Origin of the sequence: Microcystis sp. MC19, assembly GCF_003019735.1 — a bacterium.
GTDB lineage: Bacteria > Cyanobacteriota > Cyanobacteriia > Cyanobacteriales > Microcystaceae > Microcystis.
The window spans coordinates 2,522,607-2,637,949 of sequence record NZ_CP020664.1; the positions used below are offsets into that span (position 1 = coordinate 2,522,607).

General features: G+C 41.8%; 112 protein-coding genes and 9 pseudogenes (2 of these 121 cut by a window edge). 65 read left to right on the top strand and 56 right to left on the bottom strand.

Annotated elements, in window-relative coordinates:
• On the bottom strand, positions 1-33 hold the 5' end (the start) of the coding sequence (locus B5D77_RS12755) for a hypothetical protein (protein WP_008195905.1). The gene continues 309 nt to the left of window position 1, outside the view; the window shows 33 of its 342 coding nt (coding positions 1-33); the start codon lies at positions 31-33; the stop codon falls past the left edge of the window.
• Positions 34-45: 12 nt separating this feature from the next.
• On the opposite strand from B5D77_RS12755, the gene holB reads away from it, so the two are divergent.
• A complete protein-coding gene (holB, locus tag B5D77_RS12760; RefSeq protein WP_106908948.1) occupies positions 46-1,011 on the top strand; it encodes a DNA polymerase III subunit delta' in 966 nt (321 codons plus the stop codon).
• Between the two features lie 37 nt (positions 1,012-1,048).
• Entirely contained in the window at positions 1,049-1,261 is a 213-nt protein-coding gene (locus tag B5D77_RS12765) for a hypothetical protein (protein ID WP_008195901.1), read from the top strand.
• Between the two features lie 431 nt (positions 1,262-1,692).
• Here the strand turns inward: B5D77_RS12765 and ftsH2 are convergent, their stop codons facing one another.
• Positions 1,693-3,579, bottom strand: a complete 1,887-nt coding sequence (gene ftsH2, locus B5D77_RS12770; protein WP_008195899.1) for an ATP-dependent zinc metalloprotease FtsH2 — start codon at positions 3,577-3,579, stop codon at positions 1,693-1,695.
• A 401-nt stretch (positions 3,580-3,980) separates the two neighbouring features.
• Here ftsH2 and B5D77_RS12775 point away from each other — a divergent pair, with 401 nt between their 5' ends.
• Together B5D77_RS12775 and B5D77_RS12780 are read left to right on the top strand one after the other, a co-directional pair.
• Positions 3,981-4,166, top strand: a complete 186-nt coding sequence (locus B5D77_RS12775; protein ID WP_256386935.1) for an EcoRV family type II restriction endonuclease — start codon at positions 3,981-3,983, stop codon at positions 4,164-4,166.
• A gap of 15 nt (positions 4,167-4,181) precedes the next feature.
• Positions 4,182-5,114, top strand: a complete 933-nt coding sequence (locus tag B5D77_RS12780) for a Dam family site-specific DNA-(adenine-N6)-methyltransferase (protein WP_008195898.1) — start codon at positions 4,182-4,184, stop codon at positions 5,112-5,114.
• 35 nt (positions 5,115-5,149) lie between these two features.
• Here the strand turns inward: B5D77_RS12780 and B5D77_RS12785 are convergent, their stop codons facing one another.
• A complete protein-coding gene (locus B5D77_RS12785) occupies positions 5,150-5,449 on the bottom strand; it encodes a hypothetical protein (protein ID WP_106908949.1) in 300 nt (99 codons plus the stop codon).
• Between the two features lie 218 nt (positions 5,450-5,667).
• Here B5D77_RS12785 and psbX point away from each other — a divergent pair, with 218 nt between their 5' ends.
• Complete coding sequence (gene psbX / locus B5D77_RS12790; protein WP_002733679.1) at positions 5,668-5,787, top strand: photosystem II reaction center X protein; 120 nt, start codon at positions 5,668-5,670, stop codon at positions 5,785-5,787.
• A gap of 45 nt (positions 5,788-5,832) precedes the next feature.
• Here the strand turns inward: psbX and B5D77_RS12795 are convergent, their stop codons facing one another.
• Entirely contained in the window at positions 5,833-6,480 is a 648-nt protein-coding gene (locus B5D77_RS12795; RefSeq protein WP_008195872.1) for a ComF family protein, read from the bottom strand.
• The gene (locus tag B5D77_RS12800) at positions 6,449-6,748 is read right to left on the bottom strand and encodes a DUF1816 domain-containing protein (RefSeq protein ID WP_008195871.1); all 300 of its coding nucleotides are present in this window, start codon (positions 6,746-6,748) and stop codon (positions 6,449-6,451) included. Before B5D77_RS12800 ends, B5D77_RS12795 begins: the two co-directional genes overlap by 32 nt.
• A gap of 255 nt (positions 6,749-7,003) precedes the next feature.
• Between B5D77_RS12800 and B5D77_RS12810 the strand changes: the two genes are divergently transcribed.
• From B5D77_RS12810 to B5D77_RS12820, 3 genes are read left to right on the top strand one after another with little or no spacing between them, the layout of a single operon-like run.
• Positions 7,004-7,363: a ferredoxin thioredoxin reductase catalytic beta subunit gene (locus tag B5D77_RS12810; RefSeq protein WP_002803092.1), complete on the top strand. Its 360-nt coding sequence runs from the start codon at positions 7,004-7,006 to the stop codon at positions 7,361-7,363.
• Positions 7,364-7,372: 9 nt separating this feature from the next.
• On the top strand, positions 7,373-7,798 hold the full coding sequence (locus B5D77_RS12815; protein WP_008195864.1) for a DUF309 domain-containing protein: 426 nt from the start codon (positions 7,373-7,375) through the stop codon (positions 7,796-7,798).
• A gap of 49 nt (positions 7,799-7,847) precedes the next feature.
• Positions 7,848-8,348 (top strand): LptA/OstA family protein, encoded by a 501-nt coding sequence (locus B5D77_RS12820; RefSeq protein WP_008195862.1) that lies wholly within the window; start codon positions 7,848-7,850, stop codon positions 8,346-8,348.
• 49 nt (positions 8,349-8,397) lie between these two features.
• Here B5D77_RS12820 and B5D77_RS27750 read toward each other — a convergent pair whose 3' ends face one another.
• Entirely contained in the window at positions 8,398-8,532 is a 135-nt protein-coding gene (locus tag B5D77_RS27750; RefSeq protein ID WP_256386875.1) for a hypothetical protein, read from the bottom strand.
• A 35-nt stretch (positions 8,533-8,567) separates the two neighbouring features.
• Here B5D77_RS27750 and lptB point away from each other — a divergent pair, with 35 nt between their 5' ends.
• The gene (gene lptB / locus B5D77_RS12825) at positions 8,568-9,296 is read left to right on the top strand and encodes an LPS export ABC transporter ATP-binding protein (protein WP_008195860.1); all 729 of its coding nucleotides are present in this window, start codon (positions 8,568-8,570) and stop codon (positions 9,294-9,296) included.
• Positions 9,297-9,327: 31 nt separating this feature from the next.
• Complete coding sequence (locus B5D77_RS12830) at positions 9,328-10,497, top strand: LptF/LptG family permease (protein ID WP_106908950.1); 1,170 nt, start codon at positions 9,328-9,330, stop codon at positions 10,495-10,497.
• 36 nt (positions 10,498-10,533) lie between these two features.
• Here the strand turns inward: B5D77_RS12830 and rsmI are convergent, their stop codons facing one another.
• Positions 10,534-11,373, bottom strand: coding sequence for a 16S rRNA (cytidine(1402)-2'-O)-methyltransferase (gene rsmI / locus B5D77_RS12835; RefSeq protein ID WP_106908951.1), 840 nt, complete (start codon positions 11,371-11,373; stop codon positions 10,534-10,536).
• Between the two features lie 396 nt (positions 11,374-11,769).
• On the opposite strand from rsmI, the gene B5D77_RS12840 reads away from it, so the two are divergent.
• Positions 11,770-11,886 (top strand): photosystem II reaction center protein I, encoded by a 117-nt coding sequence (locus B5D77_RS12840; protein WP_002732356.1) that lies wholly within the window; start codon positions 11,770-11,772, stop codon positions 11,884-11,886.
• 140 nt (positions 11,887-12,026) lie between these two features.
• Positions 12,027-14,420, top strand: coding sequence for a DUF3769 domain-containing protein (locus B5D77_RS12845; RefSeq protein WP_106908952.1), 2,394 nt, complete (start codon positions 12,027-12,029; stop codon positions 14,418-14,420).
• Between the two features lie 176 nt (positions 14,421-14,596).
• On the opposite strand, the gene B5D77_RS12850 is transcribed toward B5D77_RS12845, so the two are convergent.
• Positions 14,597-17,065, bottom strand: a complete 2,469-nt coding sequence (locus B5D77_RS12850; protein ID WP_106909998.1) for a WD40 repeat domain-containing protein — start codon at positions 17,063-17,065, stop codon at positions 14,597-14,599.
• A 554-nt stretch (positions 17,066-17,619) separates the two neighbouring features.
• Positions 17,620-18,474 (bottom strand): annotated as a pseudogene (locus tag B5D77_RS12855) (WD40 repeat domain-containing protein); the annotation flags it as partial.
• 148 nt (positions 18,475-18,622) lie between these two features.
• On the opposite strand from B5D77_RS12855, the gene B5D77_RS28105 reads away from it, so the two are divergent.
• On the top strand, positions 18,623-18,688 hold the full coding sequence (locus tag B5D77_RS28105; protein ID WP_223212376.1) for a tetracycline resistance efflux system leader peptide: 66 nt from the start codon (positions 18,623-18,625) through the stop codon (positions 18,686-18,688).
• Positions 18,689-18,740: 52 nt separating this feature from the next.
• Here the strand turns inward: B5D77_RS28105 and B5D77_RS28110 are convergent.
• The 10 genes and pseudogenes from B5D77_RS28110 to B5D77_RS12905 form a co-directional block, all read right to left on the bottom strand.
• Positions 18,741-19,061: pseudogene (locus tag B5D77_RS28110) on the bottom strand (Mov34/MPN/PAD-1 family protein); the annotation flags it as partial.
• A 5-nt stretch (positions 19,062-19,066) separates the two neighbouring features.
• Positions 19,067-20,788 (bottom strand): type IV secretory system conjugative DNA transfer family protein, encoded by a 1,722-nt coding sequence (locus tag B5D77_RS12865; protein ID WP_024970138.1) that lies wholly within the window; start codon positions 20,786-20,788, stop codon positions 19,067-19,069.
• A 35-nt stretch (positions 20,789-20,823) separates the two neighbouring features.
• Entirely contained in the window at positions 20,824-21,282 is a 459-nt protein-coding gene (locus B5D77_RS12870) for a hypothetical protein (RefSeq protein WP_106908954.1), read from the bottom strand.
• Positions 21,283-21,341: 59 nt separating this feature from the next.
• The gene (locus tag B5D77_RS12875; RefSeq protein ID WP_154663904.1) at positions 21,342-21,614 is read right to left on the bottom strand and encodes a hypothetical protein; all 273 of its coding nucleotides are present in this window, start codon (positions 21,612-21,614) and stop codon (positions 21,342-21,344) included.
• 72 nt (positions 21,615-21,686) lie between these two features.
• A complete protein-coding gene (locus B5D77_RS12880) occupies positions 21,687-22,052 on the bottom strand; it encodes a hypothetical protein (protein WP_106908956.1) in 366 nt (121 codons plus the stop codon).
• Between the two features lie 58 nt (positions 22,053-22,110).
• A complete protein-coding gene (locus B5D77_RS12885; RefSeq protein ID WP_106908957.1) occupies positions 22,111-23,337 on the bottom strand; it encodes a DnaJ domain-containing protein in 1,227 nt (408 codons plus the stop codon).
• Positions 23,338-23,526: 189 nt separating this feature from the next.
• Entirely contained in the window at positions 23,527-25,113 is a 1,587-nt protein-coding gene (locus B5D77_RS12890) for an Hsp70 family protein (RefSeq protein ID WP_106908958.1), read from the bottom strand.
• A gap of 40 nt (positions 25,114-25,153) precedes the next feature.
• Entirely contained in the window at positions 25,154-26,731 is a 1,578-nt protein-coding gene (locus B5D77_RS12895) for an Hsp70 family protein (RefSeq protein WP_106908959.1), read from the bottom strand.
• Between the two features lie 69 nt (positions 26,732-26,800).
• Positions 26,801-27,394: a nucleotide exchange factor GrpE gene (locus B5D77_RS12900; protein ID WP_159036964.1), complete on the bottom strand. Its 594-nt coding sequence runs from the start codon at positions 27,392-27,394 to the stop codon at positions 26,801-26,803.
• 219 nt (positions 27,395-27,613) lie between these two features.
• A complete protein-coding gene (locus B5D77_RS12905) occupies positions 27,614-28,699 on the bottom strand; it encodes a hypothetical protein (protein ID WP_106908961.1) in 1,086 nt (361 codons plus the stop codon).
• A gap of 300 nt (positions 28,700-28,999) precedes the next feature.
• Here B5D77_RS12905 and B5D77_RS12910 point away from each other — a divergent pair, with 300 nt between their 5' ends.
• Together B5D77_RS12910 and B5D77_RS12915 are read left to right on the top strand one after the other, a co-directional pair.
• Complete coding sequence (locus B5D77_RS12910) at positions 29,000-30,502, top strand: NACHT domain-containing protein (protein WP_106908962.1); 1,503 nt, start codon at positions 29,000-29,002, stop codon at positions 30,500-30,502.
• A pseudogene (locus B5D77_RS12915) lies at positions 30,495-31,499 on the top strand (tetratricopeptide repeat protein); the annotation flags it as partial. The gene B5D77_RS12910 and the pseudogene B5D77_RS12915, both read left to right, overlap by 8 nt.
• A gap of 28 nt (positions 31,500-31,527) precedes the next feature.
• Here B5D77_RS12915 and B5D77_RS12920 read toward each other — a convergent pair.
• Positions 31,528-32,334, bottom strand: a complete 807-nt coding sequence (locus tag B5D77_RS12920; protein WP_254052957.1) for an IS1 family transposase — start codon at positions 32,332-32,334, stop codon at positions 31,528-31,530.
• A 112-nt stretch (positions 32,335-32,446) separates the two neighbouring features.
• Between B5D77_RS12920 and B5D77_RS12925 the strand changes: the two are divergent.
• Positions 32,447-32,776: pseudogene (locus tag B5D77_RS12925) on the top strand (tetratricopeptide repeat protein); the annotation flags it as partial.
• 55 nt (positions 32,777-32,831) lie between these two features.
• On the opposite strand, the gene B5D77_RS12930 reads toward B5D77_RS12925, so the two are convergent.
• Both B5D77_RS12930 and B5D77_RS25870 read right to left on the bottom strand, forming a co-directional pair.
• Positions 32,832-33,026: a hypothetical protein gene (locus B5D77_RS12930; RefSeq protein ID WP_106908963.1), complete on the bottom strand. Its 195-nt coding sequence runs from the start codon at positions 33,024-33,026 to the stop codon at positions 32,832-32,834.
• 20 nt (positions 33,027-33,046) lie between these two features.
• Positions 33,047-33,199 carry a hypothetical protein gene (locus tag B5D77_RS25870; RefSeq protein WP_159036965.1) on the bottom strand — a complete coding sequence of 51 codons (153 nt, stop codon included), beginning with the start codon at positions 33,197-33,199 and terminating at the stop codon, positions 33,047-33,049.
• Between the two features lie 287 nt (positions 33,200-33,486).
• Between B5D77_RS25870 and B5D77_RS12935 the strand changes: the two genes are divergently transcribed.
• The 5 genes from B5D77_RS12935 to B5D77_RS12950 all read left to right on the top strand — a co-directional run bounded on the left by B5D77_RS12935 (position 33,487) and on the right by B5D77_RS12950 (position 35,033).
• Positions 33,487-33,684: a hypothetical protein gene (locus tag B5D77_RS12935; RefSeq protein ID WP_002760112.1), complete on the top strand. Its 198-nt coding sequence runs from the start codon at positions 33,487-33,489 to the stop codon at positions 33,682-33,684.
• On the top strand, positions 33,681-33,830 hold the full coding sequence (locus B5D77_RS25875; protein ID WP_159036966.1) for a hypothetical protein: 150 nt from the start codon (positions 33,681-33,683) through the stop codon (positions 33,828-33,830). Before B5D77_RS12935 ends, B5D77_RS25875 begins: the two co-directional genes overlap by 4 nt.
• 55 nt (positions 33,831-33,885) lie before the next feature.
• Positions 33,886-34,176 carry a type II toxin-antitoxin system RelE/ParE family toxin gene (locus B5D77_RS12940; protein ID WP_254052960.1) on the top strand — a complete coding sequence of 97 codons (291 nt, stop codon included), beginning with the start codon at positions 33,886-33,888 and terminating at the stop codon, positions 34,174-34,176.
• A 108-nt stretch (positions 34,177-34,284) separates the two neighbouring features.
• Positions 34,285-34,704 carry a XisH family protein gene (locus tag B5D77_RS12945; protein ID WP_061432750.1) on the top strand — a complete coding sequence of 140 codons (420 nt, stop codon included), beginning with the start codon at positions 34,285-34,287 and terminating at the stop codon, positions 34,702-34,704.
• Positions 34,692-35,033, top strand: coding sequence for a XisI protein (locus B5D77_RS12950; protein ID WP_106908964.1), 342 nt, complete (start codon positions 34,692-34,694; stop codon positions 35,031-35,033). Before B5D77_RS12945 ends, B5D77_RS12950 begins: the two co-directional genes overlap by 13 nt.
• Before the next feature lie 358 nt (positions 35,034-35,391).
• Here the strand turns inward: B5D77_RS12950 and B5D77_RS28115 are convergent.
• Positions 35,392-35,580: pseudogene (locus B5D77_RS28115) on the bottom strand (hypothetical protein).
• A gap of 139 nt (positions 35,581-35,719) precedes the next feature.
• Here B5D77_RS28115 and B5D77_RS12955 point away from each other — a divergent pair.
• On the top strand, positions 35,720-38,413 hold the full coding sequence (locus B5D77_RS12955; protein ID WP_106908965.1) for a DNA methyltransferase: 2,694 nt from the start codon (positions 35,720-35,722) through the stop codon (positions 38,411-38,413).
• A gap of 47 nt (positions 38,414-38,460) precedes the next feature.
• Here the strand turns inward: B5D77_RS12955 and B5D77_RS12960 are convergent, their stop codons facing one another.
• From B5D77_RS12960 to B5D77_RS12970, 3 genes are all read right to left on the bottom strand, one after another.
• Positions 38,461-38,880 (bottom strand): PIN domain-containing protein, encoded by a 420-nt coding sequence (locus B5D77_RS12960; protein WP_106908966.1) that lies wholly within the window; start codon positions 38,878-38,880, stop codon positions 38,461-38,463.
• Positions 38,870-39,127, bottom strand: coding sequence for a hypothetical protein (locus B5D77_RS12965; protein ID WP_002739553.1), 258 nt, complete (start codon positions 39,125-39,127; stop codon positions 38,870-38,872). The genes B5D77_RS12960 and B5D77_RS12965 overlap by 11 nt, the downstream gene beginning before the upstream one ends.
• Positions 39,128-39,331: 204 nt before the next feature.
• On the bottom strand, positions 39,332-39,580 hold the full coding sequence (locus B5D77_RS12970) for a Ycf34 family protein (protein WP_002795917.1): 249 nt from the start codon (positions 39,578-39,580) through the stop codon (positions 39,332-39,334).
• 94 nt (positions 39,581-39,674) lie between these two features.
• Here B5D77_RS12970 and B5D77_RS12975 point away from each other — a divergent pair, with 94 nt between their 5' ends.
• A complete protein-coding gene (locus B5D77_RS12975; protein ID WP_106908967.1) occupies positions 39,675-40,919 on the top strand; it encodes a CCA tRNA nucleotidyltransferase in 1,245 nt (414 codons plus the stop codon).
• A gap of 597 nt (positions 40,920-41,516) precedes the next feature.
• Here B5D77_RS12975 and B5D77_RS12980 read toward each other — a convergent pair.
• The 3 genes from B5D77_RS12980 to B5D77_RS12990 all read right to left on the bottom strand — a co-directional run bounded on the left by B5D77_RS12980 (position 41,517) and on the right by B5D77_RS12990 (position 43,165).
• Entirely contained in the window at positions 41,517-41,753 is a 237-nt protein-coding gene (locus B5D77_RS12980; protein WP_371515167.1) for a hypothetical protein, read from the bottom strand.
• 103 nt (positions 41,754-41,856) lie between these two features.
• Entirely contained in the window at positions 41,857-42,069 is a 213-nt protein-coding gene (locus tag B5D77_RS12985; protein ID WP_254052962.1) for a hypothetical protein, read from the bottom strand.
• A 277-nt stretch (positions 42,070-42,346) separates the two neighbouring features.
• Positions 42,347-43,165, bottom strand: coding sequence for a carbon-nitrogen hydrolase family protein (locus B5D77_RS12990; RefSeq protein ID WP_106908968.1), 819 nt, complete (start codon positions 43,163-43,165; stop codon positions 42,347-42,349).
• 86 nt (positions 43,166-43,251) lie between these two features.
• On the opposite strand from B5D77_RS12990, the gene B5D77_RS12995 reads away from it, so the two are divergent.
• The 8 genes from B5D77_RS12995 to B5D77_RS13030 all read left to right on the top strand — a co-directional run bounded on the left by B5D77_RS12995 (position 43,252) and on the right by B5D77_RS13030 (position 47,140).
• The gene (locus B5D77_RS12995; RefSeq protein ID WP_106908969.1) at positions 43,252-43,884 is read left to right on the top strand and encodes an HAD-IB family phosphatase; all 633 of its coding nucleotides are present in this window, start codon (positions 43,252-43,254) and stop codon (positions 43,882-43,884) included.
• A 468-nt stretch (positions 43,885-44,352) separates the two neighbouring features.
• A complete protein-coding gene (locus B5D77_RS13000; RefSeq protein ID WP_106908970.1) occupies positions 44,353-45,024 on the top strand; it encodes a choice-of-anchor R domain-containing protein in 672 nt (223 codons plus the stop codon).
• A 92-nt stretch (positions 45,025-45,116) separates the two neighbouring features.
• On the top strand, positions 45,117-45,566 hold the full coding sequence (locus tag B5D77_RS13005; RefSeq protein WP_106908971.1) for a PIN domain-containing protein: 450 nt from the start codon (positions 45,117-45,119) through the stop codon (positions 45,564-45,566).
• Positions 45,567-45,582: 16 nt separating this feature from the next.
• Complete coding sequence (locus tag B5D77_RS13010; RefSeq protein ID WP_106908972.1) at positions 45,583-45,798, top strand: hypothetical protein; 216 nt, start codon at positions 45,583-45,585, stop codon at positions 45,796-45,798.
• Position 45,799: 1 nt separating this feature from the next.
• The gene (locus tag B5D77_RS13015; protein WP_002779213.1) at positions 45,800-46,117 is read left to right on the top strand and encodes a DUF4258 domain-containing protein; all 318 of its coding nucleotides are present in this window, start codon (positions 45,800-45,802) and stop codon (positions 46,115-46,117) included.
• Positions 46,056-46,334 carry a YgiT-type zinc finger protein gene (locus B5D77_RS13020; RefSeq protein ID WP_002755282.1) on the top strand — a complete coding sequence of 93 codons (279 nt, stop codon included), beginning with the start codon at positions 46,056-46,058 and terminating at the stop codon, positions 46,332-46,334. The genes B5D77_RS13015 and B5D77_RS13020 overlap by 62 nt, the downstream gene beginning before the upstream one ends.
• Before the next feature lie 246 nt (positions 46,335-46,580).
• A complete protein-coding gene (locus tag B5D77_RS13025; RefSeq protein ID WP_106908973.1) occupies positions 46,581-46,865 on the top strand; it encodes a hypothetical protein in 285 nt (94 codons plus the stop codon).
• Positions 46,862-47,140 (top strand): hypothetical protein, encoded by a 279-nt coding sequence (locus B5D77_RS13030; RefSeq protein WP_008195800.1) that lies wholly within the window; start codon positions 46,862-46,864, stop codon positions 47,138-47,140. The genes B5D77_RS13025 and B5D77_RS13030 overlap by 4 nt, the downstream gene beginning before the upstream one ends.
• Positions 47,141-47,391: 251 nt before the next feature.
• On the opposite strand, the gene B5D77_RS13035 is transcribed toward B5D77_RS13030, so the two are convergent.
• The gene (locus tag B5D77_RS13035; RefSeq protein ID WP_106908974.1) at positions 47,392-48,159 is read right to left on the bottom strand and encodes an ABC transporter ATP-binding protein; all 768 of its coding nucleotides are present in this window, start codon (positions 48,157-48,159) and stop codon (positions 47,392-47,394) included.
• A gap of 456 nt (positions 48,160-48,615) precedes the next feature.
• On the opposite strand from B5D77_RS13035, the gene B5D77_RS13045 reads away from it, so the two are divergent.
• The 8 genes and pseudogenes from B5D77_RS13045 (at position 48,616) to B5D77_RS13085 (ending at position 65,603) form a co-directional block, all read left to right on the top strand.
• A complete protein-coding gene (locus B5D77_RS13045; protein WP_106908975.1) occupies positions 48,616-49,692 on the top strand; it encodes an AI-2E family transporter in 1,077 nt (358 codons plus the stop codon).
• A 154-nt stretch (positions 49,693-49,846) separates the two neighbouring features.
• Positions 49,847-49,990: pseudogene (locus tag B5D77_RS13050) on the top strand (transposase); the annotation flags it as partial.
• 176 nt (positions 49,991-50,166) lie between these two features.
• Positions 50,167-56,961 carry a S8 family serine peptidase gene (locus B5D77_RS13055; protein ID WP_106910001.1) on the top strand — a complete coding sequence of 2,265 codons (6,795 nt, stop codon included), beginning with the start codon at positions 50,167-50,169 and terminating at the stop codon, positions 56,959-56,961.
• A gap of 430 nt (positions 56,962-57,391) precedes the next feature.
• Positions 57,392-58,105, top strand: coding sequence for a polysaccharide deacetylase family protein (locus tag B5D77_RS13065; protein WP_008196651.1), 714 nt, complete (start codon positions 57,392-57,394; stop codon positions 58,103-58,105).
• A 518-nt stretch (positions 58,106-58,623) separates the two neighbouring features.
• Positions 58,624-60,159 (top strand): bifunctional phosphoribosylaminoimidazolecarboxamide formyltransferase/IMP cyclohydrolase, encoded by a 1,536-nt coding sequence (purH, locus tag B5D77_RS13070; protein ID WP_106908976.1) that lies wholly within the window; start codon positions 58,624-58,626, stop codon positions 60,157-60,159.
• Positions 60,160-60,518: 359 nt separating this feature from the next.
• Positions 60,519-62,015: pseudogene (locus tag B5D77_RS13075) on the top strand (IS5-like element ISMae6 family transposase).
• A 484-nt stretch (positions 62,016-62,499) separates the two neighbouring features.
• Complete coding sequence (locus B5D77_RS13080; RefSeq protein WP_106908977.1) at positions 62,500-64,392, top strand: BRCT domain-containing protein; 1,893 nt, start codon at positions 62,500-62,502, stop codon at positions 64,390-64,392.
• 332 nt (positions 64,393-64,724) lie between these two features.
• A complete protein-coding gene (locus B5D77_RS13085; protein WP_106908978.1) occupies positions 64,725-65,603 on the top strand; it encodes an NAD(P)-dependent oxidoreductase in 879 nt (292 codons plus the stop codon).
• Here B5D77_RS13085 and B5D77_RS13090 read toward each other — a convergent pair.
• The 4 genes from B5D77_RS13090 to ribD form a co-directional block, all read right to left on the bottom strand.
• Positions 65,600-65,950 carry a 4a-hydroxytetrahydrobiopterin dehydratase gene (locus B5D77_RS13090; protein ID WP_046663238.1) on the bottom strand — a complete coding sequence of 117 codons (351 nt, stop codon included), beginning with the start codon at positions 65,948-65,950 and terminating at the stop codon, positions 65,600-65,602. The two genes, B5D77_RS13085 and B5D77_RS13090, sit on opposite strands and share 4 nt — an antisense overlap.
• A gap of 208 nt (positions 65,951-66,158) precedes the next feature.
• Positions 66,159-67,661, bottom strand: coding sequence for a DEAD/DEAH box helicase (locus B5D77_RS13095; RefSeq protein ID WP_106908979.1), 1,503 nt, complete (start codon positions 67,659-67,661; stop codon positions 66,159-66,161).
• A gap of 379 nt (positions 67,662-68,040) precedes the next feature.
• On the bottom strand, positions 68,041-70,014 hold the full coding sequence (gene htpG / locus B5D77_RS13100; protein WP_106910002.1) for a molecular chaperone HtpG: 1,974 nt from the start codon (positions 70,012-70,014) through the stop codon (positions 68,041-68,043).
• 259 nt (positions 70,015-70,273) lie between these two features.
• The gene (gene ribD, locus B5D77_RS13105; protein ID WP_008197407.1) at positions 70,274-71,371 is read right to left on the bottom strand and encodes a bifunctional diaminohydroxyphosphoribosylaminopyrimidine deaminase/5-amino-6-(5-phosphoribosylamino)uracil reductase RibD; all 1,098 of its coding nucleotides are present in this window, start codon (positions 71,369-71,371) and stop codon (positions 70,274-70,276) included.
• A 515-nt stretch (positions 71,372-71,886) separates the two neighbouring features.
• Here ribD and B5D77_RS13110 point away from each other — a divergent pair.
• Together B5D77_RS13110 and B5D77_RS13115 are read left to right on the top strand one after the other, a co-directional pair.
• Complete coding sequence (locus tag B5D77_RS13110) at positions 71,887-73,323, top strand: ammonium transporter (protein ID WP_008197408.1); 1,437 nt, start codon at positions 71,887-71,889, stop codon at positions 73,321-73,323.
• 175 nt (positions 73,324-73,498) lie between these two features.
• On the top strand, positions 73,499-74,923 hold the full coding sequence (locus B5D77_RS13115) for an ammonium transporter (RefSeq protein WP_106908980.1): 1,425 nt from the start codon (positions 73,499-73,501) through the stop codon (positions 74,921-74,923).
• 291 nt (positions 74,924-75,214) lie between these two features.
• On the opposite strand, the pseudogene B5D77_RS13120 reads toward B5D77_RS13115, so the two are convergent.
• A pseudogene (locus B5D77_RS13120) lies at positions 75,215-76,053 on the bottom strand (alpha/beta fold hydrolase).
• A 436-nt stretch (positions 76,054-76,489) separates the two neighbouring features.
• Between B5D77_RS13120 and B5D77_RS13130 the strand changes: the two are divergent.
• The 5 genes from B5D77_RS13130 (at position 76,490) to B5D77_RS13150 (ending at position 79,610) form a co-directional block, all read left to right on the top strand.
• A complete protein-coding gene (locus B5D77_RS13130) occupies positions 76,490-77,407 on the top strand; it encodes a histone deacetylase (protein WP_008197412.1) in 918 nt (305 codons plus the stop codon).
• A 115-nt stretch (positions 77,408-77,522) separates the two neighbouring features.
• Entirely contained in the window at positions 77,523-78,716 is a 1,194-nt protein-coding gene (locus B5D77_RS13135) for a Coenzyme F420 hydrogenase/dehydrogenase, beta subunit C-terminal domain (protein ID WP_106908981.1), read from the top strand.
• 76 nt (positions 78,717-78,792) lie between these two features.
• A complete protein-coding gene (locus B5D77_RS13140) occupies positions 78,793-78,990 on the top strand; it encodes a hypothetical protein (RefSeq protein ID WP_106908982.1) in 198 nt (65 codons plus the stop codon).
• Positions 78,991-79,173: 183 nt separating this feature from the next.
• Entirely contained in the window at positions 79,174-79,386 is a 213-nt protein-coding gene (locus tag B5D77_RS13145; RefSeq protein ID WP_002738920.1) for a type II toxin-antitoxin system HicB family antitoxin, read from the top strand.
• Positions 79,386-79,610: a type II toxin-antitoxin system HicA family toxin gene (locus B5D77_RS13150; protein WP_002739026.1), complete on the top strand. Its 225-nt coding sequence runs from the start codon at positions 79,386-79,388 to the stop codon at positions 79,608-79,610. The genes B5D77_RS13145 and B5D77_RS13150 overlap by 1 nt, the downstream gene beginning before the upstream one ends.
• A gap of 149 nt (positions 79,611-79,759) precedes the next feature.
• Here B5D77_RS13150 and B5D77_RS13155 read toward each other — a convergent pair whose 3' ends face one another.
• From B5D77_RS13155 to B5D77_RS13205, 10 genes are all read right to left on the bottom strand, one after another.
• A complete protein-coding gene (locus tag B5D77_RS13155; RefSeq protein WP_002780219.1) occupies positions 79,760-80,014 on the bottom strand; it encodes a type II toxin-antitoxin system RelE/ParE family toxin in 255 nt (84 codons plus the stop codon).
• Positions 80,014-80,277, bottom strand: coding sequence for a type II toxin-antitoxin system Phd/YefM family antitoxin (locus B5D77_RS13160; RefSeq protein ID WP_002756068.1), 264 nt, complete (start codon positions 80,275-80,277; stop codon positions 80,014-80,016). The genes B5D77_RS13155 and B5D77_RS13160 overlap by 1 nt, the downstream gene beginning before the upstream one ends.
• 272 nt (positions 80,278-80,549) lie before the next feature.
• On the bottom strand, positions 80,550-80,765 hold the full coding sequence (locus B5D77_RS13170; RefSeq protein WP_106908983.1) for a tetratricopeptide repeat protein: 216 nt from the start codon (positions 80,763-80,765) through the stop codon (positions 80,550-80,552).
• A 2-nt stretch (positions 80,766-80,767) separates the two neighbouring features.
• Positions 80,768-81,193 carry a type II toxin-antitoxin system VapC family toxin gene (locus B5D77_RS13175; protein ID WP_002756072.1) on the bottom strand — a complete coding sequence of 142 codons (426 nt, stop codon included), beginning with the start codon at positions 81,191-81,193 and terminating at the stop codon, positions 80,768-80,770.
• A 35-nt stretch (positions 81,194-81,228) separates the two neighbouring features.
• Entirely contained in the window at positions 81,229-81,468 is a 240-nt protein-coding gene (locus B5D77_RS13180) for a hypothetical protein (RefSeq protein WP_002735146.1), read from the bottom strand.
• A gap of 256 nt (positions 81,469-81,724) precedes the next feature.
• Positions 81,725-81,901 (bottom strand): tetratricopeptide repeat protein, encoded by a 177-nt coding sequence (locus tag B5D77_RS13185; RefSeq protein ID WP_106908984.1) that lies wholly within the window; start codon positions 81,899-81,901, stop codon positions 81,725-81,727.
• Complete coding sequence (locus B5D77_RS13190; RefSeq protein ID WP_106908985.1) at positions 81,880-82,293, bottom strand: type II toxin-antitoxin system VapC family toxin; 414 nt, start codon at positions 82,291-82,293, stop codon at positions 81,880-81,882. The genes B5D77_RS13185 and B5D77_RS13190 overlap by 22 nt, the downstream gene beginning before the upstream one ends.
• Positions 82,290-82,511, bottom strand: a complete 222-nt coding sequence (locus B5D77_RS13195) for a hypothetical protein (protein WP_106908986.1) — start codon at positions 82,509-82,511, stop codon at positions 82,290-82,292. Before B5D77_RS13195 ends, B5D77_RS13190 begins: the two co-directional genes overlap by 4 nt.
• Before the next feature lie 504 nt (positions 82,512-83,015).
• Positions 83,016-85,286, bottom strand: coding sequence for a tetratricopeptide repeat protein (locus B5D77_RS13200; protein WP_254053086.1), 2,271 nt, complete (start codon positions 85,284-85,286; stop codon positions 83,016-83,018).
• Positions 85,287-85,421: 135 nt separating this feature from the next.
• The gene (locus B5D77_RS13205) at positions 85,422-85,838 is read right to left on the bottom strand and encodes a hypothetical protein (RefSeq protein WP_106908988.1); all 417 of its coding nucleotides are present in this window, start codon (positions 85,836-85,838) and stop codon (positions 85,422-85,424) included.
• Between the two features lie 357 nt (positions 85,839-86,195).
• On the opposite strand from B5D77_RS13205, the gene B5D77_RS13210 reads away from it, so the two are divergent.
• Positions 86,196-86,540: a hypothetical protein gene (locus tag B5D77_RS13210; RefSeq protein ID WP_002756080.1), complete on the top strand. Its 345-nt coding sequence runs from the start codon at positions 86,196-86,198 to the stop codon at positions 86,538-86,540.
• Between the two features lie 292 nt (positions 86,541-86,832).
• On the opposite strand, the pseudogene B5D77_RS13215 reads toward B5D77_RS13210, so the two are convergent.
• The 5 genes and pseudogenes from B5D77_RS13215 to B5D77_RS13235 form a co-directional block, all read right to left on the bottom strand.
• Positions 86,833-87,263: pseudogene (locus B5D77_RS13215) on the bottom strand (Uma2 family endonuclease); the annotation flags it as partial.
• Positions 87,264-87,370: 107 nt separating this feature from the next.
• Positions 87,371-89,047 (bottom strand): bifunctional 3,4-dihydroxy-2-butanone-4-phosphate synthase/GTP cyclohydrolase II, encoded by a 1,677-nt coding sequence (gene ribBA, locus B5D77_RS13220; protein WP_008205506.1) that lies wholly within the window; start codon positions 89,045-89,047, stop codon positions 87,371-87,373.
• Between the two features lie 137 nt (positions 89,048-89,184).
• On the bottom strand, positions 89,185-90,063 hold the full coding sequence (locus B5D77_RS13225; protein ID WP_008205507.1) for a phycobilisome linker polypeptide: 879 nt from the start codon (positions 90,061-90,063) through the stop codon (positions 89,185-89,187).
• Between the two features lie 177 nt (positions 90,064-90,240).
• Positions 90,241-90,729 carry a phycocyanin subunit alpha gene (gene cpcA / locus B5D77_RS13230; RefSeq protein WP_008205508.1) on the bottom strand — a complete coding sequence of 163 codons (489 nt, stop codon included), beginning with the start codon at positions 90,727-90,729 and terminating at the stop codon, positions 90,241-90,243.
• A gap of 66 nt (positions 90,730-90,795) precedes the next feature.
• Positions 90,796-91,314, bottom strand: coding sequence for a phycocyanin subunit beta (locus B5D77_RS13235; protein ID WP_008205509.1), 519 nt, complete (start codon positions 91,312-91,314; stop codon positions 90,796-90,798).
• Positions 91,315-92,306: 992 nt separating this feature from the next.
• Here B5D77_RS13235 and B5D77_RS13240 point away from each other — a divergent pair.
• The 12 genes from B5D77_RS13240 to B5D77_RS13295 all read left to right on the top strand — a co-directional run bounded on the left by B5D77_RS13240 (position 92,307) and on the right by B5D77_RS13295 (position 104,503).
• On the top strand, positions 92,307-93,530 hold the full coding sequence (locus B5D77_RS13240) for a M20 family metallopeptidase (RefSeq protein WP_008205510.1): 1,224 nt from the start codon (positions 92,307-92,309) through the stop codon (positions 93,528-93,530).
• Between the two features lie 79 nt (positions 93,531-93,609).
• Positions 93,610-94,497, top strand: coding sequence for an acetylglutamate kinase (gene argB, locus B5D77_RS13245; RefSeq protein ID WP_008205511.1), 888 nt, complete (start codon positions 93,610-93,612; stop codon positions 94,495-94,497).
• A 164-nt stretch (positions 94,498-94,661) separates the two neighbouring features.
• Complete coding sequence (locus tag B5D77_RS13250; protein WP_002759020.1) at positions 94,662-94,883, top strand: DUF4327 family protein; 222 nt, start codon at positions 94,662-94,664, stop codon at positions 94,881-94,883.
• Between the two features lie 43 nt (positions 94,884-94,926).
• On the top strand, positions 94,927-96,147 hold the full coding sequence (locus B5D77_RS13255) for an efflux RND transporter periplasmic adaptor subunit (RefSeq protein ID WP_106908989.1): 1,221 nt from the start codon (positions 94,927-94,929) through the stop codon (positions 96,145-96,147).
• A gap of 52 nt (positions 96,148-96,199) precedes the next feature.
• Positions 96,200-96,388, top strand: coding sequence for a hypothetical protein (locus B5D77_RS27230; protein WP_008205513.1), 189 nt, complete (start codon positions 96,200-96,202; stop codon positions 96,386-96,388).
• A gap of 314 nt (positions 96,389-96,702) precedes the next feature.
• Positions 96,703-97,212: a hypothetical protein gene (locus B5D77_RS13265; protein WP_002796683.1), complete on the top strand. Its 510-nt coding sequence runs from the start codon at positions 96,703-96,705 to the stop codon at positions 97,210-97,212.
• A gap of 71 nt (positions 97,213-97,283) precedes the next feature.
• Complete coding sequence (locus tag B5D77_RS13270) at positions 97,284-98,063, top strand: photosystem II S4 domain protein (RefSeq protein WP_008205514.1); 780 nt, start codon at positions 97,284-97,286, stop codon at positions 98,061-98,063.
• 43 nt (positions 98,064-98,106) lie between these two features.
• Positions 98,107-100,155 (top strand): DNA phosphorothioation-associated putative methyltransferase, encoded by a 2,049-nt coding sequence (locus B5D77_RS13275; RefSeq protein WP_106908990.1) that lies wholly within the window; start codon positions 98,107-98,109, stop codon positions 100,153-100,155.
• A 34-nt stretch (positions 100,156-100,189) separates the two neighbouring features.
• Positions 100,190-100,816, top strand: a complete 627-nt coding sequence (locus tag B5D77_RS13280; protein WP_008205518.1) for a Uma2 family endonuclease — start codon at positions 100,190-100,192, stop codon at positions 100,814-100,816.
• 16 nt (positions 100,817-100,832) lie between these two features.
• Positions 100,833-102,146, top strand: coding sequence for a dolichyl-phosphate-mannose--protein mannosyltransferase (locus tag B5D77_RS13285; RefSeq protein ID WP_106908991.1), 1,314 nt, complete (start codon positions 100,833-100,835; stop codon positions 102,144-102,146).
• A 61-nt stretch (positions 102,147-102,207) separates the two neighbouring features.
• Positions 102,208-103,218, top strand: a complete 1,011-nt coding sequence (gene trpS, locus B5D77_RS13290) for a tryptophan--tRNA ligase (protein ID WP_106908992.1) — start codon at positions 102,208-102,210, stop codon at positions 103,216-103,218.
• Between the two features lie 235 nt (positions 103,219-103,453).
• Positions 103,454-104,503, top strand: coding sequence for a site-specific DNA-methyltransferase (locus tag B5D77_RS13295; protein ID WP_012265570.1), 1,050 nt, complete (start codon positions 103,454-103,456; stop codon positions 104,501-104,503).
• Here B5D77_RS13295 and B5D77_RS13300 read toward each other — a convergent pair.
• Positions 104,500-105,090 carry a ScaI family restriction endonuclease gene (locus tag B5D77_RS13300; protein WP_106908993.1) on the bottom strand — a complete coding sequence of 197 codons (591 nt, stop codon included), beginning with the start codon at positions 105,088-105,090 and terminating at the stop codon, positions 104,500-104,502. The two genes, B5D77_RS13295 and B5D77_RS13300, sit on opposite strands and share 4 nt — an antisense overlap.
• A 396-nt stretch (positions 105,091-105,486) precedes the next feature.
• On the opposite strand from B5D77_RS13300, the gene psb34 reads away from it, so the two are divergent.
• Complete coding sequence (gene psb34 / locus B5D77_RS13305) at positions 105,487-105,666, top strand: photosystem II assembly protein Psb34 (RefSeq protein ID WP_002740432.1); 180 nt, start codon at positions 105,487-105,489, stop codon at positions 105,664-105,666.
• Between the two features lie 74 nt (positions 105,667-105,740).
• On the opposite strand, the gene B5D77_RS13310 is transcribed toward psb34, so the two are convergent.
• Positions 105,741-106,523 carry a tetratricopeptide repeat protein gene (locus B5D77_RS13310; RefSeq protein ID WP_008205523.1) on the bottom strand — a complete coding sequence of 261 codons (783 nt, stop codon included), beginning with the start codon at positions 106,521-106,523 and terminating at the stop codon, positions 105,741-105,743.
• A gap of 62 nt (positions 106,524-106,585) precedes the next feature.
• Between B5D77_RS13310 and psbP the strand changes: the two genes are divergently transcribed.
• From psbP to ureG, 4 genes are all read left to right on the top strand, one after another.
• A complete protein-coding gene (gene psbP, locus B5D77_RS13315; protein WP_008205525.1) occupies positions 106,586-107,134 on the top strand; it encodes a photosystem II reaction center PsbP in 549 nt (182 codons plus the stop codon).
• Between the two features lie 370 nt (positions 107,135-107,504).
• Entirely contained in the window at positions 107,505-107,915 is a 411-nt protein-coding gene (locus B5D77_RS13320; protein WP_008205527.1) for a hypothetical protein, read from the top strand.
• Between the two features lie 147 nt (positions 107,916-108,062).
• The gene (locus B5D77_RS13325) at positions 108,063-108,650 is read left to right on the top strand and encodes a nucleoside triphosphate pyrophosphatase (RefSeq protein WP_106908994.1); all 588 of its coding nucleotides are present in this window, start codon (positions 108,063-108,065) and stop codon (positions 108,648-108,650) included.
• Between the two features lie 175 nt (positions 108,651-108,825).
• Positions 108,826-109,419, top strand: a complete 594-nt coding sequence (gene ureG, locus B5D77_RS13330) for an urease accessory protein UreG (protein WP_106910003.1) — start codon at positions 108,826-108,828, stop codon at positions 109,417-109,419.
• A 9-nt stretch (positions 109,420-109,428) separates the two neighbouring features.
• Here the strand turns inward: ureG and B5D77_RS13335 are convergent, their stop codons facing one another.
• The 4 genes from B5D77_RS13335 to B5D77_RS13350 form a co-directional block, all read right to left on the bottom strand.
• Positions 109,429-110,154: a WecB/TagA/CpsF family glycosyltransferase gene (locus tag B5D77_RS13335; RefSeq protein ID WP_008205533.1), complete on the bottom strand. Its 726-nt coding sequence runs from the start codon at positions 110,152-110,154 to the stop codon at positions 109,429-109,431.
• Positions 110,155-110,320: 166 nt separating this feature from the next.
• The gene (locus tag B5D77_RS13340) at positions 110,321-111,721 is read right to left on the bottom strand and encodes an ABC transporter substrate-binding protein (RefSeq protein ID WP_008205535.1); all 1,401 of its coding nucleotides are present in this window, start codon (positions 111,719-111,721) and stop codon (positions 110,321-110,323) included.
• A gap of 193 nt (positions 111,722-111,914) precedes the next feature.
• Positions 111,915-113,516, bottom strand: coding sequence for a radical SAM protein (locus B5D77_RS13345; protein ID WP_008205537.1), 1,602 nt, complete (start codon positions 113,514-113,516; stop codon positions 111,915-111,917).
• Positions 113,517-114,757: 1,241 nt separating this feature from the next.
• Positions 114,758-114,988, bottom strand: a complete 231-nt coding sequence (locus B5D77_RS13350; RefSeq protein WP_008205545.1) for a type II toxin-antitoxin system CcdA family antitoxin — start codon at positions 114,986-114,988, stop codon at positions 114,758-114,760.
• 333 nt (positions 114,989-115,321) lie between these two features.
• Here B5D77_RS13350 and lepA point away from each other — a divergent pair, with 333 nt between their 5' ends.
• On the top strand, positions 115,322-115,343 hold the start of the coding sequence (lepA, locus tag B5D77_RS13355; RefSeq protein WP_002762209.1) for a translation elongation factor 4. The gene runs 1,790 nt beyond the window's last position; 22 of the gene's 1,812 nt are visible here — the first part of the coding sequence; its start codon is at positions 115,322-115,324; its stop codon lies off the right edge, out of view.

The following is a 115,343-nucleotide window of genomic DNA, read 5'->3' on the forward strand; positions in this document are numbered from 1 at the left end:
TCCGACAAAATAAGAACAGGAATAGCGAGCCATGGCAGGGAAAAGATGATAGATTGGTCACGGTTAATCGGTCAAAATCAGGCCATTGAACTACTACAAAGAGCGCTTGAAATCAATTCGATCGCTCCCGCTTACTTATTCGCCGGCGCTAAGGGGATTGGACGCAATCTGGCCGCCAAATGTTTCTGTCAAGACTTGTTAACTAGAGAGCGATCGCCGGAAACAAGGGAATTAATCCTGAAACGCTTTCTGGGGGGCAATCATCCCGATTTACTCTGGATTGAACCCACTTATCAACACCAAGGCAAACTGCTCACCGCAAAAGAAGCACAGGAAAGCAATCTCAAGCGTAAAGCTCCCCCGCAAATCCGCATCGAACAAATTCGCGAGATTACTAACTTTTTAAGTCGTCCTCCCCTGGAATCGGCCCGCTCTGTGGTGGTGATCGAGGCAGCAGAAACCATGACGGAATCGGCGGCAAATGCCCTCTTAAAAACGCTTGAGGAACCTGGAAAAGCGACTTTAATCCTGATTGCTCCCAGTCCCTCCTCTTTACTACCCACTCTCGTTTCTCGCTGTCAACACATCCCTTTTCAGCGTCTTTCGGAAGAAAATCTCGCTCAAGTCCTCCGCTCTAACGGACACGCTCGCGTTCTCAATTATCCGGCAATTATCGGTTTAGCCCAAGGTAGCCCTGGAGAAGCGATCGCCGCTTTAGAATTTCTCGATAGTCTCCCCCAAGATTTACCGCGATCTTTGAGCAAATTTCCCCTAAAACTCTCCCAAGCACTGGAATTAGCCAAAATTATCGCCCAAACTCTTGACACGGAAACCCAATTATGGTATGTGAGTTATCTTCAGTATGAGGATTGGCAACGACGACGAGAGCGATCGATTTTAGAAATCTTGGAAAAAACCCGCCGGCAGCTGTTAGCCTACGTTCAACCCCGTTTAGTCTGGGAATGCACTTTCTTGGCATTGGCCAAACTATCCACCGCCCAAAAGTCTTAAAATTGTTATATTTATCGATCGAGTGGGGAGAAAGACTATGAAAATCAAATCCTTAGTTTTGCTGATTCTGTTAACCTTGACTACGGTTTTAGGTGCTTGTCAGGGAGGAAAAGAAGCCGAAGAACCGAAAAACGTCCCTACCACGGTAGAATCGCCGCAAAAAGACGAAGATAGTGATAAAGACGGGGAAAAGCAGCAAAAAGACGGTGATAATGACCAGAATAAAGACGATGACGATGATGATGACTAGGGTTTGCGGCAAAAAGTTTTTCGGTGGGGTTAGGAGTCAGTAGCCAGTAGTCGGTCGTCAGGAGAATTAAGAATGAATAATAATCAATTAAATTGTCTATTTACAGATTTTAGTCAATTTAATCCTTATTTTTGCCGCTTTTGAACCCTTAACTAGGGTTTGCGGCAAAAAGTACGGGCGAAGCATTCGGTTAGAAAATCTACGGTTTCACCGATAGGTGATTGTCCGAATGCTTCGCCCCTACAGGATGCGGGCCGATGAAGACGCAAGGTTTTGAACGACGATTCTCTCAAAATCTTGCACCTGTTTCGCGAAAAAAGCCACAAAACTCTTACCTTGCCTACATTTCACATTTATTCAGCAAACCCTAACTAGGATAAAAAAATCGGGTGAGCTTTAACCCACCCGATCGCCTATGGATTGAAATCAACCTATAACTGTGGTACAAACTGTTCTTTTTCGGGAACGTAGGCGTATTCAGCCACAATCTGCCGGAATTCTTCCCCATTGATCGTTTCTTTTTCGATCAGCAGATCCACCACTCGATCGATCACTTCGCGATGATCGCGGACAATTTGTCGAGAAATTTCATGGCAGTGTTCCACGATTGATCGCACCTGATCATCGATGCGAGTAGCGACCTTCTCAGAATACTCGGAACGAGTCATCAAACCGCCACCGAGGAACACCTCACCCCCTTGACTTTCTAGGGACAAAGGACCCAAATCGCTCATCCCGAAACGAGTCACCATCTGGCGGGCCATATCAGAAACTTGCTGTAAATCGCCACCAGCACCGGTAGTCACCTCATCATAGCCGAAGATTTCTTCCTCGGCTGCGCGACCACCTAAAGCACCGGAAATCCGGGCCATTAACTGCGCTTTCGTGGTTAAACCCTGTTCTTCGTTGGGAGTGAACCAAGTTAAACCCTGGGCCTGTCCCCGGGGAATCAGAGTCACTTTCTGGACGGGATCGTGATCTTTTAAGAGCGTACCCACGATCGCATGGCCCACTTCATGGTAAGCGATTAGGCGCTTGCTCTTGCTATCGACTAAAGGAGTGCCTTCCATACCGGCGATAACGCGATCTACCGCGTCATCTATCTCTAGGAGGGTAATGGCATCTTTACGACGACGGGCGGTTAAAATTGCTGCTTCGTTGAGTAAATTGGCTAAATCTGCTCCACTGAACCCCGGAGTGCGACGGGCGATCGCTTCGATAGAAACGTCGTTAGCCAGCTTTTTATTGCGGGCGTGAACGTCTAAAATCTCTAAACGACCTTTAAAATCGGGCGCATCGACGGTTACTTGGCGATCAAAACGGCCCGGACGCATGAGAGCGGAATCGAGAACATCGGGGCGGTTAGTGGCGGCAATGATGATAATTCCCGTATTCCCCTCGAAACCGTCCATTTCTGTCAATAATTGGTTTAGGGTTTGTTCCCGTTCATCGTTACCACCACCGATACCGGCACCCCGTTGACGACCTACTGCGTCAATTTCATCGATAAAGATTAAACAGGGAGCATTTTCCTTGGCTTTTTTGAACAAGTCGCGCACGCGAGAAGCACCGACACCGACAAACATTTCCACAAATTCCGAACCAGAAATGCTGAAGAAAGGTACACCCGCTTCACCGGCGATCGCTTTAGCCAACAGGGTTTTACCCGTACCAGGAGGGCCAACTAACAGGACTCCTTTGGGGATTTTGGCCCCGACGGCGGTAAATTTCTCCGGTTGTTTGAGGAAAGTGACAACTTCCTGTAATTCTTCCTTCGCTTCATCAATTCCTGCCACATCATCAAAGGTGATGCCGGTTTTTGCTTCCATCTGGAAGCGAGCTTTTGATTTACCAAAACTCATCGCTTGACCCGGGCCGCCTGGCATATTATTAGAACGGCGGAACAGGAAAAAGAGAGCGGCAATCAGCAAAAAGGGGAAAACTAGATTACCGAGGAATCCCCACCAAGCGCCGTCATTCCGCATCGGGTGAGCATCGAAACTAATTTTAGAATCGCGTAAACGGGCGATTAAATCGGGGGAATTGGCTGGTAAATCGACCCGCAGGCGTTGTACTCGGTTTTCTAGTTCTGGATCTAGGGCCTGTACGATCGCGGTTCTGCCCCCTTCGTAGAGATCGACGCTAACAACCCTACCACTGTCTAGGTATTCTAGAAAGCGTCCGTAGGTCATGCGGGTACTGGCGGTGTTATTGCCGATATTACTGGTGGCCGTGGCAAAAGTGCCTTGCCAGAGGAAAAAACCGACCACAAGGGCGGGCAATGTCCACAGTAAAATCGTTTTCCAGGATAGTTTCATGTTTGTTTAGTGGTTCTAGGATAAAGATTTTTGCTTAACTCATTTAGCTGTTTTTGTCAAGGATTTTACGTTATTTTTTTGAGATTAATCCCCGCAGCCAATTAAATCTTAACTAAATGTAACGTAATTCTCATAATTCTGACAAGAATGGTGACGAGAGATTTTGGCTCTCTTGGGTTTGGTGGGTAAAATGTATTCTAAGATACATTCTTCCTAGCGGGGGGGTGGAACGAACCACAAAGACACAAAGGACACCAAGATTGATCGATCCTATATATATAAGTTAAACTTATCACACAGAACCGAGAAAAGCCAGATTTTTGAGTTCATTTGTTCTGGCAAGAGTCTCATGGTTTCTGGGATAAGCTGTACTGGATTTAAACTGTCTAGAAGTATATACTATATCTATTGATACGAAAATCATCTCCAAAATCCTAGAATTGCTTCTTTTTCCCATATTTGATAATTTTGCTAGATGTAACCAATTAAAGATAGAGTTAGTATCTCAACAAAATTTTTACCCTAATTTGACCTTTATTCACGAGCCAACAGGAGCTAAGTTTGCTGTGGATAGAGATTACTATTGATGAGGAGAGTGTTTAGTGAAGTTAACGCCACTTGTGCCACCGATTAAGTGTCAAGGAATTAAAACTAAATTGGTGAAAGATATTAAAAATATTGTGTCTGATCTGAGCTTTGGGCGTTGGATAGAACCCTTTTCTGGATCGGGAGTGGTGGCTTTTAATATTAATCCCCAAAAGGCTCTACTTGCGGACACAAATACTCATATTATCCAGTTTTATAATAATCTAAAAAATCAAGTTATTACCAGTAAAACTGTCAAGCTTTTTTTGCAAGAAAATGGTCAATTTCTTAAGGAGCAGGGAGAAAGTTATTATTATCAAGTACGAGAAAGATTTAATCAATCTCCTAATTCTCTAGATTTTTTATTTCTCAATCGCTCCTGTTTTAATGGCGTGATGAGATTCAATCGTAAGGGACAGTTTAACGTACCTTACTGTCATAAATCAGAACGATTTTCTCAAGCATATATTACCAAAATAGTCAATCAAGTTATTGCCCTAGAAAATATTCTTATTAAAACTGATTATAATTTTCAAGTTGCTGACTTTCGAGAGACTTTATCTAATTGGCAAAAAACAGACTTGATCTATCTCGATCCTCCTTATTTAGGGAGACACGTCGATTATTTTAACTCTTGGTCTGAAGAGGATGAAGATTGTTTGGTGACTATTTTAAAGGATATTTCTTGTCGGTTTATTTTGTCCACTTGGCACAGTAATCAGTTTAGGAGCAATCCTTTAATTAAAAAAAATTGGAGTGCTGATAAGTTTTATATCTATACTAAACAGCATTTTTATCATGTGGGTTCCACAGAAAAATTGCGTCATCCGATCACCGAAGCGATCATTACTAACTTTAACATTCCCTTGTTGCCAGAGCGAGGAACTGATTTGCAACAACTGTCATTATTGCCATCGACAGCAGAAAATGAGGGAGTGAGAACAGTCTAGAAGATGCCTAGTTGCTAATTCTCACTCCTTACTATTTATCCTTGGCTTTGGCGCAGATGGTCGTTAATTTGGCGTTTACGCTTTTCTTGGGGGGTAGTGCTAGTAATTTCGCCAAAATCTTCACTACTCATGGAAAGATGGGACATTATCTTTCTTTTGCGCTCTTTAGCAGTTAATTCCGGTGAAGGAGTTACTGAAGGCGGCGCTGCCACGGGTTCCGCTGCCACCGGGGGAGTTTCCACAATTGGCAGCGGTTTTTGGGGAATATAGTCAGCACCAGTGGTACTTCTGGAGAGATGATCGAGAATGCGCCGTTTGCGATCGTCAGTAGCCATAAAAATCTTTGCCAGTCTAGTGTGAACTTTTGTAACTATCACCCATTGTCAAACATCCCTATCTCCTTGAGAAGTCAAGGGAGATTTTATTTTCAGCGATTGAAGACATATAAAACCTGCGATCGCATTTATCTGGTCGTGGAACTGGGGGCCTTCTCGCCCAAGGTGATAAGATAAAAAACTAAGTCTTTGAAAATATGACAAAGGATTTATCTATCATGACACCCTCTTTAGCTAACTTTCTCTGGAGCCTTGTTTTAGGTGCGGTTATCGTCCTGATCCCCGCCACTATCGGTTTGATTTTCATCAGTCAATACGACAAGATCAAACGCACTTAATTTAATTTAACCCTAAAATGCCTAGACCGATTCCGTCTGGGCATTTTAGCTAATTTTGGAACTGGCAAGAGCGATCGCACCGACTACCCGATATCCCTCTGTGCGTAAAACCTGCACAGCCTCCTCGATCGTGGTTCCCGTGGTATAAATATCATCAATTAAGAGAATCGGCACTGATTTCGGTAAATTTTTCCCCAGTTGAAAAGCCGCTTGCATCGTCTTTTTTCTCGCCTCGGCTGCCAGACTAAATAAAGCTGCCGTGTTCTTAATCCGAATTAATCCGCGACTAGCCAGATTATAACCGGTTAAACGACAAAAACCTTCGCCAATGACTTCTGCTTGATTAAAACCCCTTTCCTTTAACCTTTCTGGGTGGAGAGGGATGGGAATCACCGTCAAACGTTTATCGGTGAGGGGAGGACGAAGCAGCCAAGTTTCCCCCATGCAACTGCCTAGCAAAGAGCCGAGAGCGGGATGGCGATCATATTTCATTTTAGCGATCGCCTGTTTTAATTTACCTTCATAGCGTCCCCAGATAAACAGGGGAATAGAACCACGCCAGAGAAAAAGCGGGTTATGATGACGATAGGCCTGTAATTGTCGTTCACAATCACGGCAAAGCTCTCGCTCGCTCTGCCGTTGACAAAGAGGACAGGGAGACTTAAGAAATAAAGCGAGAAAAGGTTCGAGCATGGGAAGCGAAAGTTTTAGCTAGATCCTGGTTTCCATCGTCAAAAACGGTCAAATAATGGGGATTACTCCGCTCGATCGAAAGACTAATCCCTTGTGCGCCTTCGGACTCTAGATCTTGTAGATAACCCCCCTGATGCTGTTGTGCTTCCTCAAAAGAAGCAAAGGGACCAAAATAGTAAATACAGTGGGGGGAAAGGGAGGTAATTTTCAGCCACCAAGGCGTGTTACCGTCAGAAATTTTATTTGTCTCCAAGAAAGATAAAATCATGTTCTGGTAGTGATAGGGGACAGAGATTGCAGGAATCAAGGACAGGTTTTGAGGAACTTTGCCCCCATAATTCCAGTTTGCCGGCCAAAAAATCGAGCTTTTGGCCAAAGAGAGTCTTTTTATCGTATTAGATTAACAAGGGGATCGGTCGCCAAATCAAAAGAGATTCTAAAAATTCCCCTCGGCCAAGGGGAAGCGGATCGAGATAGGATAGTAAAGAGTTTTTTTGTAGAAAGCTAAGGGGATCAGATAACTATGAGCCAGATCACGGACACGGATAAGAGTCTTGAGGCGATGAAGAAGTTTGCCGAACAGTACGCTAAAGGTACAAATACTTATTTCTGTAGCGATCTCTCGGTGACAGCCGTAGTAATTGAGGGATTAGCGCGTCATAAGGACGAATTAGGCGCTCCTTTATGTCCCTGTCGTCACTACGAGGACAAAGAAGCGGAGGTAAAAAATACTTTCTGGAATTGTCCCTGTGTACCGATGCGGGAACGGAAAGAATGTCACTGTATGTTATTTATTACCCCCGATAACGAGTTTGCCGGAGAAGAACAGGTAATTTCCCTCGACTATATCCAAGAAGTCCGCGAATCGATGAAGGGGCATTAGTATAGGGTAATGACAGCCAGCGCTTTTGGCCAAGGAATCGAGGAATTTAATCGCCAGCAATTCTATGCTTGTCATGATACCCTAGAGGCTTTGTGGATGGAGTCCGCAGAGCCTGAAAAAACCTTTTATCAAGGCATTTTGCAGATTGCTGTCGCTTGTTACCATCTAGAAAATAATAACTGGCGCGGGGCGGTAATTCTTTTGGGAGAAGGGGTGAGACGTTTACAACACTATCAACCCGATTACGAGGGGATCAACGTGACGCATTTGGTGGGGGAGAGTTTGGATCTATTAAACTTTTTACAGAATCTCGATCCCCAAGCTTTACCGGCAGTGCTAGAAGCGATGAAAAGCAATCAGGAACATCCTCATCCCCACCTCGATCGATCTATCTGTTCTCTGCCGAAAATCCTCAAAAGTCATCCCGTCCTCTAAACAGCTAGATTAGTTAGTCAATACAATTACGTCTATAGGTGACATTTCTATGAGAGCAAGATCCGCAAAAATCAGAGGATGGCTAGTTACCCTCGTTTCCACTAGCTTAGTCATGGGATTGGGTACTTCTCCCCTAGTCAAGGCACAGCAGAATATTGTACCGGGTAATGCCATGACAGTGCGATCGGATATTCAGGAGGCAAACTCAAAAACGGGGGTAATTACCGCTCGGGGTAACGTACAAGTGTTCTATCCTGCCCGCAAAATGCAGGCCACTTCCGCTCAAGCTCAGTATTTTAGCCGCGAACGTCGTTTGGTGATGACGGGTAATGTTTATGTTTTGCAGGAAGGCAACAGTATCCGCGCTGAAACGATGACTTATCTAGTCGATGAGGGTAGATTTATCGCTACTCCCCAAACCAGTCAGCAGGTGGAGTCAATTTATCTAGTCCAAGATAACGAAACTTCTCCCCAACCGGCTGCTTCCCCTCTACCCGCACCCATACCTTCCCCTTCCCTCCCCGCTGCCCCAATTATTAACCCGCAGTGATAGTCAGGAGTCGGTCGTCAGGAGTCAGGAGTCAGGAGATTATTTTTATTTATTCTTCCCACACCCCACCCCCCCACTTCCCCACTTCCCCACTTCCCCACGTCCCCACTTCCCCACTTCCCCACGTCCCCACTTCCCCATTTCCCCACTTCCCGACGTCCCCACTTCCTAATTCATAATTCATAATTCATAATTCATAATTCCCAACACCGGATAAAGATGACTTTAGTATTAGAAAATATCCATAAATCCTACGGTAAAAGGCTCGTGGTTAACCGGGTGAGTATTACTGTTGCCCCGGGGGAAATTGTCGGGTTATTAGGACCAAATGGTGCGGGGAAAACCACAACTTTTTATATCGCCACGGGATTAATTAAACCGAATCTGGGGCGCGTTTGGCTCGATCAAAAAGAAATTACCAAATTACCCCTTAATCAGAGGGCGCGTCTGGGTATTGGCTATCTGACGCAGCAGGCCAGTATTTTTCGTTATTTAACTGTATCAGAAAATATTCAGTTAGCCCTAGAACAGTCGGGAGTTCCTTTTTCCCAACGGGCAAATCGTCTCTATGATTTACTAAAAGAATTTCGCCTCGATAAGATTGTTCGCACTAAAGGGGCCTACGTTTCTGGAGGAGAAAGAAGGAGGACGGAATTAGCTCGCGCTTTAGCGGTGGGAGTCAACGGACCAAGATTTTTATTATTAGATGAACCTTTCGCCGGGGTGGATCCGATCGCCGTGTCCGAGATTCAAGCGATGATTGCTGGTTTAAGGGATCGTCAGATGGGAATTTTAATTACCGATCACAATGTGCGAGAAACTTTGGCTATCACTAATCGGGCTTATATTATGCGCGAAGGGCAGATTTTAGCGGCGGGAAGTGGCGAAGAACTTTATAATAATCCTCTGGTGCGTCAGTATTATTTGGGTGATAATTTTTTGAGATAATTGTTATTAATAAAAACTGCTGCATTATATCATGAAAGTTGGCAATTGGCAAGGAAATTTAAGTAGAATACCCGGATTTAGTATCTTAGACCGCTATATTTTTGTCGAGTTATTATTACCCTTTCTATTTGGTATGGGTTTATTCACTTCCTTGGGAGTGGCGATCGGCACTTTATTTGATTTAGTGCGACGGATTACTGAATCGGGTTTACCTTTTACTTTGGCCCTAAAAATTCTCTTATTAAAAATGCCAGAGTTTATTGTTTTAGCCTTTCCCATGTCGATACTTTTAGCAGCTTTAATGGCCTACAGTCGTTTAGCCAGTGATAGCGAATTAATTGCTTTGAAAAGTATTGGAATTAGTGTTTATCGCCTAATAATTCCCGCCATTGTGCTAAGTTTAATAGTGACAGGATTAACCTACGTTTTTAATGATTATGTGGCCCCAGCTGCCAGTTATGAAGCTAATGCTACCATGACGAAAGCCCTGCGACCAAATCGCAAATCTTTTATTGAAGATAATATTATTTATCCTGAATACGGCAAAGTGCGGCCAGCGGATGGAGGGGAAGCGCAAACGGTATTAAGAAGGTTATTTTATGCCGAAAGATTTAACGGTCAAGAAATGCTAGGTTTAACCATTCTCGATCGCACTCAACCGGAAGTTAATCAAATTATTACCTCAGAATCAGCTTCTTGGAATATTGAAAAAAATATCTGGGATTTTTATAACGGCACAATTTATCTAATTGATCCTAATGGTTCCTATCGTAATATTGTCCGCTTTCAACATCAACAATTAGCCCTACCGCGTACCCCTTTAGATTTAGCTTTTCGAGGTCGAGATGGTTCAGAAATGACCCTCAGACAAGCGCGGGAATACTTAGAAATACTGCAATTAAGCGGCAATCCTACCAAAACTAGAAAACTACAGGTTCAAATCGAGCAGAAAATATCTTTACCCTTTGTTTGTTTGGTTTTTGGGATGATTGGGGCGGCCTTGGGATTACGTCCCCAAAATTCTAATAAAGCCACCAGTTTCGGTATTTGTATTGTCCTAATTTTCTCCTATTATCTCCTATCTTTTGTCACCAGTTCCTTAGGCATTGGCGGAGTTTTAACCCCCTTGATGGCCGCTTGGTTGCCCAACATTTTAGGATTAACTGCCGGGGGAATTTTGTTACTTCAATCGGCTAAATAATCGAGGATTAGCGGTGGGAATAAAAATTGATAATCATCAAATTTCTAGGGCTAATTTGTATAAACGACTGCGGGATAAATTAGTAACCTGTGCTAATTGTCTGCTGGCTTGCGATCGACTAACTCCCCGTTCTATAATTTGTTGTAATTCCCGTTTTAATTCCTCGTCGGATAATTGGATATTATCGGCCTGATCGTTGCCCATAACTACGAGCGTAAATTCTCCTTTAGGAGTTTTATTCTCCCGATATAAATTAATCGCCTCGGCGATAGTTCCTCGCCAAATTTCTTCGTAAAGCTTGGTTAATTCCCGACCTAAAACTATCTTTCTCGTTGGACCAAAAGTTTCGCCTAAATCCTCCAAAGTCTTAATAAGTTTGTGAGGTGCTTCATAAAAAACCATCGTTCTTGTTTCAGTTTTTAAACCCTCTACGCGCTCTTGTCTCAGCTTTTCCTTACCCGGAAGAAATCCTTCAAAACAGAATCTTTCCGTGGGTAATCCCGACACCGCTAAAGCGGTAATTACCGCCGTTACTCCCGGGATGGGAACCACTTCGATATTAGCTTCTATACAAGCTTTAATTAACTCATAACCCGGGTCAGAAATCCCAGGCATTCCCGCATCAGTAACCAAAGCGATATCCTGACCTTGGCTGAGAATATTTAATAACTGATCGAGACGGGAAAGGCGATTATGTTCATGGTAACTAATTTGAGGGGTCGGAATATCAAAATGCTGTAATAATTTGCCCGTGTGTCTGGTATCTTCGGCAGCAATTAGAGAGACTTTTTTGAGAGTTGCCAGGGCCCGGAAAGTCAGATCGTCTAAATTGCCGATCGGCGTTCCCACCACATATAATTTACCGATATTATTCATAAATTGGCTAAAAATAGGCTATTTAGTCGTATTTTCAGTGATCAGTACCCAGTAATCAGTAAACTAAAAACTCGGCTCTCCCAGGTTTGGTGGGTAAAATGTATTCTAAGATACAGTCTTGGGGCAGTGAGTGGAACGAACCACAGAGACACAAAGGACACAAAGATCGATCAATCCTCTGTAAGTTAAACTTATCACACAGAACCTAGAAGAGCCAAAACTCACATCTGCTCACCGCTCACTGATAACTGCTCACTGATAACTGATAACTGATAACTGATAACTGAAGACTGATCACTTTTCTCTGTTCAGGGATCACTCAAATAGGGTAAAGTAGGTCAAGGTATGCTCACCCCTGTTATTGAATTAATCTAGTCTAAGGAGAACGTCTTAGTAATGTTAACCCTAAAAATCGCCGTTTATATCGTTGTTTCCTTCTTTGTCTTACTTTTTATCTTTGGATTCCTTTCTGGCGATCCTACCCGTAACCCCGGACGCAAAGACTTTGAGTAGAAGACAATTAACAAACCGGTTCTAGGGTAGAGGCACAGGGAACAAGTTATTAAACTTTCCCTGTCTCCCTAGGAATAATGATCATGGTAGTATCAATGAGGTTCGCTCGTCCTCTATTTTGATCGCCGACTCGTGCAGTCATGTCTTTTTTTATCTTAGCTGTTGAACCACCTGCCCTAATTAATACTGTAGCTGAACCGGAAACGGAGGAGCGCCAAGTTTCTGAAAATATTCCCACGTCTGTAGTTCCCCTCCCTGTCACCCCAGCACCTCTAGAGGCAAAAAAGCCTTCAGAAGAGAGCGTTTCTATTCCCCTCACCGTCACTCCACCCCCGGAAACCGTCGAGGTAAAACCCTTGGTTCCCGATCAGGGTATTCCCTTAGAACCTTTACCTAGCAGTGGGGGTGATGCGGCAGCTTTAGGAAAACCCCTTTCTGTTCAGAATTCTCCACCCCCCGCAGCCGTTGATGTCACCATTCATCCCGAAACCGAGATAGTTTCAGGATTAAATCAAAAAGCTCTTAACCAGAAAAATGGCTCGACTCGGCTATTAGTGAGGAAAAAAGGCGAAAAAACCAGCCAAGAATACTGGATTTCCCTCAATAACAGCCTAGCTCAGACCGATGCAGTTAATCCAGAAGGGGAAAGACCCCTAGAATTAGTGGCCGATGAGCAGGAATTTGACCAAAATCGGCAGATTATCACCGCTAGAGGTAATGTCACCCTGCGTTTTGCCCAAAGTGTACTAACGGCCGATCGCTTACAGATTAATCTTCCCGAAAAGTTAGCGGTAGCGGAGGGCCAGGTGATCCTAACCCGGGGAGATCAAATCCTGCGCGGCGATCGCTTTGAATATTATTTCGTCCAGGATAGCGGTGTGGTATTTAATGCTAATGGGGAGATTTTTCAACCCAGCACCGCTAGGGATTTAGGGCAAACGCTGCCCACGGATGTGGGGGCCAGTAGTTCTTTTGGAACCCTAACCGATCGTTTGGCATTAAATCAACCCTTGCAGAGAATCACGACGGGAGAGGGTTTTCAATTTGTCGTCGGGGGACAGGATCCCAGTCGGCGCGATCGACAGAATATTAGTAGTCCATCGGGAGGAACGATTAATCGTGTCCGTTTTCAGGCCGAGCGCTTGAATTTTGATGGTAAGGTGTGGAATGCCACTAATGTGCGTTTGACTAATGACCCTTTTTCCCCCCCTGAATTGGAAGTTCGGGCCAATTCCGCCACTTTTCGCAGTACCGGCCCTTTTACCGATGAGTTGCGGATGAGTAATTCCCAGTTGGTTTTCGATCAACGGGTAGTGGCACCCACTTTTATTAATAGTCTTACTTTCGATCGCCGTCGTCGTCGTCCTTTTTTAATTGCCCCGGGCTATGATGGGGAGGATCGGGGCGGATTTTTCGTAGAAAGTCCCCTAACTTTAGTGGAGACACCGAAGACTATTTTTGAGTTGACACCGCAATATTTAATTCAAAAAGTCCTTAATCCCGATGCTTTTCCCTCAGCTAACCCCGGAGGTGGCGAAGTTTCACCCCTTAGTCCGAAAGCTTTTGGTTTATTGGGCAATTTTGCCACTAATTTTGGTGAGCGCTCGTTTTTGCAAGCGACAGCTTCTTTTTCTAATTTAGATTTGGAACAGATCGAAAATACTGTTCGTTCTAAAATTCGCTTTCAACAGACGATCGGACAGTTGCAGAATCCCTATCTGCTCAATGTGGAGTACAATTATCGCGAGCGTCTCTTTAACGGTTCTTTGGGGTTTCAGACGGTTAATAGCAGTTTTGGGGCAATTTTGACCTCACCGGTGATTGTCGTCCCCAATACGGATATTAGACTCAGTTATCAAGCTTCTGTTCAGAATGTTAACGCACCCACCGATCGCAGTGATCTTTTAGCGGCCAATGCAACGGATAATGTGACTAATTTAAGCCGTTTTCAGGGTGCTGTCTCCCTCAATCGCAGTTTTTTACTCTGGTCTGCCCCTACTTTACCACCGACTCCCGACCAAGGGTTAAGATTTTCTCCTCTTCCCGTTCAACCCTATATTGCTCTTGTCACTGGTGTCACTGGTGTCACCGGTTATTACACTAATGGAGAGACGCAAAATTCCGTCACGGGAACCGTGGGATTATTAGGACAGTTTGGGCGTTTTTCTAGCAATTTTTTCGACTATACCGGGTTTAATATTAGTTTTAGTCAGGGTTTAGTTAACGGACAATCACCCTTTTTCTTCGATCGCTTTGTTGATCAACAAACAATGTCCTACGGTATAACTCAACAGGTATATGGTCCGATTCGCGTGGGTTTCCAGAGTGTTTATAGTATCGATCAAGCGAAGGAAATCAGTACAGAATATTTTCTCGAATGGAGTCGTCGCACCTATAGTTTAATTTTGCGCTATAACCCAGTGCTGCAGTTGGGAATACTCAACATCCGCGTGTCGGATTTCAACTGGACAGGCAACCCCGGCTATTTTGAGGGTAGCGATGTCCGTCCGGTGGTGGATGGAGTAACCCGTTAAGACTACATGGGAATTATGAATTATGAATTATGAATGATGAATGATGAATGATGAATTATGAATTATGAATTATGAATTATGAATTATGAATTATGAAGTGGGGTGTGGGGTTTTAGGGATTTTCAGATCGGGATTACCTCTCAATGAGACTCCCTTGACTAACTTCTATCCTCTCTTCAACGTGACAGAAAAGCTCCTAAAATTTTCATGGTGTTGCTCGTTTCATAATTCAACCCTTCTACTCCCTTAATATTTGTTTGTTCATAAAGTCTAGGAGAGCGTAAAGTGTTCTGACACTCTCCTGTTTTTAGGTTCCAAAGTTTAATCGTCTCGTCTTCACCTGCGCTGGCCAATGTGTTACCGTTGGGACTAAAACAGACTGACCTGACACTTTTAGTATGTTCACGCAGGAGTTGATGAAGTTCACCTGTTTCAACATCCCAAATTCGGATTGTTGCGTCATCCCCCCCACTTGCTAGTAACTTCCCATCGGGACTAAAAGCTACTGACCATACCCAAGACTTATGACCTTCAAAACTATTAATTAATCTACCATCTTTGACTTGCCAAACTTTGACCGTTTGATCATCACTGGAGCTGGCTAATCGCTGACCGTCAGGACTAAAGACAACAGACCAAATTCTTCCTTGATGACCTTTAAAAGTCCGCAAAGATTGAGTCATATTATCTTCAATAGACCAGAGTTTTATAGTTCGATCTTCGCTACCAGTTGCTATTAAGCTTCCGTCAGGACTAAAAGTTACTGATAATACCCAGGCCTGATGTTCCTCAAAAGTTTTAAGACAAAATCCTCTCGGAACCGACCAAAGCTTAACAGAATTATCTCCACTACCACTTACCAGCATTTGACTATTAGGACTAAAAGCGATCGACCATACGCGCTTTTGATGTTCTGGGGAAAAAGTGTATTTTTCATCTGTCCTAATATCCCAAAGTTTGATGGTGTTATCGTGACTGGTACTAGCAATCAGTTGACCATTCGGACTAACCGCGACTTGATGCAATAAAACCCAATAATCTTTTTCTTGTAAAATTTTAATTACTTTGCCACTTTCCCCTGACCATAATCTAATCGTTTGATCTCCGCTTCCACTTATCAATGTTTTTCCATCGGGACTAAAAGCTACTGAACAGATCCAGTCAGTATGACCATTAATCTGTTGAAGACATTTATGGTTTTTGATAGACCATAATCGGATCGAACGATCTATAGAACCACTCAAAATATATTGACTATCGGTGCTGAAAGTAATCGATGATAATCGATTGCCATATCCCCTAAAACATTGAAGACATTCTCTGGTTTTTACTGACCATAATCGCAGTGTAAAATCTTCACTCCCACTGGCTATATATTGACCGTCTGGACTAAAAGCAACTGACCAAATCCAGCTTTCGTGTCCTGTTAAAGTATCAATATTTTGATATTCTCCTTCTATAATAGACCATATTTTAATGGTTTTATCCCCACTTCCACTGGCTAGAAGTTGACCATCGGAACTAAAGGCAACTTGCCAAACCCAATCTTGGTGTCCTGTAAGAGTATGGAGACATTCTCCCGTGTCAACTGACCATATTTTGATGGTTTTATCAGCGCTGCCACTGGCTAAAAGTTGACCATTTGGACTAAAAGTAACACCACCCACTCGTTCTTGATGTCCTTCAAGGGTGTGGAGACATTCTCCTGTTTCAACTGACCATATTTTAATAGTTTTGTCCTCACTTCCTGTGGCTAAAAACTTACTATCAGCACTAAAAGTAACGGCTCTAATAGGAGCATAATGTTTTTGAGAAGGGTGGGGCAAAGAATGACAATTTATAGATATATCTGTTGTAATAGACCAAATTTTAACAATTCCGTCTTGTCCCCCACTTGCTAGTAACTGTCCCTCGGAATTTAAGGCTACTGACCACACCCAGCTTCCGTGAGCAGGAAAACTTTTGCTTAATTCTAATTTTCCATCTTGTTTGACTTTCCAGAGGTAAATCATCCCATGACTGTCACCAGTTGCTAAAAGCTCTTCTCTTGGAAAAGAGCGATTAAACTGACTGCAAGAAATTGATAAAATACTGCCACAAGTTTGAGGAAAAATACAGTCAAAAAACTGTGAATAGGAAAAATCTACTTGGTTGAGTCTAATGTTTGAAAAATCGACTTGTCGAATAGGGATATGGGAAAAATCGTAGCCGATTAAATGACCATTTTTCAGTATATTAAGTAAGTTAATAATATTGCCAGCAATGACCCCAATTTGTCCAGAAGGTTGATGTTTTAATGTCTTTAAACAATCAATTAGTTTGCTTTCCAGATTGTTTTCTTGAAAATCATGGATTAAGTTCTTGATTATTGGGTGTAAAATAACATTAATTTGAATCTTTCTTAGATAATCAGGAACAGTAGTTTTAGTCAAGGAATTACTTCTTAATAATTGGAATTTTTCAGTTTTGATTTCTTCGGTTGCTATGGTAATAATTTTTTGAGTGAAATATTCAATCAGTAGAGGATGTATGGTAAAGTAGTCATCTTTTTTATCTAACAGAATTTTGCTAGATAATGATCTGATCCCTTCTTGGATACTTTTACCATCAGGTTCAATGATAATATTATGTTCTAGTTCCGACAAAGAAACTGGATTTCGATTAATCGCTAACTCAAAAATAATCGCTTTTTCTAAATCAGATAGTTGCTGAAAGTAAGAATTTAAAATAGACTCGATTTTTTCTATCAGAAGATTACCTTTTAAAAGAAAATCCGAGAGATTATTATGATGAACTCGTTGAATATGATGAGCGATAGATTTGATGAATAAAGGATTGCCGTGACAGACTTGTTGAATTAAAAATTGCCATTCATCCTCTGAACCATGAAAGGTGTCAATATCTCTCAAAATTTGCCGTCCAGTTTGATAGTCAAGTCCTTGTAAATCTCGGAAATAAGTTGAAGTTTTATTTCCCACTAACGATTCAAGTTCTTGAGGAATTTTTCGACTGGTTATGATTAAACAGCTGTTGTGCTTTGACTGACCAATTGCTTGTAAAATTTCACTATATTCTCGATAGTTTTCATGCTCAATAAGTACCTAAGCAAAATTAATTACACATATCTAACCCCGCTCTTGCCTATTGCCTTTTGCCTCTTGCCTATCTTCACTAGGAAATTAATTTTGCACGACTACTTAATCGCATCAATATTATCTAAAAATAATAAATAACGATATTTGGCTAGTATCTTGATAAATTTTATCAGCTTTATTTTAAATTTATCTTCTGTCTTAAAACTAATATTCTGTGAAATAATATTACTGGTATTTTCAAGAAATTCTAGGGGTAAAGGGGGATTCAAAAAAGACCAATAGATAACACGGGTAAATTCCTCTTGAATTTGCTCAATCAGTTTACAGACAAGAGATGTTTTTCCGATTCCTGCTATTCCGAAAATTCCGATAATTTTACACGGGGGACTATTTTGAAAAAACTTTTGTTTTAATAATTCTAGTTCTTTTTCTCTACCATAAATCTGAGAAATATCAGGAATTAATCCGAAATTATCATAATTTATTTCTGTTTTAACTGATAAGTTTTCAAGACCGGGAGATTTACGCTTATCCCATTCTTCTTCAAATTTCCACAAATTTTCTTCTGTAAATGAACTCCAAAGGTTGAGGGTGAAGTGCCTTTGTCGTGATCCTTGAGGATTCGTGCGATGATCTGTAAGGATTCCCCAATCTTTTAAAACATCAAGAACATTTCTCATCTGAATTGTAGTGAGGGAAATAACTGATGTTTTTTTAGTATCAGCGTTGCAAAAATCTACCAAAACCTTTAATTCTGTTTTGACAATTAGTTTTGGGTGAGGTTTATCATATTTTAACCAGTTATAGATTATTTTATCTGACCAATCAGCAGCTTGATCTACTGATTCACCGTTTACATAAGCTTGATCTACTGATTCACCGTTTACATACGTTAATAATCTTCTTAACAAAAGAGAAAGTTGTTCTTTAACTGTATCACTTGTATTTAGTCTTGGCATAATCTATGAAGATAATTTTTCTCATTATAGCTCTATTTTCAATGTTGATTAATATTTTCTAAGGAATCTGGTAAGGATTTGAGGGTTAAAAATTTTTCTGGGATGAGGTGGTCGCCTACTTCTATAGGAATTTTAGTATATTGAGGGCGTGATAAAGAATCGGGTTCAATTAAAACATGGTACATCGTTAATCGGAAATCAGGGTCAAGATTAACTAGGGCAGAAATAGCTCCATCAGAATTTTGAGAAGCATATTTTTTATTTGTTATATCATCAGTTTGTGAAAAACAATCAAAACTACTAGGATGTCTATGCCAAAGTCCAAGAAGTTCTATAGGTTCCTGATAATATCTTCCTATTTTCTTAGATAAATGATTAATATACTCAGTATCATATTCAAAATAACCTGGTTGAAAAATAGGATGTATGCCCGGATCTAATGTTTCGAGAATGTACCATATATTAACTGTTTTTATTCCCAAGAAAATTCCACCTGTTTCTGTTTTAGAGCTTTCATAGGTTTCGGCGATAATTGCTAAAAAGGCTCTCTCTGAAAAAATAGTTTGGAGTTTTAAGTAGTTTAACATTTTTACTAAACTGATTCGTGTTGAGGATTAGAACTGAACATTCCTTCAAATTCTGGTTCTTGATAATATTTAACTTTTTGGCACAAAATGGGATTCTGCCCTTGTATAAAGATAATTTGATCGGTTTTATCCATTCTCATTACCTCATCTTGTGATAAAAGATCCTTTACTTGGGTAGTAATATTAATTCCTCGGTTAGTAGATCGGTTTCCATCCCATCCATGGGTTTCACCTGTACCTTGACTGATTCCAGTTACTTTAATTTCACGTTTACCTAGTTTTTCTGAAACATACTTAGCTGTATCTAGATCAGCTACTCCAAAATATTGTTGAACAGTGCTACTTGAAACAAATGGTTGCCATTCATCATTAGGATAAAGAGCCTTTATTTGAGACAAATCTTGGAGAATTATCCATAAAGTTACGCCATAACCTCTAACAATTGAAACAGCCTCTCTGAGGGAATCCATTCGTCCTAATTGTGCCATTTCATCTAATAAGAATAAAACACGATGTTTAGGTTTTCCTTTAACGGTTGTAATTGCTCTTATTGCCGTACTTATCCATAAACGTAGCAACCGAGAATAAGAGGATAATTTATCAGTCGGTAACACTAAATAAAGGGAAACATCACTTGTTCTTTTAATATCTCTAATGTCAAAATTACTTTTAGATAAAGACTTAACTACTTTGGGAGAATCAAGAAATCCAGTATTACTTTTAACAGTGGAAAGGACACTAGAAGCGGTGTTTTCTGCTAATTGTTTGAAACCAGATGCGGTTCTGGCAATTATTCCATGAGCATAAGGAGAGCTTTCCATCATGTTAAGGTGAAAAGCTAATTCATCAGGAGGAGAAGTGAGTAGTTTTCTTACCTCTCCCAAATGTCTCGATTCTTCAGGAGATTCACAAACAACATAGAGAATAAATCCCGTCAAAAGAGTAACTGCTTCATCATTAAAATATTTGTCATTACCTTGCTCACTTTTTGGTCTTAAAATCAAAGAATCTGCTAAAGTTCTAGCATCATCTATCAAGTCATCACTGTCAGGAGCTAAAAGGTCTAAAGGATTTAATTTAGCTTGGTTCTTTTTTTCAGGTATTTCATCAAAGGGATCTAAACAAAATACTTGTTGCCCCATGCGCCGACGGGCAAGGGCTGTTACTGCATAGTTTTCCCCTTTAGGATCTATAACAATAACTGAGCCTGGATAGATTAAAAGATTAGGAATAACCACACCAATTCCTTTTCCAGCACCAGGGGGAGCAACGGTGAGTAAATTTCCTTCACAGTCTTTTAAATTTTGATTAAAACTAATGAAATTTGATGGGGGTAAAGCTCTCTGATTTGAGAAAATATTTTTTAAGCCAGTTTGGGGCTGATTGTTTAGTTTTCCTAGTAAAAGTCCCTGAGATTCAAATAACTCCAATTCAGTCATTTTTTGTTTATTCATCCATTCAGCTGAAGCCAACTTTTCAGAAGAAGAAGGAGAAAATTGTAATGTTTTTCGCTTAAAAACTACGGCAATAATGACACCGATGATCACGGCTAATATCAAAGAACTTGCTGATAGTCCAGGGAATAAATAACTGGCAAGAATAGCGGCTAAAAATCCTCCTAGACAATGGTAGGGATAGCGACAAATAATCTTGTTATACAAGAAACCTAATAACAAGGATGTAATGCCCCACACCCATCTCATTGATTCAATAAATATTTCAACCATAAATTTAACCTCTTTAGAATTGATTGATTGTGAAATTAACGAGAATATCCGTTATCGGAGCGAGTGAGGGCTTCACGTTGTTTTGCTTCCTGAACTTTGCGTTCAGCCTCCATAGCACGTTTTGTTCTTTCTTGAGCAGCTACGGCTTCATCTCTTTCTCTTTTAATTCTTTCTGATGTACCATCGTTTGTTTTAGGATCAGCGGCAACAGAATGACTGGTTCTTTTCTGGGCAGCTTGAAAGTCTCTTGATTTTTGATTTTCTCGCTGTTCTCTTTGTTTGAGATGTGTTTTTAATTCGTCAGCGCCTGTTTTACAATCGCGGGCTTTTTTGCGTTCATCTTCAGCTTTTTGTTTTGCCTGTTCATACGCAGGTTTATTATTTTGTCTAGAGGCTTGCTTGGCTGTCTTATCATGATCGTCTGCGCGATCATTGTGTTCATGAACTTGCTTTTCAAGCTTGTTAATCTCTGCCTGTAATTGAGAATCATTCATAATTCCATCTCCTAATTAGATTTAGTTCTAGATAATTTAATTCTAAAATAAATTCCGATTCATCTTCTTTCTAATAATCCCGTAAATTTAAAGGATAGCCAGATTAATTGCTTGAGAAAAGGTGCGATAACAAAAACACCTAATATTTGTAGGTAAAAGTCTGGAATTTTCATAATTATTGGATTTCTGATCAGCCAAAGCACAACAATAAATAAGCCGACACCATAGGTTAAATAACAAACAATCGGATTGCGCTTTTTAAGATAAATAAATAATAGATTGCTCCCAACGATAATTAAAATAGTTAACAAAATCATAATATTACCGTTCATGTTCGATGACTCCTTATGAATAATTAAAAAATCAATTAGCTTGAGAAATCTAAAAAATTGCAAACATAAAATTTACCTTTCTCTATCAGAACGAGATGCTTCTCTTTCTGCTCTTTCTCTAGCTACTTTTTGGCGGGCTTCTTGTTCCCTTTGGTGGGCTTCTTTTTCCCTAGTTGCTTTGTCTTTAGGCGCTTGTTCTTTTTGTTCTTTTTCCTTTTGGAGTTTTGCTTTTTCCTCGTATTTCTTTGCGTCTTGCGTATGCTTTTCAGCCTGTTCTCGAAATTTTTTTTCAGCAGCTAATAACTTTTCATCAGATTCGTCTCCTCTATCATTAACACGATATAGACGTTGACAAGTATCAGCATGATGCAAGGCTTCTCTTGCTTTTTCTTTCTGTTGTTCAGCTTTTTTTGAGTAATATGCACTAGAAAAAAACATGATTGTTGCTCCTTAAATTTTATCAAACAAAGTGAGTTAAATGCTAAAATCAGGTAACTTACCTAGATTTCATTGATTCAATAACTTCTCTGATATATTCATCTTCTGAAGGGTTATTTTTTCCTGTATAATTATTAAAATAGTTATACAAAATAACTAAGGGAAAAGCCATTATAAATAGCACCCAACCAATACATCCAGATTGAGCGAAATCAGCTTTGCTTTTTTTCTCTTTTTCATCGTAACAAATATATCTTGGAGGACGACAGGAAAAGTAATATAATACAAAAATTCCAATAGCTCCAAAAAGAAAAAATTTCTCCCCAAAATTGCCAGAGTAGGATAAGCTTGCAAAAGCCCCAAGTATTGGACGACCATTAAATTTACGCTTTAAGTAGCTACTATATGTATTTTTTAATTGTAGAAGGGATTCTTGGACATCAGTTATTTCACTATTATTGTTGATAGCTAAACTTTTATCAATCATTTTCAGGGTTTTCTTAAGCTCTTCAAGCGTTTTAGCAGAACCATTAGCTTTAATCCAACCATCATAAGCAATCATTAAAGCTTCAGCCACTTGGGGATTATCTGGTTGACGTTTGTAGCAGTCTTCTAAAATATTTACACTGCCATCCCATCTTTTAATCTCAACTAGAAAACGTCCCAATGACAGAGCATAATAGATTTGAGTGGGGGCTAACTCAATAGATCTATTATATGCTATAATAGCATGGTCATTGCGTTTTGCTTTCTCAAAAACTTGACCTAAAGAGTGATGAAACTTTGCTTCGTTAGGTCTAAGGTCAATCGCTCTTTTATACTCATAAATAGCTGAATCTGTATCATTAGTTCGGAATCTTGCTTCTGCTAATAAAGCCCAAGTATTGGGATCATCTCCGTATCTTGCAGTGGCTTTCTTAGCAACTTCCAAAGCTGCATTTATTGCACCTATTGCAAACAGTCTGTAGCCTTCCTTAATTAATTCACTACTACTAGCAATATCGTTGCCTTGAGAATCTTGAGAGGGAGCTTGCTGTTGTCTTCTTTGATACTCTTCTAATTGTTGATTATACTTTTGCCTTTCAACAGGATCTAAAAGAACTTTTTTAGCTTTAGGAAGCTCTTCTGATTTCCGTGTAGCTTCTTGTTGAATATTCAGATCAGGGTTATTTTGCAGATTTCTCAATCGGCGAGTAATAGCTTTGTATTGTTGCTCAATCTCATCCTGTCCAGCTGTAGGACTGATTTCTAAAATTTCGTAATAATTGACAAATTCCTCGATCATTTTTTACCTCCAATGGTAATAAATAACATTTATTTTGTTTCTAAAATAGACCTCTTGCAAAAGTCTTAAGTCGATCCTTGTACAGCAACATTTTTGAAGATTATCAACTACTAATAAATAATTAACTGAAGGTCCCTCCCATTATTGTTTCTATCGTTTGTTTTCGGATTTATGCAAGAGGTCTAATTTTTAGCCAACGACAAGATCGGTAACTTTTTGGTTACTTTTCTTGATTTCTTCCTCATTCATATTGGATTCTCTCTTAATTTTTAACTCACCTAAAAACTTGCTAGGTTTTACAGAAGTGTCATAAACTTTGACATGAACAATTCCATTTTCATCATATTCAAAAGAATGTTCTAAAGGTGAACCTTTAGGACGAGGGGTTAAATCTAATAGTGTTTTGCCGATGATGGTGACATATTGAGGATCTATATCTTCGCCTTCTGATATTCTTACACTTAGTTGCTTTTGATTATCTTGAATGGTGTAGTAAGTATTTGAAGCTTTACAAGGTATCGGTGTATTTTTTGCAAGGACAATCGAGTTGATTTCCTTCTCAATTCCCATATTCCACATTTTAGAATCTAGACAAATAACACCTAAACTATGAGAATTAACATCTTTAATTTCAACTTTAATTAGTTCTGTTAGTGCAGTAGTAGCCATCATCTTACTGGAATCTTCTTCTAACTCAATCAGATCCATATTGCCTTGTTTAATTTGTAACAAAGCTCCTTGTAATGCTGCTCCTATTGCTACAGCTTCGTCAGGATGTACTTCGCGCGATGGTTTTTTACCTGTTACTTTTTCGACTAAATCAGCAACTGCTTTCATTTTGGTTGAACCTCCTACCAACAAAGTTTTATCAATGTTTTTCCATTGCAATTTAGCATCTTCTAAAACAGCTTCCATTAAATCAGCAGTTCTTTCCAGTAAATGTTCTGTAATTTCCTGAAGCTTTTCTAGGGTTAATTCAATTGAGACGTTTTTACCATTAGCAAATAAAAAGACTTTAGTTTTACTTTTTGTAGATAGAGTTTTCTTCGCTGTCTCAGCTTTATCTCTTAAATCTTGTAGTAAAGTGGCATCTTTTGCTAAATCAGAACCACCATGTTTTTGAAATTCTTGATTCAAAAATTTAATAATTTCATTGTCCCAGTCAAAACCTCCTAAGTTTTTATCGCCATCTGTGGCAAGTACATCAATAGAGTCTTTAGTAATTTTAATGATAGTGACATCAAATGTTCCTCCCCCCAAATCATAGACTAAAATCGTTTGGTCTTTTTCCCCTTTATCTAAGCCATAAGCAATCGCAGCCGCCGTAGGTTCATTAATAATCCGAAGAACATTAAGTCCAGCAATGCGACCGGCATCTTGCGTTGCTTTTCTTTGAGCATCATTAAAATAAGCAGGAACAGTAATAACGGCATCTCTGACTTCTTCTCCAAGAAATGTTGCTGCATCTTCTTTTAAGCGTTTGAGGATAATCGCAGAGATTTCTTCAGGTTTATAGGTTGCATCTTCATCAGTAATAAACTCCCAAGTAGGATTTCCCATTTGCCGTTTAACAAACTGTACAATATAGTTAGGGTTAGCAACGGCTGAACGTTTAGCAATACTACCTACAATAGGGGTTTCTTCGTCAAACATAACAACTGATGGTGTTGTTCTTTCTCCCTCTCGATTAGGGATAATTTCCACTTGACCATGTTTATTAAGATAGGCAACAGCACAATAAGTTGTTCCTAAGTCAATGCCAATAACTTTAGCCATGATAAATTCCTCCAAATAAATTAACTAAACTGAAAAAAAACTAAATTTCCATCGCTTCTAACTTTTGCTTACTTGCTTCAACAATATCATCAGCAAGGATGCCAGATTTTTGCATGATAGATTCACGAGAAACCTGACCACTCATCTGTTCACGAGTGACAACTTCAATAATGCCATCCGCCGTATATTTAAGGGTGACTTCAATCTTTAATTCTCCTGCTTTATGAGAAGGTAAATTTTTTAATCCCGCTTTGCCAATTCGATCGACATCGGGTGAACGCGGATCTTCATCTTCTCCCTGAAGTACATCAAATTCGACACGGGATTGATTATCTTCAGAGGTTCCATAAATCTTAGTTTTTTCACAAGGAATCTGCGTTAAACGAGGAATAATAATGCTATTAATATATTTACCCGTCTGTGCAGATTTAACTCGAATACCTAAACTATGAGAAGCGACTTCATTGATAACTAGATCAATAATTTCTCCCTTATCTGATTTCAGATCTGGCGTTTCTTCAGTGGATTTCTTGCCATTGGAATCTTTTGGTGTTTCCTTAGTGGCAACAACCGCTTGAATAGCGGCCCCTAAAGCCACACATTCATCAGGATTCGTGTCTTTTACAGGTTCTTTCCCTGTGACACGCTTGATCATTTTTTGAACAGCAGGAATCCTGCTAGAGCCGCCTACCAATATGATCTTATCAATATCTGACCAATCCATCTTGGCATCTTCAATGACCTTCTCCATGTAGGTTTCAGTCTTATTAATCAAGTCCTCGATTAAATCCTCAAAATCATCCCGATCTAGATCAAGCCTAGCAGTTTTTTCTCCATGAGATAGAACAATTTTAACTGAATTTTTTAAGCCAACATCTTTTTTGGTTATTTCTGCTTTTTGCCATAAATCTTGATTGGTATGGGGGTGTTCTCTTAAATCGATATTATGGACTTCTTTGAAGTCTTCAGCCAGATATTTAACTAACACTGCATCCACATCACTTCCTCCTAATTGAGGATCTCCATCAGTCGCTAAAACAGTGAATTCACGTCCCGCTACTTTCAAGATAGTGACATCAAACGTTCCTCCCCCAAAATCATAAATGAGAATCGTTTGGTCTTCTTCTTTATCTAAACCATAAGCTAATGCAGCAGCAGTGGGTTCATTAATAATGCGAATAACTTCTAATCCTGCAATCTCTGCTGCTTGTTTAGTCGCTTCTCTTTGAGCATCTTTAAAGTAAGCAGGAACACTAATAACTGCTCTTTTAATTTCCTTTCCGAGTCTTTCTTCTGCATCATTTTTAAGCTTTTTTAGGATAATAGCAGATAGGGTTTCTGGAAGGTAATCTTCTCCATCAACATTAAAGCGAAAAGAAGGATTTCCCATTTGCCGTTTGACAAAACGAACCGTTCTTTCAGGATTAGTAATGGCTTGATTAAAGGCAGTTTGTCCCACGACTGGTGTACCATCATCTTCTTCAAAAAAGATGACCGATGGAGTGGTTCTTTCGCCTTCTAAATTAGGAATAATCTCAGGCTTGCCATAGCTGTTGACATAAGCAATAGCCGAGAAAGTTGTTCCTAAATCAATTCCTACAATAATTTCTTCACTCATTTTAATTTCTGTCGTTTCTTGAGAGTAAATGTCAGATTTTAAGACATCAACAAGTTAATAATGAAAAATTTACGTTCTGTGATACTTAGAAACAATTACCTCCTCTGGCCGTAAAATTCGATTGCCATAATGAAAGCCACGACGAACAATAGAGAAAACCCTATTATTTTCCGACTCAACGTCAGTTTCTTGGGTTTGAATTGCTTTTTGACAAGAGGGGTTGAATGGCGTTCCAGAAACAGTTTGGATGACCTCTATCTGTTGACGTAAGAGAATTTCTAAAACTTCCTCACTTACTGATGTTAGAATATTTTTTATGGAATCAGATCGATTTTCTATCTTGTCATCAGTGATACTTTCTTTAATGTTTTCTACTCTGTCAAGTAGGAGGATTAAGTCGAGATAGAGAGATTTAACACTATCAAATGCTGAATTCTCTTTGAGTGCTTGAAGTTCAGTATAGAGCAGGTCAAAAGCCTTTTCTTTCTCTTTATCGTAGGTTAATCTTTGCTCAAAAATATCACCTAAAGAATCTAACCCTGATTGAAGGTGATCAAGCTTGTCGAGAATTTGATTACCTATCTCGGATGAATCCGTCAATTTTTGACTTTGCTGATTGTCAACGTCTGCTGGCGATAATTCTGTGTCTGTTTGAGTATTCATGGGCAAAAACTTATACAACACTGTTCCATTGAGGATAAACTTGGGACTTTCCCCGATGCAAATTTTTTTTGAAAAGCTGTAAGTCTTTGTGGGATAAGGCATTGCGTCGCTAAGACTCTAGTTCAACTTCGGGACACTTAAGGATATAGCCAATTTTCAGGATAATTTACCTTAAGTTCCCAAAATATAATATTTATCGGAAACCTATTCAGCTAGACTTCACACCGCAAACGCTTCCTTTTGTTTATGAAAAATCTGGTCAGCGTTGTGGTACTGATGCTTAATCATCCACTGCTCCAGTTCAATGAGATACCATTGACCGGCAAATGTTCCATATTTTAAGCAAACTTTTTCATTATCGTGTAGAGTGTGCTTAAATCCAAAACGTTCTTTATACAGTGCTTCAATTGTTTCGTCCCCTTTTGGATAAGTCGTGTAGGAAATTTCAGTGTGAGCAATATCATGTTTGTAAGTCAAGATAGCTCGAATCAATTGCTGATAAACAAGATAACTTGTTCCTTTTTTGCCAGTTCCCTTTTCATCATAGAGAGAGAGACTTTCTCCGATGCTTGTTACATTTTTGGGTAACATCAAATGCTTTCCTATGTGTTTTCCTTCACAAAATGTTGCCAGTTGACAAGGCAAATAGTAGCCATATTCAGCCAGAGAATAGGTATAACGTGCAACACCGATTACCTGAGAGGGATTCTGTTCAGGATAGGCTAGAAAAATAACCGATTGGTGAGTAAATAAATCGTCGATTTCTTTGCAATAATTTTGTGACTCAGGATAGCGATTCTTGAGAAATAAGAAATAGGATTCAATTTCTGCTGGTGTTTCCGCTTCCTTGACCAGATAACCTTTGACCTTTGGCACATCAAAACAAAGTAAGGCTCTTTTGCTAAGAATCCAGCAGTTGCCAATGTTATTTAACACAATAAATCCAGCACAAGAAAACAGAATCTTCACATATTGCTCAATATCAGGGGTTTGGGATATATCATAGACAAAGAGAAGACCGTTATCCTGTAACATTCTTCGGACAGTCCTTAAAGTGAATAGGGGATCTTTTTGGGTGTAATTTGTGGTCTTTAGCGTTGCAAATGTTTGTGCCGTTAAGTCCTTTTCCTCGTTTGGTTTTAAATTAAGCCAACAAGAAAGTTGCTCATAGTGACGCTCTGGTATTTGACCGCTAAATAAGTGATTGACATCAACTCCATCCGATGACAGTAGCCGCACCGATGTAGATGATAATGAGATAAACTGTTTACCATTGGTTTGGTTGATTATTTGAGAAATAGCCATTTTGCTACCCTTAAGAAGAGGACAACGAGCAATGAGGCTCTCTTCATTGGGAGTAAAGCGATAGAAATCCTTAGATTTCTACGGAGAAGCAAGCAAAACGATGATTTTTGGGCGCAAAAAGCAAAAGAAGCTGGAATTAGAAAGAATTAGAAAGCTTGAATGGCTTCCTATACCTATAATTGAGCAAATAGCTGATATGTACTTAGTCACATTGAGAGAAAGTTTTTCAAAAAATGAGAATTTCTGGGGATAATTGATCAACAATAGAGAAATAAACTTATGTAGATTGAATAGAGAGCAATGAAGTTAAAACTCTCCGTAGCGGGACTTGAGCAAGTCAAAACCCGATGGGCGCAAAAACAAAAAGAAGGCTGGACTAGAGGGCATTTATGTAAGGAAGCTAGTCAATTTTGTCAACCTCGTATAGACTGGGTAGAAGATCTGGATTACCGATTTTCCTATGCCAATTCCTGCTCACCAGAGACTTTAGATCATTTTTTGAGGGGTAAAAACATTCAATCGGAAGGTTTTTTCGCCTTTTGTCGAGCTTTGAACATCGACCCTTCAAAAGTCGCAGATCTAGATAATCTTTTGCAAAAACTGACTCAAGATATCGAGCCTATTTGGGTGGGGCGAGAGTCTCTTCAAAGTGATTTACTGGAAAAACTAAGAGGCGATTGTCGCATTGTCGTAATTACGGGAATAACAGGTATTGGAAAAACTGCCCTCGCCTACAAATTAGCCTTAGCTTTGTGTCAAGAAGGGTTTCCTCCTGAACTGCCTATTGATTTTGATGGGTTTAATCAACGGGAGGATCAACAGTCGCAATCAGAAGCACAAAACTTTATCAGCACAGCTATTGATTTACTCAATCGTGGCGATGAACCTGTTACGGCAAAACAAGCAAAAAACCCAGAACAATTATTAACTCAACTGGTTAATCATCTGAGCAATAATCGTCGATTGATTTGGTTTGATTCAATGGAAAATCTTTTACAAGGAGAACAACAAGATGGCAGTAATCGCCTTAAAGACCCCCTCTGGCGAGTCTTTTTTCAAAAAATATTAGAAGCCGAAGATTGTCAGACTCGAATTGTGATAACTTCGCAGGATAAGCCTGAAGATTTTGAAACTTTTAGTCAAGCTCAATATTGGCATATTCAGCCATTAATGGGATTAGAGGATCAGGAAAGTTTACAGTTATTTGAACGTTTATTTCAACAAGCAGAAGTCGAATTAATTCTTCATGGACGTAACCTTGCTTACCTTAAAGAGATCGGAAAACTTTATGAGGGACATCCTCTCGCTATCCGCTTAATTTCTGGTGATATTATTGATAGACTGAATGGAGATATCAGCATTTATTATGAGGAGAATAAATCCCGATTTCGACGATTAAGAGAAATGATTGATGAAGCTCAAAAAGCCAATCCTGATGATTATTACAAAGTTAACTTAATGACCAAACAATTACGAAAACAACTGTTAGAGGAGGAAATCGAAAGAACAATAGAGCGACTTGAAAAAACTTTTACAACTGCTTATTTCTTGCTTATCTATGGTTCTACTTATTCATCTTTTGAATTTAAAAATGCGTGGTTTCAAAATCTTCAATTATTTTCAGAATACGAGGAACAAGATTTAGACCTAGCTCTTTTTACCTTGTTTAACCGTTATTTAGTAGAAACTCAAAAACAACCGGGATATGAACCACATATCAAACAGCACAGCTTAATTCGCAATGTTGCTTTCAAGCATCTAGTATCTACCCAAAGAAAAGAAGGAAAACCAAATCATGAATGATTTTAAATCTCCTCAATTAAGAGTCAAAGAACGTCTCACAAGTATCGATTTTACTGTTTTTGGAGAACTCGCTCAAGTTAAACAAAAAGGGGAAATTTTAGGAGCGACAGGAAGTCATTTTGAAAAAGCACATTTTGGCGCATTCATCTGGCATTTAATTGGTTATGAACGCCATATTAAGGATAAAATGGGACAGCAGCTCTCTATTCAAGAACGGGCAAGTCGTTATGTGGAAGCATTTCTCTGTCTATGTCGATTAGGTTGGTATAAAGAAGCTAAATCTTTATTTTCTTTACCCTTAGAAATTCATGATCCAACTTCTTTACCTTTGCACAAACAATTACCCATCTGGGGACGGTATGAAGAGGGCATAAAACTGTGTAAAGAATTATTAGGAAATCTTGACAATGAAACCGATTTTCTCTGTTTAAGTGAACTTGGTTATATGTATCGAGAATTAGGACAATTTGACCAAGCAAAAAATTATGCGGAGAAACTCTTATCCTTAGCCGAGCAATTAAATAATCCTCTTTGGAAAGCAAGAGGCAAAGTAAATATAGCAACAATTGATGGAATAAAAGGGGAATATTTAAGCGCTGAAATAGGACTGAATGAAGTTTTAAATCTAGCCGAGATTATTCCCGATTGTGACGAAAAATTTGAGATTATTAATGTTGCTTATTTAAATCTGGGTAATTGTTATGGTTATCAGGGAAAAATTGACCAGACTATTGCTTGTTTAGAAAAATACTTAAAATGGGCAGAAAAAATTAAAAATCTTATTTATCAAGCAATGGCTTTACGAAATTTAGGAGAAGCATACCGGCGAATCAATGATTTGAATCAAGCTATCGATTACACTCAAAGAAGTCTTAACTTATCTGAGCAAATAACCGATGAAGCAGGAATTATTTTGTCTTTGGGAAATTTAGCCTCAATTTATGGGCAACAAGCAAATTTTCAGGAGTCTGAAAAATACTTTAAACAACAAAAGAAGGTGGTGATTCTGTAGTAGTGATGGCGGCTTAATCCTTTGCCAGTTGTGCATTGTAGTCATGGATAAAATACCAAACAGCCCCAACGTGATTCTCCATTTTTTTAGAGAAAGATAGACTCTCTCTCACCAACCGAGAAATCCTTTGTCGAAAGGTATTATTTAATCTTTCAATATGATTAGTTTGACCAGTTTCTTTCCCGACTGGTCGATGACGTTTACTGGGAATTACTGTCTTATATGACTCCCAAAAGTCTGTGTAAGCAACTGCACATTGTCGGTAAACACCTGGTAAACTAGCCCAAAGTTTTTTGGCTGATTGACGACTCCTATCTCCTAAATAGCAACCAATAATTTCTCTTGTATTTCTATCAATTGCCAGCCAAATATAGACCTTTATCGTCTTAGAAAAAACAAAAGACCACATTTCATCACATTCTATAACCAATTTACCTTTTGGTTTGTCCGAAACCTTTATTTGACGGGGGACAGCCGCCAGTTTATTGTTGACATAATTTTGTAACCATGACCAACTTACCCCTGTTACTCTAGCAATTCCTCGTAAGGAAATTCGTTCGAGCAAGAGTTTATCAATTAATTGTTTGGTTTCGTCAGAGACGGTTTTATTAGTGGGATTGATCACAAACTGACGACCACATTCTTTACATTGACGTTTGGGTTTTCCATTATGAATAGAACCATTCTTGATCGTATGGTGAGAACCACAATTAGGACAGGGGAACGGAGGTGAACTAGGGGGGGGACTTTGTTCGGTGCTAGACTGATATTTCAGTAAGCCAGACAGGAGCCAGAAAAAGATATTTATCAGAAAAGTCATGATCAAGCTAGAGGTTTAAAGACTGATTCGAGCCAATTATTTTTATTAATAAATATTTTACACAATTCATACCAGGTAAGCAAGAGAGCTACGCCACTACTACCGAATCATTACCCAAAAGAAAAGAGCTTTAGCTATTTCAGATGTGGCAGGTGTTGCCCATGCTTGCGCTGGATTAGGAGAAATTTATAGTATCACTCGAAAGGATGATCTAGCCTATCAATATCTTAATCAAGCTTTAGATATTGCCCTCGATATTGGAGAAAGATATATAGAACTAGAGACTTTAATTGTTTTGGCAGAATTTGAAGAAAAAACCCATGATCTTAAATCAGCTATTAATCACTGGCAACGCGCCTTACATCTTTCTGAAAAATTAAATATTCTCTCCCATAAAGAGAACTGTAAACAAAATCTAGAAAGGTTGTTAAACCCCAACTAAGTTGAGACTGAGTAACGCACAGAAAACGGGTTTCTCCGAGAAACCCGTTTTCTACTCATGCAAAAGAGATGTCTATTGAAACAATCTGAATTTCCCTGACTCGGTGCATTGGTTTGGTTTGCTTTTCGGTGGTGATTAGTTCATCAGCTTGAATTTGCAGCGCAGCAGCAACATGAAGTGCATCCATCGCCGCTAAACCGTAAGTGCCAGGAATTTCATGACTCACTGCATCCTCCTCGACGTGCAGCAAGTTCTTGTTCTATTTCGTCTTCATTGAGCAGTTGCAATCCAGCCGAAATTGCCCTCTGTCGGATTTCCCATAACTTTTTGCTTAATGGTGTTTGGGGAATAAATTTTAATTATATCTATTACTTCGCTACCATTATTATTCAATTCTTTAATTAAGAAGTCTAAAGATAGCATAATTACTTATTCCGAATATTGGCATTTAGGCATTATTATAGCATTCCAATTTTCTAAAGTCAAACCCTCAACTCTAGCTAAATTAATACCATTAGTTTATAGAATAGGAAATACTTTTTAATCTTTAATTCTTAGGATAAGTTGAGGTATAGTTTCTCATCTTAACTTTAATTGGAGCGATCGCATTTTTTCTGTAAAGGAGAGAGAGGCGATCGCTGTTGAGTTGAGGATGAAGGATAAATTTGAGCTATAATAGGGGATAAAATTAACAAACAAGGTAATTATCAATGCCATTAAAGCAAAAGTATATTACTGATGAACAGGGTAATCAAATCGGTATTCTTTTAGATATAGAGGAATATCGAAAACTCCTAGAAGATTCTGAAGAATTGAATGCTATTAGAGCCTATGATTTAGCTATTTCGGAAGAGGAAGAAATTCCTTTTGAAGAGGCGATCGCCGAAATTGAAAATAGTCGTCAATGAATTACACTATTGCGATTAAAAAACAAGCTTCTAAGGCTTTAGCTAATCTTCCTGACAGGGGGACAAGACCTCTCAAAGCATTGTCCACAAAGGTTTTGAGGCTCCTCAGTTACAAACAGATACATCGCTTTCAGCCAAAAAGCTAACGAGAGAATCAGGGATTTGGGCGAGCTTACTAGAAATCTTTATCAACAACGGGGGGTGAGCTGCATCGAACTTTTTCGCTCGAACACCCCAAAAAGCTTGTGCTGTAAGGAGTTCAGCCAGCTTGTCCCCCTGTCAGCTAATCTTTCCCAAGATAGTTATCAGAAAGTTCGAGACGGGATTAGAGCATTAGCTGACAATCCAAGACCAGCAGGGTGTCTCAAACTGACAGGACGAGAAGGTTGGCGGATTCGGATTGGAGTTTATCGCGTTATTTACGCGATAGATGATTCCGCAAAAAAGGTGATTATTCTAGATATTGGACATCGAAAGGACATCTACCGATAGGCGATCGCGTTTTTAATAAAAATTTGGAAGAGGCGATCGCTATTTTACTGTGAGAAGAGGAGGGCGATCGCTTATAATAAATCCAGTGATCAAAATAGAAGGAGGCAAATGCCAGCAAAAGACCTCTATCACGAAGCCGTTAAAAATGCCTTAATTAAAGACGGCTGGACAATTACGGCTGATCCTTATCCTATTGAATTTGAAGACGCTGAATTGTATCCAGACCTGGCGATCGAGAAATATATTTCCGAAGAACAAAGACAACGTAAAATTATCATTGAAATTAAAAGCTTTCTTGGCCCTTCAATGATCAAAGACTTTGAAATGGCTTTGGGGCAATATATTTTTTATCGTGATCTCATTCAATTAGGGCAAGATGAATACCAAGAAATCTATCTGGCTATTAAAGATGAAATTTATGAGACTTTTTTCCAACGAAAATCTATTCAAGCCGTTATTAAAAGACACCAATTAGATTTATTAGTTGTCAACATCGAAAAAGAGGAGATTGTCCAATGGATAAACTAACTAACTATCGCCAAATTATTCAAAATACCTTAACAAAGCTAGACACAATTGCGAATAGCTCATCCAAAAAAAAACTAGAAACCTGTTTAGTTTTTGATGAAAATCATGATCATTATCTATGGATGTCTATTGGTTGGATAAACAAAAAGAAAATCAACAATATTCAGATTCATATTCGTATTAAAAATGAAAGAGTTTATATTGAACAGGATTGGACAGAAATAGGAATCACCTCTCAATTATTAGAAGCAGGGATTCCCAAAGAAGATATTGTTTTAGCATTTCATGATCCTGCAAGTCGTAAATTAACAGAATTTGCTATTGCTTAATCAGGGGCGATCGCATTTTTAGCTGAGGTTAAGAAGGGCGATCGCTGTTTTTCGGAGCTTGAGAGGGGCAATTTGAGCTAAGTACCTAAGCAAAATTAATTACACATATCTAACCACCTCTTGCCTCCTGCCTTTTGCCTATCTTCACTAGGAAATTAATTTTGCACGACTACTTATAATAGGGGAGAAAATTAACCTAAAGATTCAGGTGCCTCAAACGCATTCACAGAGAGGCTTCTACAATCTCAAAACTCGCCAAACTAACAGATTCATTCTCAATAAGCACGAGAATTAAGGCTTTTAGCATTTCTTTCTTAATGAGAGTGAGTATTTTGGCATAATTCGCCCAAATGCTTACCTAGTATAGGTTTGACTGCTTTAATCGTCGATTGATTTGGTTTGATTCAATGGAAAATCGGCTCTCCCCGGTTTGGTGGGTAAAATGTATTCTAAGATACATTCCTCAAGAGCGAGGGAGTGGAAGGAACCACTCCAGACACAGAGGACACAAAGATCGATCGATCATAGAGTAAGTTAAACTGATCACACAGAACCTAGAAGAGCCTGAATTATGAATGATGAATGATGAATTATGAATTATGAATGATGAATTATGAATGATGAATTATTGTGTAAGATGGTGATCGCACTACAACGCCCACCCTACTCCAATGGAAAGGCAAAAGATGACTACTACCCTTGAAAGCTTACAGGAATTTATTGATTTTTGTCAACAGCACATTACTGGCAAAGAAAGGAAAGAAGCTCAGATTTTCCTAGACCGTTTCTTTCGAGCTTTTGGTCATAAGGGTGCGTTAGAAGCGGGTGCAACCTATGAGGAGGCGATTACTAAAGGTAGCAAGAAAGGTAAAACAGGATTTGCTGATTTAGTTTGGAAACCTCGTGTTTTAATTGAAATGAAAAAGCGAGGAGAAGATTTAAGTAAGCACTATCCCCAAGCTTTTGAATACTGGAGTCGATTGGTTCCTAATCGCCCTCGCTATGTCTTATTATGTAATTTTGATCAGTTCTGGATTTTTGATTTTGATCTTCAAATAGATGAACCGGTAGATCGAGTAAATCTCAACGATTTAAAAAATCGGGTCAGTGCCTTCAATTTTATGGAAGTAGGGAATCGTACCCCTATTTTTCAGAATAATCAAGTCGAGATTACAGAAACGGCGGCGCGGCGGATGGGTGAGTTGTTTCAACTGTTAAAAAAACGCGGTCATAAAAGCGGTTTTGATGAGTTGACGGCCCAGCGATTTATTTTGCAGTGTGTATTAGCAATGTTTGCTGAGGATCGAGGATTGTTACCAAGAGATTTATTTATTTCTTGTGTACAAGAATGTCTAAATGGTGGCAATTCCTATGATGTCTTGGGGGGATTATTTCAACAGATGAACCAACCCGGAATTACCCCCACTGGCAAGTATCAGGGAGTGGATTATTTTAATGGGGGACTGTTTAGTATAATTCATCCAATTGAATTAACTAATAAAGAATTAGAGTTTCTGGATGTGGCGGCGCGTCAGGATTGGAGTAAGATCCGTCCGGCAATTTTTGGTAATATTTTTGAGGGGACAGCTAATGCTGAAGAACGCCACACCTACGGAATGCACTTTACCTCAGAAGCGGATATTATGAAAATTGTTCGCCCAACTATTAGCCGTTACTGGGAGGAGAAAATTGAGCAAGCTGGGACGATTGGCGAGTTAAATACACTTCAGTTAGAATTACAGCAGTATAAGGTATTAGATCCGGCTTGCGGTTCGGGTAATTTTCTCTATGTCGCCTATCAAGAATTAAAGCGCATTGAACAGTTATTAATTGAAAAGATTGCTAACCGTCGTCGTTCTGCTAGTGACCAATTACAGATTAGTTTTGTTACGCCTAAACAGTTTTATGGAATGGATATTAATCCTTTTGCTGTAGAATTAGCGCGGGTGACTTTAATGATTGCCAGAAAGGTGGCGATTGATAAGTTTAATTTGACGGAAGCTTCTTTACCTTTGGATACTTTGGATAGTAATATTATTTGTGCTGATGCTTTGTTTACGGATTGGCAAAAAGCAGACGCAATTATCGGTAATCCTCCATTTTTGGGAGGGAAAAAGTTAAGAACAGAACTAGGAGATGAGTATGCAGAACAAATTTATCAAAAATTTCCTGATGTTCAAGGACAACCTGATTTTTGTGTTTTTTGGTTTAGAAAAGCTGCGGAAAATCTTGGGGAATTAGGAAGAGCCGGTTTAGTTGGTACTAATTCAATATCACAAGTTTCTGGGAGAAAAGCAAGCTTAGATTATGTGGTTAAGCAAGGTGGATTTATACATGAAGCGATTTCAACTCAGCCTTGGTCTGGTGAAGCTAACGTTCATGTTAGTATTGTTAATTGGAGTAAAGAAAGACCAAAAGAATTATTTCTAGATAATTTGTCAGTTAATTTATTATCTACTGCATTGAAATCTGAAATATCAGTAGATAATGCTGAAAAAATAAAAGTTAATAATAATTTTTCTTTTCAAGCTTGTGAATTAGCAGGAAAAGGATTTGTAATAACGGAAGAAGAAGCTAATAAATGGATTGAGTTAGATTCTAAAAATCAACAAGTTGTCAAACCTATGTTAGATGGAAAAAATTTAATTAACCTTTTTGAACAAAAGAGTTGGGTTATTGACTTTGATAATATGGCTCTTGAAGAAGCGGCTGAATATATCTTACCTTTTACAAGAGTAAAAGAAAAAGTTAAACCAGAAAGGGATAATAATAAGCGCAGCACACGCCGATTAAATTGGTGGAAATATGGGGAAACAAGACCAGGAATGAGAAAAGCTTTAGCTGTCCTATCTTGCTATTTTGCCATTCCCAAAATCGCTAAATATATTGTTTTTTCTCCGGTTGATGTGTCCATACTTCCCTGTGAAGCAAATATGGTAATAGCCTCCGATGATTTCTACATTCTAGGAATTCTCAACTCAAAAATACATCGCCTCTGGGTAAAAGCTCAAAGTTCAACTTTAAAAGGCGATACTCGCTATACCAATACAACCTGTTTTGAAACCTTCCCTTTTCCCCAGACACCTTCACAGGAACTTGTCAAAAAAATCCGTCAAACCGCCGGGGAATTACACGAATACCGCAGCCAACAGATGGAGAAAAAACAATGGGGAATCACCAAACTATATAACCAATTCTTTAACGAACCCAGTAGCCAACTGTATCAACTCCATCAGAAATTAGACAAGCTAGTAATGGAGGCCTATCACTTCCAAGCTGACGACGACATCTTAGAGAAACTATTAACCTTAAACCTGGAATTAGCAGAAAAAGAGAAGCGAGGAGAAACCGTCATCGGTCCCTGGTCTCCTTACTCTTAGTGAGTAACGCACAGAAAACGGGTTTCTCGGAGAAACCCGTTTTCTACTCATGCAAAAGAGATGTCTATTGAAACAATCTGAATTTCCCTGACTCGGTGCATTGGTTTGGTTGGCTTTTCGGTGGTGATTAGTTCATCAGCTTGAATTTGCAGCGCAGCAGCAACATGAAGTGCATCCATCGCCGCTAAACCGTAAGTGCCAGCAATTTCATGAGCATTCTGTATAATTTTTTCTAAGTCAGTTGCCCAGTAATTAACAGCCAGAAAAAATGTTTCGTAAAATTCTATTTCTTCTTGTTGCTTGTTAAAAGTTGCTTTAGGCAATACTTCTAACTGAACAAATCGACTGGAGGCAAACTCCCGATTTTCATCGTTGAGAATTTGATAGGCTTTGATACTGGCTGATTGGATGCCTTGGAAAGCAGTAATCAGTACGCCAGAGTCTATGTAGGCTTTCTTATGACTCACTGCACCCTCCTCGACGTGCAGCAAGTTCTTGTTCTATTTCATCTTCATTGAGCAGTTGCAATCCAGCTGCGATCGCCCGATGTCGGATTTCCCATAACTTTTTGCTTAATGGTGTTTGGGGAATAAATTTAGCTTCTGGTGTTGTTTGTGACTCAGATTTAAGTATTTGAACAAATTGCCAAACTTTTTGTTGCTTTTCCGGGGTCAATTCTCGCCATTGTTCAAGTAGTTCTTCTTCTTTATCCATAAATACCTCGCTCTTAAATTATGAATTGTTTGATTTTAAGCAATGCTCATTAATAAAAACCACTCCAGACACAACGGTTAGGAACTTTTTCTACATACATGACTACCATTCCACGGGTACAGCAAGAAAAGTTCACGGGTCTATCCATTGCTGGATAAGGGTTTTTGGCTCTTGTAGTAGATATGTATGGGTAGTTCAGGTGTTTTAGGTGGGAACTGGTTCACCCGGCCGCAAACTAGACCATTTACCGGTTTCGCGCAAAAAGCTTTCACAACCCACCACATCCCACTCCATTTCGATATAATCTTCTTTGGTGCGAATGTTAACGTTAATAGAAGGGTTCTTCGCTTCAAAGTCCGGTGTCTCGGTGAGATGACGTTCCTGATGTTGTGTTTCTACGGCATGATAGGTGAGACAGCGATCAACAAAATAGCAGTTAATACAAATACACATAGGTTTAACTCTATAAGTCTTTTCCGTTAATCTAGCTCAGTCTCTCCCCAAATAGGGCCGGTCAAAATTATATTTTTGTAAATTTATCTTCTCGATGTCTTGTCAAAAAAACCTAGATAGTTTATTTAAAGAAGTTTTTGCGATTAATCGGCAAGAATTGCCAGAAAATGCTTATTTAGTCGGTGGTGCTGTGCGAGACGCTTTATTAAACCGTCAGAAAGACTATATTGACCTAGATTTTGTGGTTCCCGAAAAAGCGATCGAAATTGCTCAAACTATTGCCCATCATTATAAAGCGGGTTTTGTGGTTTTAGATGCCGTTCGTCAAATTGCTCGCGTCGTTTTTCCCCAGGGGACTCTTGATTTCGCGCAACAGGAGGGAGAATCTCTAGAAATAGACCTAAAAAGACGGGATTTCACCGTTAATGCTCTCGCTTATAATCTCCACACCCAAGAAATTTTCGATCCTTTAGGGGGATTAAAAGATTTAGGCTGCCAATCCCTGCGGATGATTTCCCCCGAAAATCTCCAAGATGATCCCCTAAGATTATTAAGGGCCTATCGACAAGCGGCTCAATTGGACTTTGAGATCGAACCCCATACCCGTGCAACTATTCGTTCTCTTGCCCCTTTATTGCACCGTGTAGCCGCCGAAAGGGTACAATCCGAGTTGAATTACCTTTTGCTCAATTCCCGTGGCAATAAATGGCTAAAAAGTGCCTGGGAAGATGGCTTATTATCTCTCTGGTTGCGTCGGATTACCCCCGCAAAAATGGAGCGAGTTATGGGGGTGGAAGCGGCAGCGGGATTTTTAGAATCTTTGTTACCAGAAAAATTTATCTTTTCTCCTTCTCAGTTACAGTTGACAAAATTGGCCCTATTGGTATCGGATGTTTTAGCAGAAGCGGAAAAAGAGTTAATCGATCTTAAGTATTCCAGGGGGGAAATTCGCACGGTAATCACGGTAATTAAGTCTTTACCTCCCCTCAAGGAGGCAGATAATTTAAGTCTGCGGGAACATTATTTTATTTATCTAAATACGGGAAAAGTATTTCCTGTCTTTGCTCTTTTTGCTTTATCAATGGGGATTAACAAAAATATTGTCGCTTCCCTGTTGACTTCCTATCTCGATCCCGATAATATTATCGCCCATCCCCGACCTTTATTAAGGGGCGATGATTTAATTAACCATTTACACCTGAAACCTAGTCCGATTATTGGTAAGTTATTAACCGAGGTACAAATTGCCCAAATTGAGGGCCAAGTCACAGTTTTTCAGGAGGCGATCGATTTTGCTAAAAAGTTGTTAAGTAGGTGGGTGGAATTAAATATAAAATGAACGTAGGTTGGGTTGAAGCATGAAACCCAACGCCCGCATGGGTTACGCTACCGCTAACCCATCCTACTGGACTGTTTCAGCTAATTTGGTGTATTAGAAAAATGCTATAAATTCTATAATCTAAGACTTTAAGCCGAAATCTATTGCCCTATTTTAGTTGAAACAGTCCACTACAAATAATTGTGCCTACCTACTTATAAGTAGTCGTGCAAAATTAATTTCCTAGTGAAGATAGGCAAGAGGCAAAAAGCAGGAGGCAAGAGGTGGTTAGATATGTGTAATTAATTTTGCTTAGGTACTTAAGTAGCTGGTTATAATTAAATTAAAAATGGATTTTAGGTCTGATCCCCCCTGCCCCCCTTGATAAGGGGGGTGCCGATAGGCGGGGGGATCTACCCTTAATAAGGGGGGTGTCTGACAACTTTTAACGCCTACCTACTTAGCAATTGTTCACAGTTTGGAGAGTTTTATATGTTAATCAGAGTTTTAGATTCGGATTGAGTCTCAGGGTTTCGACTTATCCAAAACTCAGATTTATTTAGTTTTAAGCTGTGAAGATTGGGGAGCGTTTTCTCCTTAGATTAAAACACGACCGTTTTATTGTACTCCCTTCGATTGATTCAAGAGATTTTGGTAACATTCGGTCGGGGTACAGTAAGATAAATATTTAAAGGGAGTCTGATTAATTATTTCTGCAAATCTTTCGTTATCAACCGCATTGTACTGATCTAATTTAGCGATTAAATTCTTCATGTTATTCATGGAGCTTACCAGACTCCTATTCTCGGATTTGAGATAATGAATTTCAGGGGAATCGCCCTCATGCCGATCAATGGTGGTAAGTACCTAAGCAAAATTAATTACACATATCTAACCACCTCTTGCCTCTTGTCTCTTGCCTCTTGCCTATCTTCACTAGGAAATTAATTTTGCACGACTACTTAATTTGAGCGATAATTCCCTTAATTCCCTGCTTGTACGAAGAAATTAAGGTGTATAAACTCTTTTCCTGAGTAATGAGAAAAATACCTCTCTTCCTGAGATCGAGGACATCAATTCGCCAAGCATTATTATCGGCGATAAAATCTTCTCTTGACTGCACTTCTCGTTGAAGTCTTTCGGCCGCTTTGCTTGATAAAATCAGATTCATCTCTAAAAATAAAGTTAATTATTTAATATTATAAACCAACTAGATTTTTGGTTCTTCGTTACTTGGTATGGTTTGATCGGGTGGCATAAATCGACTACATCCTTATTAGATGAGCTTACCCTGAGAATCTGGCAAAGAAGGTTAGAAACTCAGTACATCAAAGCTTTTAGCTTAACTAATTAGGTTTTAGATTCGACCCTTGTTATCAGGGAGCAATGTTACGCGAAAAAACCGAGTTAAATCCCAAAATTAGGCGTTAAAATTGTCGAATCGAATTTTAAACAAAAACACGATGCTGCAGAGAAGGCATTTGTCGTCGCACCTGTTGCAGACGTTGGGGATTAATTTCGGCAATTGCCACCCCCGCTTCTTCCCCTGCGTCGGCTAAAACCACACCCCAAGGATCGATAATCATAGCGTGACCGTGGGTGTAACGGCGTGCGTAATTATTGCCCGTTTGAGCAGGAGCTATTATATAACAAGTATTCTCGATCGCTCGCGCTTGTAACAAAACTTTCCAATGATCTTTCCCTGTAAAAGCTGTAAACGCCGCAGGTACAAATAAAACATCGGCTCCTTGCCGCGATAAATAGCGATAGAGTTCAGGAAAACGCACATCATAGCAAATCGAGAGGCCAATTTTGCCCAAGCTATCGGAGCCATAAATCGGCGGTAAATCGATTCCTGCCATGACTGTACTCGATTCCTGATAGGTGTTACCATCCGGGACATTGACATCAAAGAGATGGACTTTTTGATAACGGGCTAATTCCGCACCGTTGCCATCGACTAAAATAGCCGTATTATAAGCCTTATCGGGAATACCCGTCACCGGCACGGGAAAACCACCCCCTAAAATGGTCACTTGAAACCGTTGGGCCATAGTGCGGAGGAATTTATCGGCTTTGAGAGCAATAGTCTCGGACTGGGCGATTTTATCGCTTTCTGCCCCCATAAAGGCGAAATTTTCTGGTAAACCGATTAATTCCGCCCCTTTACCCACGGCAAGTTCGATCAACTCTTCAGCGGCAGCGAGATTTTTCTCTAAATCCGGCTGACTGGTCATTTGAATGGCGGCGGCGAGATAGGATTTCATGGGGGTTGAAGCTCTAGAGTCGGATAATCTCTGTAAAATTAATCATAACCTTCGATTATATCCAATTTCAGATATTTTGTCACCCCATGAGTAAAATTGTTTTCTGTGACTTTGATGGCACTATCACCGCCGTGGAAACTTTTGCGGGTATGCTCAAAGAATTCGCCCCCGATTTATCGGCCCAAATTATGCCCCAAATGTACGCTCGCACTCTCAGTCTGCGCCGGGGTGTCCGTCAACTACTAGAGTCGATACCGAGCCAAAAATACGCCGATATTCTCGCCTATGCCGAAAGCAAGCCAATTCGCCCCGGATTAGCCGAATTTCTCGCTTTTTTACAGGAGCAATCCATCCCTTTTATTATTGTCTCCGGTGGTATCCAAGGCATGATTGAAACGGTCTTAAAACGGGAGGGACTATTAGATAAGGTGACGGCAATTTATGGGGTCAATCTTCATACTCAAGGGGAATATTTGCAAGTTCATTCCGATTGGGAAAATGAGACGGAATTAGTGGCTAAAGCCTTGATTATGGCCAAATATTCAGAAGTAGAAACTATTGCGATCGGTGATTCCGTTACCGATATTACCATGGCTAGAAAGGCCGATCTAGTTTTTGCTAGGGATCGTTTAATCGATTATCTGCAAGCGGAAAATCAACCCTATATTCCTTGGGATAACTTTTTTGAGATTCGCGAATATCTGTTATTGAGAGATTAGGGATTGGCTGTTAATTAGGTAGGGGTTAAAAATTGTCAGATACCCTCCTTGGATTAAGGGGGGATCAAAGAGGGCGAATGCAATTCGCCCCTACAATAATATTATTGCGCCAATGGTAGGAGCGCACTGTGGTCAGTGAGTTTATCGAACTGCGTGCGCTCTGTAATATAGATATTTCGACCAAATTGAGATGCACCCAAGATTTTTTTACTACCCTACTCTTAAGGGTAACAATAATTATAAATTTTTGTAAATTTGTGTTGGTTTACACTTGACAAAATCGGGGGGGGGTAAAATCCCGTTGTTGCTCTGTCTTGTCATTGAGGAACTAGCTTAAAATTTAGTGATTGGCAATTTTGAAAAAATCAATTTTTCTCCCTTGCCAATGTCGCTTAATTTGAGATTTTCTCCTTTAAAGGGCAGTCAGAACATTTGTTTGTTTATTTGTTTTGAGGAAAATTTCCGAACATGAAAACTTCGACTGTGCTTAAAAAGTTATCGATAGTTAGTGCTGGAGCAACATCTATTGCTCTTGCAACCATGGGAACAGCGTCAGCATCTATAATTTTTGATGGGGGTGGTCCAGATCAAAAGGATGGAAGTGAAATGACGAAATGGGTACAGACACAGGATTTTATTCTTAGTCAGGATATTGGGACAAGGCTAACAGATGTTCATTTCTGGACGCTTGAGGCTCCAGGTGCATGGGATGGAACCCTCGACTACTTTGTATTCGCAAATGCAGGCGGTCAGCCGGCCAGTACCCCCTTTGCTCAAGGCGCAGGGGCTAACGTGGTGAAGACGGCAACTGGCAACCAACCTTTTGGTTTCAACGAATATGCTTATTCGTTCGATCTTCAGACTCCTCTCGATTTATCGGCAAATACAACATACTGGCTAGGTTTACACCTTTCCAGCAACTTTGACCAGGACGACATTTATTGGGGTACAACAACTCCAGGTGTTGGTTCAAAAGGTCAAGAATCCGAAGGCGGGACTTTCAACAACTGGTCTAATAATGGACAACACCATGCTTTTTACCTAACAGGTCAAAAAGTCCCCGAACCTGCTTCAGTCTTAGGTTTACTTGCCATCGGTGCTTTGGGTGCGGGTGCAGCCTGGAAGCGCAAATTAAAATAAAAAACTGGCAAATCTAGCTTTAAATTGCCAGTGATCGCGCTCTATTGATAGAGGGCGATCGCTTTTTTTGGGTTATAATAGTAGAAGTGTGAATGACTAAAGTAAAATTGAAAGTCTATCTTGATACGAGTGTTCTCAACCGAATCTTTGACGATCAGACTCAAGCCAGAATCTATTTGGAGTCAATCTCGATGCAATTAATTTTCCTGCTGGTGGAGAATGAAGCAATAGAAATTGTCTCTTCTGATGTGCTAGTATATGAAACCCAGCGAAATCCTTACAGCGACCGCCGCACTTTTGTCGAGCTAGTCCTGCAACAAGCTAGGCACTTTCAACTGATTACGGAAGAGGTCTTAGCAAGATCGCAGCAAATCGAAACCTCTGCTAAAATTAAAGGAGTAGATGCTTTGCATATTGCTTGTGCCGAAGCTATAGAAGCAGACTACTTCATTACCTGCGACGATCGAATGATTAAAAAATACAGTGGCACTCTTGCTGTTAAAACTCCTGTGGAGTTTGTCGCCATTATTTTCAACGCTTGAATTGAGAAAAATTACTATGAAAATTCAAACAGATTTGACGATTCCTGAGATTGATGAAATTAGAAAAGAGGGAGTTAAAGCTCTTGTAGAGAGATTGGGAATTGCTAAAGCGGCCTTCTTTCTAAGAGAAACAGCATCCCAACCTCTAAATTATTTAGAAATTAAAGATCAGTTATTTGGCGAAATGACAGCGAAGGATATTTACGATCAAATTAAAGGCGGCTATCACTGAAATGATTGAGGAAATTCGTCAAAAAGTTAGACAAAACCAATTTGAATTTTCTCAACACGCTGTCAATCAAAGTATCCTGCGTCAGATCAGTGTTCAAGAATTACGGGAGGCGATGGAACAAAGCGAAATTATTGAAGATTATCCGGCTGATAAGTATGGCGCAAGCTGTTTACTTTTGGGATTTACTCTAATTAATAGAGCCTTACACATTCATTGTAGCTATCCCTCTCGCCCTTTGCTCAAAATTATTACCCTATATGAACCCGATCCAAATTTATGGATTGATTTTAAATCAAGGAGAACACCAGATGTCAACTAATTCTAGACAAGAAACCTTAATTGAACAAGAAGTTACCTATACCCTTGAAATCAATGGCAATTTTTTCATTATAGAAAATGTCCCCGCTAGAGTCTGTGTAGAAACGGGAGAGCGTTTTTTTGCACCAGAAACTGTCGAACGCTTGCAGGAAATTATCTGGGAAAATAAGCGACCAAAACGGGTAATTGAAACACCAGTATTTGACTTTGCTAGTTAGTTTTTAATAGAAAAATGGCAAATTGAGCAACAATTGAAGTCTTAAATTAGGGGCAATTGCGCTCTATTGATAGAGGGTGATCGCTTTTTTGGGTTAAGTAGTCGTGCAAAATTAATTTCCTAGTGAAGATAGGCAAGAGGCAAGAGGCAAGAGGCAAGAGGCAAGAGGTGTTTAGATATGTGTAATTAATTTTGCTTAGGTACTTATAATAGTTAAAGACACGATAAATTGATTCAAGTCAAGCCCATGCCACTAACTCTTAATTTAACAGCGGAAATCGAACAATATCTCAGCCAAAAAGCGAGGGAGAAAGGTCTTTCTCTAGAAGCTTATGTCCTAAAGTTGCTCAAGGATACTATTTTAGAACAAGAACAACAGACCAAACTGGTTAATTTACTTCAATCTTGGATTGATGAAGAAGATGAACAGGAACAACAAGAAACCGGTGAATATTTAATCGAAGCACTCGATCAAGATCGTTTATCTGAGCGTCCTTTATTTCCGGCTCACTTAAAGGGAGTAACTTGGTGAATAGAGTAGTTTTATTAGATACGGGAATTATCGGTTTAATTACTAATCCTAAGCGAGCGCCTGAAAGTCTAGCTTGTAATTGTTGGCTACAAACGCTAATTAAAGCAGCTATTAGGGTTATTCTTCCAGAAATTGCTGATTATGAGGTGCGTCGAGGGTTGTTACGCACTAACAAGATTAAAGGAATTAAGCGACTGGATGAGTTAGCATGGGTTACGCTACCGCTAACCCATCCTACAAATAATTGTGCGTCCGTACTTATGACAAAATATTGATCGGGAGAAACTTTAACTCTTTTTTTGACTATCTCTGGTAATTAAATAATCATTGTTAAGTAGCTGGTTATAATTAAATTAAAAATGGATTTTAGGTTCGATCCCCCCTCAGTCCTAGGGTTGATTCATAGTAGGGTTGATTCATGAATCAACCCTACCCTTAGTCCCCCCTTGATAAGGGTGGTGTCTGATAATTTTTAACGCCTACCTACTTATCTCCCATTAACCTGAAGAGTATTTATCTAAAATCCTTATTCATCCCCTAAATAAGCTTCAATCACCGCAGGATTCTCCCTGACTGTAGCTGGATCTCCCAAAGCGATTAACTTACCGAAATCTAACACGGCAATGCGATCGCATAATCCCATCACTAAAGGCACATGATGTTCGATTAACAGGACCGTTAAAGCTAAATTATCGCGTATTTGTCGAATTAGCTGACTTAATGACCCCTTTTCGCTGGGATTCATCCCGGCTGCCGGTTCATCGAGCAGTAATAACTGGGGTTGCAAAGCTAAAGCGCGGGCAATTTCCAAGCGTCTTTGATCACCATAGGCTAAATTACGGGCTTTTCGGTTGCTTTGGTCGGTTAATCCGACTAAATCTAATAATTCCCCCGCTCTTTTGTAGGTTTTTTCCTCCTCCCTTCTCGAAACTGGTAAACCCAAAATTCCCGTCCAAAGATTGGAGCTATTGTGAATGTGACCAGCGATCGCTACATTTTCTAAAGCCGATAATTCACCAAATAAGCGCAAATTCTGGAAAGTACGGGCAATTCCTGCCTGAGCGATCTGGTGAGGACGATAATTCGCCAGACTGTCGCCTTGATAAATTAAATCACCACTGGATAGGGGAATTAAACCGGTGATCAGATTAAATAAAGTCGTTTTTCCCGCCCCATTGGGTCCAATTAAGCCAAAAATCTCGTTTTTTTGTACCTGAAAGGAAACCCCATCGACGGCGACTAATCCCCCAAATCGACGGGTGGCTCCCCGCACTTCTAATAAATTTGCTGGCATCCTTGTTAACAGATTAAATTAGTCGATTTTACTCGATCAAGACGGTTGGAAGTAAGCATTGCACTGACCAAAAAAAGATATTTCTCAGGAGATTTACCCTGAAAGAATCAGTTATCAAGATTTATTGGGCAATTATTTTGATCGGGAAACATTTTACACAATCCCCACCAGATAAGCAAAACGGCTCACCACTACTAGCGAATCATACCAAATCCGTTTTTAATAGTGTGATTAACTCCCAAGTTATGAATTGTTTCTCCCCGCTCCGCTCTCCCCACCTCCCCCCGCAACGCGCACGAAGTGGTCTTCCCTCTCCCTAATTCATAATTCATAATTCATAATTCATAATTCCCACTCCCCTATACCTTCTAAACAGGATTTAGTATCACTACCGATAACGAAAAACTGCCATAATTGCAGAAATGTCCTCATCTAGCCAAAAGGCGATCGCTATTGATGAAAAATGACGCTAAAATTATCGATCTCGTTATCCGGCTGTTTTTTCTCGGCCTGTTGTTATTTGCCGGTTTCACCCTGCTGCGTCCCTTCCTAACCATGATCCTCTGGGGAGCAATTCTAGCGATCGCTTGGTATCCGATCTTTCTCTGGTTAAAAAAGTTACTCGCTGGCCGGGCGAAACTAGCCGCAGTTCTCCTCACCCTACTTTGTCTAGGGATTATTATCGGTCCGGTGAGTGGCATTGCAGCGGTTCTGGCGGGTAATCTGCGAACGCTGGCCGAGTATATCGATACTGGTGCGGCGGTGATTCCCCCTCCCCCCGACGATGTGGCCACCTGGCCGCTAATTGGCGAAAGGATTGCTAGTCTCTGGCAGCAGGCATTCGATAACACGGGTCAATTTCTTCAACGCTTCGAGCCACAATTAAAAGAACTGGGGAAAATCTCCCTTTCTCTGGCCACCAGTACCGGTCTGACGGTGCTGAAATTTATCGCCTCGATTCTGATTGCGGCAGCCCTCACCCTCTCGGCTAAAAATCTGACTCGCCCGATGAACCGATTAGCGGAAAAGATCGCCCCAGGTCGAGGAATTGCGCTGGCCGGTCTGACCGCCTCCACCGTCCGCAATGTTAGCCGCGGTATTATTGGTGTTGCTATTATCCAGAGTCTTTTGATCGGCATCGGTTTAGTGACGGTGGGAACGCCTGCGGCCGGTTTATTAACTCTCCTCACCCTAATTTTGGGTATTCTCCAAATTGGCCCCGGTTTGATTGTCTTGGGGGCGCTCATTCACGCTTGGGTAACACTACCCCATTCCATCGCCCTATTATTTACCCTCTGGATGATTCCCGCCACCTTGGTGGATAATTTTCTCAAGCCGATCTTAATGGGGCGCGGTCTGCCCATTCCCATGGTGGTGATTCTGTTAGGGGTGTTCGGGGGAGTGATCGCCTACGGGATTATCGGTTTATTCCTCGGACCGGTTCTGCTCGGTCTCTGCTACGAGTTAGTCAGAGCTTGGATTGCTGAGGATAGCCCCGAATCGTTGGTAAATAGCCATGATCAGCCAATCTAAGGGCGGATATGTCTAATTTTTACCTTAATCTTTCCAGGGAACTTAGGAAACAAAGATTAATTTAGCCACGGTTCGGGTTAAGCAGATTGAGGTAAAAGCCACTACATCTAAAGGGAAGGTTTCTTCTGTTAGTGACAGCAAGCAATCAAACCGCAGTTATTTCCAGCCAAGGACAACGAATGGATTAGTCGAGGGAATCAACAATAAACTTAAACTAATAAAACGAAGAGGCTATGGCTTTAGAAACTTTCGGAATTTTTGGGTTAGAAGTAGGTTGTCTTGGCATCTTGTATGTTAATTTAGCATAATCAGTAACAAAGAGCAGGCTTGTCTTTTGCCTAACCATAAACAGGAAGAATTGAACACCCTCAAGTGATTGACCGATTGATTTTGGGAAAATAGGGTGTGCCTGGTGATGAAGACAACAGAAGTAATTTCTTATTAGAAGTCAGTTCTCATTCATTTAGTACATATATGCCATCTCTAGAAGACTCTTTGAATTTCGAGCAATCCTTCCCAATCACCTTTGATGTAACAGGTTCCGGCGATTTAAGTGTATCGAGCGCAACTCCTCCCCCTCTCTTAGGAGTCTTGAACTCTAACCCCTCCCCATCTACATCATCCTCTGAGGCTCCTACGGTTCCCCCAAGTGTTTCAGTCTCCCCTGCTGCTAAGAGTTCCCCATTGTTTCCCGCTTCTCTTAGTATTAACTCTTCTGGTTATTCCACCAGTCCAGCGGTGGGTCTTACTTCTCTACCCACCGCTGCCCCCGTCAGCACCAGTCCAGCGGTGGGTCTTACTTCTCTACCCACCGCTGCCCCCGTCAGCACCAGTCCAGCGGTGGGTCTTACTTCTCTACCCACCGCTGCCCCCGTCACCTCAGAGCTAAAACCTGCAGCAACTAGCACTATTGCCCCCCATGCTCCCAATCAACTCATTGTCAAGTTTAAACAAGGGATCGCCACCGCCCAAGCTGCTCAGTTTCACTCCCTCTTTGGTGCTGTTAAAACCCAGAAGATTAAACTAACGGGGGCAGAGATTTGGAAATTATCCGGGTCGCTCTCTGTGGAGAAGATTCTGGCACAACATGGCTCCAATCCGATTTTTGAATACATTGAACCCGACTATATTGTGACAAAAGGCACAATTAGTCCCCAGGCGACATTCCCCAATGACCCCAGTTTTAATCAACTTTGGGGATTGCATAACACTGGACAAAGTGGCGGTACTGCCGATGCCGATATTGATGCCCCTGAAGCTTGGGATATTCAAACCGGCGATCCTAATCTAGTGATTGGGGTTATCGATACGGGGGTTGACTACAATCACCAAGACCTAGTTGGCAATATCTGGACAAACCCAGGGGAAATTGCGGGAGACGGCATTGACAACGATGGCAATGGCTACATTGATGACATTCGCGGTTGGGACTTTGCCTATAACGACAATGACCCCAGTGATGTTCATGGTCACGGAACCCATGTTTCGGGAACCATTGCTGGCAAAGGTAACAATGGGGTCGGTGTGACGGGGGTGGCCTGGAATGCCAAAATCATGCCGCTGAAGTTCCTTGATGATACGGGGTCAGGCTCTACCTCCAATGCCATTAAGGCAATTAACTATGCGACGGACAAAGGAGTTAAGCTCACCAATAACTCTTGGGGAGGTGGCGGTTATAGTCAAGCGCTCTACGATGCGATTAATGCGGCGGGTCAGGCGGGGGCTTTATTTATTGCGTCGGCTGGTAATAGTGCACAAAACACTGACACAAGCCCCTCCTATCCTGCCAGCTACAACTTAGATAATATTATTTCCGTTGCTTCCACCACCCGCACCGATTCCCTCTCGTCGTTTTCCAACTATGGTTTAACCAGCGTAGATTTAGGCGCACCTGGTTCAGCGATTTACAGTACCACTCCCAACAATACCTATGCCACCTATTCAGGGACATCCATGGCCAGTCCCCATGTAACTGGGGCGGCGGCTTTGTTGTGGTCACAAAATCCTACCTGGACAGCCCAACAGGTGAAAAACACCTTAATGAACACGGGGGATTCTATTGCCGCTCTAGCCGGTAAAACGGTTTCTGGTAAGCGGCTCAATGTGTTTAACGCTTTGGCGGCGGCTAACTTACCTTCTGTAACCGTCAGCGTCAGTCCGGCCAGTGTGCAGGAAGACGGTACGACTAACTTAGTTTATACCTTTACTCGCACTAACTTAAACCTGAGTTCTCCCCTGACCGTTAACTTCGGGGCGAGTGGCATAGCCAACGCCGTCCCGGTGGGAAGCGACCCAGCCGATTACAACGTATTAACAGGTAGTGGTGTCACCTTCGACCCGACGACAAAATTGGGAACCGTCACTTTTGCCGCCGGTGCGACAACGGCAACGGTCGAGGTTGCTCCGATTGCTGACACCATTGCCGAAATCGCTGACGAAACAGTGGCTCTCGCGGTTAATAGTGGAACTGGTTATATTGGCGGTTCACCCGGAACAGCCACAGGAACGATTGTTTCTGAAGAAACCCTACCGATTTTTAGTAACCCTAACCCGATTACTATTCCTGATGGTGGTACGAGTAGCCCCTATCCTTCCACTATTAATGTTTCAGGCTTAAGCGGTAATATTAATAGCCTGAAAGTAACGCTGACAAACCTGAGCCATACTTGGCCCGATGATATTGATGTATTACTGGTCGGTCCGACGGGAGCCAAAGCCTTATTAATGTCTGATGTGGGTGGCTCAGATGGTGTTAGTAATGTCACTCTCACCTTTGAGCCGACGGCAACCTCCTTCTTGCCTGATTCAGGGCTAATTACCAGTGGCAGTTATAAGGCCACAGACTTTGAAACCACTGATATCTTTAACTCGCCCGCTCCCGCTGGCCCCTACGGTACGGATTTCTCGGTCTTTAACAACACCAACCCCAATGGAACCTGGAGCCTCTACGTTGTGGATGATGAGTCTCCAGATGGGGGAACTATTGCTGGTGGTTGGTCACTGCTCATTGACACGGCAGCAGCGACGAAATCAATCTCGATCGCCAAAACCACCGATGGTAAAGAAGCCGGTTCAGCGAGCAATGTCTTTACCCTCACCCGCACCGGCGACCTCTCCAGTGCCTTAACGGTTAACTACACCTTGGCTGGTACTGCTACCCTCGGCAGCGACTACAATGACCCCGATTTAGGTCAAGCCACCTTCGCGGCATTTTCCTCCACAGCTACCATCACTCTGCCCACCATAGATGATAGTGTGGTAGATGCCAGTGAAACCATCATCACCACAATTACCGCCCCCGCCGGCTACACTATCAGTGGACCGGACACGGCCACGGCCACCATTGTTGACAACGACTTTAACACCTACTTCTGGGATGATTTTGCCAATAACAGCAAGGGTTGGACTCTGGGGACAGAATGGCAAATCGGTGCTGCCACAACTTCTACAGGTCAAAATTATGGCAACCCTGATCCCGGAACGGACAATACTCCCACAACCGATAATGGTGTAGCTGGGGTTGTTATTGGGGGAAATGCCTCTACAGCCTTGCACGGCTTCTATTATTTAACCAGTCCGATCATCAACACCAGCACGGCCAATCAGTTGTTCTTTGAATATGCCCGTTGGCTCAACAGTGACTACACTCCCTATATGCAGAACACAGTTGAGATCTTCAACGGTTCTAGCTGGGTCAATCTCTGGAGTTCAGGAGGTTCTCCAGGAGTGCAAGATAACGCTTGGACACCTCAACAATTTGATATTAGCGCCCACAAGAGTGCCTCAACTCAAATTCGTTTCGGGTTCAATGTTGGTAGCACTGGTGTCTGGACAGTAAGTTCGTGGAACCTTGATGATGTCAAAATCTATGGTGATGGGAGCGGGGCGACAATCTCGATCGCCAAAACCACCGATGGTAACGAAGCTGGTTCAACGAGCAGTGTCTTTACCCTGACTCGTACCGGCGACCTCTCCAGTGCCTTAACGGTTAACTACACCTTGGCTGGTACTGCTACCCTCGGCAGCGACTACAATGACCCCGATTTAGGTCAAGCCACCTTCGCGGCATTTTCCTCCACAGCTACCATCACTCTGCCCACCATAGATGATAGTGTGGTAGATGCCAGTGAAACCATCATCACCACAATTACCGCCCCCGCCGGCTACACTATCAGTGGACCGGACACGGCCACGGCCACCATTGTTGACAACGACCTTGGCACCCTCACTCTGGTGAAAACCACCGATGGTAACGAAGCCGGTTCAGCGAGCAATGTCTTTACCCTCACCCGCACCGGCGACCTCTCCAGTGCCTTAACGGTTAACTACACCTTGGCTGGTACTGCTACCCTCGGCAGCGACTACAATGACCCCGGTTTAGGTCAAGCCACCTTTGCGGCATTTTCCTCCACAGCTACCATCACTCTGCCCACCATAGATGATAGTGTGGTAGATGCCAGTGAAACCATCATCACCACAATTACCGCCCCCGCCGGCTACACTATCAGTGGACCGGACACGGCCACGGCCACCATTGTTGACAACGACTTTAACACCTACTTCTGGGATGATTTTGCCAATAACAGCAAGGGTTGGACTCTGGGGACAGAATGGCAAATCGGTGCTGCCACAACTTCTACAGGTCAAAATTATGGCAACCCTGATCCCGGAACGGACAATACTCCCACAGCCGATAATGGTGTAGCTGGGGTTGTTATTGGGGGAAATGCCTCTACAGCCTTGCACGGCTTCTATTATTTAACCAGTCCGATCATCAACACCAGCACGGCCAATCAGTTGTTCTTTGAATATGCCCGTTGGCTCAACAGTGACTACACTCCCTATATGCAGAACACAGTTGAGATCTTCAACGGTTCTAGCTGGGTCAATCTCTGGAGTTCAGGAGGTTCTCCAGGAGTGCAAGATAACGCTTGGACACCTCAACAATTTGATATTAGCGCCCACAAGAGTGCCTCAACTCAAATTCGTTTCGGGTTCAATGTTGGTAGCACTGGTGTCTGGACAGTAAGTTCGTGGAACCTTGATGATGTCAAAATCTATGGTGATGGGAGCGGGGCGACAATCTCGATCGCCAAAACCACCGATGGTAAAGAAGCCGGTTCAGCGAGCAATGTCTTTACCCTCACCCGCACCGGCGACCTCTCCAGTGCCTTAACGGTTAACTACACCTTGGCTGGTACTGCTACCCTCGGCAGCGACTACAATGACCCCGGTTTAGGTCAAGCCACCTTCGCGGCATTTTCCTCCACAGCTACCATCACTCTGCCCACCATAGATGATAGTGTGGTAGATGCCAGTGAAACCATCATCACCACAATTACCGCCCCCGCCGGCTACACTATCAGTGGACCGGACACGGCCACGGCCACCATTGTTGACAACGACCTTGGCACCCTCACTCTGGTGAAAACCACCGATGGTAACGAAGCTGGTTCAACGAGCAGTGTCTTTACCCTGACTCGTACCGGCGACCTCTCCAGTGCCTTAACGGTTAACTACACCTTGGCTGGTACTGCTACCCTCGGCAGCGACTACAATGACCCCGGTTTAGGTCAAGCCACCTTTGCGGCATTTTCCTCCACAGCTACCATCACTCTGCCCACCATAGATGACCTCTTGAGTGATCCAGGTGAAACCATCATCACCACAATTACCGCCCCCGCCGGCTACACTATCAGTGGACCGGACACGGCCACCATTCTTGACAATGATGGTGACGCAGCCAATAACAACTTGGTCGGGACAAGCTTTGCCGATGCCCTGGCGGGAGTGGGAGGTAATGACACCCTTGATGGTGGTGAGGGCAACGACACCCTCGATGGTGGTGATGGCAACGACACCCTCGATGGCGGTGTTGGTGTTGACTCGATGGATGGTGGTGATGGCAACGACACCTACTTCGTGGACAACAGTGATGACATCGTTAAGGAGGTCTTCGATGATGAGCTAGGGGGGACGGCCGATACGGTATTTGCCTCAGTCACCTATTCCCTAGCACCGGGGACACCTGATAACCAAGGATATGGGATTGAGAATCTGACCCTGACGGGAAGTGCCGATATCAACGCTACTGGCAATGACAAAAACAACGTCCTCACGGGCAACAGTGGCAACAATGTCCTCGATGGCGGTGTTGGTGTTGACTCGATCGATGGTGGTAATGGCAACGACACGCTGTTTGGCGGCCTTGGCAACGACACCCTCGATGGTGGGGCTGATAACGACACTTACCTCTTCGACACGGCTCTGGTCTTGAGTAGCGATCGCCTAATTGATGCCTCTGGAATCGATACCCTCAACTTTGCGGCGACTACAACTAAAACCATCAACCTCAATCTTGGCAGTACCGCCGCCCAAACCGTCACCGCCGGAAATCTCACTCTCACCCTAGCTAGTGCCACTGCCTTTGAAAATGTCATTGGTGGTAGCCTCAACGACACCATTGTGGGCAATAGTCTGGCCAATTCCCTCGCCGGTGAGGCTGGTAATGATAGCCTGACAGGCGGCCTTGGCAACGACACGCTGTTTGGCGGCCTTGGCAATGATACTCTCAATGGTGGGGCTGATAACGACACTTACCTCTTCGACACGGCTCTGGTCTTGGGTGGCGATCGCCTGATAGATGCCTCTGGAATCGATACCCTCAACTTTGCGGCGACTACAACTAAAACCATCAACCTCAATCTTGGCAGTACCGCCGCCCAAACCGTCACCGCCGGAAATCTCACTCTCACCCTAGCTAGTGCCACTGCCTTTGAAAATGTCATTGGTGGTAGCCTCAACGACACCATTGTGGGCAATAGTCTGGCCAATTCCCTCGCCGGTGAGGCTGGTAATGATAGCCTGACAGGCGGCCTTGGCAAAGATATTCTGACGGGAAGCGATGGATTGGATACTTTGAATTACAATTCTCTCGGTGAGTCGCTGCTGAGTGGCTTTGATGTTATTCAAGGCTACAATGGCACAGGTGCCAGTCTTGATAGCATTAATGCCCCTGGGTCTATTGCGGCCATCACTTTGACCGCATCGAAAGGGACAGCTAGTTCTTTAACCGCAGCGGCGATTCAGTTGGTCTTGACTAATGCGGCCTTTGCTGCTAACACGGCGGCGGCTTTTAAAGTGACAGGTCAAAGTGGTACTTTTATCGCTCTCAATAATGGAGTGGCCGGTTTCCAAGCCGCTAGTGATGCAATCATTCAACTGAGTGATTACGACATTGCTGTCGCCACACCAGTGGTAGTGATCTAGATTGAGAGATCATTTAAGTTTGCAGGCAGTAGGAGACTCTTCTCCTACTGTTGGGGGTCTTTCAAATGTTCATAGGGTTTTTATCTGGATTATCTCAGCTTTCAAGCTACCAGCATCCGATCGCTCGGCTTGAGGAGAAAAGGCTCACCGGTTTGGTAGTTGTCATCAGCGTCTGGGATTAGCTGCGGCGATCATGACCACTACCCTATTTTTACCCGCAGTCGCTATCCTCAGTTTTGTCGCTGATGCAGAAACTGAATAAAATGCGTAAATATCTCCTGCATCAATAATCTTTGGCCTGTAGTCGCTAATCTTTACTTCTCTTCTCATGCTAAATCTGGTTATTAAAAACTGATTATCTATAGATCCTTTTGCCCCTTGCCTCTTGCCTCTCCTGATATGTAGCCTATACTCAACGGATTTAGTATGAATGAGCATTGCCAAATTAATTATCTCGATCGTCGCTCGACTTTTCCCCGGGGCAATTTTCTATCAACCGACAGGAGAGAAAATTATCGCCCTTACTATCGATGATCTACCCACTCCCAACGATCTGGAAGGAAAATCCACCGATCGCATTTTAGCGGCGATCGCCGATCATAATCGAGAAAAAGCCAGCCCAGCAACTGCTGTCAAGGCGACTTTTTTTCTGATCACGGGACACCTACAACCGAACTCCACCTTGATTGAGAGCCTAATCGCCCAAGGTCACGAAATCGCTAATCACGGCACCCAGGATCTGCGTACCAGTCAACTGGCTGCCGACGCTTTTGCCAGTCAGTTTCGGGAAGCTAACGATATTTTAAGTCGTCTTGCAGGTCAAGAGCTGCGCTGGTATCGTCCCGGTCAAGCCTTCTATAATCAATCTATGCGCTCGTTTTTGGGGACATTTCCAGGCTATGAGTCCCGATTTGCCCTCGCTTCCATGATTCCTTTAGATACCGGAAAAGCAACGAATCACCCTCAATTTACCACTTGGTATATCTCGCAATTTATTTTCCCCGGGGCGATTTTAGTGCTTCACGGTGGCTCCCCCGAAAGAGATGAAAATACGGCGCTCGTGCTGAAGAATTTATTAGGGAAATTACACGATCAAGGTTATCAGGTGGTGACTCTCAGCCAATTAGTTGATCACAAACGTTAAGTAGTTGAACAAAAGTAAAGTTAACTGTAGGGTAAGGAGTCAGTCGTCAGTAAGAATTCCGGCAATTTACATTTCTATAAGATAAGTACCTAAGCAAAATTAATTACACATATCTAACCACCTCTTGCCTCTTGTCTCTTGCCTCTTGCCTATCTTCACTAGGAAATTAATTTTGCACGACTACTTAGACAACAGAATTTATGTCCGACTACTTATTAGCTGATTTTCTCGGCATTAAAGACAAAAAAAAGATGATGGGAATCTGACAAGATTGGGCGATGAGTTTTGCTGAGGGGTTTTTATCAATCTAGAGGGACTTGTTGACCCCGAACAATCCTGTATTTTTTTAACAAGTCAGACCAAATCTTTCTGGGAGGACTTTAAAAATTGCCTTGGCATAAGTTGATATTTGAGAGAGGAAAATATAGAAGCAGCTGATTATTTACTAACCTACTTTTTTTAATTTTTAAGGTGTTAGGGCTGAGATATACTGAAATTATTGCTTATAGATCACTACCATGGGACGTTTAGCTCTGATCAGCGTGACTGACAAAACCGGAATAGTTGACTTTGCCCGTCAGCTAACAGAAGAGTTTGATTTTGAAATTATTAGCAGTGGAGGAACCGCAAAAACGCTCCAATCGGCGGGAATTCCCGTGATTAAAGTGGGAGAATACACAGGATCTCCTGAAATCTTGGGCGGAAGGGTAAAAACTCTCCATCCTCGCATCCATGGCGGTATTTTGGCTAGACGGGATTGGCAGTCAGATTTAGCGGAAATGGAGGCTAATCAAATTCGTCCTTTTGATTTGGTGGTGGTTAATCTCTATCCCTTTGAACAGACGATCGCTAATCCTGGTGTCACCACCGCTCAGGCGATCGAACAAATCGATATCGGTGGTCCGGCGATGTTACGCGCCTCGGCTAAAAATTTCGCCCATTTGACTGTCATCAGTAACCCCAAGTATTACGAGCAGTATTTAAGCCAATTACGGCAAAATAACGGCGAAATCTCCCTAGAATTTCGCCAAAAAATGGCGGGGGAAACCTTCGCTTTAACCAATGCCTACGATGGTGCGATCGCTGCCTATTTCGCCAGCTTAAACGGGGAAACGACTCGCTTTCATTTGGCCGGAAATGCCCTGCAAACCCTGCGTTACGGCGAAAATCCTCACCAAAGTGCCACTTGGTACGGCAGCGGTACGATGGCTCACGGTTGGGGAAAAGCGACCTTATTACAGGGAAAAGAACTAAGTTATAACAATTTAGTCGATTTGGAAGCAGCCCGCCGTTTAATCGCCGAATTCGGCAGTGAAGAACCAGCCGCCGCTATCCTGAAACACACTAATCCCTGTGGGGTGGCGATCGGTGATAGTTTAGTGGAAGCTTATACTAAAGCTTTTAACGCCGATGCTATCTCGGCTTTTGGGGGTATTGTTGCCCTAAATCAAGCCATAGATGAAGCAACCGCTAAAGAATTAACGAAAACCTTCCTAGAATGCGTGGTTGCCCCCGATTGTAGCCCCGAAGCCCGGGATATCCTCGCTAAAAAGTCAAAAGTGCGGATTTTATTGCTGCCGGACTTAACCACGGGAGAAAAACAAACAGTAAAAGTTATCGCCGGCGGTTTTCTAGTACAAGCGGCCGATGATGTAGTAGAAACCCCAGAGGAGTGGCGCGTGGTGACAGAAAAACAACCCACTGCCGCACAATTAGCGGAATTACTGTTTGCTTGGAAAGTATCTAAGCACGTTAAATCTAACGCTATTGTGGTGACAAAAAATAAAACTACTTTAGGGGTTGGTGCAGGGCAAATGAATCGCGTTGGTTCGGCGAAAATTGCCCTTGAACAAGCAGGGGAAGCGGCCAAAGGTGGCTATTTAGCTAGTGACGGCTTTTTCCCCTTTGATGATACTATTCGCACGGCGGCCCAGTTTGGCATCGAGGCAATTGTTCAACCAGGAGGTTCTTTAAAAGATCAGGATTCGATTAATGCCGCTAATGAGTTAGGTTTAATTATGGTCTTAACAGGCATTCGTCATTTCTTGCATTAATACAAAGTTAGGGTGTGTTGTTGCTTAAATTAACCCACCCCAACTTTGTATTAATTATCGGTTAATTTGCCTGACTCAATAGTCTTAAATTTGCCAAAAGTGCGATGATGACCTGCTTTTTGGAAACAAAGAAAATAGGCTCTTAGTTAATTGGTATGGTTCGATAGGGGGGAATAAATTGACTAAATCCTTATCTGGCGAGAGATTTAATTGGGGTTTGCTGAATAATGGTAAAAACCTTACAGGAAAGGGCTTTTAGCTTGATTGAGAGCTTCCCAAATGCACTTAAATCTGCTAGAATCTCTTAAAACCCTTGCATCACCCTTGCATCACCCTTGCATCTTCTCTAATTAGTGCTAATGTACCGTAAAAGCGAGTTACCCTCAACCCCACCAGAAAAATTCGAGCTGCCCTTTGAGGGGAAATTATCCCAAGACAATCGTTGGGTAATTATGGCCAACCTCATTCCCTGGTCAGAATTTGAAGCGGAATACGCATCACTTTTTTCAGAAGAAATGGGCACACCCGCCAAAACATTCAGGACAGCACTCGGAGCATTAATTATTAAAGAAAAATTAGGAACAAGCGATAGAGAAACGGTAGAACAAATCAAAGAAAATCCTTATTTACAATACTTCTTGGGGTTTTCATCCTACAGCAATGAACCCCGGTTTGAAGCGTCAATGTTGGTTCACTTTCGAGAAAGAATCACTCTGGAACTAATTAATAAAGTGAATCGCTTTATGGTCAAAAATTCGAGAGAAATAAAAGAAGAAGAAAACACCGAAAAAAAGTTAGAGAGCGAAACCCAAAGTCAACCAGAAAATCGAGGTAAATTAATTTTAGATGCCAGTTGTGCGCCCGCAGATATTAGTTATCCTACGGATTTAAACCTGTTAAATCAAGGAAGAAAACAAACCGAAAAAATTATTGATATTCTCTATGAAACTTGAAAAGGAAAACTTGTTCAAAAACCGAGAACCTATCGTCTCCTAGCCAGAAAAAGTTATTTAGAAGTAGCAAAAAAAAGAAAACCTACCGTCAAACAAAGACGAAAAGCTCTGAAAAGACAACTGCAATATCTAAAAAGAAATCTCGACCATATTGAACAACTTTTAGCAGAAGGAGCCTCGCTACAAAGCTTGAAAAAAAGAGACTATAAACTGTTATTAGTAGTCACAGAAGTTTATCGCCAACAACTCTGGATGTACCAAAATAACAAACAGAGTATTGAAGACAGAATTGTCAGCTTAACTCAACCCCATATCCGTCCGATAGTCAGAGGAAAAGCTGGAAAACCCGTAGAATTTGGGGCTAAATTCTCAGCAAGCTGTATAGATGGTTACATATTTTTAGACCGGATTAGTTGGGATAACTTTAATGAATCGGGAGATTTAAAAGCACAAATAGAAGCTTATTATGACTATACAGGATACTATCCAGAATCAGTTCATGTGGACAAAATTTATCGAACCAGAGAAAACCGAGCTTGGTGTAAAGAAAGGGGAATCAGAATCAGTGGTCCCCCATTAGGAAGACCAGCCAAAAATGTTAGTAAAGAACAAAAGAAACAAGCTACCGATGATGAGAGGATTCGGAATTGTATAGAGGGCAAATTTGGACAGGGGAAAAGAAGATTTAGCTTAGGTAAAGTGATGGCTAAACTTCCTCATACTTCCTTTTCAGCGATTGCTATTACTTTTTTAGTCATGAATCTTTCTAACCTGTTGAGGCAGGTTTTTTGGGCTTTTTTATGTCTGAAATGGAAAAACAGTACTTTTTCTCGGTCAATGATTAGGATAAGTTATAACTTAAAAATTAATCAACAACTAAAGCTTATGCTTGTAGCTAAGTGAAATCATTGATTAAGAGACCTGTACTTTTCAATGACTTTTTCAGCAGACCCTAAGTAGTCGTGCAAAATTAATTTCCCAGTCGAGACAGGAGACAGGAGACAGGAGACAGGAGACGGGAGACGGGATCAGATTTGAATTTTTAGTTCACTGTTTACTGGTCACAGCAAAAAGCTTTTGGCTGACGGGTGACGGCTTGGATGTGTAATTAATTTTGCTTAGGTACTTATCCAAAAAGGGATAGTTTCCCTCTCTAGCTTCCTTGAGGTGCAGAAAACTCCTGAAAGACTTGCTGGACAAGGAGTCCGAGTTATATAGGGGGTTGGCAGCAGGACCTTTTTACACCGGGATGAAAGAAGTGAATTTTTCCCCACCCTTCCCCCGAATGCACCCCGTAACTGATATAAGTAGAGATGTAGGTCTATAACCAAAATTGCCGCATCAGTTCGGTTAGGTGACTGTTTTTCGCTTGTCTAGGAGGGTAGATATGCTCAACGAATTAATTTATGAAGGATTAGGTTTAAGTGCTGTTTTCGGTGGACTATTCCTCTGGTCGCGCTCTGGTCTCGTCAGCAAAAATACCGCCCTTTTAGCCGCACAAGCGCAATTACAGCAAAGTAACTCAGATTTGTTGGCTCAAGTCAAGGGTTTAGATGTGGCGCAATCAGACTTAAAAGACGAAAATCAGCAGCTGCACGCCAAAATAATTTACATAGAACAACATTCCGCCCAATTACAGCACAAAGCTACGGATTTAGAAAATTCTCTCCAGTCCCTCCAGCAAGCTGTCCAGATAGGTGAGGGTGAAATCGAACACCTGAAAACCACCGCTAAGGAAATAGAAGCAGAGAAAGCTGGTTTGATGGAGCAATTAGAGCGAGAAAAAGCCCAAATTACTAGCCTAGAAGCACAAATTCAAACTTTAGAGCAGCAAAAAGGTGAAATTAACCGTCAATTTGATTTGACCAAAAAACAGACCACCTCTCTCTATAGCCAAATTCAGACCCTAGAACAGGATAAAGCTCTCTTACAGCAAGAACTAGAAAAAGCCGAGGAATTAAGGGCAAAAGTGGCCGATTTAGAGCATAAAAACCGAGAATTAAGCGATTTAGCCGCCCAAATTCCCAGCTGGCAAAGTCAAATTCAAACCTTAGAACAGAATCTGGCTGACCAAACAGAACAGTATGAGCGAGGACAGCAGGAAATAGCCAGCTTACAGGGTCAAATTAGCGGGTTAGAGCAGCAAAAAAAGTCTCTCAGCGAAGATTTAGCCGCAAGTCAAACTCGATCGCTCTCTTTAGGGCAAGAATGCGACAATTTAACTATAAAACTCCAAGAAACTGTCGCTCAAGTGACAGCCATAACCGACGAAAAGGACAGTCTCGGCGCTCATCTCGAAGCAGCTAAACTGGAGTTACAAGCTTTAGCAGCCCAGAAAGGGGAATTATCGGCAGAATTAACCACTGCTGCTGAAAAAATTGCTGATTTAGAAGGGCAATTACAGGAATTAACCCAGTTACCCCAACAATTGGCCGATTCTCAGGCAAAAATTGCTAATTTAGAAGGGCAATTAGAGGAATTAACCCAGTTACCCCAACAATTGGCCGATTCTCAGGCAAAAATTGCCCATTTAGAAGGGCAATTACAGGAATTAACCCAGTTACCCCAACAGCTAGAAACCTATCGGGAAAACATTTCTAATTTAGAGATTCAACTACACCAGTTAAGTGCCGAAAAAGACCAATTAGAAACCACAACTTCCCGTCATATCGAGGAATTAAGCCAACAAAATCGCCAACTAACTCAAGGTTTAGAAGCCAAAAAAACGGCAGCTAAAGCTTTAGAAAAGGAAAAAATTAAGTTTGAGGGTGAGTTAGCAACTAAGCAAGAAGAAATCGCCGCTTTGGAGGTTAAAATTCAAAACCTCCAACAAGAAAGAGACGATTTTTCTCGACCAACTGCCCCCATTAACACTAATGAACCAGAAGCAATTATTATTGAAACTCCGGTAGTAGAAGAACCAGAAACCCCCCCGGTGATTGCCAAGGAAACCCCTGTAGTAGCAGCGGAAAAAATCCCGGTTGCCGACACAAGTTTAGAAGTGCAACCCGCAGCGGAGATAGTCCAAACGAGTCAAGAATCCGCAGAAAATCCCCTAAGGGGAAAAACCGTAGTTATACTAGGAACCTTCAGCAAAATCAGTCGCGAGAAAGTGAAATCATTGATTATTAATGTCGGTGGTACTGTTACCGGTTCCCCCAGTGCGAATACTGATTATATTCTCCTCGGTAAAGCTCCCGGTGATAAACTCAAAAAGGCTCAAAAATTAGGCATAAAAACCCTTTCAGAAGCCCAATTTCTGCAAATGGTAGAATCCTAAATCAGTTATCAGTTATCAGTTATCAGTTATCAGTTCACTGTTTACTGAAAAAACTTCGGCTCTTCGTTACTTGTTATGGTTCGATAGGGGGGCATAAATCGACTAAATCCTTATCTGGCAAAAGATTTAACTGATTAGCTCGCTCTAGATCAAAAACAATTGACAAAAATCGTCCAATGTCTTTCTCTATAAGGGTTCCATCTCTTATAACCCCCGTCCATTACATAACACAAACCGAAGAACCAAAACTTCCCACTTCATAATTCCCACTTCATAATTCACAATTCATAATTTATAATTCATAATTCATAATTCGCTTAATTACCAAAATTATGAGTCAAAAAATTGCCTTTTTAGGATTAGGAGTAATGGGAGCGCCAATGACGGCTAATCTTGTCCGTCAAGGTTTTGCCGTCAATGCTTGGAATCGTACCCCAGAGGCGCCGGGGATAACCATTGCCGGGGCAGCGGGTGCGAACATTTGTTCTAGTATCGCCGCCGCCGTCAGGGATGCCGAGATTGTCTTTACCTGCGTCGGGGATGTGCCTGACGTGGAAGCGGTAATTTTAGGACCGGGGGGTGTCATGGAATCGGCAGCCGTGGGAACTCTGGTGGTGGATATGAGTACCATTGGCTCTCAAGCCGCTAGGATGATTGGTAAAAAGCTAGAGGAAAATAATCTCCGTTTTCTCGATGCTCCCGTCTCTGGGGGCGATATTGGGGCGAAAAACGGCAGTTTAACTATTATGGTGGGAGGGAAAGAAGCGGATTTTCAGACTTGTCTGCCCTGTTTTCAAGCCATGGGTAAAACTATTCGCTGGTGTGGCGAAATCGGCAACGGACAGGCGGTAAAACTCTGTAATCAAGTCTTGGGGGCGGTTCACATGGTGGCGCTGTGTGAGGCTCTAAAAATGGCAAAAATTCAAGGATTAGACCCCAATTTAGTCATAGAAGTCTGTAAAACGGGGGCGGCGGGTTCTTGGGCTTTAGAAAATTTGGGACCAAAAATCCTCGCCCAAGATTTACAGCCGGCTTTTATGATTGAACATATCTTAAAAGATTTGCGATTAGTCAAAGAAACTGCCCAGACAGCCGGGGAAATTCTGCCCGGGACAGATTTAGCGGAAACTCTATTTAAAGTAGTAGCGGAATTGGACGAAGGCAAGGGAATTAAACAGGGAACCCAAGCGATGATTCGCGCCTACGATTAGGCCTTTTGTTGACGATAAATATCATCGGTACGGGCAGCCATGATGAAATCATTTTGATGTAATCCGCCCACGTCATGGGTCCACCAAGAAACGGTAACTTTACCCCATTCTGTCAATAAAGCGGGGTGATGGCCTTCTTTTTCCGCCGCTTCTCCCACGGCATTAGTAAAGGCGATTGCCCCTTGAAAATTGGCAAATTTATAGAGTTTTTGCAGACGGGGAATACCCTCGTATTCTAAGAGATTCCAATCGGGAATTTTAGCCTGTAAAGCGGTAATTTCCTCGGCAGTGATAGGAGAAGAACCCGATTGACAAGGTTGACATTTTTGTTGGGCAAGTTCGGTCATAGGGGTATCAATCTAGATTTTTTAAGTAAGTAGTTATAATTAAATTGAAGATAGATTTTGCCTCTAGTCCCCCCTGCCCCCCTTGATAAGGGGGGTGCCGATAGGCGGGGGGGTCCCCCCTGCCCCCCTTGATAAGGGGGGTATCTGACAACTTTTAACACCTACCTACTTACCTTTATTATAGAGGAAAATCCCCCAGAGAAATTTTCTATTCTTCCTCTGACTCTGGAGAACTTACCCAAGGGGTAGAAGATTCGGCAGCCTTCGGGAAAGAAAAAGATTTTTTCGGAGGAGAAGGCAATAATTCCAATTGTCGATTACTGGTTTTATAGCTAGTTTTATTTTTCTGCTCTCCCCGTCGTCGTTGGGAGGTTTTTTCCTCCGTCGTATTTTCGGCTATCACTTCATACAAAATCGCCCGTTTATCCTCTTGTTGGCCTTTTCTTAAAACCCGTCCTAAACGCTGAATATATTCCCTAGTGGAACCGGTTCCCGATAAAATAATCGCGATGCGCGCTTCCGGCACATCAACCCCTTCATTAAGAACATGGGAAGTCACCAGAATTTTGTATTCTCCCTGACGAAAACGGGTCAGGATTTCATGGCGTTCTTTCACGGGAGTTTGATGGGTTATGGCAGGTATTAAAAAGCTCTCGGAAATGCGGTAAACTGTGGCATTATCGTTGGTAAAAATTAAAATTGGTTCCGGATAGTGTTCACAGATTAACTCGGCTAAAACCCGCAATTTTCCCTGGGTTCCGGAGGATATTTCCTTCGACTCCCGGTGGGCCAACATGGCCCGGCGCCCTTCGCTACTTCTGGCACTAATCATGACAAAATTTTGCCAACCATCTAAACCAGACAAACTGAGATTATTTCTTCTTAAAAAATCATTGCGAATTTTAATTGCTTCTTGATATTTTTCCTGTTCTTTGGCAGATAGTTTCACTTTGATTTGAATTATTTCATGATCCGCTAGGGCTTTTCCTGACAAGTCTTGGGGACTTTTTTGATAAACAATTGCACCAATAAGATAATCTAAATCTTGATGACTACCATCACCGCGATCCGGTGTTGCTGTTAAGCCTAAACGATAGGGTGCGATCGAATCTTCCGCTATTTTCCGAAAGAAATCCGATGGTAAATGATGACATTCATCAAAAATCAAAAAAGCGTAACGATTGCCAAGAGTTTCTGAATAAATTGCCGCACTTTGATAGGTGGCGATTAAAATAGCACTATTATCCTTAGAACCTCCCCCTAATAATCCCACCTCGGCATCGGGAAAAGCCGCCAACATCTGGGCATACCACTGGTGCATTAAATCAATAGTCGGCACGATAATTAAGGTACTGCGGGGAGTCGATTGTAGAGCTAATTGGGCAAGATAGGTTTTACCGGCAGCGGTGGGAAGGACGATAACACCCCTTCTCTGGGATTTTTTCCAAGCGATTAACGCTTCCGTTTGGTGGGGGTAGGGTTCCCGTTCAAAACTGGCAATTAATTCTAAATTGTTGAAAGCTTTTGCTTCATCTTGGAAGTTAATGCCCTCCTCCTGTAGGGTTTCCACGAGAGGACGATAATGAATGGCCAAAATGCGAAATCTTTCGATACGATCATCCCAAGTGGCAAAATCTAGCCATTTTTTCCCTTTTGGTGGTGGATGGAGAATTAAGGTTCCTCGCTCATATTTGAGGGTGGGTAAGCGCATTTTTCAGTTATCAGTTATCAGTTATCAGTTATCAGTAAACAGTAAACAGAACCTAGGTTGGGCTTCGTCCGTGAGCTTTTGCCGAACGGTTGAAGCATGAAACCCAACGCCCGCTCATGTTACGCTACCCCTAACCCATCCTACAAATAATTGTGCCTCCCTAGTTATCAGTAAACAGTAAACAGTAAACAGTATAAGTGAACTGAAAACTTACATCTGATAACTGATAACTGATAACTGATAACTGATAACTGATAACTGATTCAAGGCTGACGGCGGCAAGATAGCTTATCGTTAGATCATATTGATCAGGCTAAAAAAATAGAGTGTGAATTAACACACTCTCAGCATATCGAAACAGCAAAAGTTTGGCAATAGATTAAATCTTTTCGGTTAGCTTAGTCAGAACGCGATTGGAACGTTCCACAAAAGCTTGCATTCCCTCGGCATCAAATCCTTTTTGAGCGATTAAAGCTAAATCATAAACGTGCTGACAGAGCATTTTCGCTAATTGCGCCGATGGAGATTCGCCGCTACCAGTAACAATACTTCCCTGACTAATCTGGACAATCTGTTGAATTAGGGGATGATTAGTATTAATCATCAGAATATGTTCTTCGGGGAAAGCCATGGCTTTTTGTTGCATCATTGCCGTCATTTCCTGTAAGCGTCGCATCGCTTCTGGAAGTAAGACAATTGCTGGGGGAGTAGCTTGGGGATCATCGGATTTCAAGGCTTCAGTTTTGATATTGATGCGGGAATTATCGAGAGCTTTGGCGAAAATTTCTTTGATCAATTCAGCCCGGGTTTTATTACTACCGGGATCGATAATTTCACTAGCTTGATCCTGTTCGAGCAGCGTCGAGTCTAGTTCAGAATCAACCCGGGTGAATTTTACATCGGAGTATTCTCTTTCTAGGAAAGGAATAAAGTAATTAGTATCGATGAAAGAATCAAAGAAAAGGATCTCTAACCCTTGATTTTTGTAGAGTTCAACGTAGGTGGATTGACTACGAGGATCGGTACAGTAAAAAACTCGATTTTCGTGGCGTTCTTTATGGCGTTCTAGGTAGGCTTTGAGAGTAGTATAACCTTCCTGTTCGATCGCTTCTAGGGGAGTTTTCGCCGTTGCTTCTTGCCATGCGTCACCTTCGGCGGTTTGCACTTCCACTTGTACTGGGGTTTCTGGGGGTTTGTAGGTAGTCCGATAGATTAAAATATCTTCTACCTGCTGTTTAAATTTATCCTCTTTCAAGGAACCAAATTTAATAAAGGTTCCCACATCTCCCCAACAACGAATATATTCTTTTGCGTCTTCATTGTATAGAGATTTGAGGCGATCAGCAATTTTTTTGGCAATAAAATCGGCAATACGGCGAACGGTACGATCTTTGGTTAAAGCACTTCGAGATACATTTAAAGGAATATCTGGACTATCGATAACTCCTCGCAAGGGTATCAGGAAATCGGGAATAATTTCCTCGCAATGATCACTGACAAAAACCTGATTACAGAATAACTTTAACTGTCCTTTTGAGACATCCACATCCGGTCTGAGTTTGGGAAAATAGAGAATGCCATTGAGCAGGAAAGGATAATCAGTATTCAGATGTACCCAGAGTAAAGGTTCTTCTTGGAAAGGATAGAGATAACGATAGAATTCTAGGTAGTCTTCTTTCGTCAGATTTTGAGGAGATTCTTTCCATAAAGCCCGTTGTTGATTAATCACTTCCCCATCAATTTTAATGGGAACGGGCATAAAATCCGAGTAGGTTTTGACTAACTGGCGAATGCGGGCAGGTTCTAAATATTCCCCTTCCTCATCCATTAAAGTTAGGGTGATAGTGGTGCCGATTTGGCTGCGGGAAGAATCGGTTAGTTCAAACTCTGGAGAACCATCACAGCACCAATGGACAGGGGTAGCACCTTCCTGATAGGAAAGAGTATCAATCTCTACCTTTTTAGCCACCATAAAAGCCGAATAAAAACCTAGGCCAAAATGACCGATTAAATCGTTGGCTGATTTTTGGTATTTATTGATAAATTCTTCCGCACTGGAAAAGGCAACTTGGTTAATATATTTCTTGATTTCTTCCGCCGTCATCCCGATACCATTATCGGTAATTGATAGGGTACGATTTTCTTTATCGATGGCGAGATTAATTTCTGGTTCGGGGACTTCTCCTCTCGCTTCTCCTGCTAAGGAAGCCATTTTTAATTTCGAGATGGCATCAACACTATTGGATATCAATTCCCGCAGAAAAATTTCATGGTCAGTGTAGAGAGATTTTTTGATAATAGGGAAGATATTCTCGGTATGAATCGTGATATTACCTTTTTCGAGTACCGTCATACGTTCAATCACTAAGGGCTTGACTATTCTAACTTTTTTATTTTGCTCGATAATGGCAGCATTGATCACAGAGCGATTGCCCAACTTCTTCTAGGGGGATAACCGTACCGATAAAGGTATTTAACGGCAGCGGGGCGATTTCTAGAACTTGATCGCAAAAATTAGGGGTAAGTGCCAGATTATCGCAGTTATTGATGACTTTTTGACTTTTGCAAGCGGTTGGTTGAGATTTGCCGATTGAGGGGGAATTGCAGTAGCTCTACTGTTTACTTTGCAGATATCCCTCAATCAAAATATCGGGATTGAGATAATTAACCGTGACATTTTCTAACTGTAAAGCTTGGCTCATTAACTGGAAACCTAAATCACCCACGGCAGTAGGTGCCTTGATTCCGCCGATGATTTTGGGCGCAATAAAAGCGATAATTTTTTGTACCATGCCCTCAGCGATCGCGGCGGCGCTTAAACCGCCGCCGCACTCCCACAAAACCTGACAAAATCCCCTCTGATAAAGATTTTCCATCACTAAAGTGGGTGTCACCTCGGTGAGTTCGATCACTTCCACGCCTTTTGTTAATAATTGTTGCTGAAGCTTGACATTAGCATCAATTTGTGTATAGACAAGGGTGGGAAATTGACTGGTATCCCAAAGATGGGCCGAGGGAGGTAAATCGAGCGATCGAGTCATGACCACGCGCAGGGGATTATGATCGGAGAGGCCGTGAGTGGTAAGGTGGGGATTATCTTGACGGACAGTGCTACCGCCGACGATAATCGCATCACAGGCCGATCGCAATTGATGGACTATTTGGCGAGAAGCGGGGCTAGTAATCCAGGCGCTATGACCGCTAGTGGCGGCAATTTTGCCATCGAGAGTCATGGCATATTTGAGAATACCGAAGGGTTTTTTAGCGGTGATGCGATGGATAAAACCCTGATTGAGTTGACGACATTCGGACTCCTCCACTCCCACCAGCGTCTCGATGCCTGCCGATTCTAATCTTTGAATGCCTTTCCCCGCCACTAGGGGATTAGGATCGATCATCCCCACCACCACTTTTTTAATGCCTGCTTGCACAATTGCCTCGCTACAGGGGGGAGTCCGTCCATAGTGGTTACAGGGTTCAAGATTGACGTATAAAGTGGCACCACGAGCTTTTTCTGCTGCCTGTCTCAGGGCGAAAACTTCTGCATGGGGTTGTCCGGCCCCTGGGTGAAAACCTTCGCCGATAATTGTACCCTCTTGAACGATCACAGAACCCACCAAAGGATTAGGAGAAGTCCGCCCCAAGGCTTGCCTAGCAAGGGTTAGACATCTTTGCATCATTGTGCGATCGAATTCCGTTGCCCGGGCCATGGTTGATTTCTCCAAAGGAGGGGAGAGTTTTCAGTGATCAGTAAACAGTAATCGGTGATCAGTGGGAATTATAGATTATAAATTATGAATTATGAATTAGGAGATGGGGGTGATGGGGTGATGGGGTGTGGGGAGATGGGGAGACCACTTCGTGTGCGTTGCGGGGGGTAGTGGGGCATTTGGCTGAAATTTCCCTAAACCCCTAAACCCCTAAATACCTAAATTCCTAAACCCCTATATCCCCTTTCTAACTGATAACTGATAATTGATAACTTCTCTACTATTATTATTTTAAAGTGAAACGTATCAGAGGATACAGAAATCTCAAATCAAAACAACAAAGATCGAAAAACATTGACTACTCACACATCAAGATAAATCCCTAGGTGTTTGGTCTTCTGAAATGATTGACCCCTGTTCCTAGGATTTAGCGGTTGAACGGACATAATTGCTCGGTGATTATTTTCAAAAGTAATGAATCGACCTACTAACTCAACAAAGTAAACGAATTAACGATGAAACGAATTGCTCGAAAATCTGGGGAACTTGTCGGTTTGTTACCCAAAATTAACCCTGTCTGGTTAGCCTGTGTTCCCTTGTCTGCGATTATTTTTGTGGTTTGGAACACGGCCGTACAGGCCCAGGATGCGAAACCCCTAACCCCCGAAGATGTCCAAAACGCCCTCAATACAATCTGGGTTTTAATTGCCGCCATCCTCGTGATCTTTATGAATGCGGGTTTTGCGATGCTAGAAACGGGATTCTGTCGTCAGAAAAACGCCGTTAACGTTCTGGCCAAAAACCTGATCGTTTTCGCCCTCTCCACCATATCATTTTGGGCGATCGGTTTCTCCCTGATGTTCGGGTCTGTCAGTAACGAATTTTTCGGTACGGGAGGTTGGTTCCTTAGCAGTAGCGATCCCGCCACCTACGTTATGCCTGCCTCTTTGCCCACCTCGGTGTTCTTCCTGTTCCAAGTCGCTTTCGCGGGAACGGCGGCAACCATTGTATCTGGGGCAGTGGCAGAACGGATTAAATTCACCGATTTCCTCGTTTTTAGCTTAATTATCGTTGGTATCATGTACCCGATCACCGGTCACTGGGTGTGGGGTGGCGGTTGGTTAGCCGACCTTGGTTTTAAGGACTTCGCCGGTTCGACGGTAGTTCACTCGGTCGGTGGTTGGTCTGCCTTAACCGGGGCGGCAATTCTCGGCCCGAGAATGGGTAAATACATCAACGGTCGCACCAATGCCTTACCCGGCCATAACATGAGTATTGCGACCCTGGGTTGTTTAATTCTCTGGATTGGCTGGTTTGGTTTTAACCCCGGTTCTACTTTAGCGGTTAATGAAACTGTACCCTATATCGCTGTCACCACTAACCTCGCCGGGGCCGCGGGCGGCATTGCCGCTACCTTTACCGCTTGGGCGAAAGATGGTAAACCCGACCTTTCGATGATTATTAACGGTATTCTGGCCGGTTTAGTAGCCGTTACTGCCGGTTGTGATGGTGTATCCTATTGGTCGGCGGCAATCATCGGTTTAATTGCCGGTGTGGTCGTGGTGTACTCGGTGGCTTTCTTCGATAACCTGAAAATTGATGACCCCGTGGGTGCGACTTCCGTTCACCTCGTCTGTGGTGTGTTTGGAACTTTAGCCGTCGGTATCTTCAACAAAGATGCGGGTTTAATCACCGGTCAATTCCAACTGTTTATTAACCAAATTATCGGAATTGTGGCAGTAGGGGCATTTACCCTGATTGTTAGTGGTATTGTTTGGACAATCCTCAAGGCGACCCTCGGTATTCGTGTTACTCCCGAAGAAGAAATGGAAGGTTTGGATGTGGGTGAACACGGGATGGAAGCCTATAGCGGTTTCGTCAAGGAGTCCGATATCGTTACCGGCGGCCATTATGCTTCCAGTGTTGACATGGAAACGCCTAGCAGTCGTTAGGTTAAACCTTGTAAAGATAGATTAATTGATCCCCGACAAAGTTAAAGAGAAAAGGAAGAAGGCCTCGCCCCGCTGCGATCGGTGGCTATAATTGGCTTCTAAACCTTTTCTCTTTCGGTTTTTTGTCTCTTTCCGGACAGAAAAAATTAATCTTGCTACTAGGCAGCAACCGTCAATGAAAAAGATCGTAGGAATAACCATACTTTTGCTGGCACTGGGATTCAATTGCGGAGTTGCCCCAGTTTTTGCGGAAACCATCGCCGCCGCTCCCCCCAATCCGATTAGTGCTGGAGATACCGCTTGGATGCTGATCTCGTCGGCTTTAGTTTTATTAATGACCCCCGGACTGGCTTTTTTTTATGGGGGTTTAGTGCGTTCGCGTAACGTCCTCAACACCATGATGATGAGTTTGGTGGCCATGGGCGTCATCGGTGTAACTTGGGTGCTGTGGGGTTATAGTCTCGCTTTCGATGTCACCCCGGGTAAAAGTGGTTTTGGCGAGGGAATTGAAGCTTTGATCGGGGGACTGGATTGGATTTTTCTTAACGGTGTCACCGCGGCCACACCTGACAATATCGGTTATGCACCCACCGTTCCCCATCAAGTGTTTATGGTCTATCAGATGATGTTTGCGATCATCACCCCGGCTTTAATTTCGGGGGCGATCGTAGAACGGGTCAACTTTAAAGCCTATTTTTGGTTTTTACTGCTTTGGTCCACTTTTATCTATTCTCCCCTAGCTCACTGGGTTTGGGGTAAGGGTTGGTTGGCTGCCACCGGGGCGCTGGATTTCGCCGGTGGAACCGTTGTTCACATTAGTTCCGGGATTTCCGCACTGGTGGCCGCTTGGGTGATTGGCCCGCGTCGCAGTTTTGGCACCCAAACCTACGCACCCCATAATGTGCCTTTTGTTCTCCTAGGTATCGGTTTACTCTGGTTCGGTTGGTTTGGTTTTAATGGGGGTAGTGCGCTTTCCTCTAGTTCCCTAGCCACGACAGCTTTTGTTAATACCAGTATCGCAGCTTCGGCTGGTGGTTTGACATGGATGCTTATAGAATGGATTTTACGGGCTAAACCGACGGCGATCGGCATTGCTAGTGGATTTTTAGGGGGATTAGTCGGTATAACTCCGGCTGCCGGCTATGTGCTGCCGATTGGGGCGATTCTCATTGGTTCGATCACTGCCCTTACCTGTTTTTTTGCGGTTAGTCTCCGGGCAAAATTGCGCTTTGATGATTCTTTGGATACCTATCCCGTCCATGGTGTCGGCGGAACGATAGGGGCGCTGCTTACGGGGCTTTTTGCCACAAAAGCGGTTAATTCAGCCGGAAATGATGGTTTATTTTTTGGGAATCCGGGGTTACTGTGGACGCAATTTGTTGGCGTTGCCGCTACTTATATCTTTGCTGCCGTCGGTACTTTTGTCATCCTGAAAGTTCTCAGTTTATTTATGGAGCTGCGGGTTAAACCGAATACGGAAGCAGAAGGGTTAGATGTGCCTCAACACGGAGAGGAAGCCTACGGACAGGAATTCGAGTTTGGTAACAGCTTTTCCTACCAAGAAAATCCTGCTGCCACAAATCCGCAAGAAAATTATTAGCGATTCAATCGGCTATCGGTGCGGCTAACAGAGGCGAAGTTTCGTCTCTGTGAAACTTGGCCGAACATGGGCAAGACAGTCAAAAATTAGCGATTCTTGCCAGCAAGAATCAAGAAATTTGTAGGCCAGCTAACTCAGCAATTGTATAGGTGGAGCTGCCTTTAATAAGTATCTTAGGTTCAAGATTCTAACAGGAGCATAATTTTGTCAAAGTGAAAACCTAATTAGCTAAGGATTTCCCTCCTGTCTTCAGGCTCCTAACTCGGAGAATTTGGTCGTCAATCTCTTTACTTAGCCAAGAAAATCCTCGATCTCCTGTGCCGTCTCTTCCGGTGCTTCTTCCGGTAAAAAATGACCACTGGCGATCGCTTGTCTGGTGACTTGATTAGCTCGCTGCTGCCAAAGAGCGATAGATCGTATTGACGAGCAATGAAACCTTTTTTTCCCCAAAGAACCAAGAGGGGAGAGGAAATTTTCCGTTCTAAATCCTGACGATCATGCTCTAAATCGATGGTAGCGGCGGCCCGATCATCGGCACAGGTGGCGGTTATCGTGCTTAAATCTCGAAAACAACAAAGCTTCCTCTGTAAAAGCGCTAAAATCTCGCCCCCAACTTTGCCAGCAATGTTGCAGATAATAATCGGGATTAGCGGCGATCAGGGTTTCAGGAAAAGGGGAAGGCTGAATCAAGAAGAACCAATGATAGTAGGCAGTGGCAAAAGTTTGCTCTGTAGCCTCGTACATCGCCAGCGTTGGGGCTATATCGAGTAAAACGATTTTTTTACCTTTTCGGGGAAATCGAGGGCGAGATGGTAAAAAACTTGCGCCCCTCGATCATGACCGATCAGATAAAACTCCTGATAACCCAATTTTTCCATCAGCAACACCTGATCGAGGGCCATCACCCGCTTGCAATAATTGCTAGAATCCTCTAGGGGTAAGGGTTTATCGCCATCCCCGTAGCGGCGCAGATTTGTGGCGATCACCGTAAAATTAGCCGCTAATCGGGGGGCGATTTTATGCCACATTTGATGGGTTTGGGGATAACCATGGAGCAAAAGCAGCGGAAAACTGCGCCCACCTTTGACACCATTGATAGTAATGCCATTAATACTAAATCCGTTGAGTATAGGCTACTTATCAGGACAGGCAATAGGCAATAGGCAAGAGGCAAAAGGGGGAATAAATAATCAGTCTTTAATAACTGGATTTAGTATAACTTCTAGCTGAAATTTCCGAAAATTTGTCAGCATTTGGCTCTCCCAGGTTTGGTGGGTAAAATGTATTCTAGGATACAGTCCTGCTGGCGAGTGAGTGGAACGAACCACAAAGACACAAAGGACACAAAGATTGATCGATCATATTGTAAGTTAAACTGATCACACAGAACCTAGAAGAGCCAGCATTTTTGCTTCCTGTCACCTGAGGGGGAGATAATTGCATCATCCGGCAAAAGTGGTCCAATCAGTAAAGTTTTTTCACTATAGTTCCTCAAGCCCCTGTTTTTCTGATAGATTAAAATCATTGGGTTGCTCAAAAATCAACGAGTTAAGCAGTAATTTGATTATGATCTCGATTATCTATTCCGAGGAATTTCTCGATCACGATACAGGTATTTACCATCCCGAAAAAGCGGCGCGCTTAACGGCAATTGTCGAGGCTTTAAAACAAACAAAATGGCAGTCAAAATTAACATGGCATTTACCGACACCGCTCGAAATTCGCGACGAAGTAATTCCTTTGATTAAACAAGTTCATAATCAAGATTATGTTGATAGATTGCGGCGAATTTGTCAACGGGGTGGGGGAAGATTGGATGCCGATACTCCCGTTTCTGCCCGTAGTTACGATGTGGCGTTACTAGCGGTTAGTGGATGGTTAGATGGAGTCGATCGAGTCTTATCCACCGGCGATCCTGCCTTTATTTTAGCCCGTCCACCCGGACATCATGCCACTTCTAATTATGGCATGGGTTTCTGTCTGTTTTCTAATGCTGCTATTGCCGCTTATTATGCTTTAGAAAACAAAAGAGTGCAAAAAGTAGCGATTCTCGATTGGGACGTACATCACGGCAATGGCACCCAGGATATAGTCGAAAATCATCCCCAGATTGCCTATTGCTCCCTCCATCAATTCCCCTTCTATCCCGGCACGGGAGAAGCGAGAGAAAAAGGGGAGTTTAATAATGTTTTGAATATTCCCTTATCGGCGGGAAGTACGATTAAAGATTATCAAGAACATTTTGAGGGGCAAGTCATACCTTTTCTGAAAAATTTTCAACCGGATTTAGTGATTGTTAGTGCTGGATATGATGCCAATCAAGCGGATCCTCTGGCGGGAATTTGTTTACACCCACAGGATTATGGAATTTTAACCAAATACCTCTTAACTCTCAATAAACCGCTACTTTTCGGCTTAGAAGGTGGTTATGATTTAGAAACTTTAGCGGCTTCCGTCGTCGCCACCTTAGAAGCTTTGCTCTGATCCTATTCCGGGTAATCGTTACATTTCTTTAAAAAGATTGGTAACAAAGTGATCTAATGCGGTAAGGTAAACAATCGATAGAAAAAAACCCTTGACCTAGTTGCTTTTTAAGATTATGAACTCGCTTGCGCCACACCTAAAAGCCAAAGCCCTCAAGTCAAATAGTCGTCGTCCTGCCAAAGAATTGTGTAGCGAGTGCGGACTTTGTGACACTTATTATATTCACTATGTTAAAGAAGCTTGTGCTTTTCTCAATCAACAAATCGCCGATTTAGAAGCAGCAGCACACGGCAAAAGTCGCGACTTAAATCAGGAAAATGATCTCTATTTTGGCGTTCATCAAGAGATGATGGCTGCCAAGAAAAAACAAGCTATCCCTGGGGCGCAATGGACAGGAATCGTCAGCACAATTGCCTGTGAAATGCTCAATCGTGGTTTAGTAGAAGGGGTGGTTTGTGTGCAGAATACCGCCGAGGATCGCTTTCAACCGCAGCCGATTCTTGCCCGTACCACGGAAGAAATTCTCGCCGCTAAAGTTAATAAACCGACTCTTTCTCCCAATTTATCAGTCCTAGAAGAAATTGAAAAATCGGGCATGAAACGGTTATTAGTTATCGGAGTTGGTTGTCAAATTCAAGCCCTAAGAGCAGTAGAAAAAAAATTAGGCTTAGAAAAGTTATATGTCTTAGGAACTCCCTGCGTCGATAATGTCACCCGCTCAGGACTGCAAAAGTTTCTAGAAACTACCAGTCGTTCCCCAGGAACCGTGGTTCACTACGAATTTATGCAGGATTTTCGGGTACACTTTAAACACGAAGATGGCTCCATCGAAATGGTTCCTTTTTTTGGCTTAAAGACTAATAAATTAAAAGATGTTTTTGCCCCTTCCTGTATGACTTGTTTTGATTACGTTAACTCCCTTGCCGATTTGGTTGTGGGCTATATGGGCGCACCTTTTGGCTGGCAATGGATTATGGTTCGTAATGATACGGGCAAGGAAATGTTAGAGTTAGTTAAAGACCAATTAGACACCCAAGATGTTATGTCTAGTGGTGATAGAAAACAGGCGGTACAAAATAGCATTCCTGCCTATGATAAAGGTGTAACCTTGCCGATGTGGGCGGCAAAAATGATGGGAGTAGTAATTGAAAAAATCGGGCCTAAAGGGTTAGAATATGCTCGCTTTTCTATCGATTCTCACTTTACCCGTAATTACCTTTATGTTAAACGTAATTATCCTGAAAAATTAGCGGCTCATGTTCCTGAATATGCTAAAAAGATTGTGGAACAGTATAAATTGCCCGATTAATTAGGGTATGCTGAAAAAGTAGGGGCGCAACATTCGGATAGGAAATCTACGGTTTCAGCCATAGGTTATCCCCCGAATGTTCACCCCTTCTTCGACAATCTCTTATCAGTTATCAGTTATCAGTTATCAGTTATCAGCTATCAGTTATCAGTTATCAGTTATCAGTTATCAGTTATCAGTTATCAGTTATCAGTTATCAGTTATCAGTTATCAGTTATCAGTTATCAGTTATCAGTTATCAGTTATCAGTTATCAGTGGTTAATTCAATCATAGTCGATGATAGGTGATGCGTTACGACTAAATCTGGATGTTGTCAAATTTTCTCTTGACAAAAGCCTCTTGACATGATACTATATTCATAGTGGAAAATCCTTGCGCCTACAGACCCTATTTTCAAGTCTCAATAATCGCCAATAAAAGCTTAGATAGCGATAATTTTTTTAAGGATTGAGAACCATGAACTATCAAAGAGAGTTTTATGTTGTCATTGAACGAGATGAGGATGGATATTATGTTGGGGAAGTTCCTCAACTTCGGGGTTGTTACAGTCAAGGGGAAACGATTGATGAATTGATGAAGAATATCAGGGAAGTGATTGAACTTTGCTTGGAAGATGACAATCCGGAAGATGTGTCGAAGTTTGTTGGAATTGAAAAGGTGTCTATCTGATGCCAAAATTACCGATATTAACCGGTGATGAAGTTATCAAAGCTTTAACGAGAATAGGGTTTCAATCTATCCGACAAAAAGGAAGTCATCTGCGCTTAAAACATGAAGATGGAAGAGTTGTCACCGTACCGGTTCATCGGGGGAAAACTGTCGGGAAAGGATTACTCCTAAAAATTTTACGCGATGCTGAACTGACACAAGAAGAATTTATTCGTCTGCTGTAATTCCCATCTTGATTTAAGCTTCATGTCCCCGTTTTTCTGGATGTTGTTAAATTTTCTCTTGACAAAGGCGATTTGACATGATGCTATATATATAATGGAAAATCCGTGCGCTTGCAAACCCTAGTTTTCAAGAATTTTCAAGGTCTAGTTTATTCGCCATAATGAGTTTTAGCACGATGAATATAGATTAACTTCTGTTCATCATTAATGGTGTAAAGTATTCTATCTTGATAACTTAACCGAATTGAATAGAAACCCGTTAAATCTCCTACTAATTTTTTGCCACTATAGGGAGAAATACTCAGGGTATCTTGGATAATTGACTTCAGTTTTTTCTTAAGTTTAGGGGTTAGCTTATCAACATCTTTTTTAGCTTCTTTGGTAAATCTGACTTCATAAACCATTAATCAATGTCTCCCAAGACTTCCTCAAGAGAATAGGTTTCATTTTCATTAATTTGCTGTAGAGATAGTTGTAAGCTTTCTCTTAAATCGGGAATAGAGAGTAATTCGATGGTTTCTTGTAAACTTTCATAGTTTTTTTGAGAAATCAAAATTACAGAATCCTCCTGATTCTCAATGGCATAAATTTTGTTATCTTCTGTAACCGATTTAACGAGACTTGGTAAATCGGTTTGAGCATCGGCGATTTTAATTTTTTTGATCATAATTAATCCTTTTTTTGATGATGAAATAATAAAAATTATTGTAGGGATTTAACAATCTCTCCTAATCACAGTCCAGACAGCATCCTCCTATAATTATCCATCATTGTAGTCATCAGTGATTGAATTAATCACTGTCAATTACAATAACGTTTTTCTGGATGTTGTTAAAATTTCTCTTGACAAAGGCGACTTGACATGATACTATATTCATAATGGAAAATCCTTGCGCCTACAGACCCTCTTTTCCAAAGCATTCAAACTCTATCTTAATTCTACTTGCCAGAGTTGGGACAACATAGTTTTATATTCTCCATAATCGTTTGAGTATGGGGATGATTTTCCCCTAATCTTTCCCTGAAAATATTAATCGCTTCTAGATAGAGAGGTTCCGCTTCTGAGTACCTAACTTGAGAGTAGTACAAATGTCCTAAATTGTTGAGGGAAGTTGCCACATGGGGATGATTGTCTCCTAGTAGTTGTTGTCTCAATTCTAATGTAACTCTATATTTTGAAATAAAATGAAAAATCCTTCTTGCGTAAAATGCTTATCGTGGGTAAGAATTTCATTTATATTCATTTGGCGCATTGTTTGCATGGATATACAATCTGTTAAGCTGTAATCTTTATCTGGACGATTTTGATATAAATCTAATCCTGATTGGAACGTCTGATGAGTTTGAGGTATAACTAAGATTTGGGGATTATTTTGTAAGCCTCTAATAACTTGTAAGGTTTTTCGTCTAACTGACATTCCATAAGCAGATAGATTGTTGAAAACTTCAATAAAGACTTCATCGGTTGTCACTATTGTTACCTGCTGGAGTTTCCTTGTCATTTCTATAGCTTTCTCATGCCAATCATCACGATTGTTAATGAGAGCAACCCAATAAAATGTGTCTGCAAAGATGGTTTTCATTGCTATGATACTATAAACTTTAGTTTCGGCTTTGCTTAGGATTTGGGAACTCCATAAAGATAATGATCATGTTGATTAGCAAGATCTATAGGCAACTTTTCTAAGTCGTCATTGTCTAATGGCATCTCTTCCAGAAGCTTTAATATTGCCTCCCCTACATTACTTTCAGATTTAGCATAACTAGCTTGTGCTGAAAGGAGGAAGTTCAAAGTTTCTTCTATTAAAGAATCCGGTGCTTGTTCAATCTCTTGCAATAGTCTCTCTTTAGTGTTCATGGTTTTATTCCTTGCTAATCAGTTATCAGTTATCAGTGATTAATTCAATCATAGTCAATGATAGGTGATGCGTTACGACGGATTGTTAGCTTGAAGTTAAAGCAGAAATTTTGGCCGTCTAACGCACCCTACGTTTTTCTGGATGTTGTTAAAATTTCTCTTGACAAAGGCGACTTGACATGATATTATATTCATAATGGAAAATCCGTGCGCCTACGAACCCTATTTTCCAAAGCATTTAAACTCTATCTTGATTCTACTTGCCAGAGTTGGGACGACATAGTTTTATATTCTCCATAATCGTTTGAGTATGGGGATGATTTTCCCCTAATCCTTCTCTGAAAATATTAATCGCTTCTAGATGGAGAGGTTCCGCTTCTGTGTAGCTGTCTTGGGAATGGTACAATAGTCCTAAATTGTTGAGAGATACCAATTTTCATAACTAAGATTGGGAATATTTTGAAAGTGCTTAATGTTAGCTGTAATCAGAGTATAATCGCAATAAATAGCAGTCGCAGCAATAAACAAATCAATCGGGGTAATCAGTTGTCCTTTTATTCTAAGATTAACGTATATTTGAGTAGCTATATCACTAATTTCACGATCATAACCAATTACTTCACTGACTTCTGCAAGACGTTCAAATTGTTGTTGTTGATTTCGTGCATCTTTATACAATAAGCCACTTTTAATCTCGTAATAGGTAAAGATTGAAAACGATATATAAGTATAGTGTTGTCGATAGATGCGGAATTGTTCAATTACTGCGGGATTGCCTCGTAAAAAATAAGAGAGGATATTGGTATCAAGTAATGCTTGTTTCATAAGTCATTTATCCGTTTTAAATCAAGTTGACGATTAGCTTCTGCTTCTTCGACAATCTCTTGCATAGTATTTTCTATATCTGCTGCCATACCAGCAAATTCCATAAAGTCAACGTCTGGATGTTTTGTTTTTATAGATTGGACAAAATGCAGGATTTCCGGCAGCAGAGAAATGGGAGTTGTTTCAATTTCTTTAATAAGTTGTTCTTTGAGTGTCATAGCTTTATCAGTTATCAGTTATCAGTTATCAGTTATCAGTTATCAGTTATCAGTTATCAGTGAGCAGTGGTTAATTCAATCATAGTCAATGATAGGTGATGCGTTACGACTAAATCTGGATGTTGTTAAATTTTCTCTTGACAAAGGCGACTTGACAGGATACTATATTCATAATGGAAAATCCGTGCGCCTACAGACCCTCTTTTCCAACGCTCTTAACTATGATTGGTTCATTCAAGGCTCTCTTGGATTTGGTGGGTAAAATGTATTCTAAGATACAGTCCTACTGGCGAGGGAATGGAAGGAACCACAAAGGCACAAAGGACACAAAGATGGATTCTATGCAAGTTAAGCTTATCGCACAGAGTCTGGAAGATTCCTATAATAAGTCTAAGCTGTGATTTGAATGATTGAGTGAATACTATGATTGTGTTGTATTTGGCAAGTCTTTATCAATGATCAATTATAGTCTATCCCATAATTCCATAAATCACAGTTAAGACGCTATCTCCCACGACGAAGGCAGATAGCATAATTTCCTCGAACCGTCATTGTTGTTGGATGCGCTATTCCTAATGATTGTTCACAAATTTGTAATGCTTCTAGATGGAGAGGTTCTGCTTCTGTGTACCTGCCTTGGGAATAGTACAATGCTGCTAAATTGTTGAGGGAAAGTGCCACATCGGGATGATTGTCTCCTAAGAGTCGTTTTCTCAAATCTAATGCTTCTAGATAGAGAGGTTCCGCTTCTGTGTACCTGCCTTGGGATTTGTACAATGCTGCTAAATTGTTGAGGGAAGTTGCCACATCGGGATGATTGTCTCCTAAGAGTCGTTTTCTCAAATCTAAAGCTTGTAGATAGAGAGGTTCCGCTTCTGTGTACCTGCCTTGGGATTCGTACAATCCTGCTAAATTGTTGAGGGAAAGTGCCACATCGGGATGATTGTCTCCTAAGAGTCGTTTATACAAATCTAATGCTTCTAGATAGAGAGGTTCCGCTTCTGTGTACCTGCCTTGGGATTCGTACAATAGTGCTAAATTGTTGAGGGATTGTGCCACATGGGGATGATTGTCTCCTAAGAGTCGTTTACACAAATCTAATGCTTCTAGATAGAGAGGTTCCGCTTCTGTGTACCTGCCTTGGGAACGGTACAATTCTGCTAAATTGTTGAGGGATTGTGCCACATGGGGATGATTGTCTCCTAAGAGTCGTTTACACAAATCTAATGCTTCTAGATAGAGAGGTTCCGCTTCTGTGTACCTGCCTTGGGAACGGTACAATTCTGCTAAATTGTTGAGGGATTGTGCCACATCGGGATGATTGTCTCCTAAGAGTCGTTTTGTCAAATCTAAAGCTTCTAGATAGAGAGGTTCTGCTTCTGTGTACCTGCCTTGGGAATTGTACAATGCTGCTAAATTGTTGAGGGAAAGTGCCACAGAGGGATGATTGTCTCCTAAGAGTCGTTTTGTCAAATCTAATGCTTCTAGAAGGAGAGGTTCTGCTTCTGTGTACCTGCCTTGGGAATAGTACAATAGTGCTAAATTGTTGAGGGAAGTTGCCACATGGGGATGATTGTCTCCTAAGTGGGTTCGAGTTGCGGTTAAACAAGCTTGACAGTAAGGTTCAGCAATAGCATACAATCCTTGTCCGTTATAGTACCAAGCTAAACCCGTATAGGACCAAAATAAATCCTCATCAGCGATATATTGGGGATATTCCCCGACAGATGCTTGTAGATGGAGAAGGAAAGGTTTAAATTCTTTAACGATTTCTACAGTCGTATCCTGTGGCATTTCTGCCGATTTTTTGGCCATAATCCCACAATAACGGCGTTTTGCTGGTTCTGCGTGGGGTGATGCTTCTAACTTATCCCGAAAGTAGCGACGCAACAGGGGATGAATTTCATACCAACCATCACGATTATCCTGAACTAAACTCAGGTGAACTAAACTATCGGTTAACCATTCCTCCACTGTATCCCCATCCTCATCGGGAAATAAATCCAGAATCATCCCCTTGGGAAAGGGCGCAAGAGCGAATAAACTGAGGTAAAGTGCCAAAATTTGCGCTTCTGGTTCGCTATGCAACTCCTCCCAACTGAGATTAAAGGCAGCTTTTAACCCTCTTTCCGCAGTCATTTCCCCATGAAACTTGGGATTTTTGTCTAAAATTGGCTCATCTAAGCCTTTTTCGGCTAATTTCTGCCGTATTTTGCTAATTTTCCAATCCTGTCGTCGTACCAGTAACCTTGCCACCAATTCTAACCCTAAGGGTAAATAACCTAAATCCTGACATAATAATTTAGCTGCCTCGATTTGTGTGTCAATTCTGTTGTCTTCAAGGTAGGAACGCAATAAATCAAGTGCATCTTTTTCTTTTAATACTTCTACCCGAAAAGTCTCAATTGTCGCTGATAAATATTCCTTGCGAGTGGTAATTAAAACCTGAAAGCGTTTGTCTTCTTGCGGTGGTAAATAATCCCTAATTTGCTGATAATCCCGCACATCATCAAAAATAATTAGGACATTTCCCGCTAACCAATTTTGCCAACAATAACGAATTTTTACGTCTAATTCTCCCTCATCCGGTAAAGTTAATTTGAGATGTACCCGCGCAAAATCTAAAATAGAAGTACCGATAAAACCGCCGTCACTTTCTGCCACATTTAACCAACATATACCCCCCGGATAGGTTTTTTCCTGCCATTCTTGCCAGCCAAACTGTCTGGCTAGTTCGGTTTTACCTATGCCTCCCATTCCCGTTAAGGTAGATATAGCAAGCTTTTGGGATTGTTGTAATTGCTTTTTTAAGTCAATTAATTCCTGATCCCTACCAACAAATCTAGGGATATTACTATTAGATAAATTGTGAGGATGTTGTTTAACCTGTTCCTTAACAGGCGGCTGCAGTCAGAAATTACCACCAATGAATGTATTACCTTGAAAAACATTCTTTATGGAATCAGCTAATTTTTGATTATTGATAACGCTGGCTTGTTGGGATTGAGATTTAAGGGTATTATTAACCAATTCTTTAAGGGAAGGTTCCGCTTCTATCGCTTTAACCAACTCGGTCATAATTTGGCTTAATTCGGGACTGGTTTTAGCAACAGATTCCACCTCCAGAATTGCCTGTCCATAATCTAAAGGCTGTTCGGGTGCTTTTTCAATTGCGGTGACAGTATCTGGAGAAACTTGTTTCAGGGAAGTGAGAAATTTTTCTGTTTGTTGCCAAACCTTTTCTCCCACTTTTTCACCAGTTTTCTCTAGCGCTTTAGTGGCAATAATCGAACCAACTGCGATCGCTGCTCCTGTAAGAGGGTCCATAGATAAAATCGGGGTGATGAGGGTTGAGTTTATTATATTATTGGGTTTTGATTTTTTCCCACAATATAGGGATTTTAGAGATTGCTTCAGTGGTAAATTCCTGTACTGCTAAAGTAAACTTGTGGTTAAGGGAGCATTCATGATTCAGTCCTCATTGTAGCTTTCATAATTTTATTCTGCCCTATTTTTCTTAATCAATCACAGTCCATGACACAATCACAGCAATCACAGTCAAGACGGCATGGGAGAGGAAAGATCCGTGTTATTGTAAAAATGGGGATAGATGGGGGGGTTGGTCTTGCAAAATCGGCAAATAGGGATAAAATCAAAACAAGTTAATTTTTTTCCTACCATATCATGTTAACCCCATCGGATAGTAAATTATCTAAGCAGCAGCAGATTCTCTCGGCTGTTTCCGAAGAGGAACAGCTTAAACAGCAACGGATTCAGGAAGTGCTATTGTTAATAGATAGTTTATTCCAAAGAGAGGAAACGACTTTTAGAATTATCATCGACTGTCTTTACGATGTGGGTTCGTTAAATTTAATTAATAAAAAGTTTCATAGTCGTTACTTAAATTTTATTATGAAAGCGATCGCTCGTTTTTCTAAGCCTATATTCAGAATTTATGCTCTCTATTGGGTGAAAAAAAATAGCCCGAAATTAATTACTAATTGGTTGGCTAGTAAGGTTAAATTCTAGTCAAGTAAGTTAAGTGGTTCTAATTAAATTGAAGATTGATCCCCCCTTGATAAGCCTATCCATTAGTCACATCTTTCTTAACATAAAATTTGACAAAAAGAGAAAAGTGTGCATGATGGCTCAAGGGGTTTCTATGGGGGACTAATTTGATGAGATAGTTTCCAAGTCTGGCTGATATCATGTCACCTTCGGAGTCCCAACCAAATAGTTTTAACACCGGGTTCACCGTCGAAGCCTGAGAGGAGCCAAAGGGTCGCCTTTTCTGCCTAAAAACCCCCAAGAGAAGCAATCATTGCAGTTCTAAACTTTCATGATCAAACCAGAAATAGTTAGGAGTCCGAAAAGTATTTTGGTAGAGAATTTTCTTTTTATTCCGGTCAATATTGGCCGTAGAATCGGAAAGAATCTCCACGATCACATTGGGATATTTACCCTGTTCTCCCCAAACCACCCAACTTTTGCGGGGACGTTTTATCTGTATCTAAGAGGACAAAAAAATCAGGACTACAAAAAAAAATCACGTTTTTTTAGTTGTTCTTCGTGATAGTAGATGGTAAGATTGCCCGAAGTATAGTAATTACTTCTTTCTTGCCATAACCTTTCTAAACAACCGATCAGAATTGTAATTTGTTGCAGATGTAGATCACTTTCCCAAGGCGGTTCATCACTCCATAAATCGGTGGGGGGACAGGTAACTTCCGGTAAAATGTCGAGAGTTGTCATAGTTTTTCCCCGTTACACTAGCTTTATTTAATTATAACTGTTAAGCTGTTAAATATTTAAATTGCTTGTTGAGATGAGGCAAGAGGCAAAACTACGGTCATAAAAAACTAATTTTTGGCTGACTCACGAGTAAAACTGTAGATAATTTGGGTAGCTAATTGTGGTAATTGTGATAAATCTTCATCGGACATTTTTTGACGAGCGAGTTTCATTTGTAATCCTGTCATCGAATCGCCTCCGTCGGAAATTAAAAATTCTAGGCGTTCAATTTCCGACCAATCTTTAATGTCATTTAATATCTTTTCAATAACCAGAAGGTAGGGATGGGAAGGATTTTTATACCAATTACTGCTGACCCCCTGACGAATATCTAAACCTAAATGTACGATCAAAGGGGCGCGATCAAAAAGAGCATTGGCTACCGGTCGGGTTTCTTCTTGGAGAGATAATTGATTAGCGCGACTTAACTGCCGTAATTTCTCTAATTGATGATATCTTTGGGAAATCGACGGCGGATTTTCCCCCCAACTAAGAGCGATGGTAACTAGATAGGTTTGTAAGAATAGATGTCCTAACTTTTCCGCTTTTGTGGCCAGATAATTGGAATTATAATCATTAGCCTCGATCAGCAAAGGTACTCGCTCGACTATTTCCAAACCATAGCCTTTTAATCCGGCAATTTTACGGGGATTATTGGTAATTAAACGAATATTTCTCACCCCCAAATCGTTGAGCATTTGCGCTCCCATGCCGTAATCGCGCAAATCGGCGGGAAATCCTAATCTTTCGTTGGCTTCCACCGTATCTAGTCCCATATCCTGTAAAGAATAGGCTTTTAGCTTATTAATTAAGCCAATTCCCCGTCCTTCCTGTCGCAGGTAAACCACCACCCCCAACCCGTTGTTTTCGATCATTTTTAGGGCAGCTTGTAACTGTTGCCGACAATCGCAACGCAAGGATCCCAAAGCATCCCCGGTCAGACATTCTGAGTGCATTCGTACCATTACAGGTTGATCACCAAAGAGAGCGGGATCCCCTTTCACAATAGCGATGTGTTCGGTTTGATCTAATAAATTTCGGTAAGCATAAAGCTGAAAAGTGCCGAATTGACTAGGAAAATCACAGACCGTTTCCCGATGGACAAAGCGATCATATTTTAAGCGATAACTGATCAGATCGGCAATGCTGATTAACTTTAAATTATGTTGACGAGCGTATTCAAATAGTTGCGGTAAACGGGCCATGGAACCATCGGGATTTTGGATCTCACAGATAACTCCCGCTGGATACAACCCGGCTAATCGAGCTAGATCCACGGCTGCCTCCGTATGACCGGCGCGTTTTAAGACTCCACCGGCTTTAGCACGAATCGGGAAGACATGACCGGGACGGGTGAGATCGTCGGGACGAGTGACCGGATTAATAGCAACTTGCACGGTTTTCGCCCGATCTTCTGCCGAAATGCCAGTTTTAACCCCTAAATGGGGAGCGGCATCGATGCTAACGGTAAAAGCGGTTTGATTGCTATCGGTGTTTTTTGTCACCATCAAAGGCAATTCGAGAGCATCAAGACGCTCTCCTGTCATTGCCAGACAGATTAAACCGCGAGCTTGCACTGCCATGAAGTTAATCATATCGGGGGTGGCAAATTGGGCCGCACAGATTAGATCTCCTTCATTTTCGCGATTCTCATCATCAACTACGACAATGGCACGTCCGGCTTTGATTTCCGCTAAGGCAGTATCGATAGAGTCAAAAGCGATCGAAGTGACAGTCACAGGCATTAAAACGAGGGAATTACTCTTATTCTACAGGTTTGCTCGATCTGCTGAGGGTCAATTTCTGCCAGTTCCCTAGAAAGAAGTCTCCCGGTGAACCTGACGGCTGCCCGGGAGACTTTTAGCTATCTTAAGCTAGAAAATTAGTTCAAACTAGCGGGGGTGATGCTGGCAACTTTGCCACCGAGACGGTTGATCTGTTGCAGGGTGTTATTTAACTGTTCAAAGGGGACGATAACCGCTTTGCTACTGCGACGGACACTGGGATAACCCGGTTTGCTAATAGCGGCAATTTCCACGCGATAGAGCTTACCCACATCACCATAGGCCACACTACCACCAAGAGCTTTACTCGGGGTGTTGCGTTGAGCAGAGGGACGATAGGCCCAACCATCGCTGCCACCGGAGGGACCGACCACTGCCGAAGCACCGTTTTGAGCTAATTCCACCGCTAAACGGGAGGTTTTGCCGGCAATCTGAGAGCGATCGCTGTTGGCATAACCGCGATAGAGTTGGAACATCCGGGTAAATCCCACGGTTTTTTGACCGGGTTGGGTGGCGAAACCGCGATAGTAGGGAACGATGCTATCGCCGAAGTTTTCGGTATATTCGGCGGAATCGATATAGGAGTCGATATCGGCCTCGAATCCTTGGTTTTCGTAAAGATCGAGGTGATAGATCACTTCCGACTCATCGTAGGGAGCGCGACCTAAAAGATGTTTGATATTAAGTTCGATGACCCGGGTTTGGAAGTTACCGTAGAAGAATTTGTTCTTATACAGTTCCGATTTGGCCACGGCGCGGACGAATTCCCGCACGGTGATCGAACCGTTGCAGAGTAAGGATTCGGCACTGGTAAGGCGCTCGGAACGCATGATATAGTCATTGCCTAGCACCTGACGATAGACGGCGCGAATAACTGCCTGTGCGTCATCACGGGACCAATCGGGACGTAATTCCACGGGAGCAACCTCGCTAAAAGCGGTTGTCCCTAAACGAGAAGCTGAGGTAGTAATTGCCACTAAAGTTCTCCTACAAAAAAATGATCGTTTTCTAACCGCTCAAAACTAGGTGAGGATCAGTTCGATTACCTGGCCGTCTTGACGATGGATATAACAAGGTCTGGAAGAACAGGTGATTGCTAACCCTTTTGCTAACAACCTCCTGTCTTTCCAGACCAGCAGTTTTTTCGACTCGGACTAGCTGAGAGCGTTGATCGCGTAGTCGATATAGGAGTTGGCTTCTACCGCGGGGTCGCCACTTAAACCATGGTTGGCTTTGATGTATTTGAGAGCTTCGATGTACCAGCTAGGAGACAGGTCGAAGGTGCGGTTGATTTCGTCGATACCAGCGATAAGGTACTCGTCCATCGGACCGGTTCCACCAGCAACTAAGCAGTAGGTCACCATGCGGAGGTAGTAACCGATGTCACGAGCGCATTTGTCTTTACCGCGTTGGTCTGCAGCAAAGTTAGCACCTTGCATTTGGGTGGTGTAGGGGTACTTGTTGTACACAGCTTGAGCAGCACCGGAGATCAAAGAACTAGCTTTTTCGGTTAAAGCTTTAGCGGCGGTGAGGCTGGCAGAAGCTTGACGAAAACGACCGAAAGCAACTTGGATTTCGGTGCTGCTTAAGAAACGGCCTTGAGAATCAGCGGCTGCTACGGCTTCGGTAAGGGGGGTTTTCATTGTTTGGTATCTCCCAATAATCTTGCAATAAGTTTCCTACGGTTTAATTAAGACTAGCCCCAAGGACTAGGCGACAGCAGCGGCGGCGCGGTCGAAGTAGCTGGCAATTTCAGACATTAAAGCACTGCAATCGCCGAGGGTGACACCGTTGCGATCGTTAGCAATGGATAAAGCAGCTTCTTTCATTTTGCTTACGCCAGCAGCTACGGAAGCTCCTGGTACTCCTAAAGCTACATAGGTTTCGCGAAGACCATTTAAGCAACGATCATCGAGAACACTGCCGTCGCCAGCGAAGGTAGCGTAGGTGACATAGCGCAAGATGATTTCCATGTCGCGTAAGCAAGCGGCCATACGACGGCTGGTGTAGGCATTACCACCGGGGGTGATCAGTTGCGGCTGTTCAGCGAACAGGCTACGAGCGGCGTTGGCAACGATGGTGGAAGCGTTACTGGTGATCCGGTTAACAGAGTCCATGCGTTTGTTGCTGTCGGCAACCATGGCGCTCAGAGCGTCTAGTTGGGAAGAGCTTAAATATTCGCCGCGAGCATCAGCTTGGGATACTACCCGGGTGAATGCGTCAAACATTGTGACAATCTCCTAAATTTAAATGGGATTTGGTTGCAATTAAAAGGTTTTCCCTCTTAAGGGATTTCACGGTCAGCCTGGACTAGCCTTGACCGCGATTGTTGCGATTTACTTCAAGAAACCTGAAAAAACTTCATGGCTCTCTCATAAATCACCTAAGGAGGTTAAACAAGTATCCAGCTTAACTTTTGTCTGTTATCTTGGCCCCTCAAATTAAATTTATACACTGCTGTCGAAACTTTGTTTGTTACATCTTATTAAGTTTTTTGCTGTCTTTTTGTAACAGTCACTTAACAATGACTCGATCGAGTTGGTCATCGATTCCTGACATTGCTCAAAGCCTCTCACCGTCGAGAAATCAGAGACAGCAAGGCTTTAAGGGTATAAAGGCCAGCAAGATAAAAAATTTAAGTTTTTTTTAATATTTCCCCGCTTTCCCTTCCCCTATTACGCAAGGATCGCCCTTTCCAGCCCTGAAATACGATGAAGTTTTGTAAAGAAGGGTGTGGGAAGTGGGGAAGTGGGGAAGTGGGGAGGTGGGGAAGTGGGAATTATGAATTATGAATTATGAAGTGGGGAAGTGGGGAAGTGGGGAAGTGGGGAGGTGGGGAAGTGGGAATTATGAATTATGAATTATGAAGTGGGGAGGTGGGGAAGTGGGGAAGTGGGGAGGTGGGGAAGTGGGAATTATGAATTATGAATTATGAAGTGGGGAGGTGGGGAAGTGGGAATTATGAATTATGAATTATGAATTATGAAGTGGGGAGGTGGGGAAGTGGGAATTATGAATTATGAATTATGAATTATGAAGTGGGGAGGTGGGGAAGTGGGGAAGTGGGGGAATTTCAACTAAAACCCTAAAACCCTAAAACCCTAAAACCCTAACACTCTAACACCCTATTTCCTGCCTCCTGACTCCTGACTCCTGCCTCCTGTGTCTCCTGAAGTTAAACTAGAAACCAGTGATCAAAAAATCTAGCCGTCCGAACCCGATGATTTCCTCCATTCCCGTTCCTAATAGCTTAAATGGCGCTGAAATTCGCCTTGCTATTCGTTGCCTGCAGCCGCAATTAGTCCACTGGCGCCGACAAATACACCAAAAACCAGAACTAGGCTTTCAAGAACACCTTACCGCCTCCTTAATCAGTCAAACCCTGACTAAATACGGAATTGACCATCAAACCGGCATCGCCGGCACCGGAATTGTCGCCATTATCGAAGGCAGTCAACCGGGGCCAGTTTTAGCCCTGCGGGCAGATATGGATGCACTACCGATCGCCGAAGAAAACCAAGTCCCCTATCGTTCCCAACATCCGGGCCAAATGCACGCCTGTGGTCACGATGGTCACACAGCCATCGCCCTCGGCACAGCAGTTTACCTAGCACAAAACCGTCACGATGTCAAGGGGACTGTAAAAATTATTTTCCAACCCGCCGAAGAGGGGCCGGGGGGGGCGAAACCGATGATCGAAGCGGGAGTGCTGAAAAATCCCGACGTGGAGGGAATTATCGGGTTGCATCTCTGGAATAATCTGCCATTAGGGACAGTGGGCGTGAAAAATGGGCCTTTAATGGCGGCGGTGGAATGTTTCGATCTCCAGATTCAAGGCCGGGGCGGCCACGGGGCAATTCCCCATCAAACCGTCGATTCAATACTGGTGGCGGCCCAAATCGTCAACGCCTTGCAAACCATCGTCGCCCGCAATCTTAACCCCCTTGATGCCGCCGTGGTGACTGTGGGTAAATTAGCGGCGGGAACCGCTAGAAACGTGATCGCCGATAGTGCTAATCTCAGTGGGACAGTGCGCTATTTCAATCCCCAGTTAGGGGGCTATTTCCGACAACGGATGCAAGAAATTATCGCGGGCATCTGTCAAAGTCAGGGGGCTAGTTATCAATTCGATTACTGGCAATTGTATCCCCCGGTAATCAATCATGATCAGATGGCGGAATTAGTGCGCTCAATCGCCGCACAAGTGGTGGAAACCCCGGCCGGAATAGTTCCCGAGTGTCAAACCCTGGGAGGGGAAGATATGTCCTTCTTTTTACAAGAAGTACCGGGCTGTTATTTCTTCTTGGGGTCCGCCAATCCCGAATTAGGATTAGCCTATCCCCACCATCATCCTCGCTTTGATTTCGATGAATCGGTGTTGGGCATGGGAGTGGAGATTTTTGTCCGTTGCGTCGAAAAATTCGGCAATTCTAAGACTTTCTAGCAATCGGTTCAAGGTGAACAGTTTTTGTCAAACCCGAAACCGCTAAACTGATCACTGAATCAGACAGGTAAAAAAACCCATGAACAATAATACCCACGAAAACGATGCCCAACGGGTGAAAATCCTCAGCGAAGCCCTACCCTATATACAAGAATTTCGCGGTCGCACCGTAGTGGTTAAATACGGTGGCGCGGCCATGAATAACAGCGCTATCAAAGACACGGTCATGCGAGATATCGTTTTTCTCTCCTGTGTGGGGGTTCGTCCCGTTATTGTCCACGGCGGCGGTCCGGAAATCAACAGTTGGCTGGATAAATTAGGCATTGAACCCCAATTTAAAGACGGTTTACGCGTCACCGATGCCGACACCATGGATGTGGTAGAAATGGTGCTGGTGGGGCGCGTCAATAAAGAAATTGTTGCCCTGATCAATCAAGCCGGCGGTAAAGCGGTAGGATTATGCGGTAAGGATGGTAATCTGATCACTGCCCGTCCCGTGGGTAAAGAGGGCATTGGTTTTGTGGGAGAAGTGAGCAGTGTCGATACTAGCCTCGTCGAATCCTTGGTCAATAGTGGCTATATTCCCGTGATTTCCAGTGTGGCCGCCGATGAAACTGGCCAAGCTCATAATATCAATGCCGATACGGTAGCCGGAGAAATAGCGGCGGCTTTAGGGGCAGCTAAACTAATTTTGATGACCGATACAGCTGGAATTTTAGAGAATTATAAAGACCCTTCCACCTTATTGGCTAAATTGGATATCCAACAGGCCCGGGAGTTGATTCAAAAAGGCATCGTTGCCGGCGGGATGATTCCCAAAGTTGGCTGCTGTGTGCGATCGCTGGCCCAGGGAGTTCAGGCCGCTCATATTATCGATGGTCGTCTTCCCCACGCCCTTTTACTGGAAATTTTCACCGATCTAGGCATCGGTTCCATGATTGTGGCCTCCGGTTATACTAATCTATAGTAGTAATTACCGTACTTTTGCTCAAAAAGACTTGCCTAAAACCAGAGATATGGTGTACAAGTAAGTTAATAAATGCGCTTCTCACTCCTTTGTAATGGCAAAAGTCTTAGAAGTTAGTTTAGTCGGGAAGCGCAAAATCTGAAGTTTTCATAGCAATTGAATTTATGACCAAACAAGCTGTAGCTCACCCGATGGTGAAGTTTCAACGCAAGGTTAGCAAGTGGATAGATGCAAAAGTAGTCAAACCTAGCGATAGTATCTGGAAACTGGCTCTCTTATACGGAGATGAGTGGGGATACTGGAAGCAAGAGTTGCTCGATTTCGGTTTCTCCATGCAAGACCCTCTCAGCGAAGTGGTAGCGGTAGAAGCTTGGGACGAAGAATAGGCGACCATCGACTCAAAAGCGGCTTTCTACTAGGACTATCGCCATGGGATCGAATCCGATTATCCTTTCCGCTCTGGTTATTTTATCCTTCAGTGCCAGTTGTTCTCCCCGGACCGAAACCCAAGCACCGCCACCAACGGCCCGTACTACTACCGTCAACGTCACCACGGCTACACCAGCAACCATCGAACGCAATCTCGACTACACGGGAACCACCCGACCTTTAAAAGTCGTTTCTTTGCGATCGCAAGCCACTGGTCAGTTACTCAATCTCCTTGTCGATGTGGGAGATGAGGTGCAATTAGGACAAATCCTCGCCCGTGTTGATGATCGTCTCCTCGCCACCGTTGTCCGGCAAGAAAAAGCCGCCCTGTCGGCCCTAGAAGCGGAATTAGCCCGGGCGAGAATTGAAGTCAGTAACGCTGAAATTGAAGTGGAGCGCCTACAACTACAATACCAACAGGCCAAAAATGATGCTGATCGCCTGCAAAAATTAGCCCTAGAAGGGGCGATTCCCCTGCAACAGGGCGAAACAGCCCAAACTACAGCTGCAGTGGCTTTAAAAGCCGTTAATAGCGCGCGATCAAGAATTAAAGTCGAGGAGCAGGTAGTGGCCGCAATTATCGGCAGAATTGCCGCCCAAAAATCGGTCATCGCTCAGGAACAACAACGTCAGGCCTACGCTATTCTTAAATCACCGGCGACGGGGATAGTTATCGAAAAACTGAAAGAGCTGGGGGATTTAGTCAGTATCGGCGATGAAGTCCTCAAAATTGGCGATTTTCAACAGGTCAAGGTGGTAGTATTATTATCAGAATTGGATTTAAAAACGATTAATTTAGGACAAACGGTTAATGTCAGCCTTGATGCTTTCGGTGAGAGAAAATTTTCCGGTCGCATCACCAGGATTTTTCCCCTCAGCCAAGGCACGGCCCGGCGGATTCCCGTGGAGATTACTCTACCCAATGGAGATGGTTTAATCAAAGGGGGATTATTGGCCCGGGTACGGTTTAATAATAATTCTGCCCCTCAGGTGATTGTTCCGGAAACGGCAATTGTCGGTCAAGGGGAGTCCGCGGCAATTTTCGTCCTTTCCGAGTCTAACTCGCAAGTAGAAAAACGGCCTGTTCGTCTCGGTCAAGCGCTTGACGGTCAAGTAGAAATTATCACTGGACTCGAACCGGGGGAGCGTTTCGTGGTCAATAGTAGTAAACCTTTGCAAAATGGGGAAAAAGTCCGCGTCAGTATCCTAAGTAATTCTTGAGCAAACCATTGGAGATACCTTTGAAGAGGTTCAGGAAAATATTAAAGAAGCGATGGAACTTTACCTTGAAGTTTTGCAAGAACGCAGGGAAACCATTCCAGAACCCACAACTAAAGTCGGATTGGTGGGAGTGGCCGCAGGAGGGTTCTTGCCCACTACCGAAAAAAGGGCGACCCAATCAGCTACGATTGACAGGGCAATCGCACGGGTTTTCTTGCTCTTTTTCTTATCTATTCCTTAGGACTAGCTATCATTGCCGGAACTCTAACCTATTTTTTAGTTTTTCCGTCAGGAGTGAACCAGGATAACATTAAAATCATGACACAAGTGAGTCAAGCTTGACAGTATGATATCAATGGTAATAATCTGGAGAAACTTCTTGTTAATAATGATAATTAGACCATCTCCCTTGATCTTTATGGTCAATTATTGCCAGAAATAAGCCAAATAAAATAATTTTTTCCCATCCCCTTGCATATTTTCTCGAGCGAGGGGCTTTTCGGTCCCCAAAATCCTTACAATAGGAGATGAAGATAGCCTGAAAAGTTGGAGAATATGAATTATCTCATTGCCGTGTTAGCTGATCGCATAGAAGCAGAAGAAGCTGCCGTTGCCCTCGAAAAAGCGGGAATTCCCCAATCTCAAGTGACCATTCTCGGTCGAGGCTATAAAAGTGCCGATGAGTTCGGTTTGATCGATCCCTTCCAACAGGCCAAAAAACGGGCTACTCTCATGGCTTTTTGGCTAATTCCCTTCGGTTTTGCCGGGGGCTACCTTTTTAACCTGATTACGGGATTGCATACCTTTGATTGGGCCGGAGAACCGGGCAATCATATCGTCGGCGGCATTGCTGGGGCGATTGGGGGGGCGATGGGCAGTATTTTCGTCGGTGGTGGCGTGGGTTTATCGTCCGGCAGTGGCGATGCACTTCCCTATCGCAATCGTCTCGGTGCGGGAAAATATATTATTGTCGTGCAGGGTTCGGAAAACCTGAAAAATCAAGCGACTCTTATCCTCCGCCAATTTAACCCCGAAAATCTGCAAGGATACGCCCTAGAACAGTGAACGGTTATTAGGAATAGGTTATCGGTCATCTGATTTTTTCCTAAGAATTTTTGATTAATTACCAGAAAACAATGTTACCAAGAGAAGAATTACTAAAGGGTGTTGAAAACCGCGAGGACATAGCGAAAGTTATTGATAAAGCCGAACAAGCGATTAAGACTTGGGAAGTGACGGTGACAGACTTTCTTTCTCCTGCGGTTTTGGCGGAAGTAGAACGAGTTTTTCAGCGTTTAACTGATGTATCAATGCAAAAATGGGGCGGTTATCCCCAAGCGGAAAGACAGCGCCTCGGTATTGCTAGAGTTGATTTACCTTTGGCAGTAACAGATATTCCCCTATCTGCCCTTGATATTGCCGGTAATTTTCTGTTTGATACCGCTAACCATCGGGATTTTTTAGGGGCGATGTTGGGGACGGGGATTGTTCGGGAAAAAGTCGGCGATATAATCGTTTTAGGTGAGCGAGGAGCGCAGGCAATTGTAGTGCCTGAATTGGCAGATTTTTTATCTGCTAATTTACTACAAGTGCGTTCGGTTCCCGTGAAAACTAGCCCGATTCCTTTGACGGAATTAAAAGTTAGACCACCGCAAAAAAAAGAAATTAATACTGTGGAAGCTTCCTTACGTTTGGATGCGATCGCATCGGCGGGTTTTGGCATTTCTCGCAGTAAAATGGCCGAAGCAATTAGCGCCGGGGATGTGCGAGTTAACTGGAAAGATATCAGTCAATCTAGTTATAACGTTAAAACCGGTGATTTGATTTCTTTTCGGGGAAAAGGTCGTTTAGAAGTGGGTGAGGTGACTGTGACAAAAAAAGAGCGCTATCGGGTTCATTTAACTAGATTTATTTAGTTTTTTCTGTCTCTAGAATTTGTTATTAGACAGATTAATTGCCATGGCTGAGAATTTCGCCTTAATCGTGCAACTGTGTCAAGTTAGTCCCATCGGTAAACTATTACCGGGGGCGCTTTATGTTCATCAAGAAGCATTACAGCAACTGGATCCTATCCTTCAGGATTACGAACAACAAGCAAGAATTAATCAGCATTTATCTGAGGCAACAATAATTAAATTTAGCACCGATAAACCGAAAATATCCTATCTTTTTTATCCCGATTTTGATCGGGAACCTCACCCAGTTTTAACTAAAAGTTTAGTGGTAGATATGGGGACATTAATCTTAAGTGAATGGAATTATCAAAATGCTGATAATCCGCCCATTTTACACCGAAAAGAAACTTTTGTTACTAGGGACTATCCTCTTTATGAAGAATTCGAGCATCTTACAAAAATCGAGAGTGCTTTAGGACTTTTAAATAGTTCTTATCCCATCGGTACTAAACAGGAATGGCAACGGCTTTTAAGAAAGCATCACCTTGATTTTGCAGGAGATTATTTAGTTTGTAATCTAGAGGGACAAAGGGAAAAATCGATAATAATTGATCGCCACAAAGCCGCTCTTGTTCGCAAAACCCTTTCTCGTCCAGCAAGATTAGCATTAGCGGCGGGATTATTTCTTCCTGAAACCACTTTTTTTGATTACGGTTGTGGTTATGGAGGTGATATAGAACGCATAGCTGAACAGGGTTATCAAAGTGAAGGTTGGGATCCGTATTATCGTCCCGATAGTCCTTTAATTGAATCTGATATTGTTAATTTAGGCTATGTAATTAATGTTATTGAATCCGCGGAAGAACGACAGGAAGCTTTATTAAAAGCTTGGCAATTAACCCGTCAAGTTTTAATCGTTTCGGCACAGATTTTAATTGATGATAGCGAACGGGGTCTAATGGCTTATGAAGATGGAATTATAACCCGTCGAAATACCTTTCAAAAATACTATCAACAGGAAGAACTAAAACAGTATATTGATAATACTTTGGGGGTTGATTCTATTCCGATAACTTTGGGAGTTTATCTAGTTTTTCGAGAGGAAGAGAAAGCGGAAGCTTTTCGTTTATCCAGATGTCGTTCCCGCACTACCACTCCTAAAATTAAAACCCATCTCAAACGCTTTGAAGATTACGAAGATTTATTAACTCCCCTAATGGAATTTTACACCCAGCAGGGACGTTTACCCGTTGCAGGAGAATTATTGCAAGAGGAGGAAATTAAGGCAGAATTTGGCACTTTTAGACGCGCTTTTCAAGTGATTCTACAAGTAACAGAAGCGGAAGAATGGGAGATAATTGCCGACAAAAGACGCGCCGATCTTTTACTTTATTTAGCTTTAAGTCAATTTAGCCACTGTCCGAAAGTACGGGAATTATCCCCCGCTACCCGTGCCGATTTTAAAGCTTTATTTGGCAGTTATCGCAATGCTTGCGCTTTAGCAGAAGAAGTGTTAATAAGTGCGGGAAATCTGCCAGCGATCGCTCGTGCTTGTGAAAATAGTTCCCTAGGCAAACTTTCCCGTTATTCCCTAACTATTCATATTAGCATTCTGGAAAAATTACCGATGTTATTACGCTTATATGAAGGTTGTGCTAGTCAAACTATCGGACGGTTAGAAAATGCTAACGTTGTTCGTTTATCTTTTCGTCAACCCAAAATTTCCTATCTCTATTACCCCAATTTTGATACAGAAATTCATCCGATTTTAGCTACTAGCATGGATGTATATTTAGGTTCGGCTGATTTTAGTTTTCGCGATTACCGGGATAGTCCTAATCCGCCAATTCTACACGAAAAAGAGCTTTTAGTAATGGCGGATTATCCTAACTATGATAAATTGGTTCGCTTAACTCAATTAGAAAAGGATTGGGGATTGTTAGAAGATAGAAAAGCGATCGAACGTTTACAGGGTTGGCAAAAATGTTTAGAGGAGAATTGTGCTACAATCAAAGGCTATCAGATCCTGTGGCGAAAAGATGCTGATCCCTATAAAGTGAGGATTTTACGCGCTAAAATTAACGCCAGAAGAAATCAAAATAAGTCTTCCTGAGTAATTAAGTAAAATAGACGAGGTAATTAATTGTATGATGACTACGATTCGGTTACAAGGATTAGAAGATTTCGAGTTAAAAGCTAATGATCCTGAACAAAGAATGTTAATTTCTGGGGTTAATTGGCAACAGTACGAAACCCTCTTAAAACATTTAGAAGATAGTTCCAGTTATCGCATTACTTACTTAGATGGAATGGTAGAAATTATGGCTCCTAGTCGTCGTCACGAAGTTAGCAAAGAAGATATTGGTAGATTAGTAGAAGCTTATTTAGAATATGCTGAAATTGATTTCTGGGGATTAGGTTCCACCACTTTGCGAAAACAGGAAAAAGAAGCGGGAAAAGAACCTGACAAATGTTTTTGTTTATTTACAGAAAAAGAGTTTCCTGATTTGGCGATCGAAATAATCTTAACCAGTGGCAGCCTGAAAGTTTTAGAAGTTTATAAAAGATTGGGAACTCAAGAGGTTTGGTTTTGGCAAGATAATCAGTTAAAAATCTATTCTTTGCAAGAGAATGGCGAATATATTTTAATCCCTAAAAGTGCTTTATTACCAGATTTAAATTTAGAATTATTAGCCGAATACGTCAACCATCCTAATCCCCGTTTGGCTGTCAAAGAATTTCGCTTGCGTTTAACAGAAAATTCCCAGTTATAATAACTATTATTTTTCCATGAATTCTCAAGTAAAATTTAACCTATCTATCCTAGGGATATTTTTATTTTCTCTGGCGATAAGATTTTGGAATCTCAGTCAATTTAATACACTTGTTTTCGATGAAGTTTATTATGCTAAATACGGCAATGAATATCTAATCGGTAAAGAATTTTTCCAGTCTCATCCACCGTTAAGTCAATATTTAATTGCTATTAGTATCTGGATTGGTTCCCATTTTCCTGCCGATCCTGAAACCATTAATAATTTAACAGGTTCCCTGCGCTCAACTTTTAGTTATCGCTGGTTAAATGCTTTGACTGGTTCTTTTATTCCCCTAATTATTGGGGGAATTGCTTATCAATTAACCCAGAGAAAAACTGTATTTTTAATCACAACTTTCCTCGCTAGTTTAGAAGGATTATTTCTGGTGGAATCCCGCTATGCTCTCAACAATATTTACTTAATTTTATTCGGTTTGTCTGGACAATTATTTTTTTTATTAGCACTCCAGAAAAATCAGAAACTCAATTGGCTATTATTATCAGGAGTTTCTTTCGGTTTAGCGGCAAATATTAAATGGAATGGCTTAGGATTTTTACTGGGAATATTTATTTTTATCGGTATTGCTTGGTTAATAAAATTATTGAATCAAGAGCAGTCAAAAGATCATCTTTGGACAAAGGCAACTAACCTGAGATTAGAGGACATTTTTATCGCTTTAATTGTCTTTCCCCTAGTTACCTATAGTTTCCTGTGGATACCGCATCTTCTCGTCAACCATCAATATAATTTTTGGCAAGTACATCAGGAAATTTGGTCATTTCATCAGAGAATAAAAGGTAATCAATCTGATGTTCATCCCTATTGTTCTCCCTGGTATAGTTGGTTAGTAATGGGGCGACCAGTGGCTTATTATTTTGAGAGATTAGGTGATAAAATTTATGATGTTCACGCTATGGGAAATCCGTTTTTGTGGTGGTTTTCTACGGGAGCGATTCTAGTGGTTTTTAGTCGATTATTTAACCGAAAAGAGCGGGTAATTTCCGCCTATCTTATCTGTAACTATATTGCCAATCTGCTGCCCTGGTTAAAAATTAGTCGCTGTACCTTTCTCTATCATTATATGGCTGCCTATAGCTTCACTTTGATTGCTCTAGCTTGGCTCTTAGCCGATGGGTTAGAAAGTTCCAGTCCTATTTATAAAAATGGCTCGCGCTCGCTGATAATTTTGATAATTTTTGCTTTTATCCATTGGCTACCAATTTATTTAGGCATTCCCCTGTCAGTGCGGGATTATTATCTGAGAATGATTTTTCCCAATTGGATTTAGGATGAAATTAGCCGCAAAAACTGATACAATAAAATCATGATAAAAAGCGATCGCAGGAGTTATGGGTAAACAAAGAATCTTATCTGGTGTGCAACCAACTGGCAATTTACATTTAGGCAATTATCTCGGTGCGATCCGCAATTGGGTGGAGGGACAAAAAGACTACGATAATTTCTTTTGTGTGGTCGATTTACACGCGATCACCGTTCCCCATAATCCCGCCACTCTTGCGGAGGATACTTTAGCAATTGCCGCTCTATATTTAGCCTGCGGAATTGATTTAGAATATGCGACTATCTTTGTCCAATCCCACGTTAAAGCTCATACAGAATTAACTTGGTTATTGAATTGTATCACCCCTTTAAATTGGTTAACCGATATGATTCAATTTAAAGAAAAAGCGATTAAACAGGGGGAAAATGTTGGCACAGGTTTACTCGATTATCCCGTGCTAATGGCCGCCGATATCTTACTCTACGATGCCGATAAAGTACCCGTGGGAGAAGATCAAAAACAACATTTAGAATTAACCCGCGATATAGCCGTTAGAATTAATCATCTTTTTGGACAACCGAAACAACCAATTTTAAAACTTCCTGATCCGATGATCCGCAAGGAAGGAGCGCGGGTGATGAGTTTAACCGATGGCCGGAATAAAATGTCTAAATCCGATCCTTCCGAGATGAGTCGGATTAATATTCTCGATAGTCCCGATGTCATTGCCAAGAAAATTAAACGCTGTAAAACCGATCTAGTTAAGGGTTTAACTTTCGATGATCCGGAGCGTCCCGAATGCCATAATTTATTAACTCTCTATAGCATTTTATCGGCAAAAAGTCAAGAGGTGGTCGCATCAGAATGTGCCGATTTAGGTTGGGGACAATTTAAACCGATGTTAACAGAAGTTACCATAGAATCTCTGAAACCTATTCAGGAAAAATACGCTCAAATTAGAGAGGATAAAGATTATTTAGCCACGGTTTTGCGGCAAGGTCGTCTCAAAGCAGAAGCGGTGGCCAATCAAACTCTCGATCGAGTCAAAAATGCCATGGGTTATTTACCACCATTTTAGGGATAATTTTCGGGTGCATACCCTAATTATCAATCTACTCAGTTGAGATTTTTCAAGGAAAACTCGCTGCTTTATCAGTCAATCTTTAACTCTTGGTGGGGTTTTACCCCCCCATCCAGGGTAAGGGAAGGAGAATGATTACAAAAGTTATTAAATTAAGCACAACTCCAGTGATATTTTGGTAAAATAAGGGCATAATTAAAACTATCAAAATACTTACCTGTCCTTTGAGATTATGGTTGTAGAGTCCCAGCGGAAACAAAAAAAACTATCGTCTAGGGAAGATGAGTCTCGTCCAATTGCCAGCAAGGAACAAAACTCTTATCTAGCAGAGGGAATTGTTGATCATCAATCAACTCAGATTGCTCCTTCCTCCTTACTACAGCCATTTTCTCCAGAGTTAGAAAAAGATAGAGCCAACAAATTTAATTTTCTTAAAGAAATTCTGGTTAGTCATCTTGGTCAACCTTTTTACTCGGACAACGGCTTTATTCTTTATCAAGGAGATGCCACAGACTTTTTGTCTAAACTATCTCATAGTGACATAAAAATTGACCTCACTGTTACATCACCACCTTATAATATTGGCAAAGAATATGAACGAGTTCTTTCAATCAATGACTATGTTGATTGGTGTGCTAATTGGCTGCGGCAAATTTATCAGATTACTCAAGATAACGGCGCTTTGTGGCTAAATGTTGGTTATTTAGAAGTACCAGAAAAGGGATTATGTGTTCCGATTCCCTATCTTCTTTGGGATAAGTCTCCCTTTTATCTTTTACAAGAAATTGTCTGGAAATATGGGGCTGGTGTTTCTACAAAAAATCGTCTTAGTCCTCGCAATGAAAAATGGCTTTTTTATCTCAAAAATTGCCAAGAATATACTTTTAACTTAGATAATATTCGTGACCCTAACGTTAAGTATCCCAATCAAAAGAAAAATGGTAAATATCGTTGTAATCCCCTCGGTAAAAATCCTTCTGATGTGTGGGAAGTTCCTAAAGTCACTACAGGAGAAAAGCGCAGTTCTAAGGAAAGAACCGGACATCCCGCACAATTTCCTTTAGCAATTGTCGAGAGAATTATACAAGCTTCATCTAATCCGGTAGAAATAATTCTTGATCCCTTTGCTGGTTCTTGTTCTACAGGAATAGCGGCCTTGGGATTAGGAAGAATTTTTGTGGGTTTTGAAATTCGACCAGACTATTGCGAGATAGCTGCAGAGAGATTTAAAAGATTTAAAAAAGAAAGAAGCAATACTTATATTCAAGGCTCGTTATTCTAGATTTTTCGATACAATTGGAGCAATTTATAATTTTCTACGTCAGAGGAAAGACGCGATTGTTGACCTGTAGCTGCCTTTTGCCCAATCCAATCCCCAGAATCAATCCAACCGAAACCAATTAGTTTAATCTGAGGATTAGTAGTATTAGAAAACTTCTCAAAGTTAACTGCTAAATAGTATCCAGACTTACCTTTTTTGGTGTTATTAGAATTTTGAGCATAGCTTCTATTGCCATATATATGTCTAGGATCAGAGGAGGTTTTGACTTCAATTGAAAAAAAGTCATCAGGTATATAGACAATATCTTTATCAGATATACTGATATCTCCTCTCCAGAAATCGGGATATTTTGCTTTTAGTTCTAAAGGAATTAATTCATGAAGTAGAAAACCCATAATTTGAGGTTTAGGGAAGATATCCCTACCAATTCTAAAACCTTTTGTACCTAACTGAGAATTAAAAATTGATTGCCAAGATGTTAAAACAACATCAACAATTGCATCGGTAGATAGGGGATGTCTTTCCACAAGTCGTTGGGTGATAGATAACCAATTACTAGGAGAGACATCTGCATAGGGAGAATTCATCTATAGTTTTTTTCCGGCGTTATTAGATACAGTAACTAATATTAACGCAACCACCTCCCCCTATCCCAACACCTAATACTAAATTCTGTTTAAAAGGTATAGGAGAGTGGGGAACGCTGGATCAGGGAGCAGGGAAAAACAATCCATAACTTGGGAGTTAATCATAGTATTAAAAACGGATTTAGTATGATTAGCCTTTTTTAACTTGTTTTCGCAGTTTCAATCATTGAAATTGCGATCGCAAATAAAAGTAGCAGAGTCCGGCAGTTACCCCAAGACTAAGAATTGTTATCCCCGTGGGAATTTCCCACATCCCCGACTCGGTTACTAATATGTTGTACTATTGTAATAAGAGGATTTTTTTCCTGAAAAATTGTCATATTTGAGGTTTTGATTATGCCTTATACAAACGAAGAAGGTGGACGCTTAAATAATTTCGCCGCCGAACCGAAAGTTTATCAAGCGGATCCCCCGACTAAATCGCAACAACGTAATTATATTTTCTGGGGTGTTGCTGCGATCACACTTGTGGGTGGACTGTTAGCCGTCGCTTTTTACGCATCCCAAGCTGGCTAAAATTTAGTCCCTCGTAGTTGCGATTTAGCCCTTTTTACTCCTCTTTAGTGCTAAAATCACAACTACTCCCTGTTTTAGGGCTTTTGAGCCTGAATTAATGCCACTGCTGATTGAGACTTAGCCGCAGTCCCCTGTTTACCCTGAGATAACGCTAGACGAGCTGCCGCCTCTAAATCAGCGATCGCTTTTTCCCTGTTTCCCAATTTATAATGGGTTAAACCCCGATTGTGGTACGCTTCGGCAAAATTAGCATTGATTTTCAGACTCTCATCATAGTCCCTTAAAGCCATTTCCTGCTGTCCGGCTCGGTTATAGGCTAGAGCGCGATTATAGAAAATGCGATCCTGTCCTCTGGTTCCCTGTAAACTCAAAGCTTTTGTGTAATCCTCGATCGCTTCTGCGTGTCTTCCCAAGTCATCCTTGGCATTACCGCGATAAATAAAGAAATCAGCAAAATTTCCGTTTAAAGTAATCGCTTTTGTGCAATCTTCCACCGCTGCCTCGTATTTTTTCGTCAGATAATAGGCATAACAACGATTACCGAGAGCATTAACATAATTGGGGTTGATTGTCAAGGTCTGGGTATAATCTGCGATCGCTCGCTCGTACTGGCCGAGAACTAATTCCGCATAGCCGCGATTATAGTAAGCATCGGCATCCTTCGGTTCTAATTGTAGAGCTTGAGTAAAATCTGCGATCGCCCCTGAGTAATCCCCTGCGCTTAAACGATCCACCCCCCGATTATAAAATTCTACAGCCTTGACGGGGTTAGCGGTAGTTTGAGAGCTTAGGGGAGAGATAGTCAGTAAAAAAGTCGCTATAGCTATAATAATTGTCAATTTTTTCTTAATTTTCATAATCCGTTCACCTAAACAATTCAAGGTAAAATTAAACAGCCCTACTTACAGGTCAAAATATCATGATTAAATCTCTTTTGGCGACTTTCCTCCTAATCACCACCCTCCTCTTCACCGCTTGTGCAACTCCCATCGCTGGACTGCAAGGATACACCAGTGGCAGCCAAGGCTATCAATTTTTATATCCTAAGGGTTGGACGCAGGTGGATGTGAAAAAAGTTGCAGGAGTAGATGTGGTTTTTCATGATCTGATCGAAACGAGTGAAAATTTAAGCGTTATTATCAACCCCGTCCCCGACAATAAAACCTTAACAGATTTAGGGACACCCTCGGAAGTTGGCTATCGTCTCCTAAAAAATAACAGTCTTAACCCCAATCTTGATAAGGAAGTAGAATTAATTCGCTCAGAATCTCATCAAATCGACGGCCAAGATTATTATATCCTCGAATATCAAGTTAAATTAGCCAACGGCCAAGAACGTCATAATCTGGCCAGCGTCACGGTTAATAATAATAAACTCTATTCTTTTAATCTTTCCACTTCCCAAAAACGTTGGACGCAAATTCAAGAACTCTTTGAAACTATCGTTGATTCTTTCTCGGTTAGTTAGGGAAACTGGCAACAGGCAATAGTAAAACGTAGGGTGCGTTAGACGGCAAAAATTCCTGTTTTGACTTAAAGGTAACAATCCGTCGTAACGCACCACCTATCATCAACTAGGTAGCCGGTTTACAATTAAAGATAACAGACAAAGAACCAGAAGCCTGTCCCACTATCTAACAATTATCTAACAATTAATTGAGATTACTTACTGAGTCAGTAATCAGTGGGGAAGTGGTAACTGATAACTGATAACTGGTAACTGATAACTGGTAACTGATAACTGGTAACTGATAACTGATTACTGATAACTGATTACTGATAACTGATAACTGGTAACTGATAACTGATAACTGATAACTGATAACTGATAACTGAATATGAGTAACTCGGAAGAAAATAGACTAGATAGACTCGAATCTCTTGCTGAAAATACCCTAACAGAACTACGGGAGATTAAATCAGGATTACAGGAGATTAGATTAGGATTACAGGAGATTAAATTAGGACGACAGGAAACCAATCAGGGATTAAAAGAAACTAGAGCGATCGCTAATTCTAACGTCAAATTGATCGAAGCGTTAACTAATAGTCTTGCTCAGTCTAAAAAAGAATGGGAAAAAGACAGACAGGGACTTGATCAACTGCTAGGACAATTAACTCGATCGAGGTCAGATTTTTATGAGGTTCAGTCAGATTTTTACAATCGATTTAACAATGAAGAAAGAGAATCCCGCATGGTTGAGATTTTAGAGCGTTATTTTCCCCCCGAAAATCCTGCCAATTCCTAGCAGAAATAGCTAAAAACCTGATAACTGATGGTGGGTTACGGCAAATAGATAAATTGATAATTAAGTCTAATAATTTGTCATTGCCTAACCCACCCTACCTAACTATCTCCTGTCTTCTATCTCCTATCTCTTTTTACTGAAAAAACTATGTCCATTCCCTTGATTCTTGCTTCCGCTTCTCCTGCGCGTAAAAAACTATTACAAATGGTAGGAATCGATCCAATTGTGCGAGTGAGTAACTTTGATGAATCGACAATTAATGCTGATGATACTCTCCATCTTGTCCAAACTTTAGCCCAATGTAAAGCGCAAACGATCGCCCCTAAATTTGATACAGGATTGATTCTTGGTTGCGATTCCGTCTTAGAAGTAGCGGGGGAAGTCTATGGCAAACCCAAGGATAAATCAGAAGCGATCGAGCGTTGGCAAAAAATGCGCGGTCAGGTGGGTACACTCTATACAGGTCATGCTTTAATCGATCGAGTTAATCATCAAACTTTGACTCGTTGTGGGATCACTAAAGTTCACTTTGCCAATATCAGCGATGAAACAATTATTGCCTACGTTGACACCGAAGAACCCCTCAAATGTGCCGGCTGTTTTGCCCTAGAAGGAAAGGGGGGTCTATTCGTGGAAAGATTAGAGGGATGTCACAGCAATGTTATCGGTTTAAGTTTACCCCTATTTAGGCAGATGTTAACGGATTTTGGCTACCAAATCACTGACTTTTGGTGATATTTTGGCTGATAATTTCCCCAAATTTATTGACAAAAGGGCTTGACAAATTCTCAGATTTGTGTTAACCTTTTATTATAATGGGAATCCGTGTAGCCCTGCGAACCCCTCTTTTTTCTATCGGATAGCTCCAAAATTTTTAACCCTTTCCTTTTCACTTTTTCCCGAAAAAACTATGTCTTGCTTGCGCGTGGGAATTGCCGGTCCAGTGGGTTCAGGAAAAACAGCCCTGCTCGATGCTCTGTGTAAAAATTTGCGGGATCAATATCCGATCGCCGTAGTCACCAATGACATTTATACTCAAGAAGATGCCCAATTTTTAGTGCGATCACAAGCTTTAGCCTCGGAAAGAATTTTAGGAGTAGAAACGGGAGGATGTCCCCATACAGCTATTCGCGAGGATGCCTCAATTAACTTAGTTGCCATTGAACAGTTAGAGAGAAAATTTGCTAACTTAAAGCTAATTTTTCTGGAAAGTGGTGGTGACAATTTAGCGGCAACCTTTAGCCCCGAATTAGTAGATTTAACCATCTATGTGATTGACGTGGCAGCCGGAGATAAAATTCCTCGCAAGGGGGGACCGGGTATCACCAAATCGGATCTATTGGTAATCAATAAAATAGATTTAGCCCCGATGGTGGGGGCAGATTTAGGGGTGATGGATAGAGATGCCAAAAAGATGCGCGGGGATAAACCCTTTATCTTCACCAACTTGAAAACACGGGAAGGATTAGAGCGAGTGATTGCCTTTATCGAAAAGAATTTATAATAACTATTACTAGGAATAAAAAAGAGAGCGCCAGAAAAATTTAGGTAAAGCTAACATTCTTTTCCAGCGCCAAGGTTCCTGATAGAGTCGATACAACCACTCTAAATTATTGTCACAGAAAAAGCGAGGGGCGCGGATTTTTGTCCCGGACCAGATATCAAAACTACCCCCCACACCTACCCAGATAGCTTGGGGACAGATCTTTCGATGTTCCCTAATCCAATATTCTTGTCGGGGTACTCCCAAACCAACTAAAATTAACCGCGGTTGTTGATCTTTTAACACCTCGATCCAATCGGACATTTCCTCGGAGGATAGATAACCGTGGTTAGCCAGAATGCGGATATTAGGTATCTTTTTCTGCCAATTACTTGCCGCTTGTTCTGTAATCCCCGGTTTACCACCAAAAAAAGCAATAGGAAAACTCTCTCCCTGCATTCCTAACTCAGTAATTAAGGATTCTGATAATTCGATACCGGGGCAGCGGGTTTGTTTTTTGCCCCTTAATTTTAAGTAAATAACAATCCCCGCGCCGTCGGGAATAACTAAATCTGCTTCCCGAATAACTTGGGCTACTTTAGCATCATTTTCCCCTAACATTGCCATTTCTGCATTAAGAGTGACAACGTGGGAACCAAAACCTTGATAGAGGCGATCGATTAACCAACGACTGTAGTTATCGAGGAGATGAACCGGTAAACCAAGAACAGAATATTTGGGGGGAGTTTCTAACATAAGTAGGTAGGTGCTAAAAGTTGTCAGACACCCCCCTTATTAAGGGGGGCAGGGGGGATCAGCACCCCCCTTATTAAGGGGGGATTAAGGGGGGATCAGAGGTAAAATCTATCTTCAATTTAATTATAAATACTTACTTATAATTCATCTTGATTTAGTTGTCATTTTATCGAGAAATTGGCACAAAATCCATCCCAAAACTAGAACGAGAACCGGGTTCAACTACCACTAATTGCACGGATTGATTGCGATCGCCAGACGGTAAAAATCGCACGGGATTAGTCGCCCCGGGCACAGAAAAATCACTGCTTCTTAACGCCCGTTGAACTCCCTCGCGGCTAGATTCTGCCTTAATGCCAGCGATTAAAGCCTGGGTAGCGTCATAGGCGGTGGCAGTGCGCCAATTTACGTCTCCTTGCCACAATTGGCGGGAATTATTCACAAAAGGACTATTCGGATTAGCCCCCAAATGCCAAGCGACAGCCACAACCATGCCCAGGGCATTTTTTCCGCCTACATCCAGAGTTTTCGGGCTATAAACGTCATCACCCGCCACAATCGGTAATTTTCGACCGTTGATTTGAACCACCTGCAAAGCCTTATCTAGGGTACCACTATCCCCAAGAAGGGCGATTAGATTTGCTCCCTCCTGTTGAGCTTGTTGGAGGCTTTTAGACGGGGAAAAAGTCAGGGAAGATAGATCAAATTCACTCACCACTTGACCTCCTCCTAATCCTAAAGCGGTGGTAAATTCAGATTTTAGGGATTGACTATAATTACTTTGGGAGTTAAAAAATACCACTGCCTTGACGTTAGGATTTTTTTGCAAGCTAGATTCGGCTAATGCCCGTGCCGCCACAAAATCACTGGGAACAGAACGAAAAATATAGTCACCAAAATTGGAGAGTTTAACTGAGGTACTGACGGGGGAAATCATTACTAATCCTGCTTTTTGATAGATAGCAGCCGCCGCTAAAGAGGTGTCACTGCTAGTGTGTCCTACTACTCCTAAAATACTGTTGTCAGCCGCTAATTTTTGGGCAATTTGAGCGGCAATTTCGGGATTATAAGCATCATCAGCAATGAGAACTTTTAAAGGAGTGCCATTAATTCCCCCGGCTTGATTGATTTGATTTTGAGATTGGGCAACTCCTCGTAAAATTTCTAGGGAGGTGTTGACACTGCCCCCAATTGGCACGGAAACGGCGATAGTATAGGACTTAGCTTGACCAATACGGGCGTTATTTAAGTAGATGAGAGCTTCCGGATCATTTTGATTAGTTTGCAGGGATTTTTCTAGGAGGGAAACTGCTTGCTGAAAGTCTCCTTTTCCGAGTGCCTGTATGGCGGCTTGTTTGTCAAAAGAAGCCCCTTCAACTATTAATAAGTTTTCCCCTTGACTAAATCTTGCTTGTGGCGATACCGGTTTTTGCCCCAGTTCAGGAAGATTGGTTGGGTTATATCTTTCTTGAAAACGATTGTATAACCACCAACTACCTGCCCCAAAAAATAGTAGGGTAATCAGCAGGGCTAAAAGCAGGGGAACGGTCTCATTTTTCTGGCTCATGGGCTGATCAACTAAGATTAAATTAATGGTTTAATCGAGATTTATAGTTAATAAAAGTAACATTTTTTTGTTTTTCATAGGGCTAATCCAAGTCTGAATGTCACCAATATCCGCTCTACCTTGATAGAATACCTCATTGCGGGTCTGATAGTCAAGACATTGTTTAAATGCGTCTTAGTTTATTAGGGATACTTTACCTTTTTGTTTGGGAATCTTCCAAATGTTTTACCAAAACATTGGAGGATAAAGGACCGTGTAAATGACTCCAGGGTAAAACCTGTTCTAAACGCCATTGCTGATGGACGTAATAATCTAGAGGGGGAATTTGTCCTTTTAGTTCCTTAAAAGCCCGTTTATAACTGCCCAAAGAATCACCGTAGCCACGGGTTAATTCTAATAGGGAAGTTAAGCGGCGATCACCTCTAGATAATAGGGCTTGAATCACCGACCAATTATAACTTTCTGGACGAAATTCTATGCCCTGTTTACCTAATTGTTTCTCTAGATATTTTAATCTTTTTTCAGCCATTTTATTAACTCCAAACCACTGAAAAGGAGTGTGGGATTTAGGCACAAAGGTGCTGCAACCGAAAGAGATTCGCAGTCCAGAGGCGGCTTTTTTTAAGGCTATTAACATTTCCACAGTCGCTGCGATATCTTCGGCTTCTTCTCCCGGTATTCCCACCATACCATAGAGTTTTATCCCTTTTAAACCGCCCGCTTTGGCATTAATAGCAGCTTGGATAATTTCATCATTGGCTAACTTTTTGTTGATAATTTCCCGCAGGCGATCGGAACCACTTTCTACGGCAATAGTAATTGATTTGCTGTCTCTTAGGGATAAAATTCTGGCTAATTTTTCTGTGACAGTATTAGTTCTAACCGAAGCGATCGAGAGTCTAACTCCCTCAAATTTTGCTTGAAAAAGATAATCGAGTAAGGTTTCAAATTCAGGATGTTGGCTGACGGAAGCACCTAATAAACCCAAGCGATCGGTCACTTTTAAACCTTTTTCAATGGCAGGGATTAAAGATTCTAAACTAGCGGTACGAAAGGGTAAAGTTAGATAACTAGCTAAACAAAAACGGCACATTTCTGGACAACTTCGCACCACCTCTACCATATAAATATTCTCCCATGCGGCTTGTTTTGTTACCACCGTAGAAGCAGAAAGAGTGTTACTGCGATAGGTTTGTTTACTAACAAAGGCAGGAACATTATTATCTATGGGTAGAATTGCTGTAATTTCACCTTCGGGACTATCATAATTAACGGTATATAAACTAGGAACATATACCCCCGGAACCTGGGCTAAATGACGGAGTTTTGTCGAGCGATCAGCATTTCTAACCTCTTGATACGCATTAATCAAATCGGCAATTAAATTTTCACCATCTCCCAATAAAATTACATCAAAAAAAGCGGCAAAAGGTTCGGGATTAGCGGTTAAAACTGGCCCACCACCAAAAATTATCGCTTCTCGATCTTGCCGTTGATGACTGTGGCAAGGAATTTCTAAAGATTCTAACAGCGAGAGGATATTAACATAGTCCAATTCCCAAGAAAAGGAAAAGCCGACTAATTCGGGATAACGGGGTAAAGATTCTTGAAAATCCGTAAATAAACGACTAACTTGTATATCTGATCGCAGGGCTAAAGTTGCCCAGACAATTTGATAACCTAAACTGGTTATACCCACGGAATACTGATTAGGAAAAGCAAAAATGGTTCTAATGGCATCACTGTGGGGGATTGCGGAAGTAAAGAGTAGTTTTTCGTCTTGTAAGATGGTCATTTCAGTTATCAATTATCAGTTGTCAGTGACTACCGCAGGTCGTCGGTAGCTTGAAATCAGAAAGATTTTAATTTTCATCCCCTTGCCAGGGGAAGCTTGTTACCTCTTGTTTTTGGTCATATATAAGTTTAATTTAAATCCGGAGGTGAAGGAGGGGAAAATATCTCAATAGACAGTTATATCCCACATTCTGCACTTCAGTTTGTAACATAAAAAGTTACAAACAAGGAAAGGGACTAACTGAGTACAAATACTCAGAATTTCCCCGACCAAAACGTGAAATAATGGAGAAAGTATGATCGGGCATAAGCGAGTGCTGTTCCCACTTAATCGACTAATTCTGGCACTAATTCCATCTCGCCAGTACTCCAATGAAGACGATGAACCCATTGTTTTCAATAGATTAAACCGTTGGCTCTCCCAGCTTTGGTGGGTAAAATGTATTCTAAGATACATTTCTCAAGAGCGAGGGGGTGGAACGAACCACAAAGACACAAAGGACACAAAGATCGATCGATCCTATGTCAATTAAACTTATCACACAGAACCTAGAAGAGCCAACCGTTGCGTTGTCGTTACAGCCAATACTACTATTGACTAGCTTAGTTGGGGAAAAAATCTCAATGACCATCAATGGTTGACCTAAGAAAATATTTCAGTCTCTTCGTCGGTAAATAACCTATTAGAGACTGAAAAATCTTAGTCATTTATCAGTTGTCAGTGACTACCACAGGTCGTCGGTAGCTTGAAATCAGAAAGATTTTAATTTTCATCCCCTTGCCAGGGGAAGCTTGTTACCTCTTGTTTTTGGTCATATATAAGTTTAATTTAAATCCGGAGGTGAAGGAGGGGAAAATATCTCAATAGACAGTTATATCCCACATTCTGCACTTCAGTTTGTAACATAAAAAGTTACAAACAAGGAAAGGGACTAACTGAGTACAAATACTCAGAATTTCCCCGACCAAAACGTGAAATAATGGAGAAAGTATGATCGGGCATAAGCGAGTGCTGTTCCCACTTAATCGACTAATTCCGGCACTAATTCCATCTCGCCAGTACTCCAATGAAGACGATGAACCCATTGTTTTCAATAGATTAAACCGTTGCGTTGTCGTTACAGCCAATACTACTATTGACTAGCTTAGTTGGGGAAAAAATCTCAATGACCATCAATGGTTGACCTAAGAAAATATTTCAGTCTCTTCGTCGGTAAATAACCTATTAGAGACTGAAAAATCTTAGTCATTCCATTCCCCTTTGGGTGGGACGGGAGGATTGCGGAGAAGATGGCGGGTTAAGTCCTTATCTGGTTCCCTCTCTCCTCTTAGCCACTGTTTAATCGCCGTTTCGATAATGCGACTAGGATCGTTAGTCAGGTGTTTAATCTGTTCCAACACTTCCGAGTCAATGTGAATAGCGATTTCAACTTTCTCCGCCGTGCGCTGAGTCGGTGTAGCATTGTCGTTCATAAGCTCTATCAAGGATTGCTATCTATCATTCTACCCGTCAGTCGAGGATTCTTATCCAAGAGTTTATCTATAGTAATGGGATTTGGACAAATCATAGAGCTTTTCCTGAGCCATTGCCCTTTCCCTGATTTTGTCACCATAATCAAGCCTACCATAGTTTCCTGTGGATGCCGAGAGGGAAAGCCAAGGCCAAAACCCTGACTATACTTGCAGTTTAGCTTTTTTTACCTTTTACTTTTCACTTTTGCTCCAGCCTTAGAGACTTTACCTTTACAATGAGTGAAGGAATCTAAAATTTTATAAACCCCTGACTTTTGCCAGCAGTGAACCACGATGACTGACGTTCCCGTTTCTC

What these genes read in the sequence shown, in the direction of transcription:
- holB (WP_106908948.1), top strand. Translation starts at nt 46, where the DNA reads ATGATAGATTGGTCACGGTTAATCGGTCAAAATCAGGCCATTGAACTA.
- B5D77_RS12765 (WP_008195901.1), top strand. Translation starts at nt 1,049, where the DNA reads ATGAAAATCAAATCCTTAGTTTTGCTGATTCTGTTAACCTTGACTACG.
- ftsH2 (WP_008195899.1), bottom strand. Translation starts at nt 3,579, where the DNA reads ATGAAACTATCCTGGAAAACGATTTTACTGTGGACATTGCCCGCCCTT.
- B5D77_RS12785 (WP_106908949.1), bottom strand. Translation starts at nt 5,449, where the DNA reads ATGGCTACTGACGATCGCAAACGGCGCATTCTCGATCATCTCTCCAGA.
- psbX (WP_002733679.1), top strand. Translation starts at nt 5,668, where the DNA reads ATGACACCCTCTTTAGCTAACTTTCTCTGGAGCCTTGTTTTAGGTGCG.
- B5D77_RS12795 (WP_008195872.1), bottom strand. Translation starts at nt 6,480, where the DNA reads ATGCTCGAACCTTTTCTCGCTTTATTTCTTAAGTCTCCCTGTCCTCTT.
- B5D77_RS12800 (WP_008195871.1), bottom strand. Translation starts at nt 6,748, where the DNA reads ATGATTTTATCTTTCTTGGAGACAAATAAAATTTCTGACGGTAACACG.
- B5D77_RS12810 (WP_002803092.1), top strand. Translation starts at nt 7,004, where the DNA reads ATGAGCCAGATCACGGACACGGATAAGAGTCTTGAGGCGATGAAGAAG.
- B5D77_RS12815 (WP_008195864.1), top strand. Translation starts at nt 7,373, where the DNA reads ATGACAGCCAGCGCTTTTGGCCAAGGAATCGAGGAATTTAATCGCCAG.
- B5D77_RS12820 (WP_008195862.1), top strand. Translation starts at nt 7,848, where the DNA reads ATGAGAGCAAGATCCGCAAAAATCAGAGGATGGCTAGTTACCCTCGTT.
- B5D77_RS27750 (WP_256386875.1), bottom strand. Translation starts at nt 8,532, where the DNA reads ATGAATTATGAATTAGGAAGTGGGGACGTCGGGAAGTGGGGAAATGGG.
- lptB (WP_008195860.1), top strand. Translation starts at nt 8,568, where the DNA reads ATGACTTTAGTATTAGAAAATATCCATAAATCCTACGGTAAAAGGCTC.
- B5D77_RS12830 (WP_106908950.1), top strand. Translation starts at nt 9,328, where the DNA reads ATGAAAGTTGGCAATTGGCAAGGAAATTTAAGTAGAATACCCGGATTT.
- rsmI (WP_106908951.1), bottom strand. Translation starts at nt 11,373, where the DNA reads ATGAATAATATCGGTAAATTATATGTGGTGGGAACGCCGATCGGCAAT.
- B5D77_RS12840 (WP_002732356.1), top strand. Translation starts at nt 11,770, where the DNA reads ATGTTAACCCTAAAAATCGCCGTTTATATCGTTGTTTCCTTCTTTGTC.
- B5D77_RS12845 (WP_106908952.1), top strand. Translation starts at nt 12,027, where the DNA reads ATGTCTTTTTTTATCTTAGCTGTTGAACCACCTGCCCTAATTAATACT.
- B5D77_RS12865 (WP_024970138.1), bottom strand. Translation starts at nt 20,788, where the DNA reads ATGGTTGAAATATTTATTGAATCAATGAGATGGGTGTGGGGCATTACA.
- B5D77_RS12870 (WP_106908954.1), bottom strand. Translation starts at nt 21,282, where the DNA reads ATGAATGATTCTCAATTACAGGCAGAGATTAACAAGCTTGAAAAGCAA.
- B5D77_RS12875 (WP_154663904.1), bottom strand. Translation starts at nt 21,614, where the DNA reads ATGAACGGTAATATTATGATTTTGTTAACTATTTTAATTATCGTTGGG.
- B5D77_RS12880 (WP_106908956.1), bottom strand. Translation starts at nt 22,052, where the DNA reads ATGTTTTTTTCTAGTGCATATTACTCAAAAAAAGCTGAACAACAGAAA.
- B5D77_RS12885 (WP_106908957.1), bottom strand. Translation starts at nt 23,337, where the DNA reads ATGATCGAGGAATTTGTCAATTATTACGAAATTTTAGAAATCAGTCCT.
- B5D77_RS12890 (WP_106908958.1), bottom strand. Translation starts at nt 25,113, where the DNA reads ATGGCTAAAGTTATTGGCATTGACTTAGGAACAACTTATTGTGCTGTT.
- B5D77_RS12895 (WP_106908959.1), bottom strand. Translation starts at nt 26,731, where the DNA reads ATGAGTGAAGAAATTATTGTAGGAATTGATTTAGGAACAACTTTCTCG.
- B5D77_RS12900 (WP_159036964.1), bottom strand. Translation starts at nt 27,394, where the DNA reads ATGAATACTCAAACAGACACAGAATTATCGCCAGCAGACGTTGACAAT.
- B5D77_RS12905 (WP_106908961.1), bottom strand. Translation starts at nt 28,699, where the DNA reads ATGGCTATTTCTCAAATAATCAACCAAACCAATGGTAAACAGTTTATC.
- B5D77_RS12910 (WP_106908962.1), top strand. Translation starts at nt 29,000, where the DNA reads ATGAAGTTAAAACTCTCCGTAGCGGGACTTGAGCAAGTCAAAACCCGA.
- B5D77_RS12920 (WP_254052957.1), bottom strand. Translation starts at nt 32,334, where the DNA reads ATGACTTTTCTGATAAATATCTTTTTCTGGCTCCTGTCTGGCTTACTG.
- B5D77_RS25870 (WP_159036965.1), bottom strand. Translation starts at nt 33,199, where the DNA reads ATGCTATCTTTAGACTTCTTAATTAAAGAATTGAATAATAATGGTAGC.
- B5D77_RS12935 (WP_002760112.1), top strand. Translation starts at nt 33,487, where the DNA reads ATGCCATTAAAGCAAAAGTATATTACTGATGAACAGGGTAATCAAATC.
- B5D77_RS25875 (WP_159036966.1), top strand. Translation starts at nt 33,681, where the DNA reads ATGAATTACACTATTGCGATTAAAAAACAAGCTTCTAAGGCTTTAGCT.
- B5D77_RS12945 (WP_061432750.1), top strand. Translation starts at nt 34,285, where the DNA reads ATGCCAGCAAAAGACCTCTATCACGAAGCCGTTAAAAATGCCTTAATT.
- B5D77_RS12950 (WP_106908964.1), top strand. Translation starts at nt 34,692, where the DNA reads ATGGATAAACTAACTAACTATCGCCAAATTATTCAAAATACCTTAACA.
- B5D77_RS12955 (WP_106908965.1), top strand. Translation starts at nt 35,720, where the DNA reads ATGACTACTACCCTTGAAAGCTTACAGGAATTTATTGATTTTTGTCAA.
- B5D77_RS12965 (WP_002739553.1), bottom strand. Translation starts at nt 39,127, where the DNA reads ATGGATAAAGAAGAAGAACTACTTGAACAATGGCGAGAATTGACCCCG.
- B5D77_RS12970 (WP_002795917.1), bottom strand. Translation starts at nt 39,580, where the DNA reads ATGTGTATTTGTATTAACTGCTATTTTGTTGATCGCTGTCTCACCTAT.
- B5D77_RS12975 (WP_106908967.1), top strand. Translation starts at nt 39,675, where the DNA reads ATGTCTTGTCAAAAAAACCTAGATAGTTTATTTAAAGAAGTTTTTGCG.
- B5D77_RS12985 (WP_254052962.1), bottom strand. Translation starts at nt 42,069, where the DNA reads ATGAATCTGATTTTATCAAGCAAAGCGGCCGAAAGACTTCAACGAGAA.
- B5D77_RS12990 (WP_106908968.1), bottom strand. Translation starts at nt 43,165, where the DNA reads ATGAAATCCTATCTCGCCGCCGCCATTCAAATGACCAGTCAGCCGGAT.
- B5D77_RS12995 (WP_106908969.1), top strand. Translation starts at nt 43,252, where the DNA reads ATGAGTAAAATTGTTTTCTGTGACTTTGATGGCACTATCACCGCCGTG.
- B5D77_RS13000 (WP_106908970.1), top strand. Translation starts at nt 44,353, where the DNA reads ATGAAAACTTCGACTGTGCTTAAAAAGTTATCGATAGTTAGTGCTGGA.
- B5D77_RS13005 (WP_106908971.1), top strand. Translation starts at nt 45,117, where the DNA reads ATGACTAAAGTAAAATTGAAAGTCTATCTTGATACGAGTGTTCTCAAC.
- B5D77_RS13010 (WP_106908972.1), top strand. Translation starts at nt 45,583, where the DNA reads ATGAAAATTCAAACAGATTTGACGATTCCTGAGATTGATGAAATTAGA.
- B5D77_RS13015 (WP_002779213.1), top strand. Translation starts at nt 45,800, where the DNA reads ATGATTGAGGAAATTCGTCAAAAAGTTAGACAAAACCAATTTGAATTT.
- B5D77_RS13020 (WP_002755282.1), top strand. Translation starts at nt 46,056, where the DNA reads ATGAACCCGATCCAAATTTATGGATTGATTTTAAATCAAGGAGAACAC.
- B5D77_RS13025 (WP_106908973.1), top strand. Translation starts at nt 46,581, where the DNA reads ATGCCACTAACTCTTAATTTAACAGCGGAAATCGAACAATATCTCAGC.
- B5D77_RS13035 (WP_106908974.1), bottom strand. Translation starts at nt 48,159, where the DNA reads ATGCCAGCAAATTTATTAGAAGTGCGGGGAGCCACCCGTCGATTTGGG.
- B5D77_RS13045 (WP_106908975.1), top strand. Translation starts at nt 48,616, where the DNA reads ATGAAAAATGACGCTAAAATTATCGATCTCGTTATCCGGCTGTTTTTT.
- B5D77_RS13055 (WP_106910001.1), top strand. Translation starts at nt 50,167, where the DNA reads ATGCCATCTCTAGAAGACTCTTTGAATTTCGAGCAATCCTTCCCAATC.
- B5D77_RS13065 (WP_008196651.1), top strand. Translation starts at nt 57,392, where the DNA reads ATGAGCATTGCCAAATTAATTATCTCGATCGTCGCTCGACTTTTCCCC.
- purH (WP_106908976.1), top strand. Translation starts at nt 58,624, where the DNA reads ATGGGACGTTTAGCTCTGATCAGCGTGACTGACAAAACCGGAATAGTT.
- B5D77_RS13080 (WP_106908977.1), top strand. Translation starts at nt 62,500, where the DNA reads ATGCTCAACGAATTAATTTATGAAGGATTAGGTTTAAGTGCTGTTTTC.
- B5D77_RS13085 (WP_106908978.1), top strand. Translation starts at nt 64,725, where the DNA reads ATGAGTCAAAAAATTGCCTTTTTAGGATTAGGAGTAATGGGAGCGCCA.
- B5D77_RS13090 (WP_046663238.1), bottom strand. Translation starts at nt 65,950, where the DNA reads ATGACCGAACTTGCCCAACAAAAATGTCAACCTTGTCAATCGGGTTCT.
- B5D77_RS13095 (WP_106908979.1), bottom strand. Translation starts at nt 67,661, where the DNA reads ATGCGCTTACCCACCCTCAAATATGAGCGAGGAACCTTAATTCTCCAT.
- htpG (WP_106910002.1), bottom strand. Translation starts at nt 70,014, where the DNA reads ATGACGGTACTCGAAAAAGGTAATATCACGATTCATACCGAGAATATC.
- ribD (WP_008197407.1), bottom strand. Translation starts at nt 71,371, where the DNA reads ATGGCCCGGGCAACGGAATTCGATCGCACAATGATGCAAAGATGTCTA.
- B5D77_RS13110 (WP_008197408.1), top strand. Translation starts at nt 71,887, where the DNA reads ATGAAACGAATTGCTCGAAAATCTGGGGAACTTGTCGGTTTGTTACCC.
- B5D77_RS13115 (WP_106908980.1), top strand. Translation starts at nt 73,499, where the DNA reads ATGAAAAAGATCGTAGGAATAACCATACTTTTGCTGGCACTGGGATTC.
- B5D77_RS13130 (WP_008197412.1), top strand. Translation starts at nt 76,490, where the DNA reads ATGATCTCGATTATCTATTCCGAGGAATTTCTCGATCACGATACAGGT.
- B5D77_RS13135 (WP_106908981.1), top strand. Translation starts at nt 77,523, where the DNA reads ATGAACTCGCTTGCGCCACACCTAAAAGCCAAAGCCCTCAAGTCAAAT.
- B5D77_RS13140 (WP_106908982.1), top strand. Translation starts at nt 78,793, where the DNA reads ATGTTCACCCCTTCTTCGACAATCTCTTATCAGTTATCAGTTATCAGT.
- B5D77_RS13145 (WP_002738920.1), top strand. Translation starts at nt 79,174, where the DNA reads ATGAACTATCAAAGAGAGTTTTATGTTGTCATTGAACGAGATGAGGAT.
- B5D77_RS13150 (WP_002739026.1), top strand. Translation starts at nt 79,386, where the DNA reads ATGCCAAAATTACCGATATTAACCGGTGATGAAGTTATCAAAGCTTTA.
- B5D77_RS13155 (WP_002780219.1), bottom strand. Translation starts at nt 80,014, where the DNA reads ATGGTTTATGAAGTCAGATTTACCAAAGAAGCTAAAAAAGATGTTGAT.
- B5D77_RS13160 (WP_002756068.1), bottom strand. Translation starts at nt 80,277, where the DNA reads ATGATCAAAAAAATTAAAATCGCCGATGCTCAAACCGATTTACCAAGT.
- B5D77_RS13175 (WP_002756072.1), bottom strand. Translation starts at nt 81,193, where the DNA reads ATGAAAACCATCTTTGCAGACACATTTTATTGGGTTGCTCTCATTAAC.
- B5D77_RS13180 (WP_002735146.1), bottom strand. Translation starts at nt 81,468, where the DNA reads ATGAACACTAAAGAGAGACTATTGCAAGAGATTGAACAAGCACCGGAT.
- B5D77_RS13190 (WP_106908985.1), bottom strand. Translation starts at nt 82,293, where the DNA reads ATGAAACAAGCATTACTTGATACCAATATCCTCTCTTATTTTTTACGA.
- B5D77_RS13195 (WP_106908986.1), bottom strand. Translation starts at nt 82,511, where the DNA reads ATGACACTCAAAGAACAACTTATTAAAGAAATTGAAACAACTCCCATT.
- B5D77_RS13205 (WP_106908988.1), bottom strand. Translation starts at nt 85,838, where the DNA reads ATGGACCCTCTTACAGGAGCAGCGATCGCAGTTGGTTCGATTATTGCC.
- B5D77_RS13210 (WP_002756080.1), top strand. Translation starts at nt 86,196, where the DNA reads ATGTTAACCCCATCGGATAGTAAATTATCTAAGCAGCAGCAGATTCTC.
- ribBA (WP_008205506.1), bottom strand. Translation starts at nt 89,047, where the DNA reads ATGCCTGTGACTGTCACTTCGATCGCTTTTGACTCTATCGATACTGCC.
- cpcA (WP_008205508.1), bottom strand. Translation starts at nt 90,729, where the DNA reads ATGAAAACCCCCCTTACCGAAGCCGTAGCAGCCGCTGATTCTCAAGGC.
- B5D77_RS13235 (WP_008205509.1), bottom strand. Translation starts at nt 91,314, where the DNA reads ATGTTTGACGCATTCACCCGGGTAGTATCCCAAGCTGATGCTCGCGGC.
- B5D77_RS13240 (WP_008205510.1), top strand. Translation starts at nt 92,307, where the DNA reads ATGATTTCCTCCATTCCCGTTCCTAATAGCTTAAATGGCGCTGAAATT.
- argB (WP_008205511.1), top strand. Translation starts at nt 93,610, where the DNA reads ATGAACAATAATACCCACGAAAACGATGCCCAACGGGTGAAAATCCTC.
- B5D77_RS13250 (WP_002759020.1), top strand. Translation starts at nt 94,662, where the DNA reads ATGACCAAACAAGCTGTAGCTCACCCGATGGTGAAGTTTCAACGCAAG.
- B5D77_RS13255 (WP_106908989.1), top strand. Translation starts at nt 94,927, where the DNA reads ATGGGATCGAATCCGATTATCCTTTCCGCTCTGGTTATTTTATCCTTC.
- B5D77_RS27230 (WP_008205513.1), top strand. Translation starts at nt 96,200, where the DNA reads ATGGAACTTTACCTTGAAGTTTTGCAAGAACGCAGGGAAACCATTCCA.
- B5D77_RS13265 (WP_002796683.1), top strand. Translation starts at nt 96,703, where the DNA reads ATGAATTATCTCATTGCCGTGTTAGCTGATCGCATAGAAGCAGAAGAA.
- B5D77_RS13270 (WP_008205514.1), top strand. Translation starts at nt 97,284, where the DNA reads ATGTTACCAAGAGAAGAATTACTAAAGGGTGTTGAAAACCGCGAGGAC.
- B5D77_RS13275 (WP_106908990.1), top strand. Translation starts at nt 98,107, where the DNA reads ATGGCTGAGAATTTCGCCTTAATCGTGCAACTGTGTCAAGTTAGTCCC.
- B5D77_RS13280 (WP_008205518.1), top strand. Translation starts at nt 100,190, where the DNA reads ATGATGACTACGATTCGGTTACAAGGATTAGAAGATTTCGAGTTAAAA.
- B5D77_RS13285 (WP_106908991.1), top strand. Translation starts at nt 100,833, where the DNA reads ATGAATTCTCAAGTAAAATTTAACCTATCTATCCTAGGGATATTTTTA.
- trpS (WP_106908992.1), top strand. Translation starts at nt 102,208, where the DNA reads ATGGGTAAACAAAGAATCTTATCTGGTGTGCAACCAACTGGCAATTTA.
- B5D77_RS13295 (WP_012265570.1), top strand. Translation starts at nt 103,454, where the DNA reads ATGGTTGTAGAGTCCCAGCGGAAACAAAAAAAACTATCGTCTAGGGAA.
- B5D77_RS13300 (WP_106908993.1), bottom strand. Translation starts at nt 105,090, where the DNA reads ATGAATTCTCCCTATGCAGATGTCTCTCCTAGTAATTGGTTATCTATC.
- psb34 (WP_002740432.1), top strand. Translation starts at nt 105,487, where the DNA reads ATGCCTTATACAAACGAAGAAGGTGGACGCTTAAATAATTTCGCCGCC.
- B5D77_RS13310 (WP_008205523.1), bottom strand. Translation starts at nt 106,523, where the DNA reads ATGAAAATTAAGAAAAAATTGACAATTATTATAGCTATAGCGACTTTT.
- psbP (WP_008205525.1), top strand. Translation starts at nt 106,586, where the DNA reads ATGATTAAATCTCTTTTGGCGACTTTCCTCCTAATCACCACCCTCCTC.
- B5D77_RS13320 (WP_008205527.1), top strand. Translation starts at nt 107,505, where the DNA reads ATGAGTAACTCGGAAGAAAATAGACTAGATAGACTCGAATCTCTTGCT.
- B5D77_RS13325 (WP_106908994.1), top strand. Translation starts at nt 108,063, where the DNA reads ATGTCCATTCCCTTGATTCTTGCTTCCGCTTCTCCTGCGCGTAAAAAA.
- ureG (WP_106910003.1), top strand. Translation starts at nt 108,826, where the DNA reads ATGTCTTGCTTGCGCGTGGGAATTGCCGGTCCAGTGGGTTCAGGAAAA.
- B5D77_RS13335 (WP_008205533.1), bottom strand. Translation starts at nt 110,154, where the DNA reads ATGTTAGAAACTCCCCCCAAATATTCTGTTCTTGGTTTACCGGTTCAT.
- B5D77_RS13340 (WP_008205535.1), bottom strand. Translation starts at nt 111,721, where the DNA reads ATGAGCCAGAAAAATGAGACCGTTCCCCTGCTTTTAGCCCTGCTGATT.
- B5D77_RS13345 (WP_008205537.1), bottom strand. Translation starts at nt 113,516, where the DNA reads ATGACCATCTTACAAGACGAAAAACTACTCTTTACTTCCGCAATCCCC.
- B5D77_RS13350 (WP_008205545.1), bottom strand. Translation starts at nt 114,988, where the DNA reads ATGAACGACAATGCTACACCGACTCAGCGCACGGCGGAGAAAGTTGAA.